The sequence below is a fragment of the Saccharopolyspora erythraea NRRL 2338 genome, assembly GCF_000062885.1.
Lineage (GTDB): Bacteria > Actinomycetota > Actinomycetes > Mycobacteriales > Pseudonocardiaceae > Saccharopolyspora_D > Saccharopolyspora_D erythraea.
The window spans coordinates 5,898,142-6,013,484 of the sequence record NC_009142.1 but is presented as its reverse complement, the minus strand read 5'-3'; the positions used below and the strand labels follow the sequence as shown (position 1 = coordinate 6,013,484).

Annotated in this window: 98 protein-coding genes and 1 pseudogene (2 of these 99 only partly in view); 57 read left to right on the top strand and 42 right to left on the bottom strand. The window is 71.6% G+C overall.

Going from position 1 to position 115,343, the window contains the following annotated elements:
* Positions 1–65, bottom strand: partial view of an APC family permease gene (locus SACE_RS25940; protein ID WP_009949488.1) — the 5' portion only. The gene continues 1,486 nt to the left of window position 1, outside the view; 65 of the gene's 1,551 nt are visible here — the first part of the coding sequence; it begins with the start codon at positions 63–65; its stop codon lies off the left edge, out of view.
* 167 nt (positions 66–232) lie between these two features.
* On the bottom strand, positions 233–1,720 hold the full coding sequence (locus SACE_RS25935) for an aldehyde dehydrogenase family protein (RefSeq protein WP_009949489.1): 1,488 nt from the start codon (positions 1,718–1,720) through the stop codon (positions 233–235).
* A 558-nt stretch (positions 1,721–2,278) separates the two neighbouring features.
* Here SACE_RS25935 and SACE_RS39990 point away from each other — a divergent pair.
* A complete protein-coding gene (locus SACE_RS39990) occupies positions 2,279–3,166 on the top strand; it encodes a TetR/AcrR family transcriptional regulator (protein WP_009949490.1) in 888 nt (295 codons plus the stop codon).
* A 277-nt stretch (positions 3,167–3,443) separates the two neighbouring features.
* Positions 3,444–4,418, top strand: coding sequence for a coiled-coil domain-containing protein (locus SACE_RS25925; protein WP_231849785.1), 975 nt, complete (start codon positions 3,444–3,446; stop codon positions 4,416–4,418).
* Positions 4,419–4,786: 368 nt separating this feature from the next.
* Here SACE_RS25925 and SACE_RS25920 read toward each other — a convergent pair whose 3' ends face one another.
* A complete protein-coding gene (locus tag SACE_RS25920; RefSeq protein ID WP_009949492.1) occupies positions 4,787–5,185 on the bottom strand; it encodes a PPOX class F420-dependent oxidoreductase in 399 nt (132 codons plus the stop codon).
* 229 nt (positions 5,186–5,414) lie between these two features.
* Here SACE_RS25920 and SACE_RS25915 point away from each other — a divergent pair, with 229 nt between their 5' ends.
* A complete protein-coding gene (locus tag SACE_RS25915) occupies positions 5,415–6,788 on the top strand; it encodes a S28 family serine protease (protein WP_009949493.1) in 1,374 nt (457 codons plus the stop codon).
* A 101-nt stretch (positions 6,789–6,889) separates the two neighbouring features.
* Here SACE_RS25915 and SACE_RS25910 read toward each other — a convergent pair whose 3' ends face one another.
* Entirely contained in the window at positions 6,890–8,008 is a 1,119-nt protein-coding gene (locus SACE_RS25910; RefSeq protein ID WP_009949495.1) for an acyltransferase family protein, read from the bottom strand.
* A 176-nt stretch (positions 8,009–8,184) separates the two neighbouring features.
* Positions 8,185–8,994, bottom strand: coding sequence for an SAM-dependent methyltransferase (locus SACE_RS25905; protein ID WP_009949497.1), 810 nt, complete (start codon positions 8,992–8,994; stop codon positions 8,185–8,187).
* 184 nt (positions 8,995–9,178) lie between these two features.
* On the opposite strand from SACE_RS25905, the gene SACE_RS25900 reads away from it, so the two are divergent.
* The gene (locus SACE_RS25900) at positions 9,179–9,811 is read left to right on the top strand and encodes a superoxide dismutase (protein ID WP_011874698.1); all 633 of its coding nucleotides are present in this window, start codon (positions 9,179–9,181) and stop codon (positions 9,809–9,811) included.
* 284 nt (positions 9,812–10,095) lie between these two features.
* Here SACE_RS25900 and SACE_RS25895 read toward each other — a convergent pair whose 3' ends face one another.
* From SACE_RS25895 to SACE_RS25885, 3 genes are all read right to left on the bottom strand, one after another.
* Entirely contained in the window at positions 10,096–10,452 is a 357-nt protein-coding gene (locus tag SACE_RS25895; protein WP_009951410.1) for a hypothetical protein, read from the bottom strand.
* 310 nt (positions 10,453–10,762) lie between these two features.
* Positions 10,763–11,458, bottom strand: coding sequence for a response regulator (locus SACE_RS25890; RefSeq protein ID WP_009951411.1), 696 nt, complete (start codon positions 11,456–11,458; stop codon positions 10,763–10,765).
* Entirely contained in the window at positions 11,455–13,041 is a 1,587-nt protein-coding gene (locus tag SACE_RS25885; protein ID WP_009951412.1) for a sensor histidine kinase, read from the bottom strand. The genes SACE_RS25890 and SACE_RS25885 overlap by 4 nt, the downstream gene beginning before the upstream one ends.
* 236 nt (positions 13,042–13,277) lie before the next feature.
* Here SACE_RS25885 and SACE_RS25880 point away from each other — a divergent pair, with 236 nt between their 5' ends.
* The 4 genes from SACE_RS25880 (at position 13,278) to SACE_RS25865 (ending at position 17,040) form a co-directional block, all read left to right on the top strand.
* Positions 13,278–14,264 carry a tripartite tricarboxylate transporter substrate binding protein gene (locus SACE_RS25880; RefSeq protein WP_009951414.1) on the top strand — a complete coding sequence of 329 codons (987 nt, stop codon included), beginning with the start codon at positions 13,278–13,280 and terminating at the stop codon, positions 14,262–14,264.
* A complete protein-coding gene (locus tag SACE_RS25875; protein ID WP_009951415.1) occupies positions 14,261–14,800 on the top strand; it encodes a tripartite tricarboxylate transporter TctB family protein in 540 nt (179 codons plus the stop codon). Before SACE_RS25880 ends, SACE_RS25875 begins: the two co-directional genes overlap by 4 nt.
* A gap of 4 nt (positions 14,801–14,804) precedes the next feature.
* Entirely contained in the window at positions 14,805–16,334 is a 1,530-nt protein-coding gene (locus SACE_RS25870) for a tripartite tricarboxylate transporter permease (RefSeq protein ID WP_009951417.1), read from the top strand.
* Positions 16,335–16,590: 256 nt separating this feature from the next.
* Entirely contained in the window at positions 16,591–17,040 is a 450-nt protein-coding gene (locus SACE_RS25865) for a hypothetical protein (RefSeq protein ID WP_231850089.1), read from the top strand.
* 425 nt (positions 17,041–17,465) lie between these two features.
* Here the strand turns inward: SACE_RS25865 and eat are convergent, their stop codons facing one another.
* Entirely contained in the window at positions 17,466–18,914 is a 1,449-nt protein-coding gene (eat, locus tag SACE_RS25860) for an ethanolamine permease (protein ID WP_011874695.1), read from the bottom strand.
* Positions 18,915–19,180: 266 nt separating this feature from the next.
* Here eat and SACE_RS25855 point away from each other — a divergent pair, with 266 nt between their 5' ends.
* From SACE_RS25855 to SACE_RS25825, 7 genes are all read left to right on the top strand, one after another.
* Positions 19,181–20,542: a glutamine synthetase family protein gene (locus SACE_RS25855; protein ID WP_009951211.1), complete on the top strand. Its 1,362-nt coding sequence runs from the start codon at positions 19,181–19,183 to the stop codon at positions 20,540–20,542.
* Positions 20,523–21,251: a gamma-glutamyl-gamma-aminobutyrate hydrolase family protein gene (locus tag SACE_RS25850; RefSeq protein WP_009951212.1), complete on the top strand. Its 729-nt coding sequence runs from the start codon at positions 20,523–20,525 to the stop codon at positions 21,249–21,251. The genes SACE_RS25855 and SACE_RS25850 overlap by 20 nt, the downstream gene beginning before the upstream one ends.
* On the top strand, positions 21,248–22,618 hold the full coding sequence (locus SACE_RS25845; protein WP_009951214.1) for an aldehyde dehydrogenase family protein: 1,371 nt from the start codon (positions 21,248–21,250) through the stop codon (positions 22,616–22,618). Before SACE_RS25850 ends, SACE_RS25845 begins: the two co-directional genes overlap by 4 nt.
* Positions 22,619–22,718: 100 nt before the next feature.
* Entirely contained in the window at positions 22,719–23,486 is a 768-nt protein-coding gene (locus SACE_RS25840; protein WP_009951215.1) for a 3-oxoacyl-ACP reductase, read from the top strand.
* A 49-nt stretch (positions 23,487–23,535) separates the two neighbouring features.
* Positions 23,536–24,282, top strand: a complete 747-nt coding sequence (locus SACE_RS25835; RefSeq protein ID WP_009951216.1) for a FadR/GntR family transcriptional regulator — start codon at positions 23,536–23,538, stop codon at positions 24,280–24,282.
* A gap of 145 nt (positions 24,283–24,427) precedes the next feature.
* Positions 24,428–25,171, top strand: a complete 744-nt coding sequence (locus tag SACE_RS25830) for a MerR family transcriptional regulator (protein ID WP_009951217.1) — start codon at positions 24,428–24,430, stop codon at positions 25,169–25,171.
* Positions 25,172–25,399: 228 nt separating this feature from the next.
* Positions 25,400–26,338, top strand: coding sequence for an endonuclease/exonuclease/phosphatase family protein (locus SACE_RS25825; RefSeq protein WP_011874691.1), 939 nt, complete (start codon positions 25,400–25,402; stop codon positions 26,336–26,338).
* Between the two features lie 147 nt (positions 26,339–26,485).
* Here the strand turns inward: SACE_RS25825 and SACE_RS25820 are convergent, their stop codons facing one another.
* From SACE_RS25820 to SACE_RS25810, 3 genes are all read right to left on the bottom strand, one after another.
* On the bottom strand, positions 26,486–27,196 hold the full coding sequence (locus tag SACE_RS25820; protein WP_009951219.1) for a dienelactone hydrolase family protein: 711 nt from the start codon (positions 27,194–27,196) through the stop codon (positions 26,486–26,488).
* Positions 27,197–27,267: 71 nt separating this feature from the next.
* The gene (locus SACE_RS25815; RefSeq protein ID WP_009951220.1) at positions 27,268–27,876 is read right to left on the bottom strand and encodes a phosphatase PAP2 family protein; all 609 of its coding nucleotides are present in this window, start codon (positions 27,874–27,876) and stop codon (positions 27,268–27,270) included.
* A 1,023-nt stretch (positions 27,877–28,899) separates the two neighbouring features.
* Positions 28,900–31,290 (bottom strand): Tex family protein, encoded by a 2,391-nt coding sequence (locus SACE_RS25810; protein ID WP_011874690.1) that lies wholly within the window; start codon positions 31,288–31,290, stop codon positions 28,900–28,902.
* 516 nt (positions 31,291–31,806) lie between these two features.
* On the opposite strand from SACE_RS25810, the gene SACE_RS35895 reads away from it, so the two are divergent.
* The 3 genes from SACE_RS35895 to SACE_RS25795 all read left to right on the top strand — a co-directional run bounded on the left by SACE_RS35895 (position 31,807) and on the right by SACE_RS25795 (position 35,661).
* Positions 31,807–33,039, top strand: a complete 1,233-nt coding sequence (locus SACE_RS35895) for a lysozyme (RefSeq protein ID WP_009950782.1) — start codon at positions 31,807–31,809, stop codon at positions 33,037–33,039.
* 164 nt (positions 33,040–33,203) lie between these two features.
* The gene (locus SACE_RS25800; RefSeq protein WP_009950783.1) at positions 33,204–33,467 is read left to right on the top strand and encodes a hypothetical protein; all 264 of its coding nucleotides are present in this window, start codon (positions 33,204–33,206) and stop codon (positions 33,465–33,467) included.
* Positions 33,468–33,834: 367 nt separating this feature from the next.
* Positions 33,835–35,661, top strand: coding sequence for an AMP-dependent synthetase/ligase (locus tag SACE_RS25795; RefSeq protein WP_009950784.1), 1,827 nt, complete (start codon positions 33,835–33,837; stop codon positions 35,659–35,661).
* Positions 35,662–35,829: 168 nt separating this feature from the next.
* Here SACE_RS25795 and SACE_RS25790 read toward each other — a convergent pair whose 3' ends face one another.
* A complete protein-coding gene (locus SACE_RS25790; protein ID WP_009950785.1) occupies positions 35,830–36,393 on the bottom strand; it encodes a GNAT family N-acetyltransferase in 564 nt (187 codons plus the stop codon).
* 87 nt (positions 36,394–36,480) lie between these two features.
* Positions 36,481–36,696 carry a hypothetical protein gene (locus SACE_RS25785; protein ID WP_009950786.1) on the bottom strand — a complete coding sequence of 72 codons (216 nt, stop codon included), beginning with the start codon at positions 36,694–36,696 and terminating at the stop codon, positions 36,481–36,483.
* A gap of 154 nt (positions 36,697–36,850) precedes the next feature.
* Here SACE_RS25785 and SACE_RS25780 point away from each other — a divergent pair, with 154 nt between their 5' ends.
* On the top strand, positions 36,851–37,726 hold the full coding sequence (locus SACE_RS25780; RefSeq protein ID WP_009950787.1) for an NAD(P)-dependent oxidoreductase: 876 nt from the start codon (positions 36,851–36,853) through the stop codon (positions 37,724–37,726).
* Between the two features lie 43 nt (positions 37,727–37,769).
* Here SACE_RS25780 and SACE_RS25775 read toward each other — a convergent pair whose 3' ends face one another.
* On the bottom strand, positions 37,770–40,943 hold the full coding sequence (locus tag SACE_RS25775) for an AfsR/SARP family transcriptional regulator (protein WP_009950789.1): 3,174 nt from the start codon (positions 40,941–40,943) through the stop codon (positions 37,770–37,772).
* Positions 40,944–41,173: 230 nt separating this feature from the next.
* Here SACE_RS25775 and SACE_RS25770 point away from each other — a divergent pair, with 230 nt between their 5' ends.
* Together SACE_RS25770 and SACE_RS25765 are read left to right on the top strand one after the other, a co-directional pair.
* Entirely contained in the window at positions 41,174–41,911 is a 738-nt protein-coding gene (locus tag SACE_RS25770) for a mechanosensitive ion channel family protein (RefSeq protein WP_009950790.1), read from the top strand.
* A gap of 164 nt (positions 41,912–42,075) precedes the next feature.
* A complete protein-coding gene (locus tag SACE_RS25765) occupies positions 42,076–42,435 on the top strand; it encodes a PRC-barrel domain-containing protein (protein WP_009950792.1) in 360 nt (119 codons plus the stop codon).
* On the opposite strand, the gene SACE_RS25760 is transcribed toward SACE_RS25765, so the two are convergent.
* On the bottom strand, positions 42,419–42,820 hold the full coding sequence (locus tag SACE_RS25760; RefSeq protein ID WP_009950793.1) for a class I SAM-dependent methyltransferase: 402 nt from the start codon (positions 42,818–42,820) through the stop codon (positions 42,419–42,421). The genes SACE_RS25765 and SACE_RS25760 overlap by 17 nt on opposite strands.
* Before the next feature lie 102 nt (positions 42,821–42,922).
* On the opposite strand from SACE_RS25760, the gene SACE_RS25755 reads away from it, so the two are divergent.
* Positions 42,923–44,809, top strand: a complete 1,887-nt coding sequence (locus SACE_RS25755; RefSeq protein ID WP_009950794.1) for a DUF2339 domain-containing protein — start codon at positions 42,923–42,925, stop codon at positions 44,807–44,809.
* A gap of 11 nt (positions 44,810–44,820) precedes the next feature.
* Here the strand turns inward: SACE_RS25755 and SACE_RS25750 are convergent, their stop codons facing one another.
* A complete protein-coding gene (locus tag SACE_RS25750; protein WP_009950795.1) occupies positions 44,821–45,693 on the bottom strand; it encodes a LysR family transcriptional regulator in 873 nt (290 codons plus the stop codon).
* 71 nt (positions 45,694–45,764) lie between these two features.
* Between SACE_RS25750 and SACE_RS25745 the strand changes: the two genes are divergently transcribed.
* Both SACE_RS25745 and SACE_RS25740 read left to right on the top strand, forming a co-directional pair.
* Complete coding sequence (locus SACE_RS25745; protein WP_009950796.1) at positions 45,765–46,616, top strand: PhzF family phenazine biosynthesis protein; 852 nt, start codon at positions 45,765–45,767, stop codon at positions 46,614–46,616.
* 1,075 nt (positions 46,617–47,691) lie between these two features.
* Positions 47,692–48,255, top strand: coding sequence for a hypothetical protein (locus tag SACE_RS25740; RefSeq protein ID WP_009951267.1), 564 nt, complete (start codon positions 47,692–47,694; stop codon positions 48,253–48,255).
* A 109-nt stretch (positions 48,256–48,364) separates the two neighbouring features.
* Here the strand turns inward: SACE_RS25740 and SACE_RS25735 are convergent, their stop codons facing one another.
* Positions 48,365–49,603, bottom strand: a complete 1,239-nt coding sequence (locus SACE_RS25735; protein WP_009951269.1) for a YncE family protein — start codon at positions 49,601–49,603, stop codon at positions 48,365–48,367.
* A 213-nt stretch (positions 49,604–49,816) separates the two neighbouring features.
* Between SACE_RS25735 and SACE_RS25730 the strand changes: the two genes are divergently transcribed.
* From SACE_RS25730 to SACE_RS25720, 3 genes are all read left to right on the top strand, one after another.
* Positions 49,817–51,118, top strand: a complete 1,302-nt coding sequence (locus SACE_RS25730; RefSeq protein WP_009951271.1) for a PucR family transcriptional regulator — start codon at positions 49,817–49,819, stop codon at positions 51,116–51,118.
* Positions 51,119–51,281: 163 nt separating this feature from the next.
* Positions 51,282–51,992, top strand: a complete 711-nt coding sequence (locus SACE_RS25725) for a M15 family metallopeptidase (RefSeq protein ID WP_011874684.1) — start codon at positions 51,282–51,284, stop codon at positions 51,990–51,992.
* Between the two features lie 58 nt (positions 51,993–52,050).
* Entirely contained in the window at positions 52,051–53,247 is a 1,197-nt protein-coding gene (locus tag SACE_RS25720; RefSeq protein WP_009951273.1) for a cation:proton antiporter, read from the top strand.
* A gap of 28 nt (positions 53,248–53,275) precedes the next feature.
* Here SACE_RS25720 and SACE_RS37950 read toward each other — a convergent pair whose 3' ends face one another.
* On the bottom strand, positions 53,276–53,548 hold the full coding sequence (locus SACE_RS37950; RefSeq protein WP_143538222.1) for a hypothetical protein: 273 nt from the start codon (positions 53,546–53,548) through the stop codon (positions 53,276–53,278).
* Between the two features lie 244 nt (positions 53,549–53,792).
* On the opposite strand from SACE_RS37950, the gene SACE_RS25715 reads away from it, so the two are divergent.
* The 3 genes from SACE_RS25715 (at position 53,793) to SACE_RS25705 (ending at position 56,546) form a co-directional block, all read left to right on the top strand.
* Entirely contained in the window at positions 53,793–54,869 is a 1,077-nt protein-coding gene (locus tag SACE_RS25715) for a C45 family autoproteolytic acyltransferase/hydrolase (RefSeq protein ID WP_011874682.1), read from the top strand.
* Positions 54,870–55,013: 144 nt separating this feature from the next.
* Positions 55,014–55,736, top strand: coding sequence for an SDR family NAD(P)-dependent oxidoreductase (locus SACE_RS25710; RefSeq protein WP_009951276.1), 723 nt, complete (start codon positions 55,014–55,016; stop codon positions 55,734–55,736).
* A gap of 39 nt (positions 55,737–55,775) precedes the next feature.
* Positions 55,776–56,546, top strand: coding sequence for a hypothetical protein (locus SACE_RS25705; protein ID WP_009951278.1), 771 nt, complete (start codon positions 55,776–55,778; stop codon positions 56,544–56,546).
* A gap of 115 nt (positions 56,547–56,661) precedes the next feature.
* Here SACE_RS25705 and SACE_RS25700 read toward each other — a convergent pair whose 3' ends face one another.
* Entirely contained in the window at positions 56,662–57,663 is a 1,002-nt protein-coding gene (locus tag SACE_RS25700; RefSeq protein WP_037306473.1) for a LacI family DNA-binding transcriptional regulator, read from the bottom strand.
* Between the two features lie 144 nt (positions 57,664–57,807).
* Entirely contained in the window at positions 57,808–58,902 is a 1,095-nt protein-coding gene (locus SACE_RS25695) for an IS630 family transposase (RefSeq protein WP_011873748.1), read from the bottom strand.
* A gap of 70 nt (positions 58,903–58,972) precedes the next feature.
* On the opposite strand from SACE_RS25695, the gene SACE_RS25690 reads away from it, so the two are divergent.
* The 3 genes from SACE_RS25690 to SACE_RS25680 are packed head-to-tail and all read left to right on the top strand — an operon-like array spanning position 58,973 to position 61,032.
* A complete protein-coding gene (locus SACE_RS25690) occupies positions 58,973–59,302 on the top strand; it encodes a hypothetical protein (protein WP_009950294.1) in 330 nt (109 codons plus the stop codon).
* Positions 59,303–59,308: 6 nt separating this feature from the next.
* Entirely contained in the window at positions 59,309–60,703 is a 1,395-nt protein-coding gene (locus tag SACE_RS25685) for a hypothetical protein (RefSeq protein ID WP_009950295.1), read from the top strand.
* Positions 60,704–60,750: 47 nt separating this feature from the next.
* A complete protein-coding gene (locus SACE_RS25680) occupies positions 60,751–61,032 on the top strand; it encodes a hypothetical protein (protein WP_011874680.1) in 282 nt (93 codons plus the stop codon).
* 114 nt (positions 61,033–61,146) lie between these two features.
* On the opposite strand, the gene SACE_RS25675 is transcribed toward SACE_RS25680, so the two are convergent.
* The 3 genes from SACE_RS25675 to SACE_RS25665 form a co-directional block, all read right to left on the bottom strand.
* The gene (locus tag SACE_RS25675; RefSeq protein WP_009950297.1) at positions 61,147–61,569 is read right to left on the bottom strand and encodes a hypothetical protein; all 423 of its coding nucleotides are present in this window, start codon (positions 61,567–61,569) and stop codon (positions 61,147–61,149) included.
* Positions 61,548–62,225, bottom strand: coding sequence for an MBL fold metallo-hydrolase (locus SACE_RS25670; protein WP_009950299.1), 678 nt, complete (start codon positions 62,223–62,225; stop codon positions 61,548–61,550). Before SACE_RS25670 ends, SACE_RS25675 begins: the two co-directional genes overlap by 22 nt.
* 406 nt (positions 62,226–62,631) lie before the next feature.
* Positions 62,632–63,417, bottom strand: coding sequence for a maleylpyruvate isomerase family mycothiol-dependent enzyme (locus SACE_RS25665; RefSeq protein ID WP_009950300.1), 786 nt, complete (start codon positions 63,415–63,417; stop codon positions 62,632–62,634).
* Positions 63,418–63,986: 569 nt separating this feature from the next.
* Between SACE_RS25665 and uvrA the strand changes: the two genes are divergently transcribed.
* Positions 63,987–66,848 (top strand): excinuclease ABC subunit UvrA, encoded by a 2,862-nt coding sequence (gene uvrA, locus SACE_RS25660; RefSeq protein WP_009950301.1) that lies wholly within the window; start codon positions 63,987–63,989, stop codon positions 66,846–66,848.
* A gap of 402 nt (positions 66,849–67,250) precedes the next feature.
* Here the strand turns inward: uvrA and SACE_RS25655 are convergent, their stop codons facing one another.
* Positions 67,251–68,627: a serine hydrolase domain-containing protein gene (locus SACE_RS25655; protein WP_009950302.1), complete on the bottom strand. Its 1,377-nt coding sequence runs from the start codon at positions 68,625–68,627 to the stop codon at positions 67,251–67,253.
* Between the two features lie 105 nt (positions 68,628–68,732).
* On the opposite strand from SACE_RS25655, the gene SACE_RS25650 reads away from it, so the two are divergent.
* Positions 68,733–69,419, top strand: a complete 687-nt coding sequence (locus SACE_RS25650) for a TetR/AcrR family transcriptional regulator (protein WP_009950303.1) — start codon at positions 68,733–68,735, stop codon at positions 69,417–69,419.
* A gap of 103 nt (positions 69,420–69,522) precedes the next feature.
* On the opposite strand, the gene SACE_RS25645 is transcribed toward SACE_RS25650, so the two are convergent.
* Positions 69,523–72,057: an ABC transporter substrate-binding protein gene (locus SACE_RS25645; protein WP_009950305.1), complete on the bottom strand. Its 2,535-nt coding sequence runs from the start codon at positions 72,055–72,057 to the stop codon at positions 69,523–69,525.
* A 240-nt stretch (positions 72,058–72,297) separates the two neighbouring features.
* Between SACE_RS25645 and SACE_RS25640 the strand changes: the two genes are divergently transcribed.
* Positions 72,298–72,753 carry an SRPBCC family protein gene (locus SACE_RS25640; RefSeq protein WP_009950307.1) on the top strand — a complete coding sequence of 152 codons (456 nt, stop codon included), beginning with the start codon at positions 72,298–72,300 and terminating at the stop codon, positions 72,751–72,753.
* A 300-nt stretch (positions 72,754–73,053) separates the two neighbouring features.
* On the opposite strand, the gene SACE_RS25635 is transcribed toward SACE_RS25640, so the two are convergent.
* From SACE_RS25635 to SACE_RS25625, 3 genes are all read right to left on the bottom strand, one after another.
* Positions 73,054–74,280 carry a cytochrome P450 gene (locus tag SACE_RS25635; protein ID WP_011874677.1) on the bottom strand — a complete coding sequence of 409 codons (1,227 nt, stop codon included), beginning with the start codon at positions 74,278–74,280 and terminating at the stop codon, positions 73,054–73,056.
* A complete protein-coding gene (locus SACE_RS25630; RefSeq protein ID WP_011874676.1) occupies positions 74,277–79,469 on the bottom strand; it encodes a type I polyketide synthase in 5,193 nt (1,730 codons plus the stop codon). Before SACE_RS25630 ends, SACE_RS25635 begins: the two co-directional genes overlap by 4 nt.
* A 71-nt stretch (positions 79,470–79,540) precedes the next feature.
* Complete coding sequence (locus tag SACE_RS25625) at positions 79,541–80,662, bottom strand: ketoacyl-ACP synthase III family protein (RefSeq protein ID WP_197537716.1); 1,122 nt, start codon at positions 80,660–80,662, stop codon at positions 79,541–79,543.
* A 107-nt stretch (positions 80,663–80,769) separates the two neighbouring features.
* On the opposite strand from SACE_RS25625, the gene SACE_RS25620 reads away from it, so the two are divergent.
* From SACE_RS25620 to SACE_RS25605, 4 genes are all read left to right on the top strand, one after another.
* The gene (locus tag SACE_RS25620) at positions 80,770–81,033 is read left to right on the top strand and encodes an acyl carrier protein (protein ID WP_009950311.1); all 264 of its coding nucleotides are present in this window, start codon (positions 80,770–80,772) and stop codon (positions 81,031–81,033) included.
* Between the two features lie 330 nt (positions 81,034–81,363).
* Entirely contained in the window at positions 81,364–81,612 is a 249-nt protein-coding gene (locus SACE_RS38440; RefSeq protein WP_009950312.1) for a hypothetical protein, read from the top strand.
* A gap of 51 nt (positions 81,613–81,663) precedes the next feature.
* The gene (locus SACE_RS25610; protein ID WP_009950314.1) at positions 81,664–82,524 is read left to right on the top strand and encodes a helix-turn-helix domain-containing protein; all 861 of its coding nucleotides are present in this window, start codon (positions 81,664–81,666) and stop codon (positions 82,522–82,524) included.
* A 12-nt stretch (positions 82,525–82,536) separates the two neighbouring features.
* Positions 82,537–82,743, top strand: a complete 207-nt coding sequence (locus SACE_RS25605; RefSeq protein ID WP_011874674.1) for a DUF397 domain-containing protein — start codon at positions 82,537–82,539, stop codon at positions 82,741–82,743.
* A 46-nt stretch (positions 82,744–82,789) separates the two neighbouring features.
* Here the strand turns inward: SACE_RS25605 and SACE_RS25600 are convergent, their stop codons facing one another.
* The 5 genes from SACE_RS25600 to SACE_RS25580 form a co-directional block, all read right to left on the bottom strand.
* Positions 82,790–83,968 carry a lactonase family protein gene (locus SACE_RS25600; protein WP_011874673.1) on the bottom strand — a complete coding sequence of 393 codons (1,179 nt, stop codon included), beginning with the start codon at positions 83,966–83,968 and terminating at the stop codon, positions 82,790–82,792.
* 135 nt (positions 83,969–84,103) lie between these two features.
* Positions 84,104–85,507, bottom strand: coding sequence for a GntP family permease (locus SACE_RS25595; RefSeq protein WP_009951460.1), 1,404 nt, complete (start codon positions 85,505–85,507; stop codon positions 84,104–84,106).
* 32 nt (positions 85,508–85,539) lie between these two features.
* Positions 85,540–87,141, bottom strand: coding sequence for an N-acyl-D-amino-acid deacylase family protein (locus SACE_RS25590; RefSeq protein ID WP_009951462.1), 1,602 nt, complete (start codon positions 87,139–87,141; stop codon positions 85,540–85,542).
* A 67-nt stretch (positions 87,142–87,208) separates the two neighbouring features.
* Positions 87,209–87,910, bottom strand: a complete 702-nt coding sequence (locus tag SACE_RS25585) for an alpha/beta fold hydrolase (protein WP_009951463.1) — start codon at positions 87,908–87,910, stop codon at positions 87,209–87,211.
* A gap of 22 nt (positions 87,911–87,932) precedes the next feature.
* Complete coding sequence (locus tag SACE_RS25580; RefSeq protein WP_009951464.1) at positions 87,933–89,234, bottom strand: amino acid deaminase; 1,302 nt, start codon at positions 89,232–89,234, stop codon at positions 87,933–87,935.
* A gap of 98 nt (positions 89,235–89,332) precedes the next feature.
* Between SACE_RS25580 and SACE_RS25575 the strand changes: the two genes are divergently transcribed.
* The 4 genes from SACE_RS25575 to atpB all read left to right on the top strand — a co-directional run bounded on the left by SACE_RS25575 (position 89,333) and on the right by atpB (position 92,713).
* A complete protein-coding gene (locus tag SACE_RS25575) occupies positions 89,333–90,103 on the top strand; it encodes an IclR family transcriptional regulator (RefSeq protein WP_009951465.1) in 771 nt (256 codons plus the stop codon).
* Positions 90,103–90,492: a RidA family protein gene (locus SACE_RS25570; RefSeq protein WP_009951467.1), complete on the top strand. Its 390-nt coding sequence runs from the start codon at positions 90,103–90,105 to the stop codon at positions 90,490–90,492. Before SACE_RS25575 ends, SACE_RS25570 begins: the two co-directional genes overlap by 1 nt.
* A gap of 173 nt (positions 90,493–90,665) precedes the next feature.
* The gene (locus SACE_RS25565) at positions 90,666–91,760 is read left to right on the top strand and encodes an IS630 family transposase (protein WP_011873748.1); all 1,095 of its coding nucleotides are present in this window, start codon (positions 90,666–90,668) and stop codon (positions 91,758–91,760) included.
* Between the two features lie 170 nt (positions 91,761–91,930).
* Entirely contained in the window at positions 91,931–92,713 is a 783-nt protein-coding gene (gene atpB / locus SACE_RS25560) for a F0F1 ATP synthase subunit A (protein ID WP_009951074.1), read from the top strand.
* Positions 92,714–92,812: 99 nt separating this feature from the next.
* Here the strand turns inward: atpB and SACE_RS25555 are convergent, their stop codons facing one another.
* The 3 genes from SACE_RS25555 to SACE_RS25545 all read right to left on the bottom strand — a co-directional run bounded on the left by SACE_RS25555 (position 92,813) and on the right by SACE_RS25545 (position 96,070).
* On the bottom strand, positions 92,813–93,226 hold the full coding sequence (locus SACE_RS25555; RefSeq protein ID WP_231849783.1) for a YbbD-related protein: 414 nt from the start codon (positions 93,224–93,226) through the stop codon (positions 92,813–92,815).
* Between the two features lie 72 nt (positions 93,227–93,298).
* Complete coding sequence (locus tag SACE_RS25550) at positions 93,299–94,657, bottom strand: HAMP domain-containing sensor histidine kinase (RefSeq protein WP_009951076.1); 1,359 nt, start codon at positions 94,655–94,657, stop codon at positions 93,299–93,301.
* 663 nt (positions 94,658–95,320) lie between these two features.
* Positions 95,321–96,070, bottom strand: coding sequence for an IclR family transcriptional regulator (locus tag SACE_RS25545; RefSeq protein WP_009951077.1), 750 nt, complete (start codon positions 96,068–96,070; stop codon positions 95,321–95,323).
* Positions 96,071–96,253: 183 nt separating this feature from the next.
* On the opposite strand from SACE_RS25545, the gene SACE_RS25540 reads away from it, so the two are divergent.
* The 3 genes from SACE_RS25540 (at position 96,254) to SACE_RS25530 (ending at position 99,715) form a co-directional block, all read left to right on the top strand.
* Entirely contained in the window at positions 96,254–97,261 is a 1,008-nt protein-coding gene (locus SACE_RS25540; RefSeq protein WP_011874672.1) for a dihydroxyacetone kinase subunit DhaK, read from the top strand.
* 20 nt (positions 97,262–97,281) lie between these two features.
* Positions 97,282–97,911 carry a dihydroxyacetone kinase subunit DhaL gene (gene dhaL / locus SACE_RS25535; protein ID WP_009951080.1) on the top strand — a complete coding sequence of 210 codons (630 nt, stop codon included), beginning with the start codon at positions 97,282–97,284 and terminating at the stop codon, positions 97,909–97,911.
* Positions 97,912–98,665: 754 nt separating this feature from the next.
* Complete coding sequence (locus SACE_RS25530) at positions 98,666–99,715, top strand: polyprenyl synthetase family protein (protein WP_037304730.1); 1,050 nt, start codon at positions 98,666–98,668, stop codon at positions 99,713–99,715.
* Between the two features lie 286 nt (positions 99,716–100,001).
* On the opposite strand, the gene SACE_RS25525 is transcribed toward SACE_RS25530, so the two are convergent.
* The 3 genes from SACE_RS25525 to SACE_RS25515 all read right to left on the bottom strand — a co-directional run bounded on the left by SACE_RS25525 (position 100,002) and on the right by SACE_RS25515 (position 103,318).
* On the bottom strand, positions 100,002–100,901 hold the full coding sequence (locus tag SACE_RS25525; RefSeq protein WP_021342008.1) for an IclR family transcriptional regulator: 900 nt from the start codon (positions 100,899–100,901) through the stop codon (positions 100,002–100,004).
* A 281-nt stretch (positions 100,902–101,182) separates the two neighbouring features.
* A complete protein-coding gene (locus tag SACE_RS25520; protein WP_231849781.1) occupies positions 101,183–102,289 on the bottom strand; it encodes a glycoside hydrolase family 18 protein in 1,107 nt (368 codons plus the stop codon).
* 354 nt (positions 102,290–102,643) lie between these two features.
* Positions 102,644–103,318, bottom strand: coding sequence for a response regulator transcription factor (locus SACE_RS25515; RefSeq protein ID WP_009951086.1), 675 nt, complete (start codon positions 103,316–103,318; stop codon positions 102,644–102,646).
* Positions 103,319–103,394: 76 nt separating this feature from the next.
* On the opposite strand from SACE_RS25515, the gene SACE_RS25510 reads away from it, so the two are divergent.
* A complete protein-coding gene (locus SACE_RS25510; RefSeq protein ID WP_011874668.1) occupies positions 103,395–105,332 on the top strand; it encodes a glycoside hydrolase in 1,938 nt (645 codons plus the stop codon).
* Positions 105,333–105,349: 17 nt separating this feature from the next.
* On the top strand, positions 105,350–106,204 hold the full coding sequence (locus tag SACE_RS25505; RefSeq protein ID WP_197537715.1) for an endonuclease/exonuclease/phosphatase family protein: 855 nt from the start codon (positions 105,350–105,352) through the stop codon (positions 106,202–106,204).
* A gap of 54 nt (positions 106,205–106,258) precedes the next feature.
* Here the strand turns inward: SACE_RS25505 and SACE_RS25500 are convergent, their stop codons facing one another.
* Together SACE_RS25500 and SACE_RS25495 are read right to left on the bottom strand one after the other, a co-directional pair.
* On the bottom strand, positions 106,259–106,897 hold the full coding sequence (locus tag SACE_RS25500; protein WP_009951169.1) for a LysE family translocator: 639 nt from the start codon (positions 106,895–106,897) through the stop codon (positions 106,259–106,261).
* Positions 106,898–107,020: 123 nt separating this feature from the next.
* Entirely contained in the window at positions 107,021–107,416 is a 396-nt protein-coding gene (locus SACE_RS25495; RefSeq protein ID WP_009951170.1) for a DUF1844 domain-containing protein, read from the bottom strand.
* Positions 107,417–107,637: 221 nt separating this feature from the next.
* Here SACE_RS25495 and infC point away from each other — a divergent pair, with 221 nt between their 5' ends.
* From infC to SACE_RS25450, 8 genes and pseudogenes are all read left to right on the top strand, one after another.
* The gene (gene infC, locus SACE_RS25490; protein WP_081468426.1) at positions 107,638–108,180 is read left to right on the top strand and encodes a translation initiation factor IF-3; all 543 of its coding nucleotides are present in this window, start codon (positions 107,638–107,640) and stop codon (positions 108,178–108,180) included.
* A gap of 116 nt (positions 108,181–108,296) precedes the next feature.
* Complete coding sequence (gene rpmI / locus SACE_RS25485) at positions 108,297–108,491, top strand: 50S ribosomal protein L35 (RefSeq protein ID WP_009951172.1); 195 nt, start codon at positions 108,297–108,299, stop codon at positions 108,489–108,491.
* A gap of 108 nt (positions 108,492–108,599) precedes the next feature.
* Positions 108,600–108,968, top strand: coding sequence for a 50S ribosomal protein L20 (gene rplT / locus SACE_RS25480; RefSeq protein ID WP_009951173.1), 369 nt, complete (start codon positions 108,600–108,602; stop codon positions 108,966–108,968).
* Positions 108,968–109,822: a TrmH family RNA methyltransferase gene (locus SACE_RS25475; RefSeq protein WP_081468427.1), complete on the top strand. Its 855-nt coding sequence runs from the start codon at positions 108,968–108,970 to the stop codon at positions 109,820–109,822. The genes rplT and SACE_RS25475 overlap by 1 nt, the downstream gene beginning before the upstream one ends.
* A 251-nt stretch (positions 109,823–110,073) precedes the next feature.
* Positions 110,074–111,141, top strand: coding sequence for a phenylalanine--tRNA ligase subunit alpha (gene pheS, locus SACE_RS25470; RefSeq protein WP_009951176.1), 1,068 nt, complete (start codon positions 110,074–110,076; stop codon positions 111,139–111,141).
* Between the two features lie 36 nt (positions 111,142–111,177).
* Positions 111,178–113,670: a phenylalanine--tRNA ligase subunit beta gene (gene pheT / locus SACE_RS25465; RefSeq protein WP_009951177.1), complete on the top strand. Its 2,493-nt coding sequence runs from the start codon at positions 111,178–111,180 to the stop codon at positions 113,668–113,670.
* A 277-nt stretch (positions 113,671–113,947) separates the two neighbouring features.
* Positions 113,948–114,664, top strand: a pseudogene (locus SACE_RS25455) (S1 family peptidase).
* A gap of 69 nt (positions 114,665–114,733) precedes the next feature.
* On the top strand, positions 114,734–115,343 hold the 5' portion of the coding sequence (locus SACE_RS25450; RefSeq protein WP_009951180.1) for a gamma-glutamylcyclotransferase family protein. 137 nt of this gene lie beyond the right edge of the window; 610 of the gene's 747 nt are visible here — the first part of the coding sequence; it begins with the start codon at positions 114,734–114,736; its stop codon lies off the right edge, out of view.

The window sequence follows — 115,343 nt, the reverse complement described above, 5'->3', positions numbered from 1 at the left end:
GATCTTTTCAGTTTGTTGGTGTAGCCGAACTCGTTCAGTTCGGCGTCGCCGGTGGGCGCGCTCATGCCCCGAACTCCTTTCCCGGTCTTCCCTCCCCGACGCCGGATGCGTCGGAGAGGGCGGACACGGGTGGTTGCTGCGCGATCTGTTGAGAAATGCCGCCTGGTCGGCGGCGGTGAATTGATTGGTGCCGATTCCTCCGGTTTCCGGACTGTGTGGAAAGAACGGAGAATCAGCGCGGGGAGAACCAGTTCTGCGGCTGCGGCCGCAGGTTCTGGTAGACGTGCTTGGCCTCCTGGTACTCGCCGAGCCCGGCGCGGCCGAGTTCGCGGCCGACCCCGGACTGCTTGAAACCGCCCCATTCCGCCTGCGGGAGGTAGGGGTGGAAATCGTTGATCCAGACGGTGCCGTGGCGCAGCCTGTTGGCCACCCGCTGCGCCCGGCCGGCGTCGGAGGTGAACACCGCACCGGCCAGGCCGTAGTGGGTGTCGTTGGCGATGCGGACCGCGTCGTCCTCGTCGGTGAACCGCTCGACGGTCAGCACCGGCCCGAAGGACTCCTCGGTCACCGCGTAGGAACCCTGCTTGACCTCGTCGAGGACGGTCGGCAGGTAGTAGTGCCCGTTGGCGAACTCCTCGCCCTCGGGGCGACGCCCGCCGGTGCGCAGCACCGCGCCCTCCTCGACGGACTTGGCGACGTAGGCCTCGACCTTGGCCAGGTGCTCGGCCGAGATCAGCGGACCCGTCTCGGCGTCGGAGTCGAACGGCCCGCCCAGCCGGATCATCCCGGCGCGGCGGACGATCTCGTCGACCAGCGCGTCGTGCACGTCGTCCTGCACGATCAGCCGCGCACCGGCCGAGCACACCTGCCCGGAGTGCAGGAAGATCGCGGTCAGCGCGTAGTCGACGGCGGTGGCGAAGTCGGCGTCGGAGAAGACGATGTTGGGGTTCTTGCCGCCGAGTTCCAGCGCGACCTTCTTGACCGTGGCCGCCGCCGAGGCCGCGACGCGGCGCCCGGTGTGCAGGCCGCCGGTGAAGGAGACCAGGTCGACGTCGGGGTGCTCGGAGAGCACCGCGCCGACCTCGGGCCCGGTGCCCAGCACCAGGTTGCCGACACCGGCGGGCAGCCCGGCCTCGGCCAGCGCCTTCATCAGCAGGATCGCGGTGCCCGGGGTCAGCTCGCTGGGCTTGAGCACGAAGGTGTTGCCCGCCGCGATGGCCGGCGCGACCTTCCAGGCGACCTGCAGCAGCGGGAAGTTCCAGGGCGTGATCATCCCGCACACGCCGACCGGCTCGTAGCTGACGCGGCTGATGGCGTCCGGCGAGCCGGTGTCGACCAGCTTGCCCGCCTCGGTGCCCGCGATCTTGCCGAAGTAGCGGAAGCAGGCGGCGATGTCGTCCATGTCGTAGCCGCTCTCCACCAGGCGCTTGCCGGTGTCCAGCGACTCGGTGCGGGCGAACAGGTCGCGGTCGCGGACCAGGATGTCGGCCACGCGCAGCAGCAGGTCACCGCGCTCCCAGGCCGAGGTGCCGGTCCAGGCTCCGTCGTCGAAGGCGCGCCGGGCGGCGGCGACGGCGCGCTCGGCGTCGGCCCGGCCGCCCTCGGCGACCGTGCTCACCAGGCTGCCGTCGGCCGGGCAGTGGATCTGGCGCGTGCCACCGGCCTCGGCCGGTACCCACGAGCCGTCGATGAACAGCGTGGGTTCTGCGGTATCCGACATGGATGTCCTATTCCCCGTTTTGTCGTTCTTGTTGACTTCTTCGCGAATTCCGGTTCTGCGGCACGGCCGGTGCCGGACGCGCGAGGGCCCGGCTCGCACGCGGTTGACGTCGATGCGGGCGGTTCACCTGCGGTCGGCGCGGCGGGGACGAACAGCGGCCGGGAATCGAATGGGCCGCCGGAACGATCTGGGCGCGGGCTTCGATTCTTTTCTCATCCGCCACCAGCACATCGTGCCGTGAAACTCACCTCCTGGCGATCAGGCGGTGGCGCTGCAATTCTCGTCGGCTGCCACGGCAGGCGTGGCGCCAGATCGACTTCGTCCTCGAAGTGGGTTCGTCCTCGTGCCGCGAAAGACCCTAACACCGGTGGTGTACATCTGTACATCATCGGCTTGCGAGAATTCCGGGACGAGCCGTCTTCCTGCTGGATGAACAGGCCAAACACACGCTGGGTGACGTGGACCGCATCGCAGCGGCCCCTCGTCGTGACACGCTGTAGGTGGCACCTCGCGCCGCGGGGCGCCCAACGCTGGCCCATCGAGGAGGACGGGAGCGCGATGTCGACCACGGAGCCAGCGGCCACCCAGTCCGCGCCGGGCGAGCCCGCCTCGGGTGCGTCCGCGGCCGGAGGCGGCCACGCGGGCGAAGCCGGGACGGAGCACGCCCCGGCGGGCGGTGCCGCCGTCCGTGCCTCGGCGGGCGAGGCCGCGTCCGGGCAGTCCGTTTCGGGCGGTTCCGCGCGGTCCACATCGACCGGTCCGGCACCGTCGCGCTCATCGCGTTCGGCACCTCCGCGTCCGGCGCCCTCGCGTTCCGGCGCGGGTGCCTCCCGCGCGAGCGGCGGGGGACGGTCCACCACCGACAGGTCCGGCCGCGCCTCCACGGCTCGCCCGGCCGGGCGGCCGAAGGATCCCGCCCGGCGGGAGCGCATCGCCCGCGCCGCGATCAGCGTCGTCGCCGAGCGCGGCATCGAGAAGCTCACCCACCGCGCGGTGGCCGCCGCCGCGGGTGTCCCGCTGGGATCGACCACCTACTACTTCGCCAACCTCGACGACCTGCTGGCCGAGGCGTTGCGCCAGGCGGCGGGCGACGACGTCGCGCAGCTGCGCGAGTGGGCCCGCGGCCTGGACCCCTCCGCGGACTTCGCCGCGGCGCTGGCCGACCTGGTGCTGCACTACCTCGGGCCGGAGCGCTCGCGCACGGTGGTCGAGCACGAGCTCTACGTCGCCGCGCTGCACCGCCCCGCGCTGGCGCACGTGAGCACCGAGTGGGACGCCGCGCTGGCCGAGGAGTTCACCGCCCACACCGACCCGGTCACCGGCAAGGTCCTGTCCGCCCTGTTCTGCGGGCTGCTGCTGCAGGGCGTCGTCCGCGAATCGGTTCCGACACGAGATGAAATCGAGACGCTTTTCCGGCGCGTGCTCGGCCCGGCCGAAAAGAGCTGACACGAGCAGGGATTTCGCGCCGGGTGTCGGTCGGGCCGACAGCGGATGTCGCGCGGCTTTCCCGAGAACGAACAGTTGATCTTATCGCGGGCCGGGGTGAACAATGGCCCGCAGCGATCCGTTGTCCCTGCGCAGAGTGACTGCGGCGGCTCCACCGGTTCAGTCCGCCGGAGCACATCGCAAGCCGCTTCGGGGGTGTACAACGGAATTTGCCGCGTCGGGGCGTGGCTCGCTCCCAGCAACAGTATGAAGATCAACTTGAGTGTGGGGTGAGACCGTGGGGCACAACGATGACCGGGAACTCGTGCCGTTGAAAGCGGATTTCGACACCGTCTGGTACGGGTTCCGGCGTTCGCAGGTGAAGTTCTACCTCCAGCAGACCGAGGCCGAGGTCCGGATGCTGACCGAGGACCGCGACTCGGCGCTGAGCCAGGTCGCGGACCTGTCCGCGCAGCTCGAGCAGTCGCGGGCCGAGATCGAGTCCTTACGAGCGCAGCTCGACCGGGTCAGCCGGACGCCGATCGACGAGGAGGGCCTCTCGGACCGGATGCGCCGGATGGTGCGGCTGGCCAACGACGAGGCCGCCGAGGTCGTCGCGTCGGCGCAGGCCGCCGCCGAGCACGAGTGGGCGCGGGCCGAGCAGTCGGCGGCCGAGCTGCGCACCCGCTACGAGAACCTGGTCAACGAGGCCGACCAGTGGCGGCGTCAGGCCGAGGAGCAGCGCAACGAGTCGCTGCGGCGCACCCGCGAGGACATCCAGCGGATGGCGCGCGAGGCAGAGCAGTACCGCCGCAAGCTCGACACCGACGCCGAGGAGCGGCGGACCCAGATCGAGCGGGACTTCGAGATCTCGATGGCCGCCCGGCGGGAAGAGCAGATGCGGGTGCAGGCCGAGCGCGAGCACGCCAGCAGGCAGGAGGCGCAGCGCCGCGTCCGGGAGGCGACCGCGGAGGCCGAGCGTCGCGTCCGGCGGGCCGACGAGTACGCCGAGACCATGCTGCGGATGCGCCAGGACCTGGCCGAACGGGTTCGCGGGGCGCAGCGGGTGCTGGCCGCGGCCGAGCCGTTCCTGTCGGCCACCGAGGCCGGTGCCCCCGGTGAGCACTCCGACACCTACGTGGACACGACCGTCCACAACGGACAGGTGCCGATGGCTGACATCGAGCGGGACGAGGTCGCCGTGCCCAGGCAGCGCGACGAGGAGCCGGTCGCCGACGCGCCGGAGGTCGCGCACGCCGACGCCCGCGCTTAGCGGCAGCGAGCGCAGAGCGCGCACGGGGTGCCGGTACGGGGCGGGACGGCACCCCTGCGCGGGCGTGCGCGTCCGGGGGCTGTCAGCCGACCGCGAGCGTTCGACCAGCGGTTTCCGCGGTCGGTCGCCGGTCGGGTGGGCTTGGCCGCGCCGCGAGCTGAGCACTGGTGGCCACGCCGGGCGTTCTGCGCTGATGGCATCGCGCGCTTCTGCGCACCTTCGGCACGCCAGGAGCCGCGCACGAGCGACGGCTCGCACTGACGTGCGGGCGGGATTCGCGTCCGACCGCGGGCGGCCGGACGCGCGAAGACCCTCGCGAACCGCGTGGACCAGGCGGGTGGGCCAGCGTGCCTGGAGCCGGTCAGCGGTCAACCCATGTTCCAGCCGTGCCAGGAGGACACCTGGATCCAGGCGCTGACCCGCGGCCGGTCGCGGTCCGGGTAGGGCTTGCCGAGGTAGTGCCGCGCGAGGCGGTCGATGTCGGCCAGGTCCGGGTCGTCGGCCATCCGGACCACCTTCCCGCGCAGGCTGATGTGCTGGTACCAGTCGTCGTCGTTGAGCACGGTCAGCGAGACGCGCGGGTCGCGCCGCAGGTGCTTGAGCCGCGCGCGGCCACCGTCCATGTTGACCAGCACCTGCCCGTTCTCCCACAGGTACCAGGTCGCGACCGTGACCGGGTCGCCCTCGGCGTTGACGGTGGCGATCACCGCCGGGTTCGGGCGCGCCAGGACGTCCAGCGCCTGCCGCGGCAGGTCCGATTCGGACATGTACACCTCCAGGTGAGCGGGTGGGCTGCTCCGCGCCCGAGTCCGGTGCCCGCCGCCGCCCGGTTGCGGGAACACGACAGCACGATCGGTTCGCCTTCCTCGGCGCTATGCCCCAGGCTACTTTCGGTGCCGATCAACGGCCGGACGCCGCACGCGCCGCCGCCCCCACCGGGAGCCGCACGCGGCGGACGACCTGGCACGTGGGTCCCACGAGACGCTGGGAGGCGAGATGAAGTGGCGTGGTCTGGTCACCGCGACCGTCACGTGCGGGCTGCTGCTCACCGGCATGCCGGCGGCAGCGGCCCCGCAGGCCGACGACGTGCGGGAGAAGCTCGACGGCATCCCGGGGCTCACCATCACGGGTGAGCGGCCGACCGAGCCGGGGTTCCGGCTGTTCGACCTGACGTTCACCCAGCCCGCCGACCACCGCGATCCGGCGGGCGGGGTGTTCCAGCAGCGGCTGACCCTGCTCCACCGCGGGTTCGAGCGGCCCACGGTCGCCTACACCAGCGGGTACAACCTGCCGGAGAAGGCCAGCCGCGCCGAGCCGACCCAGCTGCTCGACGGCAACCAGGTGAGCCTCGAACACCGGTTCTTCAAGCCGTCGCGGCCCGAGCCGGCCGACTGGGACGAGCTCGACATCTGGCAGTCGGCCACCGACGAGCACCGGGTCATCAACGCGCTGAGGGCCGCCTACGGCCAGGAGTGGATCACCACCGGCGGCAGCAAGGGCGGGATGACGGCGGTCTACCACCGCCACTTCTACCCCGGCGACGTCGACGGCACGGTCGCCTACGTCGCGCCCAACGACGTCGACAACGACCGCGACGGCTACGACGAGTTCCTGGCCACCGTCGGCACCGACCAGGCGTGCCGGGACGCGCTGGTGACCGCGCAGCGGGAGGCGCTGCTGCGGCGCGGCGAGATGCTCGAGCGCTTCGGCGACTACGCCGCGAAGGAGGGCTACACCTTCGACAAGACCATCGGCGGCATCGACCGGGCGCTGGAGCTGGTGGTCTCCGACACCCCGTTCACGTTCTGGCAGTACGGCGGCCAGGCGGGCTGCTCGACGATCCCGGCCGCCGGCGCGAGCACCGACGACCTCTACGCCTTCTTCGACAAGACCGTGCAGTTCTCCTCCTACACCGACCAGGGCGTGGAGAAGTACGTGCCGTACTACTACCAGGCGGGCACGCAGCTCGGCTGGCCGGGCGTGTCGAACGCGGCGCTGGCCGACCTGCTGCACCACGACGACCTCAGCGACCCGCGCGGGCTGGTGCCCAGGGACATCCCGATGTCGTTCGAGCCGGGCGTGATGGGCGAGATCGACGACTGGGTGCGCTCGGCGGGCTCGGAGCTGATGTTCGTCAACGGCGAGTACGACCCGTGGAACACCGAGCCGTTCGAGCTGGGTCCCGGCAGCGAGGACTCCTTCAAGTACGTGGTTCCCGGCGGCAACCACGGCGCCGACATCGAGGCGCTGCCCGCCTCGGAGCGCGACGAGGCGACCGCGACGCTGCGCAGGTGGGGCGGTGTCGATGCCGGCGTGTCGGTGCGCGACACGCCGCTGGACGAGCGCCCGCTCCAGCGCCGGCCGTTCTGAGACACCCGCGCGCGGCCGGGTCCGGAGGTGCTGGGCCCGGCCGCGCGTCGTGCGCAGGCCCGGGAGGCCCGGAGAGCGTTGCTGAGCGCCTCGCGAGCTGCTCAGGCGGACTTGGCGGGGCCGGGGCGCAGCCGGTCGTAGGTGCCCATCAGGAAGCGGTGCGCGGGACGTTCCACGACGCGGGTCAGCAGCCAGCCCACGACCACGCCGGTGCCCACCATCGCCGCGGTCTGCGCGGTCGGTCCCGCACCGGCGTCCTGCAGCTTGCGCGAGACGATGTAGCCGATGGTCTGGTGGGTGAGGAACACGCCGTAGGAGATCCCGGCGAACCACTGGACGCGCCTGCCCACCCAGTCCGGCACGACCCGGTTCCAGTCCGGGCCGTAGGCGGTCGCCGCCACGACCACCATCCCGGCGCAGACCGCGACCGTCGAGCCCCAGTCGGCCACCAGGCCCTCCGGCGTCTCCGAGTAGTTGTGCAGCGCCTGGGCGACCATGCACGAGGCCAGCAGCGCGCAGAAGTGCGGTGTGCCGATGCGGCGGGTCGACCACAGCCAGATCACCACCCCGGCCACCAGCAGGTGCCAGCGGTGCGCGCCGATGCCGTCGACGAGCATGCGGTACAGCTCCGGCGGGTTGGACACCCGCAGCGGCCACTGCGCGACCGGCAGCAGCACCGCCGCCCACAGCACCACCCGCAGTCGCGGGCCGCGCCCCCAGCTCGACCGGTACAGCAGCGCCGCGGCGGTGAAGCCCATGAGCTGCAACGGCACCGTCCAGTGCGAGCCGTCGATGAAGGGGTGGTCCTGCGGGTGCCAGTTCCACAGCATGAGCAGGTTGGCCAGCAGGTCGCCCCACCCCGGGTCGAACCAGCCGTCCACCGGGAACAGCCGCATCACCGCGTAGATGAGCACCACCGCCGCCAGGAAGGGCGGCAGCAGCCGGGCGACGCGGCCCCACCAGTAGCGCAGCACCGGCCCGCGCCCGATGGTCACGCAGGCGAAGTAGCCCGAGATCAGCAGCAGCAGGCTCGCCCCGACCTGGTACGGGAAGACCAGCTCGCGGCTTTCCAGCTCCGGGTGCAGGAAGACGCCGAGGAACGTCGCGTGGTAGAGCATGACCAGCATCACGCAGCCCGCGCGGACCACGTCCCAGCTGATCTTGCGCTTGCTCCGGGTGCCCGAGGGGGCCGAGGTCGCGGTGCTGGTCTGCTCGGACACGCCGCCACGTTAGCAAGGGCGGTTCGTCCGCATCGCCGCTGAGGTCGCCACCGGGAATTGCCGCCCCGGCCAACGGTGTCCGGCTGCCCACGGGACGTTTGGGTTGTCATGGCACGCCAAAAGACTTCAGGCGTCTCGTACCTGGGACGTGCCGGTGTGGCGGTGCGTTGCGGTCCTCAGGGTTTGCAGCCGACGGCGACGTAGGCCATCGACCGGTCGACGGGGATTTCGTCGTCGCGGTGCCCCGGGTCGGGCCGCCACTGCGGGAGGTGGACCACGCCGGGCTCCACCAGCTCGAAGCCGGCCAGCAGCTCCCGCACGCGCTCCCGGCTGCGCAGGGTGTTGGGCCTGCCCTCGTGCATGGTGAGCTGGCGGACGGCCTCCATCTCCTCCGGCCGGTCGTCGCCGGTCAGGTGCGACAGCGCGAGGTACGAGCCGGGCACCAGCGCGTCGCGGTACTGCCCGAGCATGCCCTCCGGGTCGTCGTCGTCGGGGATGAACTGCATCAGCGCGAACAGAAGTACCGCGACGGGCTGGTCGAAGTCCAGCAGCCGCCGGGTCTGCTCGTCGTCCAGCACGGCCCGCACGTCGCGGACGTCCTTGCGCACGATCGCGGTGTTCGGGTCGCCGTCCAGCAGCAGCTCGCCGTGCGCGACCGCCATCGGCTCGCTGTCGACGTAGACGACGCGGCAGTCCGGGGCGACCTCGCGGGCGGTCTCGTGGGTGTTGCCCGCGGTGGGGATGCCGGAACCGAGGTCGAGGAACTGCCGGATGCCGCGCTCGGCGAACATGCGCACCACGCGGCGCATGCACGCCCGGTTCTCCAGCGCGGCGTGGCGCAGGTCCGGTACCAGCGCCAGCAACCTGCGCGCGTAGGTGCGGTCGCACAGCAGGTTGTTCTGGCCGCCGAGGTAGAAGTCGTAGATCCGTGCGCCGTTCGGGCGGTCAAGGTCGTGGTCTGCGGTGAGCCACGTCGGGTCGGACATCACGGCCTCCGTCGGCTATGTGTTCTCGCGCACATTAGCGCCTGAGCCGACGCCCCTGACAGGGCCGGTTCGGGTAGCGGCGGCGCGGTGACGCAGAACACCCGCGCTGATCCGTTGACCTCCAGCGCGCTCGAGGTTCGAGACTCGGCGTCGCAAGGGCCAAGATCGATGCGAGGAGTCCGGAATGGCTCAGTACGTGCTGCCCGAGTTGGATTACGACTACGCGGCGCTGGAGCCCGCGATCTCGGGGGAGATCAACGAGCTGCACCACAGCAAGCACCACGCGACCTACGTCAAGGGCGCCAACGACACGCTCGACAAGATCGCCGAGGCCCGGGACAAGGGCGACTTCGGCTCGATCGTCGGGCTGGAGACCACGCTGGCGTTCAACCTGGCCGGCCACTCGCTGCACCTGGTGTGGTGGAAGATCCTCAGCCCCGACGGCGGGGACAAGCCCACCGGGGAGCTGGCGGCGGCCATCGACCAGGACTTCGGGTCGTTCGACAAGTTCCGCGCCCAGATGGAGGCGGTGTCGACCACGATCCAGGGCAACGGCTGGGGCGTGCTGGCCTGGGACCCGGTCGGTCGGCGGCTGATCACCCAGCAGCTGCGCGACCACCACTCCAACCTGTCGATCGCCACCACGCCGCTGCTGGTGTTCGACATCTGGGAGCACGCCTACTACCTGCAGTACCGCAACGTCAAGGCCGACTACGTCAAGCAGCTGTGGAACGTGGTCGACTGGGACGAGGTGGCCAAGCGGTTCGAGGACGCCCGCGCCGGCTACAACGGGCTGCGCCTGCCCGCGGCTGACTGACCCGGTTCCGGCGATTCGGGTGACGCAACCTCGAGTGTCCTGTCGTTCCGGGAACCCTTTCTCGCGTGCGTCGTCAATGAAGAGCCCGCGGCGATTGGGCGGAATCGCGCGGTACGCGCGAAATGGGCCGGTGCTATCGGCTCGGGCGAAACGATCACCCTTTGCGGTGCGCTGAGGGAAAACGCGGGAATTCGAATCCGCAGCAGAGCGCTTGGCCCGGAGGAGAACTCCGGGCCAAGCGCTACTCTGCGGCTGCCACCACCGAGTGAGAGGTCCGAACAGGCTCAGCTGTGCTGCGTACCCGTCTGCTCGTTGGTGTGCACGTTGACCTGGGTGTTGCTGTTGTTCAGGGCCTGTTCCTGCTTGTCCCCGTGGGACTTCTTGCCGTGGTGGGACTTCTTGTCGTGGTGGGACTTCTTGCCCTCGTGGGACTTGCAGTCCTGGTCCTTCTTGCAGTGCTGCTTCTCAGGCTTGCAGTCCTTGTCCTTCTTGCAGTGCTCCTTCGCGGGCTTGCAGTCGTGCTGCTTGCAGTGCTCGACCGGCTTGTGGTGGTGGTCGCCGTCTGCCACCGCCATGCCCGGGGCGCCGAAAACCAGGGGGAGGCCGAGAGCCGCCGCGACAAGGACGCGCTTGATAAGCATTACCGCTCCTTCGATTGATGCGTGGATCGGATGACAAGAATCCGGGGAGACGTTCGCGGAACGCGAATTCCTCTCCCGGTTCTGTGGAATTGCCAATTCAGTTGTGGGTGGTGCCTTCCTGAACATAGCTCTGCCGTTTCGGTGCGCAAGTTGATCAGCTTCATACGACGACGAGAACCGACTGTTCGGGTTACGGCTGTTGTGCGGTCGGTTTGCCGTCCGCAGAACGAGTACCGCTTTGCCGCCTACATGCGCAAAAGTCTTGCCCCGTCGCATACGACATGCAACAGGGCGACCGCGAACCGGAGTTTCACAGCCAGCGGTAGCGGCGTTCCGGACGTCCGGTGCCGCCGTAGCGCAGGCGCACCTCGGCGCGACCGGTCATCACGAAGTGCTCCAGGTACTTGCGGGCGCTGACCCGGGAGAGCGCCGTGGCGTCGGCGCATTCGGTCGCCGAGAGGTCACCGCCCTCGGCGGAACGCTCGCGCAGGATGTCCTCGACGATCCGCGCGGTCTCGCTGGAGACGCCCTTGGGCGGTGCCGAGGAGCCGCGCGCGCGGGAACCGAAGAGCCGGTCGACGTCCTGCTGCGCGGCCGGGGCGTCCCCGGGCATCGCGCTGAGGCTGCGGTGCAGCGACCTGAAGTTCTCGAGCTGGTCGCGCAGCGCCTCGTAGCTGAACGGCTTGATCAGGTAGTGCAGCGCGCCGCCGCGGATGGCGCCGCGCACGGTGTCCAGGTCGCGGGCGGCGGTGATCACGATGACGTCGGGGTCGGCCGACGGCCTGGCGGTGCCCGCCCGCAGCTCCCGCAGCACGGCCAGGCCGTCCATGTCGGGCAGGTAGATGTCGAGCAGCACCAGCTCGGGCCGCAGCTCGCCGACCGCGCGCAGCGCGTCGGCGCCGGTGTGGGCGGTGCCGACGACCTCGAAGCCGGTCACCCGCGAGACGTAGCCGCTGTGGATCTTGGCCACCATGAAGTCGTCGTCGACGACCAGAACCTTGATCACGACGTCCCTCCCGGAGCGGGGCCGATCGGCAGCCGGGCGGTGAACACCGCGCCCCGGTCGTTGCGAACCTGCACCGAGCCGCCCCGGCGGCGGCAGATCTGCCTGGTCAGCGCCAGTCCCAGTCCTCGTTCGCCGCCCCGGGCGGCCTTGGTGGTGAACCCGTGGCGGAACACCTCCTCGGCGATCTCCGGCGCCACGCCCGGTCCGGAGTCGCGCACCACGACCGTCACCTCGTCGTCGTGGCGCAGGTCGACCTCGACGAAGTCCCGCGTGCTGCCCGGCGAACCCTCCAGGGCGTCCAGCGCGTTGTCGACGAGGTTGCCCAGCACGGTGACCAGGTCCGCCGAGAGCTGCTCGTCGATCTCGCCGAGCGCCGCGCCCTCGTGCAGCCGCAGGCCGACGCCGCGCTCGGCGGCCAGGCTGGCCTTGGCGATCAGCAGCGCGGCGGTCGCCGGGTCGCCGACCCGGGCGCCGACCTCGGCGTGCCACTGCTCGCGGGTGTGGCTGACCCGGTCGACGTAGCGCTGCAGCTCCTCGTACTCGCCCAGCTCGATCAGCCCCGAGATGGTGTGCAACCGGTTGGTGAACTCGTGCGCCTGCGCCCGCAGCGTGTCGGTCACGTCGCGGTGGGCGTCCAGCTCGCGGCGCAGGTCGACCAGCTCGGTGCGGTCGCGCATCGTGACCACGGCGCCGACCGAGGAGATCGGCATCCGGTTGAGCACCACGACCCGGCCGCGGCGCAGCACGATCTGGTCGACGCCGTCTGCGCGGCCGGTGAGCACGTCGGCGGCGCGCTCGTTGAGCCCGAGCTCGTCGATCGGCCTGCCGACGCAGTCCTCCGGCAGCGACAGCAGCGCGCGGGCCTGGTCGTTGACCAGCGTGATCCGGTTCTGCTGGTCCACGCCGAGCACCCCCTCCCGGATGCCGTGCAGCAGCGCCTCCCGGTGCTCGACCAACCGGGTGATCTCCTGCGGTTCGAGGCCGAGAGTCTGGCGCTTGACCCGCCGCGCCAGCAAGACCGAGCCCGCGATGCCCAGCACGGTGGCGAAGGTCAGCAGCGTCAGCGGGTTCTGCGGTGCCTCCCGCAGCCCCTGCAGCACGTCCGGTGTCTCCCGGCCCGCCGAGACCACGCCGATGATCCGCGCGTCGGCGGAGATCACCGGCACCTGCGCGACCAGGGAGTCGACGCCGTCGGTGTCGATCTCGCCCACCCACGCCCGGCCGGAGAGCGCGGTGCTGGCGCCAGTCGGCAGCCGCTGCCCGCGCTGGCCGGGATCGGGCGAGGTCAGCACGATCCCGCGGCCGTCGGCGATGATCACGTGGTCGGCGCCGGAGAGGCTGCGGGCGCTCTCGGCCAGGATCGGCAGCACGTCGTGGCGGAACGGGTCGGGCAGGCTCACCCGGACGCCTTCGGTGGCCGCGAGGTCCTCGGCGACCGAGAGCATCCGGCGGCCCTCCGTGGCGCGGAACGCGGCGTCGGACTGGGTCACCGAGAACACCGCGATCGAGGCGAGCAGCACGAAGATGATCAGCAGCTGCCAGACCAGGAGCTGCCGCGACAACGAGCCTCGCACCTCCTCCACCTCCCTCGCTCGCGGAAGCCGACGTTAACCCGCCCCTCCGGCCGGCGGACCACGCGGGTCGGAGAAACCGCAGGTCGGGGCGCCGGGTCGCGTCCTTCGGAGCCCGGATCGGCGGCCGGTCCGGTTACGCAAAGAACAAAACGATCGATGCTTGCGCAAGCGAGACAGAACGCGCGGTGCGTGTTCACCATGACCCAACTCACTTTTTCCCACCACAACGGAGAGGCGGGACAACCGTGCGACTACGCAGTGCGCTGGCGGTCGTCGCGTCGCTGCTGCTGGTGCTCCTGGTGCCGCCGCTGGCGAGCACCGGCACCGACAGCGGCGCCGACGCCCAGATCCGCGGGTTGCGGATGCTGGTGCCGAACTCGCCCGGCGGCGGCTACGACATAACCGCGCGCACCGCGGTCAAGGCGATGGAGGACGCCGAGCTCAACGCAGGGGTCGAGGTCTTCAACCTGCCCGGCGCGGGCGGCACCGTCGGCCTGGGCCGGGTGGTCAACGAGCGCGGCAACGGCAAGCTGGCGATGTCGATGGGCCTGGGCGTGGTCGGCAGCGTCTACACCAACCACTCGCCGGTGTCGTTGCAGGACACCACGCCGGTGGCGAAGCTGATCGAGGAGTCCAACGTCGTTGTCGTCGGCAAGGACTCGCCGTACCGCGACCTCGACCAGCTCATCGCCGACTGGAAGGCCCGGCCCGGCGACGTGCCGGTGGGCGGCGGCTCGTCCCCCGGCGGCCCCGACCACCTGGCTCCGATGCTGATGGCCAGGGCCGTCGGGCTGAGCCCGAAGCAGGTCAACTACGTCCCGTTCGACGGCGGCGGCGAGCTGCTGGCCTCGGTGCTCGGCGGCAAGGTCGCCTTCGGCGTCTCCGGCATCGGCGAGTACCGCGACCAGATCGAGGCCGGCGAGCTGCGGGTGCTGGCGGTGACCGGCAAGGAGCGCCTGCCGGGCGTGGACGCGCCCACCCTCACCGAGGCCGGCGTGGATGTGGAGTTCACCAACTGGCGCGGCATCGTCGCACCGCCCGGCCTCTCCGAGCCCGACCGCAGGAAGCTGGTCACCCTGTTCACCCGGCTCAACAAGAGCCCCGAGTGGCAGGACGCGCTGCGGCGCAACGGCTGGACCGAGGCGTTCGCACCGGGCGAGCAGTTCGGCGCGTTCCTGCGCCAGGAGAACGACCGGGTCGCCTCGGTCCTGAAGGAGTTGGGGCTGGCATGAGCACGACCGAACTCCGGCCCGCCGCCGAGCCCCGGCGCTCGCGGCACGGCTGGCTGAAGGAGCACTCCGAGCTCGGCATCTGCGTGGTCCTGGCCGCGCTGGGCGTGCTGGTGCTGGTGGACGCCTTCACCATCGCCACCGACTTCACCCAGCGCGGCCCGGTCGGGCCGAAGACCGTGCCCTACCTGGTGGGCGGTCTGCTGCTGCTGGTGTCGGTGCTGCTGGCGCGCGACGTGCTGCGCGGCGGTCGCGGCAAGGCCGAGAGCGGCGAGGACGTCGACCTGTCCGCGCCGAGCGACTGGCGCACGGTGCTGCTGCTGTCGGCGGCGTTCCTGGCCAACGCGGTGCTGATCAACGTCATCGGCTTCCCGCTGTCGGGGATGATCCTGTTCTGGGGCTGCGCCTACGCGCTGGGCAGCCGCGACACCGTGCGCGACCCGCTGGTGGCGGCGGTGCTGTCGGTGCTCACCTACGTCGTTTTCAACCACCTGCTCGGTGTCCCCCTGCCCGGCGGCCCGCTGATGGGGGTGCTGTGAAGTCATGGAATCGCTGAACCTGCTCCTGGAGGGCTTCTCCACCGCGCTGACACCGATGAACCTGGTGTGGGCGGCGATCGGGGTGCTGCTGGGCACCGCGATCGGCGTGCTGCCCGGCATCGGACCGGCGATGGCGGTCGCGCTGCTGCTGCCGGTGACCTACGCGCTGGAGCCGACCGGCGCGTTCATCATGTTCGCCGGCATCTACTTCGGCGGGATGTTCGGCGGGTCGACCACGTCGATCCTGCTCAACACCCCGGGGGAGAGCGCGGCGGTGGTCGCGGCGATGGAGGGCAACCCGATGGCCCGCAAGGGCCGGGGCGCGCAGGCGCTCGCGGCCGCGGCGATCGGGCACTTCATCGGCGCCATCGTCGGTATCACGCTGCTGACGCTGCTGGCGCCGACGGTGGCCTCGCTGGCGGTCAACATCGGCGCGCCGGACTACCTGGCGATCATGGTGCTGGCGTTCATCGCGGTCACCTCGGTGCTGGGCAGCTCGCGCATCCGGGGCATCGCCTCGCTGCTGATCGGCCTGACCATCGGCCTGATCGGGCTGGACGAGATGACCGGTCAGCAGCGGCTGACCTTCGGGCTGCTGCACCTGGCCGACGGCGTCGACGTGGTGATCGTGGCGGTCGGGCTGTTCGCCATCGGCGAGTCGCTGTGGGTGGCCGCGCACCTGCGCCGGACCTCCGGCCAGGCGATCCCGGTGGGGAGGCCCTGGCTGGGCGCCGAGGACGTGAAGCGTTCGTGGAAGCCGTGGCTGCGCGGACCGCTGATCGGGTTCCCGTTCGGCGCGATCCCCGCAGGCGGCGCGGAGATCCCGACGTTCCTGTCGTACGTGACCGAGAAGCGGCTGTCCAAGCGGCGCGACGAGTTCGGCAAGGGCGCCATCGAGGGCGTGGCGGGGCCGGAGGCCACCGCCAGCGCCTCGGCGGCGGGCACCATGGTGTCGATGCTGACGCTGGGCCTGCCGACCACGGCGGTGGCCGCGGTGATGCTGGCGGCGTTCCAGCAGTACGGCATCCAGCCCGGCCCGCTGCTGTTCGAGCGCGAGTCGGAGCTGGTGTGGGCGCTGATCGCCAGCATGTTCATCGGCTCGGTGCTGCTGCTGGTGCTGAACCTGCCGCTGGCGCCGCTGTGGGCCAAGCTGCTGCAGATCCCGCGGCCCTACCTCTACGCGGGCATCCTGTTCTTCGCCAGCGTCGGTGCCTACGCGGTCGGCGGGGAGTCGCTGGACCTGCTGCTGCTGTTCGTCATCGGCCTGATCGGCTTCGCGATGCGCCGCTACGGGCTGCCGGTGCTGCCCGCGATCATCGCGGTGATCCTCGGCCCGAGCGCCGAGCAGCAGATGCGGCGGGCACTGCAGATCAGCGACGGGGACCTGACCGGCCTGGTCAACACCCCGTTCTCGGTCACCGTCTACGGCGTCGTCGTGCTGATCCTGTTGTGGCCGCTGATCGTGCGGTTCACGCCGTGGGGCCGGGCCAGGCGCGCCGCGGCGGCCGAGGAGAAGGAGAGCGTCGAGGTCTGAGCATCCGCGCGCGGGATGGCGCGGGTAGTGCGGCGCGTGGGCCGCGCGGCAGGCGGCGGCGCACGCGCCGCACCGCGGGGTGGTGGTCCGGTTCGTTCCCCCGTCACCGGATCACCACCCCGCTCCTGGTTTCCGGCGGGGATCTCCCGGCGCGGGGAAGGTCCCTCGCTGGGAAGCTCCGGGCCCGGGGATTTCCTCTTCCGGCCAATCGGCGCCGACGCGTCGTCGTGCTCGCTACGCTGCCCCGGTGGACGCCATGGAGTGCTGGTTCTGCGATGCCCCGGCGAGTCCCGCTGACCGGGTGGACGTCGTCCTGAGCCGGGACCGCACGCAGACGTTCATCGTCATCGGGTTCTACGAGACGTGGCGGCAGACCTACCGGTTCGTGCCCCGGTGCCGGCGCTGCCGGAACGGGCACGGCCTGGAACGCGGGTTGCGGCGGGTGCTGATCGGCTCGGCGGCGTTCACCGGGCTGATGCTGCTGCCGCTGGCGGCCGGCAACCTCAGCGGGGAGCCCTGGAAGGACCAGTGGCTGGCGGTGTTCCCGGTGCTGCTGACGCTGGGCCTGCTGATGCTGTGGTGGGGTGTGCTGGACAGCTGGTTCGGCTGGCACCGGCTGGCGCCGCGGCCGGAGCGCTACGCGCTCGAGCATCCCGCGGTCCAGGAGATGTTCGAGGAAGGCTGGGGAGGCGGCACCTCGCCGTAGCGCTGCCCGGCCCTGGCGTGCACCCCCTCCGGGGGTGGGGCAGTCCCCACCAGCGAAGTGGGGAGTCCGCCTGGCAGCCCGGGGGAACACACCATCGACCCGGACCCCTCGGGCTGGCATCTTCTGTTCACGGGGACAAAAGCTGAGGGGTGTGGACGTGGCCGTCCGGCCGGTGACCGGGCGGCCACGTCCGCGCCCGCAACCGCCGCGTCCGTCCGGCGACGGGGGCGGCGGACGGACGCGGCGGGCGCCTGCGACAGCTCCGCGACGCGGCGGGCGCCTGCGACAGCTCCGCGACGCGGCGGGCGCCTGCGACAGCTCCGCGACGCGGCGGGCGCCTGCGACAGCTCCGCGACGCGGCGGGCGCCTGCGACAGCTCCGCGACGCGGCGGGCGCCTGCGACAGCTCCGCGACGCGGCGGGCGCCTACGACAGCTCCGCCTCGGCGGCCTCCACCGCCGCGAACTCCTCCTCGGGCGCGTTGGCGATGAGGTGGTGGCGGCTGTAGAACCAGAAGTACGCCAGGGCCGCCACGAAGATCGCCGCCGTGATGGCCGCGGCGACCTCGTCGACGAAGAACGTCGCGACCACCGCCGCCACGGCCAGCACCAGGGCGGTGCCCGTCGTCGCGGTGCCGCCCGGGGTGCGGTAGGGGCGCTCCAGGCCGGGCTCGCGGCGGCGCAGCACGATGTGCGAGAGGTTCAGCAGCACGTACGACACGGTCGCGCCGAAGACCGCGATGTTGATCAGCTGCGCCCCGTCCTGGGTGATGGCCGCCAGCGCGAAGCCGATGGCGCCCGGCACGATCAGGGCCGCGTAAGGCGTCCGGCGCCGTCCGGTCACCGACAGCCAGCGGGGCAGGTACCCGGCGCGGGAGAGCGCGAACAGCTGCCGGGAGTAGGCGAAGATGATCGAGAAGAAGCTCGCCACCAGCCCGGCCAGCCCCACGTAGTTGACCACCTCGGCCAGCAGGCTGCCCTCGCCCTTGGCGGCGCGGACCGCCGCGGGCAGGGGGTTGTCGGCCCCGGCGATGACCGACGAGCCGGCCCCGCCCGGTGCGACCAGCAGGATCGCCAGCCCCGAGCACAGCAGCACCAGCACCGCGGCGATGATGCCGCGCGGCATGTCGCGCCGAGGGTCGCGGGCCTCCTCGGCGGCCAGCGGCACGCCCTCCACGGCCAGGAAGAACCAGATCCCGTAGACCAGGGCCGCCAGCACGCCCGCGTAGCCGAACGGCAGGAACTCGCTCGCGCCCGCGGCGCCGGTCGGGGCGATGTCGAAGAGCTTGTCGGTGGAGAACTCCGGGATCATGCCGAGCACGAAGGCCACCAGGGCCACCGCCGCCACGGCGGTGATCACGAACATCAGCCGCAGCGCCTCGCCGACGCCCCACAGGTGGATGCCGACGAAGACCGCGAAGCACACCAGGTAGACCGGCCAGCTGTTGGTGAGCCCGAACAGCCCGAGCGACTCGACGTACCCGCCGATGAACACCGCGATCGCGGCCGGGGCGATGGAGTACTCGATGAGGATGGCGGTACCGGTGGCGAAGCCGCCCAGCGGTCCCAGCGCGCGCCGGGCGAAGCCGTAGCCGGCGCCGGCGACGGGAAGGGCGGAGGCCATCTCGGCCAGGCCGAAGACCATGCAGGTGTACATGGTCGCCATCAGCGCGGTGGCGATGAGCAGGCCGCCCCAGCCGCCCTCGGCGAGACCGAAGTTCCACCCCGCGAAATCGCCGCTGATGACGTAGGCGACGCCGAGGCCCGCGAGCAGCACCCAGCCCGCGGCACCGCCCTTGAGCGACCGGTTCTCCAGGTAGTCGTGGCCGACGTGCTCGTAGTCCACTTGCTGGCGGTGTCGTCGTTGTGCGGTCACCAGATGTTCCTCCCGGCGTGCGGCGGCGGGCTGTTTTGGTATGTCTCTGGCCCTTTGGATAGTTGGGCAGAGTGCGCCGACGGCTGCCCGCTGTCAAGACCGCGCCGCGATTCCCGCCTGGTGTCGAACGAAACCGACTCGTCTCGCCGTTCGCACCCGGCCGGGTGTTGACACCTCCCCGGTCGCTCCCCATGATGTGCCGCAAAGGTCTGGTAGTGAACCAATAGTCATCCGGGAGTCCCCGGAGCGGCCGAAAGGGGAAGCCCGTGGGGCCAAGCGATCAACCGCTGGCGGTCGAGGAGCTGCGCGGCCTGGTGGAGTCGGGCGCGGTGGACACCGTCGTGGTCGCCATGACCGACATGCAGGGCAGGCTCCAGGGAAAGCGGTGCTCCGGGCGCTACTTCCTGGAACAGGTGCTCGACCACGGCACCGAGGCGTGCAACTACCTGCTGGCCGTGGACGTCGACATGACCACTGTGGACGGCTACGCGATGACGTCGTGGGAGACCGGCTACGGCGACTTCGTCCTGCGGCCGGACCTGGCCACGCTGCGGCTGGTCCCGTGGCAGGAGGCGACCGCGCTGGTGCTGTGCGACGTGCTGTGGCACTCGGGCGAACCGGTCGCCCCGTCGCCCAGGCAGGTGCTGCGCGGCCAGCTCGACCGGCTCGCCGAGCTCGGGCTCACCGCCCACGTCGGCACCGAGCTGGAGTTCCTGGTGTTCCGCGACAGCTACGAGCAGGCTTGGGACAAGCGCTACGAAGGACTGACCCCGGCCAACCAGTACAACGTGGACTACTCGGTCGCGGGCACCGGCCGGATCGAGCGGCTGCTGCGGCGGATCCGCAACGACATGGGCGGCGCCGGGCTGTACGTGGAGTCGGCCAAGGGCGAGTGCAACCTCGGCCAGCACGAGATCGCGATCCGCTACTCCGACGCGCTGACGAGCTGCGACAACCACGCGCTCTACAAGAACGGGGCCAAGGAGATCGCCGCCCAGGAGGGGCTGAGCCTGAGCTTCATGGCCAAGTTCGACGCCCGCGAGGGCAACTCCAGCCACATCCACGTGAGCCTGCGCGACGCCGGCGGGCCGGTGCTGCCGGGCGACGGCCCGCACGGGTTCTCCCCGCTGATGGAGCACTTCATCGCCGGGCAGCTCGCCTGCCTGCCGGAGCTGACCTACTTCTTCGCCCCGAACATCAACTCCTACAAGCGTTTCGCCAAGGGCAGCTTTGCGCCGACGGCCGTCGCGTGGGGCCGGGACAACCGCACCTGCGCGCTGCGGGTGGTCGGCCACGGCGACGGGCTGCGGGTGGAGAACCGCGTGCCCGGCGGCGACATCAACCCGTACCTCGCGGTCGCCGCCACCCTGGCCGCCGGTCTGCACGGCATCGCCGAACGGCTGCCGCTGGAACCGATGCTGGAGGGAAACGCCTACGCGGCGCAGAAGGAAAGCGTGCCGACGACGCTGCGCGACGCGGCCCGCCTGCTGGCCGACAGCAAGGTCGCGGCCGAGGCGTTCGGGCCCGAGGTCGTCGAGCACTACGTCAACGCCGCGCGGGTCGAGCTCGACGCCTTCGACACCGCGGTTACCGACTGGGAGCGCATCCGTGGTTTCGAGCGGCTCTGACCGGCCCCGCATCGGGATCAGCACCTACGTCGAGACCGCGAGCTGGGGCGTGTGGCAGCGCGACGCGGCACTGCTGCCGACCAGCTACGTGCACGCGGTCCACCGGGCGGGCGGGATTCCGGTGCTGCTGCCGGTGCTTCCCGACGGCGAGTCGGCCGCGCTGTCCGCAGTGGACGGACTCGTGCTGGCGGGCGGCGCCGACGTGGACCCCGCGCGCTACCGCCGCGCTCCGCACGAGACGGTGCGGGTGACCCGGCCCGAGCGCGACGACTGGGAGACCCGGCTGCTGCGCGCCGCGCTCGACCGCGACCTGCCGGTCCTCGGCGTGTGCCGGGGAGCGCAGGTGCTCAACGTCGCGCTGGGCGGGTCGCTGCACCAGCACCTGCCCGAGCGGGTCGCGCACGAGCGCCACCAGCCCGCGCCCGCCGTCTTCGGCCGCACCCGGGTCCGGCTGCGGCCGGGCAGCCGGATCGCTCGGGCGCTGGGCGAGGAGGCCGAAGTGCCCTGCTACCACCACCAGGCGCTGGACCGGGTCGCCGACCGGCTGGAGGTCACCGGCCACGCCGAGGACGGCACCGTCGAGGCCGTCGAGCTGCCCGGTCACCGCTTCGTGGTCGGAGTGCAGTGGCACCCCGAGGAGGACACCGACGACATCCGGCTGTTCGAGGCGCTGTCGGCCTCGGCCGGAGATTCTGGAGGTATGCGGTGAGCACCGCCCACCCCGTGATCAACCCCGCCACCGAGGACGTATTCCGCACCGTGGCGATGTGCACCGAGGACGACACCGACCAGGCGATCGCCCGCGCCGTGCGTGCCCAGCGGTCGTGGAACGCCCTGGCACCGGCCGACCGGGCGCGGCTGCTGCGGCGCTTCGCCGAGGCGGTCGACGCCGACCGCGAGCACCTGGCGTGGCTGGAGGTGCAGAACTCCGGCCACACGATCGGCAACGCGCGCGGCGAGGCGGGCAACGTCCGCGACGTGCTGCACTACTACTCCGCCGCGCCCGAGCGGCTGTTCGGCCGCCAGATTCCGGTCGCGGGCGGGGTGAACGCGACGTTCCAGGAGCCGCTGGGCGTCGTCGGCGTGATCGTGCCGTGGAACTTCCCGATGCCGATCGCGGCGTGGGGCTTCGCCCCGGCGCTGGCCGCGGGCAACGCCGTGGTGCTCAAGCCCGCCGAGCTGACCCCGCTCACCGCGATCCGCATCGGCGAGCTGGCCCTGGAGGCCGGACTGCCGGAAGGTCTGTTGCAGGTGCTGCCCGGGCAGGGCGCGGTGGTCGGGCAGCGGTTCGTGACGCACCCCGACGTCGGCAAGGTCGTGTTCACCGGCTCGACGCAGGTCGGCAAGTCGATCATGGCCGGATGCTCCGAGCAGGTCAAACGCGTCACCCTGGAGCTCGGCGGCAAGAGCGCGAACATCGTCTTCGCCGACGCCGACCTCGAACGGGCGGCGGCCACCGCGCCCTACGGGGTGTTCGACAACGCCGGGCAGGACTGCTGCGCCCGCTCGCGCATCCTCGTGCAGCGCGCGGTGTACGAGCGGTTCATGGACCTTCTGGAACCGGCGGTGCGAGGTGTAGTGGTCGGCGACCCCTCCGACGAGAAGACCGAGATGGGACCGCTGATCTCGGCTCAGCACCGCGCCCGCGTCGCCGCCCATGTGCCCGACGGGGCACCGGTGGCCTTCCGCGGCGAACACCCGTCGGGGCCCGGTTTCTGGTATCCCCCAACGGTTCTGGCACCGGTCGACCTGGACGACCCGGTGTTCGCCGAGGAGGTCTTCGGCCCGGTCGTGGCGGTGGTCCCGTTCGACGACGAGGCCGACGCGGTCCGCATCGCCAACCGCACCGACTACGGGCTGTCGGGCTCGATCTGGACCCGCGACGTGGGCCGTGCGCTGCGCGTCTCGCGAGCGGTCCAGGCGGGCAACCTGTCGGTCAACTCGCACGCCTCGGTCCGCTACAGCACGCCCTTCGGCGGGTTCAAGCAGTCCGGCCTGGGCCGCGAGCTGGGACCGGACGCGGTCGACGCCTTCACCGAGACCAAGAACGTCTTCATCGCCACCGAGCCGGACTGACCGCGGTCGCGGTCGAGACGAGCAGCGCGGTCGCCGGGGACCCCGACCCGCCGGCGCTCGCGCCCCCCGATACCCAACCACTTACCGAGGAGTGATCCCGTTGTCCCAACGCCTTCAGGACCGCGTCGCCGTCGTCACCGGCGGTGCCGGCGGCATCGGCCTGGCCACCGCCCGCCGGTTCGCATCGGAGGGGGCGAAGGTGGTCGTCGCCGACGTCGACGCCGACGCGGGCAAGCGGGCCGCCGACGCCGTGGGCGGCCTGTTCGTCCAGGTCGACGTCACCAGCGAGGCCGACGTCGAGGAGCTGTTCGCCCGCGCGAAGCGCGAGCACGGCTCGGTGGACATCGCCTTCAACAACGCGGGCATCTCCCCGCCCGAGGACGACTCCATCCTGGACACCGGCCTCCAGGCGTGGCGCCGGGTGCAGGAGGTCAACCTGACCTCGGTGTACCTGTGCTGCAAGTACGCCATTCCCCACATGCGCGAGCAGGGCAGGGGCTCGATCATCAACACCGCCTCGTTCGTGGCGAAGATGGGCGCGGCGACCTCGCAGATCTCCTACACCGCCAGCAAGGGCGGCGTGCTGTCGATGTCGCGGGAGCTGGGCGTGCAGTTCGCGCGCGAGGGCATCCGGGTCAACGCGCTGTGCCCGGGACCGGTGGACACGCCGCTGCTGCGCGAGCTGTTCGCCAAGGACCCCGAGCGCGCGCAACGGCGCCTGGTCCACGTGCCGATGGGGCGCTTCGCCGAGGCCGACGAGATCGCCGCCGCCGTCGCGTTCCTGGCCAGCGACGACGCCTCCTTCATCACCGCGTCGGAGTTCCTGGTCGACGGCGGCATCTCGGGTGCGTACGTCACGCCGCTGTGACGGCGCGGCGTATCGTCGCCCCCGACGAGGTACGTGCGGGGGAGAGCTGGTGACGAGCGAGGAAGAACCGCTGGTGCTGCGCAACCGCGCCAGCGACGCGTTGTTCCGAGCGGTGCGCACGGGCAACGCCTTCGAGGAGACCGTGGAGCGCCTGCTGCAGGCGATCCGGCTCGGCGTCGTCGCGCCGGGGGAGCGGCTGCCCGCGGAGCGGGAGCTGGCGACCCGGCTGGGCGTCAGCCGGGTCACCCTGCGGGAGGCGATCCGCGCCCTCCAGGAGTCCGGCTACGTCGAGTCGCGCCGCGGCCGCTACGGCGGCACGTTCGTCAACGTCGAACCGCCGCGGGCCAGCCGCAAGGGCCCGCGGCGCATCGCCAGGGAGATGGGCGTCGACCTGCACGACGCCCTCACCCACCGCCACGTCCTGGAAACCGGCGCGGCGGAGCTGGCCGCCTCCCGCGAGCTCGGCGAGGCCGAGCGCGCGCACCTGGTGTCGCGGCTCTCCAGCGCCGGGACGGCGGAGCTGCACACCTACCGCAGGCAGGACTCCCGGCTGCACCTGGCGATCGCGGAGCTGACCGGCTCGGCGTCGCTGACCTCGGCGGTCGCCGACGTGCGGATGCGGCTCAACGAGCTGCTCGACGCGATCCCGCTGCTGGAGCGCAACATCGTGCACTCCAACGAGCAGCACGAGGAGGTCGTGCGGGCCATCCTGGACGGCGACCCGGCCGCCGCCCGCAAGGCCATGGCCGAGCACCTGGAGGGCACCGCCTCCCTGCTGCGCGGCTTCCTGTCGTAAGCCCCTCGGTGGCGCGACCGTGGTGTGGTCACCGTGGGCCTTTCCTCCGGCCCGTGCGGCTCCCCCGCAACCGCTCCGGGGGAGCGAGGGGAGATCATCCCCGGTTGCCCGCACCCTGATCCCGACGGCAACTAGACTGCGTGGAGTGGCGGAGTACCGGATCGACGACTTGGCGCAGGCAGCGGGCACGACGGTGCGCAACGTGCGCGTCTACCAGGACCGCGAGCTGTTGCCGCCGCCCCGGCGGGAAGGCCGCGCCGCCATCTACTCGGACGCGCACCTGGTCCGGCTGCGGATGATCATCAACATGCTGGAGCGCGGGTACGCGTTCGCCCAGATCAGGGAGATGCTGTCGGCCTGGGAGTCCGGCCGCAGCCTGGCCGACGTCCTCGGCCTGGAAGAGGTGATGGGCGAGTCCTGGGCCGAGGAGGCGCCGCGGGCGGTCACCACCACCGACCTGCGGACCATGTTCGGCAAGCAGTTCACGCCGTCGAACATGCGTCGCGCCCAGGATCTCGGGCTGCTGGAGCGCAGGGGCGCCAAGTTCGTCGCGCCGAGCCCGCAGCTGCTGGACGCCGGCCGCGAGCTGGTGTCGCTCGGCGTGCCGCTGAACGAGGTCCTGGACCTGGCCGAGCAGCTGCAGAGCGACGTCGACCACGTCGCGGGTCTGCTCGTCGAGGTCGTGCGCAAGCACGTCCTCGGGCCCGCGGAGTGGACGCCCAGCCGCGACGAGGTCCCGCACTACGCCGACGTCCTGCAACGGCTGCGGACGCTGGTGATGTCGGCGCTCAGCGCCGCCGCCGCGCGTTCGGCGCAACGCGTCATCCCGGAGGTTCTCGGCGACAAGCTCATCGAGCTGCTGGAGAAGAAGCCCGGCGAGGCTTCCTGAGCGCTGCCGCGCCTTCCGTTCCTCTGGGTCGCCGCGCGCTGTTCACCTGAGCTGCTGCGCCCGCTGTTCACTTGGGCCGCCGCGCCTGCTGTTCACCTGGGCCGCTGCGCGTGCTGATCACCTGGGCGCCGAGTCCTCTGTTCACCTGGCCGCCGTCCCGAACTGATTTTGCGCGCAGTTGATCGGTGCTACCTTGTTTCGGTCATGATCGAGCATGGAGGGTGCCGCATGCGCGCTGGCAGTCGACTGATGGCGGTCCCGTTGGCCGCAGCCCTGCTCTGCACCGCGGCCGGCTCCGCCGCGGCGGGCCCACCGGGCGACGACGACGCGACCTTCGGCGTCGTCTCGCTCAACGCCTGGCACGGCGGCACCCAGGTCGACGACGGAGTGGCGAAGACCGAGGCGTTCGTCCGTTCCAGCGGCGCGGACGTGTTCGGCATGCAGGAGACGGAGGGCACGCTGGCCGACGAGCTCGCCGGTCGGCTCGGCTGGCACAGCTACCAGACCGGCGACGTCGCGCTGCTGAGCCGCTATCCGATCGTCGAGCGCTTCCAGTCCCGCGTCGGAGTGGGTGCGCGGCTGCAACTCGACGACGGCAGGCAGGCGGTCGTGTGGACCGTGCACCTGAACTACACCCCGTACGGTCCCTACGACGCGTGCTTCGACCACATGACGCCGCAGCAGATCCTCGACCGGGAGGAATCCTCCGGCCGCGTCGACGAGATCCGCGAGACGCTGGAGAAGATGGCGCCGCAGATCGAGCAGGCGCGCGCCGGCGGCGCACCCGTCTTCCTCACCGGCGACTTCAACGCACCGTCCCATTTGGACTGGACCGGGGCGGCGCAGGACAGCCACTGCGGCTACACCGTCCAGTGGCCGACCAGCGTCGCGGTCGCCGAGGCGGGTCTGGCCGACTCCTTCCGCGAAGCCAACGCGGACCCGGTGGCGACGCCCGGAAACACGTGGTCCCCGGTCTACCCCAAGCACGACGGGTCCACCGGCGCCGACGAGCCGCAGGACCGCATCGACTTCGTGCACCACGCCGGTTCGGCGCGCACGGTGTCGTCCACCGCCGAGGTGCGCGGCGAACCCGCGCCCGTTCCCGACCACGCGGGCAACGAGTGGCCCACCGACCACGCCGCCGTGGTGAGCTTCTTCAGCTGGTGACCGCGACGGCCGCGGCCGCCGCCATCCACCTTCGGGCGTTCAGGCGCCCCGGGTGTTCCGCTCAGGCTGTCAGGTGTTCCGCTCAGGCGGCCAGGGTGTTCCGCTCAGGCGGCGAGGGTGTTCGGCTCAGGCTGTCAGGTGCTCCGCTCAGGCTGTCAGGTGCTCCGCGAAGAAGTTCTGGACCCGCCGCCACGCGTCTTCCGACGTCTCGTGGTGGTAGCCGAAGCCGGCCACCCTGGCCAGGACGTTGAACGGGCCCAGGGGCAGGCGGTTGGCGAAGCTGTGCCCGGCGTCCGGGTACTCCTTGACGTCGTGGGTGATGCCTCGCGCGGAGAGTTCGGACTCCAGCTTGGCCGCCGCGCCCCGCAACATCGGGTCCTTCGCGCCGAAGGACGCGACGATCGGGCAGGCACCGTCCAGGACGGACGGGTCGCTGGGGAGTTGGCCGTAGTAGGGAGCCGACGCGTCGAATCCGCGTGAGGCGCCGATGATGGCGAAACCGCCGCCCATGCAGAACCCGGCGACGCCGACCTTGCCGGTGCAGTCGTCGCGACCGGTCAGGTGGCTCCGCGCCGCGTCGACGTCGTCGAACGCCTGGCCCCGCGCCTGCTGGAGGTCGCGCATCACCGAGCGCACGCACCGCGCGAAACCGCCGCGCGCGTAGAGGTCGGGAGCGACGGCGAGGTAGCCGGCGGTGGCGAAGCGCTCGGCGATCGCGCGGATGTCGTCGCTGAGGCCGGCGGCGTCGTGCACGACCACGACGCCGGGCCACGGCCCGGGGCCGGACACCGCGGGGAGCGGGGTCGCGACGTAGGCGGGGATCATGCCGTTGGGGGTGCTGATCTGTGCGGTGGCCATGCGTGCGAACCTAGCGCGGAACGCAGGCGTCTCGCATTAGGTTCGGCGGGCCCGGTCCGGGGGCCGGCCGCTCACAGCAGCACGGCGTACAGGCCGCCGCCGAGAGCCGTGCCGAGCACGGCACCTCCGATCGCCTGGGCAGGGGTGTGGTCGCCGGTCACGACGCGCGACCAGCCGACCAGCGTCACCACGGAAGTGGCGAGCCACCACCACAGCCCGAACGTCAGCGCGGTGATCGCGACCGTGCCCGCCGCGATGGCGGCGTGCATGGAGATCTTCCACCACTTCGTGACGACCGTCGCGGCGGTGAGGCAGACCAGCATCGTCGTCACCAGTGACACCAGCGCGCCGGGCGCACCGCCGAAGACGAGTATGACCAGACCGAGCAGCACCGAACCGACGGCGACCGTGAGCGGCAGGATGCGGTCCTCCCGGTCGCGGACGTGGTGGGTGTCCCACCGGCCCGCCCGAGCGCCGCGCGCGAGGAACCAGATCGGGATGCCCGAGCAGAAACCCGCCGACACCAGCGCCCACAGCAGCCCGGCGGGCAGGTCAGGGCTGCTGGCGAGCGCGATCGCGACGGTGACCGCGCAGACCAGCACGGCGGGCGCGAAGACCTCGGCAACGATCCGGGCCAGCCGGATTCCCGCGGCCTGCGGGCCTTCCTCGGTCGCGGCCACCGGGCCCACCTCTCGCTCGAAGTGCTCTGCGCTCGCTCAGCACACTATCCGCGCCCGCCGGGAGCTTGGGCGCATGCTGGGCAAGATCGTCTGGCGGCAGGCCGGGGCCCCGGACACGCGCGCCACCGCCAGCCATCGCGAGCCACCGAGCCGAGCCAGGCTTCCGCCGCCCGCGGCGTTCCATCCACCCGCTGCCGCCCGGATCTTCGCCGCTGCCACCAGGACCACCGCCGCCGCCAGGACCACCGCCGCTGCTGCCGGGGCCACCGCCGCTGCCGCCAGGACCACCGCCGCTGCCGCCGGGGCCACCGCTGTCATAGCGCGCGGGCCACGGCAGCGCTTCGACCGCCGCCGATCCGCTGCTCCGCCCCGATGCCACTGCGCGCCCGTGTGCGCCACCGCGGCCGAGGGCCGGCGCGGCTTGGCTCCGCCCACTACCGCTCCGGCCGTGACGCTGCGAGTCCGCCGCCGCGCCATCATCCCGTCCCCGTCAGGCTGGTCAACCGCAGCCGCGCCGCCGCTGCTCCGGTCGCTCCGCTGCCGCCGCGCATCCGCTCCGCTCCCGGGCGCCGTTCCCGGCCTCCGCTACCGCTCCGGTCGCCTCCGGTCGCCGCCGCTCCGCCGCCGTCCGGCGTCCGGCGGGCCGCTCCGCCCCGGCCGTCCGGGTCGCCGCTCCGCGGCTCGTGCTGCTCCCGCGCTGCGCTGCCGCCCCGGCCTTCCCGCGGCCCGCCGCTGGCGCCCCGCCTCCGGCCTCCGCCGTCCCGGCCGCCGCTCCGCTCCGGTCGCCGCCGCTCCGCCGCCGTCCGACGTCCGGCGACCGCTCCGCCCTGCTGCCCGGGTCACCGCTCCCGGCCTCCGGCCTCCGCCGCTCCGGCCTCCGCCCTCCCGGCCGCGGCCGTCCCGGCCGCCGCTCCGCTTCGGCGGCCGCCGCTCCGCTTCGGCGGCCGCCGTCCGCCTCCGGCGGCCGCCGTCCGCCTCCGGCGGCCGCCGTCCGCCTCCGGCGGCCGGACGGCCAGCCGCGGCCTACCGGCCGCTGCGCTGGCCGCCGCCGTTGTCGAAGCCCGCGCGGCGCAGCGCGTCGGCGAGGGCGCCTTGCGGCGCCTCGCGGCGCTGCTGGCCGCCGCGCTGCGGGCGCTTGCCGCCGCCGTTGCCGCCGCCGTTGCGGCGGCCAGCAGCGCCGCCGGCGCCGCTGCCTCCGGCGGACTGGCCGCGCTCCGCGCGGCCGCCGGAGCCGCCGGCTTCGTCGTCGAGCCGGAGGGTCAGGGAGATCCGCTTGCGCGGGATGTCGACGTCGAGGACCTTGACGCGGACCACGTCGCCGGACTTGACGACGTCGTGGGGGTCGCTGACGAAGTTCTTCGACATGGCCGAGACGTGCACCAGGCCGTCCTGGTGGACGCCGACGTCGACGAACGCGCCGAAGGCGGCGACGTTGGTGACCACGCCCTCCAGGCGCATGCCGGGCTTGAGGTCGCCGATCTTCTCCACGCCGTCGGCGAAGGTCGCCGTCTTGAACGTCGGGCGCGGGTCGCGTCCGGGCTTCTCGAGCTCGGCCAGGATGTCGGTAACCGTAGGCAGGCCGAACTTGTCATCGACGAAGCTCTCCGGCTTGAGGCCGCGCAGCACCCGGGTGTTGCCGATGAGCCCGGAGATCCCGTTGTCGGTGCGCTCCAGGATGCGGCGCACGACGGGGTAGGCCTCGGGGTGCACGGCGGAGGAGTCCAGCGGGTCGTCGCCGTCCGGGATCCGCAGGAAGCCCGCGCACTGCTCGAACGCCTTGGGGCCGAGCCGCGCGACGTCCTTGAGGGCCTTGCGCGAGCGGAACGGGCCGTTGGAGTCGCGGTGCAGGACGATGTTGTCGGCCAGCCCCTCGCCGATGCCCGAGACCCGGGTCAGCAGCGGCGCGGAGGCCGTGTTGACATCGACGCCCACGGCGTTCACGCAGTCCTCGACCACCGCGTCCAGCGAGCGCGACAGCTTGGTCTCGGACACGTCGTGCTGGTACTGGCCGACGCCGATCGACTTCGGGTCGATCTTGACCAGCTCGGCCAGCGGGTCCTGCAACCTTCGCGCGATCGACACCGCGCCGCGCAGCGACACGTCCAGGTCGGGCAGCTCGCGCGAGGCGTAGGGCGACGCGGAGTACACCGACGCGCCCGCCTCCGAGACCGAGATCTTGGTGAGCTTGAGGTCGGCGTGCTTCTTGATCAGCTCGCCCGCCAGCTTGTCGGTCTCGCGCGAGGCCGTGCCGTTGCCGATGGCGACGAGCTGGACGCCGTGCGCGCGGGCCAGCTTCTCGAGCTTGGCGATCGCCTCGTCCCAGCGCTGCTGCGGCTGGTGCGGGTAGATGGTGTCGGTGGCCACCACCTTGCCGGTGCCGTCGACGACGGCGACCTTCACGCCGGTGCGGTATCCCGGGTCCAGGCCCATGGTCGCGCGGGTCCCCGCCGGGGCGGCCAGCAGCAGGTCGCGCAGGTTGGCCGCGAAGATCCGCACGGCCTCGTCCTCGGCCGACTGGCGCAGCCGCAGCCGCAGGTCGATGCCGAGGTGGGTCAGGATGCGGGTGCGCCAGGCCCAGCGCACCACGTCGGACAGCCAGCGGTCGGCCGGCCTGCCCTGGTCGGCGATGTCGAACCGCTGGGCGATGCGCCGCTCGTACTCGGTGGGCCCTTCGGGCTGCTCGGTGCCGTCGTCGGGTTCGAGCGCGATGTCGAGGAACTCCTCCTTCTCCCCCCGGAACATCGCGAGGATGCGGTGCGAGGGCAGGTCGGTGAAGGCCTCGGAGAACTCGAAGTAGTCGGAGAACTTCGCGCCCTCCTCGTCCTTGCCGTCGCGGACGCGGGAGACGAGCCTGCCGCGCGTCCACATGCGCTCGCGCAGGTCGCCGATCAGGTCGGCGTCCTCGGAGAAGCGCTCGACCAGGATCGCCCGCGCGCCGTCGAGCGCGGCCTGCGCGTCGGCCACGCCCTTGTCGGCGTCGACGTAGCCCGCCGCGGTCTCGCGCGGGTCGTGCGAGGGGTCCGAGAGCAGCAGGTCGGCCAGCGGCTGCAGCCCGGCCTCGATCGCGATCTGGGCCTTGGTCCGGCGCTTGGGCTTGAAGGGCAGGTAGATGTCCTCGAGCCGGGCCTTGGAGTCGGCGGCCATGATGCTGGCTTCCAGCGCGTCGTCGAGCTTGTCCTGGGAGCGGATCGACTCCAGCACCGTGGCGCGCCGCTCCTCCAGCTCCCGCAGGTAGCGCAGCCGGTCTTCCAGGGTGCGCAGCTGGGCGTCGTCGAGGGCGCCGGTCGCCTCCTTGCGGTAGCGGGCGATGAACGGCACGGTCGCCCCGCCGTCGAGGAGGTCGACTGCCGCCTGCACCTGCCGCTCGCGGACGCCGAGCTCCTCGGCGATCTTGTTGTGAACAGATGTCGTCACGATCCTGATCCGCCTTATCCGAGCTACGCCGAAGATCCGCCGTGCATTCTGCCGGAAGCCGCGGGCGGCCCCGCCCGGCACTCGCGTCGGCGTGTCGGGAGCCGCTTGCCCAGCACTTTCGCCCGCGGGGAGGGGGAGGTCACCGAGCGCCGGAGGTGCTCCCGGCAGCCCCGTGCCGCTGTGGCAGACTGCGCCGCCGGGTCGAGCCGGTAGATCGGCGGGAGCACGACCGCGGCTTGAACGAGCGGTGCCCAGGCCGCGACCAGGAGTCCCCGGCCAGGGGCGGACTGCCCCCGGACAAGGCCCTGAACAAGATCGCCGGTCACCCGCTGTGTCCGGGGTCTCATCGTCGCTCGTTGTGACCGAGGTCTGTGACCCAAGCCAAAAAACAGCTCGTTTCTCACAGGTTGTAGTCAGCATAGAGGTCCATGGTTACCCCTATCGGGTCAATCTAGGTAGTCGCGTACGTACAAACCGCGATGCTCGTGCACTCTCCGTGCTGGAGTGTGGGGACACGTGAGACCCGAATCCCCCGACCAATCCCGAAACCCCGAAACCCCCGACACCTCGAACGAGACGCAGGACCGCGGTCTGCGTTCCACGGCCCTCAAGGCCGACCACGCGGTGCGTTCCGCCGTGGACCAGGTTCGGCCGGTGGTTCACCGGATCGGTGAGTCGCCCGCCGCGCAGCGCGTGCGGCAGTGGCTCGCGCCGCTGCTGCTGCGCATCCAGCAGTGGATCGCTCCGCTCGCGCGGCGCCTCTGGGAGAGGGTGGCGCCGCAGGTGGAAGCGGCCCAGGACAAGGTCCAGGGCAGGCTGAACTCGGCCTTCGGCAACGACCTGACCGCGGGCAAGCAGTCCCCGGTGCCCGCCCGGGTGCGCTCGATGCAGCTGGGCGCGGCGGCGGCCGCGCTCGGCATCGTCGCCGTCGTGGTCGGCAGCGCCGGCGGCGTCTCCGGCGGCCAGGACGTGGAGGAGGCCGCGCAGACGGCCGCGCTGCCCGCCGGCGCCCCGCAGAACCCGGGCCAGGCTCCGGTTCCCGCCGACCCGCACGGCGGGGACGGGGACGTGCCGCCGGAGGCGCCGCCGGCCCCCGAGCCGGAGGCTCCGTGGGGTCCGCCCGCCGAGGGCATCGACGTCTCCAACCACAACGGCTCCATCGACTGGCGCAAGGTCGCCGCCGACGGCAAGCAGTTCACCTTCGTGCTGGCCACCGACGGCACCAGCTTCACCAACCCCCGCTACAGCGAGCAGTACCACGGCGCCAAGGAGGCCGGGCTGATCGCGGGTGCCTACCACTTCGCGCGGCCCGACAAGTCCGCCGAGGCGCAGGCCGACCGGCTGCTGGCCACCGCCGACTACCAGCCCGACGGCCGTTCCCTGCCCCCGGTGCTCGACCTGGAGGTCGACCCGAAGGGCGGCGGCTGCTACGGGCTGTCGGTGCAGGAGATGCACCAGTGGACCGACACCTTCAACCGCAAGATCAAGGACGCGACCGGCAAGGACCCGATCATCTACGCCAACCCGTCCTTCTGGAACCAGTGCATGGGCGGCACCGCCGACTACGGTGACCACCCGCTGTGGCTGGCCTCCTACGGTGTGAGCAACCCGAAGGTCCCCGCGGGCTTCGACAACTGGGACTTCTGGCAGTACACCGACAGCGGCAAGGTGGCAGGCATCAGCAAGCCGACCGACCTGAACCAGTTCCAGGGCGGTATCGAGCGGCTCAAGCAGCTCGCCTCGAACTGACCCGGGCAGCAGAACGGGCCGTCCGCGCCGAGCGGGCGGCCCGTTCTCGCGCGTCAGCGCAGGTCGGGACCAAGGGCCCGGGACGGCGTGCGGTTCGAACGTGCATGCTGGCGGCCACCGGGAGGGCAGGGGTCTTTTCCGGTCCAGACCCGCGAGGAGAAGCTTTGATCCTGAACCAGTCGCCATGCGCCCACGGCGAGTCCGGCCTGCTGCCGGTGCTGACCGCGCTGGAGTCCGCCCGCGTCCTGCGATACCGGATCGACGTGCTGGACACCGCCGACGCCGACGACCTGACGGGCCTGCGGCACGAGGCCGCCATGCTCCGGCACTGGTTGGAGGTCGGCCACCGGGAAGCCGAGTACACCGCGCTGCTGGAGGGCCTGGCGGCTTTCGCCGACCACGTCGACCACCTGCTCGCCGAGGCCTGAGCACGCGCCGACCGCGGAGCCCGCGCCGCCGGGTTCCGCGGTTCACGTCCGCCGCCCGCGGCTCAACGCCCGAGACCGGGCCCCGCCGCTCAACGTCCAAGTCCGGGCGTCGCATGCGGCTCGAGTCACCCGAGACCGGGCTCTGCGGCTCACCGCCTCGTCCGCCACCTGCGGCTCGCCACCCGAGACCGGGCCGCCCGCGGCTCACCTGCCGGGGACACGTCCCGGTAGCGAGCGGGTACCGGATCGGTCCAATCGGGTCACTGGCCGACATTCGGGCTACCCGCAAGTAGCTCTTTGTTCTAGTGTGCTGGAACACGCAGCCCCCGCAGGGCGTTTTGTCTGGTCCACTCCCCGGAGGGATTCGATGGAAGCCAGCACGCAGACCCCGACCGGCGTCGAACGGCGTCCGGCCTCGGTCGGCCGGATGTTCCTCGACCGGGTCGCCGACACCCCCGATCTGGAGGCCTACCGCTTCCCGCGGGGTGACCGCTGGGAATCGGTCACCTGGGCGCAGGCCGCCGACCGGGTCGCCGAGCTCGCGGCCGGACTGCTGACCCTGGGCATCGGGCCGCAGGAGCGGGTCGCGATCGCCTCCGGGACCAGGTACGAGTGGGTGCTGGCCGACCTGGCGATCATGTGCGCGGGCGCGGCGACCACCACCGTCTACCCGAGCACGGTGTCGTCGGAGGTCGCCTACATCCTGTCCGACTCCGGCAGCCGCATCGTCTTCGCCGAGGACGACGAGCAGATCGCCAAGCTGCGCGAGCACCGCGACGAGCTGGGCGACGTCTGCAAGGTGGTCACCTTCGACGGCACGCCCGACGGCGACTGGGTGATCTCGCTGGCCGAGCTGGAGGACCTGGGCGGCCAGCTGCTCTCCGAACGCCCGGACGTGGTGCGCGAGCGGGTCGAGGCCACCGCGCCGGACGCGCTGGCGACCGTCATCTACACCTCCGGCACCACCGGCGCGCCCAAGGGTGTGCGGCTGCTGCACTCGGCGTGGACCTACGAGGGCTGGGCGGTCGCCGAGCAGGGCATCGTCTCCCCTGACGACCTGCAGTACTTCTGGCTGCCGATGGCCCACGCCTTCGGCAAGGTCCTGATGTGCGCGCAGCTCGCCGTCGGGTTCGCGACCGCGATCGACGGCCGGATCGACCGCCTGGTCGACAACCTGGCCGTGGTGCGGCCGACCATCATGGGCGCGGCGCCGCGGATCTTCGAGAAGGCCCACGCGCGGATCCTGACCATGGCCGCCGGCGAGGGCGGGGTGAAGAAGAAGATCTTCGACTGGGCGTTCGACGTCGGGCGCCGGGTCTCCAGGTTGCGGCAGGACAAGAAGCCGGTGCCCCCGCGGCTGGCGATGGCGCACAAGGTGGCCGACCGCCTGGTGTTCACCAAGATCCGCGAACGCTTCGGCGGCCGGGTCCGGTTCTTCATCTCCGGATCCGCGCCGCTGGACCCGCAGATCGCCGAGTGGTTCGACGCCGCGGGCGTGCTGATCCTGGAGGGCTACGGGCTGACCGAGACCTCGGCGGGCACCTCGATCAACCGGCCGGACAACTACCGCTTCGGCACCATCGGCGAACCGCTGCCCGGCACCGAGATGCGCATCGCCGATGACGGCGAGATCCTGATCAAGGGTCCCGGGGTGATGTCGGGCTACCACCACCGCGAGACCGAGACGGCCGAGACGCTCGACGCCGACGGCTGGCTGCACACCGGCGACATCGGTGAGCAGGACCCGGACGGGCTGATCCGCATCACCGACCGCAAGAAGGACCTGTTCAAGACCTCCGGCGGCAAGTACATCGCGCCGACGGCGATCGAGGGCCGGTTCAAGGCGATCTGCCCGTACGTCAGCCAGTTCCTGGTGCACGGCCCGGGGCGCAACTACTGCACCGCGCTGGTGACCCTGGACGAGGAGACGATCGTGCCGTGGGCCCGCGACAACGGGCTGGAAGGGCGCAGCTACGCCGAGATCGTCTCCTCCGCCGAGGTGCGCGACCTCGTGCAGGACTACGTCGACCAGCTCAACGCCGGGCTCAACCGGTGGGAGACGATCAAGAGCTTCACCATCCTCACCCGCGATCTGTCCATCGAGGACGGTGAGCTGACGCCGAGCCTGAAGGTCAAGCGGCGCGTCGTCGAGGAGCGCAACAAGGACGCCCTGGACGGGATGTACTCGTCGTGACGACGGGCTGAGGTCCCGGAGGGACCGGACGGCGGTCCGGGCGGATCGGTGCCTGCCGACGCACGGAGCCCGCGGAACGCCGCCCAGCCCGCGGAACGCCGCCCAGCCCGCGGAACGCCGCCCAGCCCGCGGACCGCTGCCGGGCAGCGGTGCCCGCCGGCTGGGCGCCTACGCGCGTGGGGGCGCGTCGCCGGAACGCCACTCGCTCGCCAGCAGCGACCACACCTCGATGTCGAACCTGCGGCCCAGGTAGGGGAAAGCCTCCCGCAGGACACCGTCGAGGGTCATGCCCAGCCGCTTGGCGACGGCCTTGCTGCGCTCGTTCTCGACCGCGTTGCGCCATTCCACCCGGTGCATGCCGCGTTCGCCGACAGCCCAGTCGATCATGAGCCGCGCCGCCCGGGTGATCAGCCCGCGGCCCTGCGCTTCCGGGGACAACCAGACACCGATCTCGCAGAGGCCGTCGGCTGGGCTGAATATGCGGAACAGCGTGCCGCCGACCAGCCTGCCGTGCGACCAGATCCCGTAGATCCGGCCGTCGTCGGCGGCCTGCCGGTCGGCGTAGCGCTGGAGGAAGGCACGCGCCGACTCCTCGTCGGTGACCAGCTGCGTCCACTGCAGCCACGGTTCGAAGTGGGCGCGGTCGCGGTCGGCGTGCGCCGCGAACTCGGCGGCCTGCCACGGTTCCAGCGGCCGGAGCTCGGCACCCTCGTCCAGTCGGCACGACAACATCCGCGACTCCGTTCCACTCGAATCCCCGTTCGCATCCTAGCCGGATCCGGTGGCGTGCAACCTCGGATTTCCGCGGCAGCCAAGGCATCAGACCGGTTGCACCGAGTACGGCTTGAGCGTGACCGACCGGGCTGCCCGGTTGAGCGGTCCCTGGTCCTGCTCGCCGCGCCCGTTGGTGATGGCGAGCTCCTGGCACGCCCGGACGTATTCGCGCATCTCCCGCTCTTCGAGACCGGGCTGCGCCAGCTCCTCGACGGCCTCGAGGCCCGGCTCACCCGCTAGGGGTTTCCAGACTTGGTTCACGTGGCGGTGTGGGCTGAGTCCCACACCGCAAGCGGCTCCGCCGCTTGTGAAGCAGAGCTTTGCCCGCTCCCGGGCCGTGCGCGAACCGTCGGCGTTTCGTGCGCGCCCGGCGGCAGAGTCGGACAGGTCAGCCAACGACGAGCGGGAAGAGACCATGAACGAGCACAAGGAAGCCGTCACCGTGATCGGCCTGGGCCCGATGGGCCGCAGCATCGTGCGGGTCCTGCTGGCCGCCGGGCACCCGGTGACCGTCTGGAACCGCACGCCCGGTCGAGCCGACGCCCTGGTGGCCGAGGGCGCCGTGCGCGCGCAGACCCCGGCAGAGGCGGTGGCGGCCTCCGGGCTGGTGCTGCTGAGCCTGACCGACTACCAGGCCATGTACGACATCCTGGGCGACGGGGAGTCCCTCTCCGGCAAGGTCGTCGTCAACCTCAGTTCCGACACCCCGGAGCGCGGCCGGGAGGCCGCGAAGTGGGCGGCCGAGCGCGGCGCGCGGTTCCTCACCGGCGGCATCATGGTGCCGGAGAACCTGGTCGGTGACGAAAGCGCCTACACCTACTACAGCGGCCCGCGCGAGGTGCTCGACGCCCACGAGCCGGTGCTGCGCCTGATCGGCAGGCCCGACTACGTCGGCACCGACCCCGGCCTGGCCCAGCTCTACTACCTGGCGCAGATGGACATCTTCCTCGGGTCGCTGTCGCTGTACCTGCACGCGACCGCGCTGCTGGGCTCGGCGGGGGTGCCGCCGAAGGAGTTCCTGCCGTGGGCGGTGCAGAACTTCGACGGCGTCTCCTACTTCCTCGCCGGTGCGGCCGAGGCCGTCGACGAGGGTGTCCACCCGGGCGAGGCGGCGTCGGCGTTGATGATGGGCGCCTCGGCGGATCACCTCGTGGGCGCGAGCGAGGCGGCCGGGATCGACCTGGTGCTGCCGAAGGCGATCCAGTCGCACTACGCGCGGGCCGTCGCGGCCGGGCACGGCAAGGACAGCTGGACCAGCCTCATCAACGTCATCCGCGACCCCTCGCTCTGAGCGCCTGTCTCAAGGGCGGGCTCTGAGGTCTCGACGGAAGGCGTCAGCGGCGCCGGAACTCCTCGGGTGACGATTGCGCGCCGCGCTCGAACTCGGCGGCGAACAGCTCGTCGCCGAGCTCGGCGCGCGCGGCGGCGGTGATGCGGTCGACGTCGGCGGACTCGGCCGGGATCAGCGGCGTGCCCACCGACTCGCGCGCGCGGGCCGCCGCGCCCAGCAGCCGGGCGGCCCGGGCGTGCCTTCCGGCCAGCGCCTCGGCCCCCGCCAGCCCCTCCATGGCCAGTGCGACGGCCCTGGAGTCGCCGAGCTGGAGCGCGAGCTCGAAGCCCCGGTGGTGGTGCTCGGCCGCGCGCTCGGCGTCGCCGCGCAGCTCGGCGACGAAGCCGAACTCGGCGTGCACGAGCGTGCTGCTCGGCTCGAACGCCGAGTCGCGGTACCAGCGCAACACCTCGTCCAGGTGGTGCTCGGCGAGGTCGAGGTCGCCCTCCCGGCGGGCGCCGAGGGCCAGCCCGGTCACCGCGTACAGCTCGCCGGCCCGGAAGCCGCGATCGCGGGCGATCTCGGCGGCGCGCTCGTGGTGCTCGCGCGCGAGGGCGTGGTCGCCGGTGAGCAGCGCGTTGCGGCCCAGCCACGTCAGCTGGTAGGAGACCTCCGGCCAGAGTTCGAGCTCCCGCGCCTTGTGCAGGCCCTCGCTGTGCAGCCGCCGCGCCCGCTCGTGGTCGCCGAACGTCTCGGCGAGCACTCCCCGCGCGAACGACGCCTGCAGCTGTCCCCACCGGTCGCCGAGTTCGTCGAACAGCTCGGCGCTGCGCCGCGCGGCGCGGTCGGCGGCGGCGAGGTCGCCCGCGCCGAGCGCCTGGCTCGTCCGGTCGGCCAGCGCGGCGGCGATGCCCCACTTGTCGCCGAGGGCCTCGAAGTCGCGCAACGCCGCGTCGGTGAAGCGCCGCCCGGCCGCCATGTCGCCGATGGTGGACCGGACGTAGCCGGCGAACCACAGCGCACGCGAACGCGCCCCCGGGTCGGCGATGCCCGCGGCCTGCCCGAACGCCTCCTCGTCGACCGGATCTCCACCCAGCACCGCGAGACCCGCCGCCCAGACCGCGACCTCGCCGCGTCGCGACCGGCTCGCCCCGGGCACCGACAGGGCACCGCGCAGCGCCCTGCACGCTTCGCAGAACCGGCCGCGCAGGAACCAGAACCACGTCAGCGCGCGGGCCAGGCGAAGCGCGGCGCCGGCTTCGCCGTGCTCGACGAAGGTGTCCAGCGCCGACCGCAGGTTCGCGGCCTCGGCGTCCAGCTCGTCCAGCCGCGCGCGCTGGTGCGGGCCGCGCAGCAGCGGTTCGGCGCGTTCGGCGGCGACGAGGTGGTGGCGGGCGTGGCGCAGCCGGACCGCTTCCAGTTCTCCGGCTTCCCGGAGGCGGTCGAGGCAGTAGGCGGCCACCGACTCCAGCAGGCGGTAGCGCTGGCCGGTCCGGCCGGGCTGGCTGACCACCAGCGACCGGTCGACCAGGCGGGCCAGCACGTCGAGGACGTCCTCTGGGCGCACGCCGTCGCCGGAGCACACCGCCTCTGCCGCCGCCAGCGTGCACCCGTCGGCGTGGACGGCGAGCCTGCGCAGCACGGTCCGCTCCGCTTCGCCGAGCGGCTCCCAGCTCCAGTCGATCACCGCCCGCAGGGTGCGCTGCCGCGCGGGCGCGTCGCGCGGGCCGGTGGTCAGCAGGCCGAACCGGTCGTCGAGCCTGCTCAGCAAATCGCCGACGCCCAGCGCGCGCACCCTGGTCGCGGCCAGCTCCAGAGCCAGCGGGATGCCGTCCAGCCTGCGGCAGATCGCCGCGACGGCGGCGGCGTTGCCGGAGTCCAGCGCGACGCCGGGCCGCGCGGCGGCGGCGCGGGCGAGGAACAACCGCACCGCGCTGAACCGCCCGACCTCGGCCGCGGCCACGACGTCGGCGCCGGGGACCTCGAGCGGCGGGACGGTCCAGACGACCTCGCCGGTGAGGCCGAGCGGGACCTGGCCGGTGGCCAGCACGCGCAGTCCCGGCGCGGCCCGCAGCAGGCGGGCGACCAGCGCGGCCACCGGCTCGACGACCTGCTCGCAGTTGTCCAGCAGCAGCACGACGTCCTTGCCGCGCAGGACGTCGGTGAGCCGGTCGGCGGAGGCGCCCGCGGCCTCGTCGCGGATGTCCAGCGCGGCGGTCACGACGGCCACGCCCCACTCGTCGAGGGAATCCGGACCGGCGCCGACCTGCCGCTCCAGACCGGCGAACTCGACCAGCCACACGCCGTCGGCGGCCTCCAGCGACCTGGCCACCTCCACCGCGAGCCCGGTCTTGCCGACACCGCCCGGCCCGGTGAGCGTGACCAGCCGGGCCCCGGAGACCAGGGAGCGCACCGCCGCCACCGCGTCGTCGCGGCCCACCAGCTCGGTCAGCGGCGCGGGCAGGTTCGTGCGCCGCGCGGGGCGGACCTCCAGCGCGGCGTCCTGCCGCAGGATCGACCCGTGCAGGGCGGAGATCTCGGGGCCGGGCTCCAAGCCGAGCTCCCGGTCGAGCCGCTCGCGCAGGTCGAGGTAGGCGTCCAGCGCCTCGCTCTGCCTGCCCGCCCGGTACAGGGCCCGCATCTGGACGGCGCGCAGCCGCTCGCGCAACGGGTGCGCGGCGACCAGCTCGGCGAGCTCACCGGCCAGGACGTCGTGCTCGCCGAGGTCGAGCCGTGCCTGCGCCCGGTCCTCCTCGGCGACGAGGCGCTGCTCCTCGAGCCGCCGCGCGAGCGGCGCCGCGAACGGCGCGTCGGCGAAGTCGGCGAGCACCGGGCCCCGCCACAGCGCGAGGGCGTCGGTGAGGAGCGCGACGCGTTCTCGGGGGTCTGCCGCCGCGCGGGCGCGTTCGGTGAGCGACTCGAACCGCCGGGCGTCCAGCGACTCGTCGTCGACGTGCAGCACGTATCCGGGCGGCTGGTGCCCGACCAGGTCGCGAGCGCCGGGTTCGGCGGCGTCCAGCACCCGGCGCAGCTGCGAGATCTTGGTCTGGATGGTGTTGGCGGGGTTGCGCGGCAGCCGCTCGCCCCACAGCCGGTCGGCGAGCCGGTCGACCGAGACCACCCGGCCGGGATCGACCAGCAGGCTCGCCAGCAGCGCGCGGACCTTCGCCTCGGGCACCCGGACCGGCCGCCCGTCGGCGGCCCACGCGGCCAGCGGCCCCAGCACTCCGAAACGCACGGTATGACCTTAGGGCTGTCTTCGAACCCACCTTGCGTGGCGGTTCCGGTGGCGGAACCTCATGCGCCCTCCGGCTCCGGGAACTTTTCTCACCGCTCTTGGGGAACGTGTCGGACAAGGTTGGCGCAGCGGTGGGAAACGGGTCCACACCCGCGCGGCTGATGTCGCTTATGAGGAGGCTGTGCGCCCCGACACTTGATCGTGCCGATGAGATCGCCAGAATCGGACGCATGGCTTCTCCGAACGAGGACCCCGGCACCGGCCGCCGCGGTTGGTGGCGCGCCCCGCGGTTGAAACCCCGCCGCCCCAGCGCCGACGTGAAGCGCGGTGCGGTCGCTTCGGCGCTGGCGGTGGCGATGATCGTGGCTGCCGCGGTGGTCGATCCCGCCGCGCTGTTCCGCCACGGCTCCGCGCTCTACAAGACCGCCGCCATCGCGGGCGCGATCGTGTTCGTCGTGCTCGGCGCGGTCGCCGTGCAGAGCCTTGCCAGGGAGGCGGGCCGGCGCACCCGGGTCCGGCTGAGCCCCAGCCACGCCGGGGCGCTGCGGCTGGTCGTCTCCCTGGCCGGGTACGCGCTCGTCGCGGTCGTGGCCCTGGGAGAGCTCGGCGTGCGCGTCGACCAGCTGCTGCTCGGCGGTGCCGTCACCGGTGTGATCATCGGTATCGCGGCGCAGCAGTCGCTGGGCAACGTCTTCGCCGGGCTCATGCTCGTGACCGCACGCCCGTTCACCCTCGGCGACCACCTGGTCATCCACTCGGGAACGCTCGGCGGTCCGCTGCAGGGCCGCGTCACCGAGATGGGGCTGGTCTACCTGACGCTGGAAAGCGACGAGGGCCCGGTCAAGCTCCCCAACACCGCGGTCCTCAACTCCGCCATCGCCCCCAACAACAAGATCGACCCGGCGCAGTCCGGTCAGAACAACGGGCTCGGCAGCGAGCAGACACCCGCCGGCTGGAAGACGGCGTGAGAGCGGGCACACGGGCCGTGCGGCGGACTTGGTACCAGCGCATTCGCCCGGTTGGCGTGCGGTTGGTTCCCACGACCGCCCGCCTGAGCCGAGCCGCGGCGATCAGTCCTGGACGGGGCCGCGACGGGAGGGGAACAGCGGCGTTCTGGCGTAGCCTTGACGTCGTGGACGACCTCGGCAGACCGATCGCCTACCTAGCCCTGGCCGAAGGCACACCGGTCTTCGACCGCAGCGGCGAGCGGATCGGCGTCGTGGAACACGTCGTCGCGGACCTGCCGATGGACATCTTCGAGGGCGTGGTCGTGCAGGGGGCGCGCCTTCCCGGCCGCCGCCTCTTCGCCGACCCCGACCAGATCGCGCAGATGCACGAACACGGCGTGCTGCTGCGCGTCGGCCGCGACGAGCTCGCCGAGTACCGCGACCGCGCCAACCCCAAGCGCGACAGCGCGGGCCGCCCGTTGCCGGAAGGCCGGTTGCACGCCCTGCTGCGCCGCACCTGGGACCTGATCAGCCGGCGCTCCTGACGCCGGGCCGGTCACGGTCCGCACGGTCGGTCCAGTGGAACGACGCGCCGAAGAACGCCGCCCGTGCGTCCGCGACGCCGAGCCGGGCCAACGCCGACGCGTCCGCCTGCCGCCAGTCGATGTTGCCGACGCCCGCGCGGCGGGCGGCCTCGCGGGCGTGGTCGAGCATGCCGGGCTGCGGGTCGACCGCGACCACCTGGCGGACGCGGCGGGCCAGCGGCAAGGCGAGCTGCCCGGTGCCGCAGCCGACGTCGAGAACGAGGTCGCCGGAGTCCAGACCGGTCCGCTCGGCGAGCAGCTCGACCAGCTCCGCGGGGTAGCCCGGCCGGTACCGTGCGTAGAAGGGCGCGGCCTGCGCGAACAACTGCTCCGGGACGTAGGGCACGCCGGCAAGTGCACTCGGGTCGCCGAGGCCGTGCAACCGCGTATCCGATCTGAGTAGTGCTACCGATGCGTCTCCGATCGCCCCTGGCGAGACTCTGGGCCCATGTCGCACTCCAGTTCAGGTGAGCAGGCCGACGGCGGTCCCGATCAGGACGGCACGCTCGTGCTGCTCGCGGGAGAGCTCAACGCGATCGGGCAGCGGCTGACCGAACTGGGCGCGGTTCTGCAGTCCCGCGCCGCGGGACCTGCCCCGCGGCAGACGCGTGTGCCGCAGCAGCAAGCCATGCCGCAGCCGCCAGGTGTGCCGCAGCCGGCGATGCTGCCGCAGCAGCAGGAAGCCTGGGCGCAGCAGCCGTACGGGATGCCGCCCGCCCCGCCGCCGCAGGCACCCCAGGACCCGCCGTACCCCGCGATGCCGCAGCCGGTGCAGGCCGCGCGGTCCCCGCGCCGCGTCAGCGCCGGACAGCTCACCACTAGCCGCGTCCTCGCCGTCGCGGGCACCGCCGTGACGCTGCTCGGCGTGGTCTTCCTGCTGGTGCTCGCCGCGCAGCAGGGCTGGCTGCTGCCGCAGTTGCGCGTCGGCGGCGGAGCCGCGCTGGGCGCGACGCTCGTCGCCTCCGCCGTCTGGGTCCACCGCAAGCAGGCGGGCCGCATCGGCGCGTACGCGCTCGCCGCGACGGGTTTCACCGCGGTGCACCTGGCCGTGGTCGCCGCGACCTCCCTCTACGGCTACTTCCCGAAGCCGGCCGGCCTCGGCCTCGGGCTGCTCGTCGCCGCCGCGGGCCTGGCGCTGGCCGACCGCTGGCGCGCGCAGTCCCCGGCGGTGGGCGCGGTGCTCGGCAGCGCCGTCTGCGCGCCGATGATCACAGCGCGGCCGGACGCGATGCTGGTCGGTTTCCTGCTGGTGCTGCAGATCGCCGCGACGCCGGTGCAGATCCGGCGCGGGTGGCGCGGGCTGACGCTGGCCGCGGCGGTCCCGTGCGTGCTGGGCGCGCTGGTGGCCGACGTCTGGAACCTGGTCCTGCCCCGCCACGACGGGACGACGCTGCTGGCCGTGCTGGCGGTGTCGCTGCTCGGGGTCGTGCTCGCGGCCGTCACCGCCGGAGCCCGCCGCGGCGACGACGTGACGGCGGTCGGACTGCTGGTCGCCTCGCCCGCGCCGGCGCTGCTGTCGGCGCCGATGGTGGAACGCGTGCACGCCGGACTGCTCGCGGCGCTGGTGGCCGCGATGCTGCTCGCGGTCTGGGCGGTGGGCAGGTTCCTGCCCGCGTTCCGCTCGCTGCTGCCGGGCCGCTTCACGGCGGTCGCCGGAGGCGCCGGTGCGGTCGCGGCGTTGCAGGCGACGGTGACCTTCGTCGATCCGTCGGCGTGGGCGACCGCGCTGCTGTGCGAGGCGCTGCTGCTGGCGCTGGGGGCCTTCCAGTTGCGCAGCAGCGGAATCCTGCTCGGCGCGCTGTGCTTCGGCGTCGCCGGCTTCCTGGTCTCGACGGTCCACGAGGTGCCGATCGCGGCGCTGCTCGGCCTGGGGCGCGCGCAGGGCGTCCCGGGTGTGCTCGCGGGGCTGCTGATCGCGGCGGTCGCCGTGCTCGTGCCCGCGGTCGCGGTCCGGCTCGGCGCGCTGAGCCGGGAACCCGGCGGCGTGTGGGCACTGCCCGGGGTGGTGCTGCTCTACGGCAGCGCCAGCACGATCATGGCGCTGGTGCTGATCGTGCGCGATGACCGCACCGGCTTCCTGACCGGGCACATCCTGATCACGCTGAGCTGGGTCGGAGCGGCGATCTACCTGCTGCTGCGGGGAGTCCGGCTCACCCACCTGCGGGTGGCGGGCATGGTGCTGATCGCGGTGGCGCTGGCGAAGCTCTTCCTGTTCGATCTGGCCACATTGGACGGTTTCGCGCGCGTGGTGGCCTTCCTGTGCGCGGGTCTGGTCCTGCTGGCGGCGGGCGTGCGCTACGCCCGTCTGGTGGCCGCCGAGCAGGCCGACGGCTGACTGCGCCCCGGTCAGGTCCTCAGCAGCGAGTGCACGGCCATGACGGCGGGGGAGGCCCACCGCGTCGCCGAACGCACCAGCCAGAGGTGGTGCTCGGACGTGCGCGGACCGTGAAGCTCGACCAGCCGGCCGTCGGTGATCTCCTCCTCGACGGTCGGGGTCGGCAGCAGCGCCACGCCGAGGCCCGCCGCCACGCAGCGCTTGACGGTCTCGACGCTGCCGAAGCGGGTGGGCGCGGCGGCCGGGGCGGCGGCGGACAGCAGCGCGGCGAGCTCGTCGCTGTAGCCGCAGCCCTCCTCCAGCAGCAGCGCACCGGCCTCGGCCAGCTCCGCCGCCGTCACCCGGCGCTCGCGGGGGAGACCGGTGGTCGGTGCCGCCACCAGCGACAGGTGTTGCGGTCCGAGGTCGACGACGTCGAGCCCGTTGCCGCTCACCGACGGCTCGAAGACCAGCGCGAGGTCGGCGCGGCGGTCGGCGACCGCGCTCAGCGCGTCCCCGGTCGCCGCGGGCGCAAGCGACAGCCGCACGTCGGGGTAGCGCTCGGAGAGCCCGCGCAGCACGCCCGGCAGCCGGTACGCGCACACCGACTCGGGTGCTCGAAGGCGGACCTCGCCCGCCGGTGTGCGGTCGGCCGCGGCCAGTTCGGCGAACATCCGGTCCTCCAGGTCCAGGATGTGCCGGGCGTGCTCGGCGAGCCGGGCACCCGCCGAGGTCGCGACCGCGCCCGCCGCCGACCGGTCGAGCAGCCGGGCGCCGGTCGACCGCTCCAGGGCCTGCACGTGCGCGGTGACCGTGGACTGGGCGTAGGACAGCTCGGCCGCCGCCGCGGTGATACCGCCGGTGCGCACCACCGCGAGGAAGCTGCGGAGCAGTCTGGTGTCCATCGAGTTCCCCGATCGACGGCATCGGAAGTCATCGTTGGACATGATGTCACCGGGTCGGCAGGCTGGTCACCATGGACGACATCGACGTGTTGCGGTACAGCGCCTTCGACGACGGCGGCCGGGGCGGCAACCCCGCCGGGGTGGTGCTCGACGCCCGCGGGCTGACCGAGCAGCGCATGCAGCAGATCGCCGCGGAGGTCGGCTACTCCGAAACCGCGTTCCTCGTCGAGCGGCCCGGCGACCGCCATCACCGCATCCGGTACTTCAGCCCGGTGGCCGAGGTCGGGTTCTGCGGTCACGCGACGATCGCCACGGCGGTCGCGCTCGCCGAGCGCGACGGGACGGGAGAGCTGCTGCTGACCGCACCGGTCGGCGACGTCGCGGTCGACACCCGGACCGAGGGCGGCCGGGTCGCCGCGACGCTCACCAGCGTCGCCCCGGCGGTGCGAGAGGCCGACGAGGGGGACCTGGCAACGGTGCTCGGCGCGCTGGGCTGGGACGCGGCCGAGCTGGACCCTGACCTGCCGCCGCGCATCGCCAACGCGGGCAACGACCACCTCGTGCTGGCCGCCGCCACCCGCCGGAGGCTGGCCGAGCTGGACTACGACCGCGAGGCGCTGGGCGCGCTGATGGCCGAGCGGGACTGGACGACCGTGCACCTGGTGTGGCGGGGCGAGGACGGTGAATTCCACGCCCGCGACCCGTTCCCGCCCGGCGGCGTCTACGAGGACCCGGCCACGGGCGCCGCGGCGGCGGCCTTCGGCGCGTACCTGCGGGCGCTCGGCGCGGTCGAGCCACCGGCGCGGATCACCATCCACCAGGGCGAGGACATGGGACGGCCGAGCAGGCTGCTGGTCGACATCCCCGCCGGGGCGACGTCGGGCATCGCGGTCACCGGCTCGGCCGTGCCCATCACCGGGTGACGTCGGCGACGCAGGCGGCTCGGCTGGGTGGGTCGCCGGCCGGCGCGGGACGCGCACCCGGTGGCTCGGTCGGCGCACGGCTCGGCTGGGTGGGTCGCTGACTCGCGCGGCGCGGCGAGGCGGGTCCGCTGGCTGGCGCGCGGCTCGGCGGGGTGGCTCGGCGGCGGTGAGGCTCGGCGTGGTGCTCGCTGGGCGAGCGGCTCCGCGGGGTGGTTCGGAGGGAATGGGGACTCCACGTGACGGGTCGCTGACTGGCGCACGGCTCGGCGGGGTGGGCCTCGGCGTGGCGGCGGTGCGCCTCCGGGCCGCTGCATCGCCGGGCCGGCGGACCGGGTGCCGTACGGCGGGGGTGCGCTGTGGCTTCTCTCATGTGCCCTGGTGGCGGGGGAGGGCTGTCGCCCCGGCGGTGTGATCGTCACAATGGCGGGCCATGAGCAGTCACCCGCCCCAGGGGCCGCCGCCCGGTGCGAGACGGGGCCCCGGTCCGGCTCCGCCCGGACCCGGGCCGCAGGGTCCCGGCCCCGGCGCTCCCGGCCCGCAAGGCCAGGGCCCGAGTCCTCAGGCTCCGAATCCTCCGGGCCCCAACCCCCAGGGCCCCAACCCCCAGGGGCCGAACCCGCAGGGTGCGCCGCCTCCGGGTCCGCCCCCGGCTGCGCCCGGCCCGTCCCAGGGCCCGCCGCCACCGGGGCCTCCTCCGCAGCCACCCGCGCCGCCGGGACCACCGCCCGCGCAGGGCCGGCCGCCCGCGCCCGGACCTCCCGGGCCTCCGCAGGCGCCGCCCCAGGGCGCTCCGCCTGGTCCGCAGGGCGCTGCTCCGCAGGCCGCCCCGCCTGGACCACAGGGCGCCCCACCCGCGCCGCAGGGCCCGCCGGCGCCGCCGCAGGGGCCGCCGCCCGGCGGCGGGCAACCGCCGATGCCGCAGGGCCAGCAGCCGCGTCCGCCACAGCCACCCGGCCAGCCTCCAGGCCCGCCACCCGGCCAGCCTGCAGGCCCGCCACCCGGCCAGCCTCCAGGTCCGCCGCCGGGAGCACCGGAACCGGCGACACAGGCGGCACACCCGCCGAACCCGCCGACGATGCGGTACGAGCAGGCGCCGGCGTGGCAAGAGCCGGAGCCACCGCCATCCCGGTACGACGACCCGGACCCGTACGACTACTACGACCGGGACCGCGACTACGACGCCCCCTACGACCGCGAGAGCGATCGGGACTGGGACCGGGACTGGGATCGCCACGACCGGGAGCGCGACCGGTACGAGCGCGACCGCTACGACCGCGACCGTGACCGCGACCGGTACGAGCCGCCGCCTGCCCGCTACGACCGGCCGGAGCGCTCCTACGAGGAGAAGCGCGCCCGCAGGGCGGACCGCGCGAACACCCTGGCCATGGTGGTCCATCTGTTCACCGGGGTGGTCGCCACGGTGTTCGTGCTGCACATCGTGTTCCAGCTGTTCGGCGCGAACCCCGACAGCGGGTTCGTCTCGTTCGTATACCAGACGGCGCGGATCTTCGTGTTCGGCTTCGGGGACGTGTTCACCCCGGGTGACGCGACGATCGGCCTGGTGCTCAACTACGGCCTCGCCGCCGCCGTCTACCTGGTCGTGGGCCGGGTCGTCGCCGGAGCGCTGCGCCGCCGCTGACCTGGCGCGACGGCGCGGGGCCAGGACGCCGGCCGTGCGGACGGGGCTGCCGCGGGTGCCGCGCAGCCCCGTCCGGCCGCCGGGCCGCGACTGCGCCGCCGGGCCGCGACTACGCCGCCGGGCCGCCCCGCCAGCCCGCGGGTACCTGACCCAGGCGCATCCGCTGCGGGTGGTCGCCGACCTGGACGCTGCCGACCTCCTGCCCGGTCTCGTAGGAGATCGCCGACACCTTGTCGTCGCCGCTCCACGACACGTAGCAGTGCTGCCCGTCGGCGCTGGGCGTCGCCCAGTACGGCTTCTTGCCCGAGCGCACGAGTCCTTTGTGGCGGAACGTCTCCGGCGAGACGATCGTCGCGTAGTCCGACATCGTGCCCGCCACGCACAGGTCGGTGCCCGCGGGGTTCATCGCGATGCCGTGGTGGGCGGAGTCCAGCAGGTACCGCTCCCTGGGCAGGTCCTCCACCTCGTCGGAGATCGGGAGGTTCGCCACGCGGGTCACCCGGTCCTGCACCAGGTCGTACTCGACGAAGCCGTGGAAGAACGACACCTGCAGGTAGGCGTAGCGGGCGTCCGGGCTCAGCGTCATCGGACGCACCGCGGAGCTCATGTGCGGATAACCCGTCTCGTCGAGCTCGGCACCCATGTCGACGCGCCGGACCACCTCGCCGGTGGCGCGGTCGACGATCTGGAAGTGGCGCTCGCCCTTGGTCGTGTCCAGCGCCGGGTGGTCCAGCGGCGAGTAGACGTGCCCGATGCTGGCGTGCAGGATCCACCTGCCGTCGGCGGAGTAGACGTTCTCGTGCGGCGAGTCGCCGGACGGGAAGCGGCCGGTCTCGCGACCGGTGGCGACGTCGAGCAGGTGCACCACGTTGCCGGTGGAGGCCGAGACGGCGACCTCGGTGCCGTCGGGGGAGATCGCCATGTGGTCGGAGCGCCGGCCGTCCACCGCGAAGCGCCACACCAGCTCGCCGCCGGCGATGTCGATCGCGACCACGTCGGCGAAGCTCGGCCGCGAGACCACCAGCAGCCGCCCGTCCTGCACGCTGTAGGCGTCGTCGACGAACTGGTCGTGACCCTCGCCGACCAGCGCGCGGATGCCGAGGAAGTAGGCCAGCCGCACCGGGTTCGCGTAGATCTCGCGCATCCGTTCGGCGCGGTCGGGAACGGCGTTGATCCGGCCGATGCTGGTGAGCCCGCCCTCCGCGGACACCACTTCGACGGTGCCGTCCCAGTTGTTGCCGACGAAGAGCACGTCCCGCGGTGCGGGCGCCGTCGCGTAGCCGGGTGTCACGACGGCGGCTCCGGCGAGTGCGAGGGCCGCCAGGCCGGTGGTGAGTCTTCTCCTCATGGGCGCACGTTCCCTTCGTCGGTCGGCGGTCGGTCCGTTCGGTGGTCCTGTCCGTTCGGTGGTTCTGCCCGGTCGATGGTCGGTCCGTTCGGCGGCGGGAGAATGACGGCGACAAGCCTGGTTACCGGCAGGTAGCTTGATCTCCGTAACATGATGGGGCATCCGGTCGTTGGGTCGACGTGGGATTCTTCCCAGACAACAGCGGAGATCTTCGTGACCGGACACAGTTCTGCCCCCTCCGGGGAGCCGCCGACCGCGATCGACCCCGGCGCCGCCGACCCCATCACCGCCGGCGGAGTTCCGTTGCACCAGCGGATCACCGCCGCCGCGCCGGAACTGGTGGCGGCCGTCTTCGAGCGCATCCTCGCCGAGCTGCCCGCCTACGCCCGGATGCCCGCCGAACTGCTGCGCGGTGACGTCACCCGGATCATCGGCGCCGGAGTCCGGGCCTTCGCCGAGGTCGTGCGCACCGGGCAGCGGCCGTCGCCGCGGTTCCTGTCCTCGCTGCGGGAGAACATCGCCCAGCGGGCCGAGGAAGGGGTGCCGATCGACGTGGTGCTCAGCGCGCACCACCTCGGCGTGCGGGTGAGCTGGGAGTTGCTGGGGCCGCACGCCGAACCCGCCGACCTGCCGGGACTGCTGCGGCTCAACAGGTTGCAGCTCGGCTACCTCCAGGACGTCACCGCCGCGGTCTCGGCCGGGTACTTCCAGGAGCGGCAGGCGGTGTTCAGCGAGGTGCAGGCGGCCCGGCAGGCGCTGCTCTCGGCGCTGCTGGAGGGCGGGGCAAGCGCGGAAACCGCCGCCAGAGCGGGAATCCTGCTGCCCCCGGCGTACCTGGTGCTGGAGCTGGTGATCGGTGCGCACCCCGACGAGGACAGGTCCGATGTGGACGGTTCGGTCGCGGCGCGGCGCAAGCTCCGCAGGCTGCGCACCGAACTCGAGCACGGGGCACGCGACCCGGTGCTCTGCGCGCTCACCCCGGCAGGCGGCGTCGCGCTCGTGCCGTGCGCGCAACCCGCCGACGAGGTCGGCGAAGCCGACTGGCGGCGGCTGGCCGCGCTGGTCGAGTCGGCGTCCCGTGCGGCGGGCGCCGACGTCACGGCGGGCGCGATGCCGGCCGCTCCGGCCGGCGTGGGCGAGGCGGCGGTGGTGGCGCGGGAGGTCCTCGACGTCGCGCTCGCCTGCGGGCGTCCACCCGGCGTCCACCGGCTCGACGACGTGGCGCTGGAGTACCAGCTCTCGCGGCCGGGTCCGGCGGCGGAGAAGCTGGCGGCGCTGCTGGAGCCGGTCGCGCGCAGACCCGAGCTGCTCGAGACGCTGCGGACGCACTTCGGCCACGGTCTCAACCGCAGGCACACCGCGCGGGCCCTGCACATCCACCCCAACACCGTCGACTACCGGCTGCGCAGGATCGCCGCCCTGACCGGGCTCGACACGACGGTGCCCGCTGAACTGCCCCGCATCCGGGCCGCGCTGATCGCGCGCCAGGCGCTCACGTCGGCGCGGCGGCGCTGAGCACCTGAGAACCCGCGGCGGTTCCGGTGGCGCGGGTGGGCCAAGCGCGCGCAGGTGATCGAGGACAGTCGTTGAGGGGCCCGGCGGGGTGTCCGCCGGTACGGTGGGTGGTGCTCGGCCGCCCGTGCGAGCCGGGCGCACCGGAGCCGACGGGGACCTCCCGATGAGGACACGTCACCACCCGCACCCCGCCCGCCGCGCGTGTCTCGCGGTGGCGCTGGCCGCGGTGCTCGCGCAGTGCTCCAGCCCCGCTTCGCCACCGGCCGGCGGCCCGCCGCCCGCGTCACCGCCGCCCACCGTCCCGGCGCGGTCGCCGTTCACCGCCGAGGTCGTCCCGGTCACCGCCGCCGAGCTGGGGCCGAGCTGGCGCCCGGGTTGCCCGGTGGGCCCCGCCGAGCTCCGCCGCGTCCGCCTGACCCACGTCGGCATGGACGGCGCGACGCACGTGGGTGAGCTGGACGTGCACCAGGACCGGGTCCGGCAGGTGGTCGACGTGTTCGGGCAGCTCTACGCGATCGGCTACCCGGTGGAGCGCATGCGTCCGGCCGGCACCTACCCGGGTGCCGAGGACGAGCTGTCGATGCGCGACAACAACACCTCGGCGTTCAGCTGCCGCGACATCCCCGGCAGCGGCCGGTGGTCCCAGCACGCCCTCGGCCGCGCGGTCGACGTGAACCCGCTGATCAACCCCTACGTCGACGACACCGGCGCCTTCCAGCCCGCCAACGCCGCGCCGTACCTGGACCGCGCCCGCCGCGACCCGGGCGTGCTGCACGACGGCGACCCGGCCGTGCGCGCCTTCACCGACCGCGGCTGGACCTGGGGCGGGCACTGGACCACGCCGATCGACTACCAGCACTTCGAGATGCCTTGAGCGCCGCCCCGCCACATGGTGGTGCCAGCCGACGACCCGGCGCTGGGGGTGTCCTGCCATGCCTGACCTGGCCAACCTGCTGGTCGTGACGGTGGTCGCGCTGCTGGCGCCGTTGCTGCTCGGCATGGCACCGCGGGTGCGCGTGCCCTCCGTTGTCCTGGAGATCGTCGCCGGCGTGGTGCTCGGACCGTCGGTCCTCGGGCTGGTCGAGGTCGACGAGGCGGTGCGGATCGTCGCCCTGCTCGGGCTGGCGTTCCTGCTGTTCCTGTCCGGCCTGGAGGTCGACGTGCACCGGCTGCGGGGCTCGCTGCTGCGCACGGCCCTGCTCGGCTACGCCCTGACGATGGTCATCGGCGTGCTGGCCGGGTTCTCCTTCGGCGCGGCGGGCTGGGTGCGCGACCCGCTGCTGATCGCGGTCGCGCTGTCGGCGACCTCGCTCGGGCTGGTCGTGCCGGTGCTCAAGGACGCCGGTCGCGCCGACGACGCGGCGGGCCAGACCACGATCGCGGCGTCCTCGGTCGCCGACTTCGGCGCCGTGGTGCTGGTGTCGCTGCTGTTCTCGGTGTCGGAGACGACCCCGGGCGAGCGGATCGCGTTCCTGGCAGTGTTCGTCGTCTTCGTCGCCGCCATCGGGGTCGCGGTCGCGCTGGCGGGCCGGTGGTCGCGGCTGGACATGGTCTTCCTGCGCCTGCAGGACACCACCGCCGAGCTGCGGGTCCGGGCCGCGGTGGCGCTGCTGGTGGCCTTCGTAGTGCTCGCCGAGCTGTTCGGGCTGGAGAGCATCCTCGGCGCGTTCCTGGCGGGTGCGGTCGTGGGCCTGATCGACCGCGACACCAGCACGCACCCGCACTTCCGCACCAAGCTCGACGCCATCGGCTACGGGTTCCTGATCCCGGTCTTCTTCATCTCCAGCGGGGTCACGCTGGACCTGCGGGGGCTGGTCGAGGAGCCCACGGCGCTGCTGCGCGTCCCCCTCTTCCTGCTGGCGTTGCTGCTGGTGCGGGGCGTGCCCGCGCTGCTCTACGTGCGGGCGCTGGGGTCCCGTTCGGCCGTGGCGGCCGGGTTCCTCCAGGCGACGTCGTTGCCGTTCCTGGTCACCACCACGCAGATCGGCGAATCGGTGGGCCTGATCGCCCCGGTGACGGGGGCCGCGCTGGTCTGCGCGGGCCTGCTGTCGGTGCTGTTGTTCCCGAGTGCCGCACTCGCCCTGCTGCGCCGCGACCGCCGCCCGCGAGCCGGGTCTCGCACCGGCTGACGCCGTTCCTGACCAGACGTCCGGCGGGTCAGCCCGGGTCGTGCGCGGCCATCAGTTCGGCCAGCTGGGGGTGCGCGGCGCGCAGGTCGGCGCGCACCCGGGCGCGGACGTCGGGCGGCATGTCCTGGCTGAGCTTGAACGTGCCGCGGACCGAGCCACCCGCACTCGGAACGCGAATACGTGCCCGAGCGGCGGCGGGGGCACCTCGGAGCTGCTGTCCCGGGTGCAGAACCAGACGCACTTGGCCGCGCTGCGCAACGCCGGAACCGGCGCGTTCCCGGTCGGGCGATGCGGTCGCCATCCGTCGGCAAGATCGACTTCGCCAGGGCGGAGCAAGGTGCACAGCTCGATGCACCGGGCGGTCCAGCCCTTCCACACCGAGGTCGACGGTGACATCCTGTTCGCGCTCACCACCGACGAGGTCGATCTCACCGGTACCACCGCGACCGGGCTCGGGGCGCTCGCCTCCGAGCTCGCCTGGGACACGGGCTCAGCGGCGTCGAGTGAAGCGGGTCCACGGCGGCCCCGGGTAGGAGGAGTCTCGAATGTCCTTGCCAGTGCACCGGTCCGACGAGCTCGACCCGGCGCAGCGCGGGCGTGGCTTCGGCCGCGCCTGGCGGAAGCAGGTCCAACGCTCCTACGCCGGTTATGCCGAGCTGTTCGCCGCCGTCGGAGCCTCCGACGTCCGCGGCTGGAGCGAGCAGGCGCACGCCGAGACCGCGGCGTGGGCACCCGCGCTCGCGGAGGAGATCGCCGACGTGGCGGAGGGTTGCGGACTGCCGACGTGGCAGGTCGCCGCGCTCAACGCGCGCACCGAGATCCTGGCCGCAGCGGCGAGCAACGGCGAAGGCGAGTGCTCCACGTCGGTCGTGCTGCCCGGCGCCGGAGTCGCGCCGCGCACGGTGCAGACCTGGGACTGGCACGACACCTTGGCCGACGGCATGGTGATCTGGTCGCTGGAGCCCCGCGCCGGGCACCGGGTGCACACCTTCACCGAGTTCGGCGTGCTCGGCAAGATCGGGGTGAACAGCGCGGGGCTCGGCGTGCACTTCAACGTGCTGCGGCACGTGCGCGACAGCGCTGACATCGGGGTGCCGGTGCACGTGGTCGCACGCCGCATCCTGGACGAGGCGAGCACCGTCGGCGAGGCGGTCGCCATCGCGGGCTCGGCCCGCCTGTCGGCGTCCTCGCTGATCACCGTCGCCACCTTCGACGGAGAGCGCGGTGAGGTGCGCGGACTGGAGCTGTCACCGGCAGGAGTCGCCGGACTCGAACCGGACGGCACCGGAACATTCCTGCACACCAACCACTTCCTGGACGTTGAGCTGAGCGCGGGGGAGCGGACCACCGAAGCGGAGTCGAGCACCTACCAGCGGCACGCCCTGCTGCGGCAGCGCACGCACGCCCTTTCCGCCGACGACCCGACCGCCCGCGCCCGCGCCTTGCACGCGCACCACGCCGACGGCGCACCGGTGTGCGCCCACGCCGACCAGGCGTTGCCGGCACACCGGCGCGGGCAGACGCTGGCGACGCTCACCCTCGACCTGGCCGCCGCCCGGCTCGGCGTCCACGAGGGCGGCCCCTGCGGCGTCTCGGCGGAGAGCTGGCAGTGGACGGCTTGAGCGCCCCAGCCGCGACGAAGAGTCGGCCGCCGATCGCGACACTCCACAGTGGATAGAGGACGATATTCGCTTCGGGAGAGCGGTCTTCCGGGCTAACCTCGTGCTTGATCTTTCTGCCCGTCCGCGTTCCCCCGGAGGACCTCCTTGAGCACTGGAATCAAGACCGCTGTCGTCACCGGAGCGGCGAGCGGGATCGGGCGGGCGCTCGCGGAGGAGCTGCGGGCGAGGGGCACTGACCTGGTGCTGGCCGACACCGACACCGACGCTCTCTCCGAGGTGGCGACGCGGCTCGACGCGACCGGCGTGCCGGCGGACGTCTCGGACCAGGCGGCGATGGACGCTCTCGCGGCGAAGGCACCGGACGCGCGGCTGGTCTGCCTGAACGCCGGAGTGGTGGGGGCCTCACTGGGCGCACCGTGGGAGGTCCCGCCCGGCGAGTGGGACCGCGTGTTCGGCGTCAACGTCGTGGGTGTCGTCAACGGACTGCGCGCGTTCGTGCCGAAGTTGCTCGCGTCCGGCGAGCGTGCTCACGTGCTGATCACCGCATCCCTGGCGGGACTGGCGGTTTTCCCGGGCGGGGGAGCGTACGGGCCGTCCAAACACGCGGTCACCGCCGTCGCGCAGCATGCGGCGATGGCGCTGGCCGACACACCCGTGCGGGTGAGCATGATCTGCCCCGCGCTGGTCGCCACCGGGATGTCGTCCGAAGGGGCCGATCCGGCCGATGTCGCCCGCGAGGCCCTGCGGACCCTCGACGACGGCGTTTTCTCCGTCGTCCCGGCCGAGTGGCGGACGGCCGTCGTCGAGCAGGCGGAACGGCTCGCCTGCGGTCAGCAACCCAAGCCTCCGACCCCGGACTCGCGATGACCTGGCTGTGGTCGCCCGCGGCGCGGCGGTTGACGTTCGTTGCGGTCGCTCGCCCTGATCGGCAGTCTCGACGGCGATGAGGTGGGTCGAGGGGCCCGGCGGGTTCTGGCGTGGCTGCTCGCCGCGCTCGCGATCGCACTGGTGGCAGCGGTGACCGTCGTGGTGGTGTGGTTTCCCCCGCTCGCGGCCACGACGTGTCCCGGGTGCTACGGGCTGGAGCGGGTGGCACCGGGCGTCTACGCGGAACCCGGCCTACCGGCATCCCGGAGGCAGCAGGTGGTATCCGCTGTGGAGGAGGCGAACCGGCGCGTCGACCGCTTCTACGGCGGCAGGGTGAGCTCCCCGCGGATCGTCGCCTGTCTCACCGACGGCTGCTACCGGCGGATCGGCGGAGGCGGGGAACGCGGCGTCGCCGTGCTGAACAGCGCGGTGATGCTCTCGCCGCGCGGCGTGGACCCGGTCATCGCCTCGCACGAGATGTCGCACGTCGAACTGCACACCCGGCTGCACTCGTCAGGTGCGCGGGTGCCGCAGTGGTTCGACGAGGGCCTGGCCGTCCTGGTCTCCGGCGACCCGCGCCATCTCGCACCGGCGACGGCGCCCGACCGCTGCCTGGTGCCGGCGGCGGAACCGCTCCCGGAGACCTTGGACGGCTGGCTGAAGGCCGCGGCGGCCGACCCCCGCACCTACGCCGAGGCGGCGTGCCGAGTGGACGGCTGGGTCGCGGCCCACGGCGGATCGCCCGCCGTTCTGGACCTCGTCCGGCGCCTCAACTCGGGCGAGGACTTCCACGCGATCACCGGCATGTGAACGGCTCGCTGGTCGCCGGGGGGTGAACCGGTTGGACGGGCCGCCGGGAGGTGAACCGGCTCGACCGACCGCGGGGATGTGCGGCTGGACCAGCCGCCGGCGTCGTTCCGCCGACTCAGCCCCGCGGTGCCGTCGACCCCCGCTCCACCAGCCCTATCGGCAGGTCGCGCACCGCGCCTTCGTCCGCTCTCCCCGCCAGCAGGTCGAACAGCAGCTCCGCGCAGGCGGCACCGGCTTCGCGCGGGCGCAGGTCGATGGCGGTGATCGGCGGATCGGTGTGCGCCAGCGGGCCGCTGTCCACGCATGCGGCGAGCAGCACGTCGCGCCCGACCTCCCGGCCCTCCTCACGCAGCACCGGCAGGGCGGCCGCCGCCGAACCGTCAGGCGCGCAGACGAGCGCGTCGATGCCGGGTTCGGCGGACAGCAGCGCGCGGATCTCGTCCTGCGTGACCTCCGGCGGTGCGCCGTAAGGCAGTTCGCGCAGCCGGACGGCGGTTCCCCTGCGCTCGCACCACTCGCGGTAGGCGCGCTGCAGGATCGCGCCCCAGTCGGTGATGGTGCTCGACGCCAGCAGCGCCGGCCGCGCGGCCCCGGCGTCGTGCAGCCGGTCGAACAGCAGGGACAGCATCGCGGCGTGGTCCGAGCGGACGGTCCCCGCCGGCTCGGCGTCGCCGGTGAACCGCTCGCAGGTGACCACGGGCACCGACGAGGCCAGCAGGCCGTGCACCACCGGATCGGTCACCAGCGGGTCGCCGAGCACCACCCCGTCGAGGCGGTGGAACGCGGCCCGCGCCCTCGCGCCGCGCGAGGTGAGCAGCGTGACGTCGTAGTCGTGCCGCGACGCCTGGTCGATCACGCCGAACACGAACGACATGTAGTACTCGGAGCGCGTCAGGACCTCCGGCAGGTGCAGCCCGATCGCCCCCGTAGTCGCCGCCCGCAACGACCGCGCGGAGAGGTTCGGCGTGTACCCCAACCGATCGGCCGTCTCGGCCACCAGCTGCCGCGTCTTCTCCGACACCCGGCCGGACCGCCGCAGGGCGTCGGACGCGGTGGTCTTGGAGACCCCGGCCGCCCGGGCGACCTCCACCAACGTAACCGGGGCGTCAGCGCTCACCACCCGTACGGTAGTCGCCACACCCCACCCGGCGAACACCGACCGAAGGCGGGGCCGTTGCTTGTGCAGGGCATTCGGGGCGTGCTGGATGCCGCTCTTCGAGTGATCTCGGGCCAATAGGAAGAACTCACCTTTTGCCCGCCGCTAGTGTCGTGAGTCGTTAATTCGTTGGCAGTAGGCTGCGAGGGTTTGGAAGATTTCGTCGGCGGTCTTGGTCCAGACGAAGGGTGTGGGGTCGGCGTTCCAGGATTCGATCCAGGCGCGGACGTCTGCTTCGAGTTCGGTGACGCTGCGGTGGGCGGATCGGCGGAGTTTGCGGTTGGTCAGCTCGGCGAACCACCGTTCGACGAGGTTGAGCCAGGAGGCGCTCGTGGGGGTGAAGTGCACGTGGAAGCGCGGGTGGCGCAACAACCATTTCTTGATCACGGGTGTCTTGTGCGTCGCGTAGTTATCACAGATCAGGTGCAAGTCCAGTTCGGCGGGAGTGTTCTTGTCGATGGTCTTCAGGAATTTCAGGAACTCCTGATGGCGGTGCCGCCGGTAGTGCTGGCTGATGATGGATCCGGTGGCCACGTCCAGGGCGGCGAACAGGCTGGTGGTGCCGTGCCGGACATAGTCGTGGGTCATGCGCGCCGGGGTGGTGGGCATGACCGGCAGGATCGGCGCGGTGCGATCCAGAGCCTGTATCTGGGATTTCTCATCGACGCAGAGGACCAGGGCGTTTTCCGGTGGGTCCAGGTAGAGGCCGACGACGTCTCGGACCTTTTCCACGAACAGCGGATCGGTGCTGAGCTTCCAGGTCTGCACCAGGTGCGGCTTGAGCTCAAAAGCCCGCCAGATCCGGGAAATCGCCGTCTGCGACATCCCGACCGCGTTCGCCATCGAACGAGTCGACCAATGCGAGTCCTCGTTCGGCGGCGCCTCCTCCAGTGTCTTGGCGATCACGGTTTCGACCTGTTGGTCAGTGATCGTGCGCGGGGCACCCGGCCGGGGCTCGTCCGACAATCCCTCCAGGCGATCAGCGACAAAGCGGCGGCGCCACTTCGTCACCGTCGGAGGGGAAATCTGCAACTGCCGCGATACGTCCATGTTGGACACTCCCTCGGCGCAGGCGAGCACGATCCGTGCCCGCAACGCCAACGCCTGCGCGGTTTTCGGGCGACGCGCCCACCTCTGAAGCGTCTCCCGTTCAGCGTCCGTCAACGCCAAATCGGGCAAACGCGGACCTCTACGACCCATCACCAAAACATACAACAAACTTCCAACTCAGGACACTAGTTTCGGACGCCGCGTGGGGAGGAGGACGTTCATGACCGGCTTCTTCGTTGATCCCGACTCCATCGATGGAAACTCGCACTTGCTTGCTGAGCAGGCCGGCCTGCTTCAGGAAGGACGGCTCGACGGCGACACCGCCACCATGGCGCGCCCGCCCAGAGCGCACCCCGCTGTCGGCGGGGAAGTCGAGAAGTTCACCAACTTCGCCGCCGATCAGTGCCGCGATCTCGTCGCGCTGCTTGGCGCGCTGGCGACCAAGCTCAGGGCCGTCGGGGAGGAGCACGTCACCGTCGACGGCCACGTCCGGGACGAGTTGGAAAGGTTCCTGACCTCCGGCGTCTTCGTACCGCCGGGAAAGCGGTGATCGGAAATGGCCTACTACGCCGACGTCGAGTTCCTCGAAGAAGCAGCACCTGAACTGGTGATGCGCAATGGCGACGAGTTCCGGCGGATGCACAACCTGCTGGAGTCGGTCAAGCCGTCCGTGCGGCGGGCCAAGGACGAGACCCGGTGGCAGGGCGGTGGTCGTGAGCAGTACGACGCCCGCCTCGACGACGTCAGCGGGCTGGTCGACGCGCTGAGCACGGCGTTCGCCAAAGCCGGTCGTGCACTGACCGACTACTCGCCCAAGCTGGGGGAGGCCCAGCGCATCATGCGCGAAGGCAAGGCCACCGAGCGGAAGCTCGCTGACGAGATCGGCAAGGTTGCCGACGCCGTTACCCGGACCGCGCAGGAAGCCGAACCGATGCGCCAGTGGGAGGACATCCGCGCGACCACGGGATTCTTCGACTGGATCGCGGAACTGGGCATGGATGTCGACTCCATCCGTGCCAACGCCGAACGGTTCTACGAACAGACCAAGAGCTCGTTCGAGAAGGCGAAGACGATCGAGGAGAACGCGCGCCGGGCGTGCCTGGCCGAGCTAGGCGACGGCTACGAAGCCCTGCCCGACTTCCGCGCGAACTCCAAGGACGCGGCGGCCATCATCGCCGGCGTCGACGAAGTGACCAAGGAAGCGGGCGAGGCCAGGGGCGACGACAACGTCGCGTTGCCTGGCAGCGGTCCGAAGAGCGACGTGCAGGCATCGGACCCGAACGCGAAGGTGAGCCCGACGCTCAAACGCTTCCAGGAGATCGCAGCGGGTCTGCCTGAAGGCACGACCACCTCTTACTTCCTAACCGAGAACTCCGACGATTTCCGCAGGCAGTGGATCCACGACAACAAGGCGGCGATCAACGCTGCTGCCGAGGAAACGGGACTTCCCCCGGAACTGGTCGCGGGAATCGCGTGGCAGGAGGTCGGCGGCAAAGGCCGGGTGTGGGACGACCTGGCCCAGACCGGTCGGGACATGGCCGAGGACGGCTGGCTCCCGGTAACTCCCGAGAACCTGCCGAGCCGTCTTGGTGGTTCACCGGACGATGTCTCCTACGGCCCGCTGTCCATCCAAACCCGTCGGGCGGCCGAGGTGCTGGGTTACGACCCGGAACACCTCACCGACGAGCAGCGAGACGAGATCAGGGCCGCCGCCGAGGATCCCCGGACCAACGTCCTGATCAGCGCGCAGCACTTGGCCGATCTCAAGGCGCAGAGCGGATACGCCGATGTCCCGCCGGAAAAGATGACCGACGAGCAGCGCAAGGAGATGTACGCCGAGATCGGGGCGCGCTACAACGGCGGGCCGAACTGGAACACCAACCCCGACGCCGCAGCGTACGGTAAAACCCTGGTGCAGCATCTGCCCGAAGCACGGAAGGCATTGCAGTGACGGCGACCTCACCGAGCCGACGACCGAAGCGACGCGTTGCCGCCACGGTGATCAGCGCGGTTCTCTGCCTCGTGCTGGACCTCGTCACGCTCTACGCCGTTGCCTCGTCGTTCCTGATGAGCCCGCGCGGACCATGGGACGACGACGTGCTCACCGCCATCCAGGTGAGTTCCTTCGCCGGTGGTCTGCTCGCTGTGCTGGGCGGACTGCTTCGAACCCTGCCCGTTGCCCGTCGCTGGTTGTCCTGGTGGTGGTTCCTGCCACCGATGGTGCTGCTGCTGGCCGCGATTGCGCGGTTCGGTTCGATGGACATCGCCTACCCGTCCTGATCGACCTGGCCGAGACGGCGACGAGAGGCTTCTTGCGCTTGCCGCCAGGGTCGAGGAGTAGCCGGCCAGGCACCGGTGCTCCTTCGCGGGATTCTCCTACCCAGGACCCGAAAGTCAGAACCTGATGGTGGTTTCGTGGACGTGCTGCCAGCGGAAGCCGTTGGGGGCGGCTGGGTCCTGGCGGAGGACGGCGGTGGTGCGGCGCTGGGTGGTTCTGCCGTGGTGGCGGTGGGTTTCGCGGAAGCGCACCACCGCGAGGTCGGGCGAGGACGTCACGAGCTCGATGTCGCTCACGGCGATCTCCAGGCCAGGCGTGGTGTTGCGGGATTCGGCCAGGTCGCTGAAGAGGTCCTCGGCGGCGAGGGCCGCGCCTTCCACGGTGGTCATGGTGAAGCCGGGCGAGTGCGACTCGCGCAGTTCGTCGATGACCGACGAGTCGCACTCGGTCCCCAGCCAGCGTGCGAGCAGGCGGTGCTGCCGCTCGACTTCGGCGGCGACGCGGCCGGCGAGGTCGGTCACCAGCCGCGCTCGCGCCACTCGGCGAGCTTGGGGCGCTCGGCACCGAGGGTGGAGTCGTCGCCGTGCCCCGGGTAGAACCAGGTGTCGTCGGGCAGCTCGGCGAAGACGCGGGTCTCGACGTCGTCGATCAGGGAGCGGAAGTCCTCCGGCGACGTGGTCTTGCCGACCCCGCCCGGGAACAGCGAGTCGCCGGTGAACAGATGCGGGTGACCGGCCGGGTCGCGGTAGAGCAGGGCGATCGAACCCGGCGTGTGCCCGCGCAGGTGGATGACCTCCAGCGCGGCCTCGCCGACCTGGATCGTCTCGCCGTGCTCGACCAGGCGGTCCGGCGGCACCGGCAGCTCCGAGGCGTCGGCCGGGTGGGCCATGGTGTAGGCGCCGGTCTGGCCCGCGACCGCACCCAGCGCCTGCCAGTGGTCGCCGTGGCGGTGGGTGGTGACGATCGTGCGCAGGCGGGGGCGCTGGTCGTCGTGGCCGAGCAGGTCGGCCAGCCGCTCGGAGTCGTTCGCCGCGTCGATCAGCAACGCGTCGCCGGTCCTGCGGCAGACCAGCAGGTAGGCGTTGTTGTCCATCGGGCCGACGGACATCTTGGTGATGGTCAGCTCGTCCAGCTCGCGCCGGGCCGGAGCGCCGCCGGCCTCGACGTGTCCCGTGTACTGTCCTCGTGGCTCCACGCCAGCGAGCCTAACGGCCCGGGGAGGCGCGGCTCACATCAGCCGTGGGTGAGGCCCCTGTGCGGGGGATCATCCGCCCCCGCCCATGCAGTGGGCGGCAACCCAGGCGGCGGACGACGTCCCAGGCGGCGGGCAGGGAGCGGACGCGGCCCAGGCACCGGACACCTTCCAGGCGGCGGGGACAGCGGCCCATGCAGCCGACGACTGCCCATGCAGCCGACGACCACGGCCCGTGCAGCAGACCACGGCCCGTGCAGCGAACAAAGGCGTGCGCAGCGAACAAAGGCGTGCGCGCTGGATCAACAGCCCCGGCCCGGCAGCCCGAGCCGGAAGCTACGGGTGTTGCGAATGGGACGATCGCGCACTTCCGTTGCGGGAGAACGCAGAACGCCCGAGCCCCCGACCCTCAGAGCCAGGGCGGCAGGGTCGGCAGGGGGTCGCCGGTGAGCCGCTCGCCGCTGGTGCGTCCGAGCAGCCATCCCAGCATCGCGCCGGGGTCGCCGTGCACCTGGCTGGGCCGCGACGTCGTCCCGCGCAGCTCCCAGCTGCGCTCCCGCCCGTCGAAGTCGACCACGACGGTGAGCGCGGGCACGTCGTGCCTGCCGCCGAACTGCTGGACGACGTCCTCGAGGATCTCCTCGACGTCGGGGCGCGGGATGTCGTCGAACCCGAAGCCGTGGTCGAGGTCGACCAGGTGCACCCACAGCTCCAGCAGGCGCCCGCGCAGCACGCCGTGCGCCGGGATCGGGTCGCCCGCCCAGTCCAGGACCTCCGCGGTCCAGGCCCACACCGGCAGCTCGCAGGCGGCGCGGGCGAAGCGCTCGCACGACGCCGCGAGATCCTCCAGCAGCAGCTGCCTGCCGCGCACCGCGCCCTCTTCGATGTCGGCGTCGCGGTCCGACGCGCTGGCGTACATGGGGTGCTCGACGCCCGTGCGCGCCCACCGCAGCAGGTTCAGGAACCCGTCGGCGTTGCGCGCCACGTGCGATATGACGTGCGCCCGGGTCCACCCCGGCAGCAGGCTCGGCCCGTGGATCGACAGCTCGTCGAGGCTCCTGGCGGTCTCCATGAAGCGGTCGCCGGCCTGCTCGATGGCGGCCAGTGCGACCGAGGTCCGGTGGGCTAGCTGCGCGGCGCCGGTGGTGCTGTCGATGTTGCTACGGTCGCCGGCCCCGAGAGCGATGTCAGCCATGGGTCGTCCTCGCTTCAAAAGGGGATTGCCGGTGCTGCACGCCGGTGAGGTTTCGAGAGTAGATGCGATGGCGCCGAGGCCGACAGTGCCCATTCCGGGGTAATTTTGCGTATTGTCGGACGAGGCCCCGGCGCGGTGACGCCGTCCTCACGGCCAGTCACTCGTTCAGGTGACAGCGAGTGACAGTGGACACAGGTCACGCGGTGGTGGACCGGACGCGATCCGAGACTGTCGGTGCCCCCGAATAGCATTGATGTGCGACGTCCTGCAGGCGTTTCACCCCGGCGCCGACCGCGGTGCACCAAACCGGTGCACCGGCACGGTGGACCAAACCGGTGCACCGGCACGGTGGGCCAACCGGCGCACCAACGCGGTGCACCACGGTGCACTGGTCGGTGCACCACTCCGGTGCACCACCGCGGTGCCCGACGCCGGTGTCTCGCCCGGGACGTGCTCGCTGACCCGTTGGGGCCGGCACCGCCTCCTGCCCACACCCGGGCCCGCCCGACACCGGGCCCGCACCGCCGGGGGGTCGCACCCGACCCGGCGAGAACTTCGAAGGGATTGCAGTGGCTGACCGCCTTGTCGTCCGCGGCGCCCGTGAGCACAACCTGCGCGGGATCGACCTCGATCTGCCCCGGGACAGCCTGATCGTGTTCACCGGGCTGTCCGGCTCCGGGAAGTCGAGCCTGGCTTTCGACACGATCTTCGCCGAGGGGCAGCGACGCTACGTCGAGTCGCTGTCCGCCTACGCCCGGCAGTTCCTCGGGCAGATGGACAAGCCCGACGTCGACTTCATCGAGGGCCTGTCGCCGGCGGTTTCCATCGACCAGAAGTCGACCAGCCGCAACCCGCGGTCCACGGTGGGCACCATCACCGAGGTCTACGACTACCTGCGGCTGCTCTACGCCCGCGCGGGCAAGCCGCACTGCCCGGTGTGCGGCGAGGCGATCAGCAAGCAGACCCCGCAGCAGATCGTCGACCAGGTGCTGGCGATGCCGGAGCGCACCAAGTTCCAGGTGCTGGCCCCGGTGGTGCGCAGCCGCAAGGGCGAGTACGTCGACCTCTTCGAGAAGCTGCAGTCGCAGGGCTACGCCCGCGCCCGGGTCGACGGCGTCGTGCACCCGCTGGAGAACCCGCCGAAGCTGAAGAAGCAGGAGAAGCACGACATCGAGGTCGTGATCGACCGGCTCACCGTCAAGCCCACCGCCAAGCAGCGGCTGACCGACTCGGTCGAGACCGCGCTGCGGCTGGCCGACGGCCTGGTGCTGCTGGAGTTCGTCGACGCCGAGGAGAACGACCCCCACCGCGAGCGCAAGTTCTCCGAGAACCTGGCCTGCCCCAACGGACATCCGCTGGGAGTCGACGAGCTGGAGCCGCGCTCGTTCTCCTTCAACTCCCCCTACGGCGCCTGCCCGGACTGCGCCGGCCTGGGCATCCGCAAGGAGGTCGACCCGGAGCTGGTCGTGCCCGACGAGGAGCTGTCGCTGGAGGAAGGCGCGATCGCGCCGTGGGCGGGCGGGCACACCGCCGAGTACTTCACCCGGCTGCTGACCTCGCTGTCGGAGGCGATCGGCTTCCGGATGGACACCCCGTGGAACCGGCTGCCGACCAAGGTCAAGAAGGCGGTGCTGCACGGCACCAACGACCAGGTCCACGTGCGCTACAAGAACCGCTACGGCCGCACCCGCTCCTACTACGCCAACTACGAGGGCGTCATCCCGTTCCTGGAACGCAGGCTGGAGCAGACCGAGTCCGACTACGCGCGCGAGAAGTACGAGGGCTACATGCGCGACGTGCCGTGCCCGGCGTGCGACGGCACCCGCCTCAAGCCCGAGATCCTCGCGGTGACGATGGAGGGCGCCGAGACCGGCGAGATGTCCATCGCCGAGGTCAGCGCGCTCAGCGTGCGCGAGTGCGCGGACTTCCTGAACGGGCTGGTGCTCGGCCCGCGCGAGGAGATGATCGCCGGGCGGGTGCTCAAGGAGGTGCAGGCGAGGCTGGGTTTCCTGCTCGACGTCGGCCTGGACTACCTGTCGCTGGACCGCGCCGCGGGCACGCTCTCCGGTGGTGAGGCGCAGCGCATCCGGCTGGCCACCCAGATCGGTTCGGGACTGGTCGGCGTGCTCTACGTGCTCGACGAGCCCTCGATCGGCCTGCACCAGCGCGACAACCACCGGCTGCTGGAGACGCTGAGCAGGCTGCGCGACCTCGGCAACACGCTGATCGTCGTCGAGCACGACGAGGACACCGTGCGCAGCGCCGACTGGATCGTCGACATCGGTCCCGGCGCGGGTGAGCACGGCGGTCAGGTCGTGCACAGCGGCCCGTACAAGGAACTGCTCGACAACGAGGCGTCGATCACCGGCGACTACCTCGCGCGGCGCAAGCACATCCCGCTGCCGGAGACCCGGCGGCGCAACGACCCCAAGCGCCAGCTCACCGTCGTCGGCGCCCGCGAGCACAACCTGCACCGCATCGACGTGTCGTTCCCGCTGGGCTGCCTGGTGGCGGTGACCGGGGTGTCCGGCTCGGGCAAGTCCACGCTGGTCAACGACATCCTCGCGTCGGTGCTGGCGAACAAGCTCAACGGCGCGCGCCAGGTCCCCGGCAGGCACACCCGCGTCAACGGGCTGGGCAACGTCGACAAGCTGGTGCAGGTCGACCAGTCGCCGATCGGGCGGACCCCGCGGTCGAACCCGGCGACCTACACCGGAGTCTTCGACCACATCCGCAAGCTGTTCGCGGCGACCACCGAGGCCAAGGTGCGCGGCTACCAGCCGGGCCGGTTCTCCTTCAACGTCAAGGGCGGCCGGTGCGAGGCGTGCGCGGGCGACGGCACGCTGAAGATCGAGATGAACTTCCTGCCCGACGTCTACGTGCCGTGCGAGGTGTGCAAGGGCGCCCGGTACAACCGGGAGACCCTGGAGGTGCACTACAAGGGCAAGACGATCGCCGAGGTCCTGGACCTGCCGATCGAGGAGGCCGCGGAGTTCTTCAAGCCGATCAACGCCATCCACCGTCACCTGCGGACGCTGGTTGACGTCGGCCTCGGCTACGTCCGGCTCGGGCAGCCCGCGCCGACGCTGTCCGGCGGTGAGGCGCAGCGGGTGAAGCTGGCCAGCGAGCTGCAGAAGCGCTCGACGGGCAAGACGGTCTACATCCTCGACGAGCCGACGACGGGTCTGCACTTCGAGGACATCCGCAAGCTGCTCGGCGTGGTCAACAGCCTGGTGGACAAGGGCAACACGGTGATCGTCATCGAGCACAACCTCGACGTCATCAAGACCGCGGACTGGGTGCTGGACATGGGACCGGAGGGCGGTAACGGCGGCGGCGAGCTGATCGCGGAGGGCACTCCGGAGGAGGTCGCCGAGGTCGAGGACAGCTACACCGGCCGGTTCCTGGCGCCGATCCTCGCCGAGGGCTGAGGTCCCGGACCGGTTCCGAGGCTGGTCCGCGCCGAGGGCTGACCCGGCGCCGGTTCTCCCACAGCGGCGATCCCGCCTGGTCAGGCCGCGCCAGGTCAGGCGGGGTGCCGGGCGAGCGGCGTCGGTCCGGTCTGGTCAGGCGGGCCGCGGCGGTCGGTCTGGCGTGGTCAGGTGGGCGGCAAGCGGCGCGGTGGTCGGTCAGGCTGGTCAGGTGGGCGGCGGGCGGCGCGGTGGTCGGTCAGGCTGGTCAGACGGTGGCCGAGCGGCGTGGGCGGTGGGTTTGGCCTGGTCAGGCGGGCTGCCGAGTGCGCCGCAACCGGTCCGGCCCGTCAGGCGGCGTGGGTGGTTGGCCCGGCTGGTCAGGTGGGCGGCCGAGCGGCGCGGGCAGTAGGCCCGACCTGGTCAGCGTGCGGCGGGGACGCGGCCGAAAAGCCTGCCCCCGAGGTCCGCGCCCACGACCGCGCCGCTGCCGTCGCGGGTGAAGTAGCCGCGCTCCCCCTGCAGGCCGCCCTCGGTGACGATGTACTCGTCGCCGTCGCCGGGCAGGAAACCGACGGCGGCCGGCGGGTAGTCCGGGGCCATCTCGACGTCCGAGGCGTGGCGGATCTCCGGCCTGATCCCGACGCCGAGAGTGAGCCGGGAGCCGTCGGTGGCGATGTCGAGGTACATGGCGTCGTTCTCGTAGCGTCCGGCGACCTCCCGAGCCCGGGTGTCGTCGTGCGGCACCGGCTGCGGGTCCCGATCCACCACCCCGAGGTAGTGCTCCAGCGCCCACCGGACGACTGCCCGGTTGCACGGGTGGCCGTCCGGTCCGGCGTTGGACAGCGAGACGACGGCGAAGTCCCGTTCGGGCACGATGAGCAGCTCGGCGAACTGGCCGTTGCCCGATCCGCCGTGCCCGATGGTGCGCACGCCGCCGACGTCGCGCAGGAACCAGCAGATCCCGACGCCGTCGCCCAGGGAGCTCGCCCGCAGCGCGACCGTCTGCTCCCGCATGCGGTGCAGCGCATCGGCGGGCAGCACGCCGTCTCCGGTGCCGAGGTGGAAGCGGGCCCAGCGCAGCAGGTCGCCCACCGACGACACGATGCCCCCGCCGGGGTCGTTGCCGCGGGCGCCGGCTCGCCACGCCTTCCACGGCCGCGCGAACCGCAGCTCCCCGTCGTCGCCGCGGTTGTGCCCGACGGCGAACGACCGGACCACGACGTCGTCGAGGTCGAAGAACGTGTTGGTCAGCCCGACCGGCTCCAGCACCAAAGAGGCAACGGCCTTCTCGAAGGGCAGGCCCGTGACCTTCTCGACGACCAGCCCTGCCAGGTTGTAGGCGGCCTGGCTGTAAGAGGCGCGTTCGCCGGGCTCGCCGATCATCGGCAGTCCGGCCATCCTGGCGACGAACCCGGCAAGCGAGTCGGCCTCGTCACCGGCTTCGACGACGTTCCAGTCCAGTCCCGAGGTGTGGTTGAGCAGGTGCCACACCGTGATCTTCGCGGCGGCGCGCTCGTCGCTGAGCCGCAGCTCGGGGACGTAGTGGAGCACCGGTGCCGCCAGCTCCACCTTCCCTTCGGCGGCCAGGCGCACCAGCGCGGTCGCCGTGAACGTCTTCGTCACCGACGCCAGGTGGAACAGCGTGGTCTCGTCGACCGGGCGCGGGTTGTCGACGCTGGTGATGCCGTGGGACGCGCGGATCTCCCGGCCGTCCGCCCACACCCCGGCGGCGACGCCGGGGATGCCGAACTCCGTCGCGGCCGCCTCGACCGCACCGGCCAGCTCGCGCTGTGTCATCGGGTCCCCCTCCGAGCGACTGAACTAAGTACAAGGGAGAACATAGACCCTTCTTGAACAAAGTTCAAGCAATGCCCTGAACATTGTTCAACTAGGCTTTCGGTCATGCCGCGAGACACGCTGACCGCAGACCAGATCGTGCGCGCCGCGATCGCACTGCTCGACGACGAGGGACTGGACGGGCTCAACATGCGCAGCCTGGGCAAACGGCTCGGCGTCGCGGCCACGGCGATCTACTGGCACATCGCGACCAAGGAGCAGCTGGTCCAGCTCGCGGGCGATGCGATCTGGGACGAGGTGGAGCTGCCCGATCCGGACTCCGCGGACTGGCGGTCCGCCGCGACGGCCGTGGCCACGAGCACGCACGCGATGCTCGTCCGGCACCCCTGGCTCGGGCAGGCGTTCGGCAGCTATCTGCTCTCCGGGCCGGCGAAGGCCCGCCGCGACGAGCACACCCTCGCCATCTACGAGAAGGCCGGTTTCGCCCCCGACGACGCCGACCGCGCGGCGGCCACCGTGCTGATCTTCGTGCTCGGCAGCGCCCTCGGGCCCGCGGCGCAGGTCTCGCTGACCCGGCGGCTGAACCGCGACGGGGGCAACGCCGAACAGCGGCTCGCCGAGACCATGGCCCGCAGCGCGGAGATCGCCGAGCAGTTCCCGCGCCTGCGCGAGCGCATCGGCACCCCTGCCGCCGTCAACTACGCCGCGGCACCCGACAACACCTTCGAGTTCGGTCTGCGCTCCATCCTCGACGGCTTCGAGGCCCGCCTCGCCGAGCGCGGCGACGGGTGAACCGTCCAGGCCGCTTGCACCTCACCGGAAACCGCCTGCCCGCAGCCGAGTTCGAGGCATCCGGTCCGAGGCCGCGACGGCTCACGGCACAGCCCGCGACGGCTCACGGCACGGGGCAGCGGGGGTCGCGGTGGGCGACCGGGTCGCGCTGGAAGCGGCCGCAGACCAGTTCGTCCTCGGGCGGGGTGCCCGCCCCGCCGGTGACGCGCAGGATCGAGATCGACTTGTCCACCGGGATCTGCCCGCCCGCCCCGTAGTCGATGGTCCCGCTGGAGCCGACGAACGGCGCCTTGCCGATGCCCCGCCACACCGTGCCGCCGGTGACCGGCGTGCGCTGGGTGGGCGCCGGGTTGTCCCCGTCCATGCCGGTGATCGTCTGCACCGCCAGCGCGATGACCTCCAGCGCGTCGCGGGCCAGCAGTCCGCGTCCGCGCAGCGGCGTGCCCTGCTGGCTCTGCGGGTCCCACGCGCTGCGGCCGGTGAAGGACACGTGGTCGAGCACGACGCCCTCGTGGTCGTCCATCGCGTCGTCGAGCACGAGCTTGCTGGTGTCGTCACCGGCCAGCAGTTGCGGGTAGTTCTCCGGTTTCCCGCACTCGGGCGGCATCTTCGTCAGGAACGTCGCCAGGTCGTTGGCCCGCCCGGCGAAGAACACCAGGTTCTGCTTGCCGCACGGGATCCGGTCGCTGTCCGGCATCGGCTCGATGCCGCGCGCCCGCAGCTCGCCCGCGGTGAGCTGGGCGAGGTCGTGGCTGTAGAGGTCGCGCGGGTTGGAGTAGATCAGGACGTTGTCCGGCCGCCTCGGCGCCCCGGTGCGCGGGTCGACCGGCCCGGCGGCGATGTAGTTGGCCACGACCTTCGCCTCCCAGGCGTTGGATGGGGCCACCTGGTAGAACAGCGGGCTCGACTCGGACAGCAGGTCGGCGGAGATCGTGGTGCCGACCATCGGCACCCCCTCGGCTTCCAGCGCCTCGATCGTGTCCACGGTCGCCTGCCAGCTCCCGCCGAGCCCGGCCACCGCCACCACCGAGTCGTCGCGTCCGACCAGCTCCGCGACGTCGGCGGCGACCCGCGGCCCGTGCTTCATCCGCAGCCCGCCGTTGGCCAGCACCACCTTCATGAGCACGTTGCGCCCCAGCGACTCCCGCTGCATCACCGCGACTCCGTCCAGCTCGTCGGCGATGCCGGCCAGCGTCGGCGGATCGTCGTCGGAGCTGGGGAAGGTGCTGAAGTAGACGACGGTGGGGTGCGGCAGGTTCGGCTGGTCCTCCCAGCGCCGCTCGGCCTCCTCGTTCTGCTCGGCGATCTTCTCCTGCGCCGCCACCATGCGCGCGTCGTGCGCGGAGAAGAAGCGGGAGGTGCTGGTGGTGTCGGAAACCCCGATGCATTCGCCGTCGACCTCGCCGATGTCGGAGTTCTGGTACGGCCACCACTGCCCGCAGTGGGTCCGGAGGTAGCCGGCGTAACCGGCGGTGGAGCCGACGAGCAGCAGGAGCACCAGCAGCAGCGGCGTGCGGCGCACCAGCTTGGAGCGCTTCAGCGGCAGGTGCGCGCGTCCCAGCGCGCCGAAGCGGTCGTAGTCGAGGGCGTCGGCGGGTTCGTCGGCGATCCGCAGCGGCACGTACCAGGCGGTGGGCGAACGCTTGCGCCGCGCCGCCTGCAGGTCGCGCTCCCACTGCTCCAGGGTGACCGGAGCCCTGGGCGTCTCGCCGTCCTCCAGCGGCTGCTCGCCGGTGGCCACCACCAGCAGCGGGTCGCGGGCGCCGGTCTCGTTGCGGACGTTGTTGACCAGACGCACGAGGGTCTCGCCGATCGTGCCGGGCCGCAGATCCTTCAGCAGCAGCACCGGATAGCAGTCCTTGGGCACCCAGCGCCAGCGCCACAGCCGGCGCGAGTGCGAGTCGGAGAGGTCGCTGAGGAAGGCGTGCACCAGCAGCCTGCGGACCTGCTCGGCGCTTTCCCGCTCCGAGGGCGTGGTGATCAGGCGGCGGACGAAGCTGGGGAAGTCGGCCGACTCGCGCGGCGCCAGGTACTGCTGGCGCAGGAACCAGCGCGGCACCTTGCCCCGGCGGACCCACAGCGCGTAGTAGAACGGGAACGCCACCAGCGACAGCAGGAACAGGTACCACGGAAGCTGCTCGGTCATCGACGTCCAGGCCGCCGCCTCCCGCGCGTTCTGCTTGCCCCGCCCGGGCCTGCGCCTGCTGTTGAGGAAGTCGTGCAGCAGGTCGCGGATGTTGCTGTGCGGGGCGTGGTTCAGCTCCGCCGGGCGCAGGTTCTGCTTGAGCAGCCAGCTCGTCAGCGCGTAGCGGGGGAACTGGAGACGTCCGATGCGCGGCCAGGAGTCGTGCTCTCGCAGTCCGAGGACGGCGGTGTCCAGCAGCGTCCGGACCTGCACCGACCGCTCCCGTTCGGTGCCGCGGGCGGCGTCGCCGACGTGCAGCTCGGCGTGCGGGACGATCGTGGCGAGGTGGTCGGAGAGCTGGTCGGCCAGCATGCCCGGGGCGGTCTCGCGCACGGCGTGCACGATCGGCTGGTCGGGGATGCGGCCGAGCCTGCGCGGGCGGACCCATCGCGGCCCGACGAGGCGAAGCAGGTCCGCGGCCGACATGCCGCTGCCCGCCTGCGTTTCCGACATCGCGACCCCCAGGTGACGGCGAACACGTAAAGACCGGACAGTACCCGCACGGGGTAAGGGATCGGTATGGATACCGCCGGAAACCGAGCAGGCTTCGGTGCCGACGACCGCCCGGGTCGCCACGGCCTTGCTGCGACCGGCGGATCCGATGCACCCGACTGTCCGCCGGGCACACGGGCACGCGCGGGGGTGTGCGTCGCCTCACGGCAGCGGTCGGTTACTCCGGCGTAGGGTCGGCGCATGGCGCAGAACCACCACTCGGTCTCCAGCAGCGTTGTCGTGGACGCGAAACCGGAGGACGTGTTCGCCCTCCTGGCCGACCCGCGCAAGCACCCGCTCATCGACGGTTCCGGCACCCTTCGCGAAGGCATCAGCGGCCCGGACCGCCTGGTGCTGGGCTCGAAGTTCGGCATGCGGATGAAGCTGGGCTTGCGCTACCGCATCAGCAACACCGTCGTGGAATACGAGGAGAACCGCCGGATCGCCTGGAAGCACTTCGGCCCGCACCGCTGGCGCTACGAGCTGGAACCGGTCGGCGGGTCCAGCACGAAGGTCACCGAGACTTTCGACTACTCGAGGGTGCCGATTCCCGGTGTCGTTGGGCGGATTCCGCTGTTCGCCAACAACCGCAAGTCGATCGAGAAGGCCCTGCGCAGGCTCAAGTCCTACGTCGAGACCGGCGACGCGGGTTGGTAGAGCTTCGTTGGTTCCTCCTGTGTAACGGGATTCCGCGATGGCAGGCGGGACATGCGCTGGTCCAGCGGGCCAAAGGTTCGTGGCGGGTATGGAGTACGGCATAGGGGGGCGGGCCGGCGCGGGGGCTTCCACGCTGACCTGGTCGTCCTGGACCAATACGATCGAGTCGCGAAAGAGATCCGCTGCCCTGCCGTGAGGCGGGCAGCGGATCTCTTTCGGATCACGAGCTCAACAACCGCGAATGCCCTGTCGGAGGCCGCCGAGGACGTCCTATCGACGTCAACGCCGAGGCGCTGACACTCATCTCAGAACCACGGGTACCTCCTCATACCCGCGGATGACAACGTTCTTCTGGTGGACCAGCTGTTCCGAGGCGAGAGCGACATCGCGGTGCAGCAGGGCGGACAACGCGGCCGCGGCCTCCAGCCGGGCCAGCGAAGCTCCGATGCAGAAGTGAATACCCAGCCCGAAAGCCAGGCTGCCACCGGTGTCCCTGGTGAGGTCGAGGCGGTCCGGGTCGGGAAAAACGGCAGGGTCCCGATTGGCCGCACCGATCTGCAGCCACACGATTTCGCCACGGCGAACGCGGTTCCCGAGCACCTCGGCATCGGCGAGCGCGGTACGCACCAGCAGTACAACGGGTGGGTCGTAGCGCAGCAGCTCGTTCACCGCGTTCGTCACCTCGCCGGGGTGGCCGCGGAAGTGCTCGAGCTGATCCTCGTCGCGCAGCAAGGCGACTGTGCCGTTGCCGACCAGATGCATGATGGACTCGTGTCCAGCGGCGAGCAGCAGCAGGCACATCGAGATCAGCTCGTTGCCGCTCAGGACGACGCCGTCGTCCTCGACCGCGATCAGGGCGCTGATCAGATCGTCCTTCGGCTCGGCCCGGCGCAAGGCCACCAGTCGGTCGAAGTACTCGGCGAACTCGGCGTTGGCCTGTTCCCGCGCGGCCAGCTCCGAGGAGGAAAGCAGGAAGTCCGGGTCCAGTCCCCGCACGATCGGTTCCGCCCACGCGCGGAACAGATGGTTGTCCTCGGTGGGCGCGCCCAACATGTCCACGATCGTGGTCATCGCCAGCGGCAGGATGAAGTCCGCGAGTACGTCGATCCGACCGCTCACATCCGTGAGCAGCTGGTCGGCCAGTGTTCTTACAGCCGGACGCAGCCGTTCAACCCTGCGCGCCGTGAACGCGCGGTTGACCAGCCTGCGCAGCCGACTGTGGTCCGGGCCGTCCATGAACTCGAACGAGCGCTGTGCCACGCTCGGACGCTGCGTCGAGTCGAACAGGTTCTGCGCCGCACTCCCGGGGTCGTGCCCGAATCTGTCGTCACGCAACACGGCCGAGCACGCTGCATGCGACACGGCGGTCCACATTCCGCCGGGGGTGCGGAATATCGGGCCACGCTCTGCCATACGCCGGTGATGCTCATGCGCGTTGGCGTGGTACTCGGGATCTACCGGGTTGTAGCCCAGAACAGCCTCGGCCAACGCACCAAGGCGACCGGCGTTGTTGGTGCCGGCGGTCATGATGCCGCTCCCTCCCGCACGTTGTCGGACAGCAGACCACTCAGGTGGTCGACGATCGCGGCGGCCGTCGGCTTGTGCCACAGCAGGTTGGCGGGCAGGCTTTGACCGAACCGCTTTTCAAGCCTCCTACGCAACACCAGCGACATCACCGAGTCCAATCCCTGAGTGACCAGGGACGCCGTCGGGTCCAGCTCGTCGGCGTGCAGCCGCATCTCCGCCGCGATGAGCTTGACGACCTCGACCGTCAGCCACTCGTGCAACCGCTCGGGGTCGAGGTGGCGGTATTCAGCCGGGCCCGCGTCCGCCTCGGACCGCGCTTGCACGTCCATGGTCTCGCTGAGCAGCGGCAACGACACCCGCGGCTCGTCGCCGGGTGGCAGTGTGCGCATCACGGCGAAATAGCCGGGTCCGCATCGGTCGATGTGGTCCCACACCTGCAGCGCTTCCTCCGCCGTGGTGTCACCGATGCCGCGGGCGCGCAGTTCGCTTTCGACGACCTTGTTGCCCGCCATGCCTTTGCCTCGCCACAACGACCATCCGATGCTGACGGTGTCCGCTGCGCCGCTGCATCGGCGGTGCGTGGCGAAGGAGTCCAGGAACGCGTTGCCGGCCGCGTACATGGCCTGTCCCGGCATGCTGCACAGGTAGCCGTTGGAGGAGAAAAGCACCAGGAAGTCCAGGCTTCCCGGCGGGAAGAGCCGGTGCAACGTCCACGCGCCGGACACCTTGGGGCGCAATGCGTCGTTCAGCGCCTGGCGGTCGACCTCGTCCACCAAACGGTCACCGAGCACGCCTGCCGCGTGCACGACGCCCCTGATCGGCGGCAATCCCAGTGCGTCCGGGGCCAGTGCACGGGCCGCCGCCTCGGCGTCGGCGATGTCGAGCGCGACGACCTTGACGGTCACTCCCTGGGCTTCGAGCGCGCGGATCCACTCGATCCGACCACGCACGGCGGCATCGGTCACGCGGTCCCACGTGCTCCGTTCGGGGAACCGGCGCCTGCCGGCCAGAACGATGCGACGCGCGCCGTGGTCGGCCAGCCGCTGCGCGATCTCGAGACCGATCCCACCGAGACCGCCCGTGATCAGGTAGGTGCCGTCAAGGCGGCAGCGGACCGGTTCACCAGCGGGTTCCCTGGTGGTGGGCACCAGCCGCGCGGCAGACAGGCCGTCCTGGCGGAGGCTGATCACGTCCTCGCGCGGGTCAGCGGACAAGATGCCGGTCAGCACCGGGGCAACGCTGTCGAGGTCCTCGTGATTCAGGTCCACGATGCCACCCCACAGCTCGGGATGTTCGGCACCCACGATGCGTCCGGCGCCCCACAGCGGTGCATGCGCGAGGTGGGCTTCCGATTCTGCTTCCCTGACGCCCATGGTGAGGCACCACAACCGAGGCTTGCGTGCCAGATCCGCTCCGGCCAGCACACGCGCGGTCGAGAGGAGCAGGTCGGCCGCGTGCCCAGCGGCGTGGGGCACCTCGTCGTCGCTGCCCGGCAACGGCGGGAGCACGCATACGTGAGACGTCGCGTCCAGTGCGTCGATCAGTTCGCCGGGGTCGCTGACAGCCGTGCAGCGCAGGCCCGCGGCGGCAAAGGGTGCGCACAGCAGGTCGGCGCCGACGAAAACCACACCGGTCGGCTGATTGGACGCGGGTGAGAACTCCACCGGCCGCCACGCCAGCTCGTGCACCAGGTCCGCCGCGTCGGCCGAACCCAGCCTGCCACCACCGACCTCAGCGCAGCTCACATCGCTGATCCGCGCACGCACGGTGCCGTCGCGGTCAGCGAGCAGCAAGGTCACAGTGTCCCGCTGCTGGTCGACGATCGCCTGAATCACGGCGTCCGCGACCGGTTCACCGCTGATCCGCACCTCGCCGACGTGCGCGAGCATCCGCGGTGTGATGCCGTCCGAGAGGGCGTGAGCGGCCACCGTCAGGGCCGCGTCCAGCATCGGCGCCCACGTGGTCGCGAGGTCGTGCCGCACGCTCACGCGCAGCAGCTGCCCCGTACGCTCCAACTTCTCGACCTCCCAGGGGAACGCCGTACCGTCCACCCCGGTCGCGGTCAGCGTGGCCCGGATCTCGCCCGGGTCGGCGGGCGAGAGCTCATCCGGCGGCGCGGGCAGGGTGGCGGGCAGCGCCCCGTGCGGCGAGGCAGGAGCCACGGACGCCGTGACGCAGGTGAGCCAATGCTCAGCGTCCCTGTCTCGCACGGCCAGCACCAGCCGTTGATCACGGGCGACCTGGATCTCCTTGCCGTCGCCGTCGGCGACAAGCGGCACCCGGAACCGCACATCGGTCAGCACAGCCGGGACAGCCCCGCTTGCGGTTCCCAGGAAGGTGTTGAGCAACACTGATGCCGGAACGATCTCGACGCCGTTGATGGGGTGGCTGTCGGGGTACGGGCGGTTGTCACCGTCGAGGAAGGTCCGCCACAACCGCATCGAGCTGCCCGCGACGGTCGTCGCCGCGCCCAGCAGGGAATGCGAGTCCACGACGTGGTTGGCCTGCTCGACAGCGCCTGACGGGGCGAAGTCGCGCCAGTGCGGCTGGCGTAGCCACTGCATGGACGGCAGGGTTGCCAGTTCCCCCTCGAGGTACAGGCATCCCAGGTCCACGTCAATACCGTGGCAATGTGCTTCGCCGATACTGCCCATCAGGGTCTCGTGCTCAGGATGTCCCCTGCGCAGGGTAAGCCCGACGAACACATCCTCGCGGCCCAGCGCGGACACCGTCTCGCTGATCGGGTTGCCCACCACGGGGTGCGGCGCGACTTCGAGGAACGCACCGTAGCCGTCGGCCACGGCTGCTTCCACGGCCTCCCGCAACCGCACCGGCCGGCGCAGGTTGCCAACCCAGTACTCGCCGTCCAGCACGCCCTTCGACCGCGGATCGGTGGCGCTGGTGCTGTACATCGGGATCAGCGGCTCGCCGACGGGAAGGTCGGCTATTGCCTCCCGCAGGTCGGCCAGCAGTGGATCCATGGCCGGGCTGTGCGAGGCCATCTGAATATTGATCCGGCGCGGGAGCAGGCCCGCGGCTTCCCAGTCTCCCACGAGCGACTCGACCGCGCCGACGTCGCCGGAGATCACCGATGCCCTCGGCGACGACGAGATCGCGGCCACCACGTCGTCGCGACCCGCGAGCTTGGTGGCGACCTCGTCGAACGGCAGGTTGATGGTCGCCATCGTGCCCTTGCCTTCAGCACGCCACAGCAGACCGGAGCGTCTGCTGATCAGCCGCGCCCCGACTTCGAGGGTGCACGCACCGGACACGACGGCCGCGGCGATCTCGCCCATCGAGTGCCCGATGACCGCGTCCGGTGCGGCGCCATGCGCGCGCCACACCTCCGCCAGCGCCACCTGCATCGCGAAGATCAGCATCTGGGTCCGGCCGACTCCGGCGAACTCGCCTTCACGCAGGGCCTCGCGCAGCGAGAACCCGCTCTCCTCGGCGAACACCGGCTCGATCTTGTCGATCACGCCGGCGAACACGGGCTGCGCGTTCAGCAGTTCCCGTCCCATGCCCGCCCATTGCGAGCCATGCCCGGAGAACACCCACACCGCGCGGGGAACGGCGTCGGTGGTTCCGGTGGCGATTCCTGGCGCCAGCTCGCCGTCGGCGATGTTGCGCAGACCGTTGATCAGCTCATCGCGGTCCGCGGCGACCACGCTGGCCCGGTGGGTCAGGTGCGAGCGCCGCAGGGCCAGCGTGTGGCCGACGTCCGCCAGCGCCGTATCGGCACCCGGCCCGCGGAGCCAGTCGGCGAGCCGGGCCGCATTCCGGCGGAGACCCGATTCGGAGCGTGCCGACAACGGGAACACCGTGCTCGTATTCGTGTTCGGGGTCGTGCTGGAGGGCACGGCCGCCGCTGGGCGGCGATCAGGCGCCTGTTGCAGGAGCACGTGCGAAATGGTGCCGCCGAAACCGAAGCTGGACACCGCGGCACGCCGCGGGTGGGAGCGCCGTGGCCACGCCGTCGGCTCCGTAACCACCTTGATGCCCGCCGTCTCCCAGTCGACCGCTGGGTTGAGCGACGAGTTGTGGAGGCTGGGCGGGATGTGGTCGTGTCCCAACGCCAGCACGGCCTTGATAACGCCCGCGATTCCCGCACTGGCCTCCAGATGACCGATGTTGGTCTTCACCGAACCGATCAGGCACGGGTCATCCGCAGGGCGTCCAGCCCCGTAGACAGTGCTGAGCGCCACGACCTCGGTACGGTCGCCGCGCCGTGTGCCGGTGCCGTGCGCCTCGACGTAGTCCACCGTGTTCGGTTCGATCCCCGCCTCCGCACACGCCTGCCGCGCCATGGCTTGCTGGGCGGCCTCGCTGGGCGCCACGAAGTTCTCGGAGCGACCGTCATGGATCACCGAAGTGCCCAATACCACGGACAAGATCCGGTCGCCGTCGCGTTCGGCGTCGGCGAGCCGCTTGAGCACCAGCACACCGCAGCCCTCGCCTCGCACGTAGCCGTCGGCATCGCCGGAGAACGCCTTGGACAACCCCACCGGCGACAAGAACCCCCCTGCCTCCAGGGACAGCGACCAGGCAGGGGCGGCGATCAGCTGGACACCGCCGGCCAGCGCGAGCTCGGACTCCCCCGCTCGCAGGCTCTGACAGGCCAGGTGCACCGCGGTGAGCGAGGCAGAGCACGCGGTGTCCACCGCGAGACTGGGACCGCGCAGGTCCAGGGCATAGGACACGCGGTTGGCCGCGCCGGAGTTCGCCACTCCGATGGCCACCCACGCGTCCAGGTCGGGCAGGTTTTCCAGCAAACGGCGGCCGTAGTCGTCGTTGATCACTCCGGTGTAGACACCGACCTGCCGGCCGGCCAGCGTCAACGGCGGAATACCCGCGTGTTCGAGCGCCTCCCACGTGACCTCCAGCATCATGCGATGCTGTGGGTCCATCGTCTCGGCCTCCCTGTGGGTGACACCGAAGAACTCGTTGTCGAACCAGGCGATGTCTTCGTCGAGATAGCCGCCGCGCCTGGGTGTCCGCCGAGTTGCCGCCGCGTAGGCCGGGCCCATGGCCAGGTAGTCCCGCCATCGGTCGTCCGGCACCTCACCAACGACGTCGCGACCAGCGGCGAGAAGGTCCCATAAGGCGTCCGCTGAGTTGGCCGACCCGGGTAAGCGGCACCCGATTCCCACTACCGCGATCGGTTCTGGGGCATCCGGCTGCGTGCTCATGACGGTTTCCTCTCCGGAGTCGAGATGTTCCATCTGATCGAAGGCCCCGCAGGTCCTCCCGATCGCGGTGCTCACTTGACCGAGTCGGCGACGATCCTCACGACCGCGGCGGCGATCGTCACCCCCGGACCGACGCCCAGCAGCAGCACGTGGTCTCCTCGGCGCACCTGCCCCGTGGCGATGAGGTTTCGCAACGCGAGGAACTGGTCGCTGCAACCGGCGTGGCCGATGGTCCGGCCGTAGGTCCACGTCGACCGCGACAGCGGTATGTCCACCGCACCCAGGAACCACTGTTCGACCAGTTCCCGCGAGTAGTGCGCACACGCGACCCGTGAGATGTCGCTGATGTCGATATCAGCTTCCACCAAGGTGCGGTGAACGGTCTGCAGCAGACGCTGCCGGATTTTCAGCGACATTAGGGTGCCGCCCTCGTCTTCCCGGGCAGCGCGCTGGAAGTGCTCGGCCCGCGCGTCGAAGTCCAGTTCCCGCCCCACGGTGGCTCCAGGCGGGAACAGCGGCTCACCACCGCGGTGCGTCTGTTCCACCTCCGGCACCGACAGCAGGTTCACCGACAGCAGTTGCACCGCGGACGGCCGCTTGCTCAGCACCAGGGCGCTTGCCGCATCGCCCACGATGAAAGCCGTGCTCGCCGACCACCTGTCGATCAGCGGAGTGCCGAAGTTGTCGGTACCCACCAGGAGCGCGGCCGACCGGCCGTCCGTGGCGAGCAGGTGATCCGACGCCAGGCTGAGCGCGCTGAACATGCCGTTGCACCCGTGGCGGATCTCCACGGCCAGCGCGTCCCCGCCGACGAGTTCGCGCTGCAAGAGGTACTGCGGCTGCCAGCCATCGGGCCCCTGGTGCCAGACGTCGCAGTACAGCAACAGGTCGAGTTCATCCGGAGTGTGCTCGCCGCGCTCCATCGCGTCACGTGCGGCGTGCAACGCCATCTCCGGCGCGGATATGCCGTCGGCGACCGCGACGCTGGTGAACTCCTGAAGCCGCCTCGACTCGGCGGAATACCAGCCCTTCCGCACCGCGTCATCGACGCTCACACGCTCGGGGATGTAAGCGCCCAAACTGCTGATGAACGTTTCGGAAGCACGCACGCGTGCGCCCCCTTCCGACCCTGAACGCGGGAAAGTATCCACATGAAGGGTCTGTCTCTCAAGGTAAGTTTGCAGCGAATGCATCGTCTTGCATCGCCCAACGCTGGAGCGTAGTATCACGCCCCAGCGGATTCACTGTCCACCCAGGACTGGAATCTATTTCTGAAACCCTGGCTTTCGAGAGGGATGCCGTGCGCGTAGACGAGATCGAGGACAAGTTGGGAAACTATATCCGCAGGCACCTGCTGACTGAGGACCCTCCAGAGGAATTCACTTACTCCACCGCCCTCTTCGGCGATGGGGTGCTGGATTCGCTCCGGCTGGCGATGCTGATCAACTTCATCCGCAACGAGCTGGCCGTGGAGATCCCGTACGAGCACGTGAACCGGGACGACTTCCACGATGTGCACACTATCGCCAAGATGGTGGTCGGCCTGTCGAGCGAAGCGAAATAGCAGCGACGAGGAGGCGGCGGCAAGGGGGAGAAACGTCTCTCTCCGTCCTCGGATAAATCCGCACAGGACTCGCGCCGTCGCGAATCGTCAGGATCTCACGCGCCATCTCGAGGGCCCGGGTGTGGTCACGTCGCGTATGCCGCTTTCCATGTGGCACTTCACCCCCTCTACTCGTTAGCCGCGCAGTGTGCTGGTCGAGGGTAGTTAGATTCACGGCTCCACACAAGACTGAAATGAATACAGGCAATGGTTGGAGACTTGGGGGCAAAATCCCGCTCGAGGGCTTGCTTCGAGCGGGATTTTGGTGTTGCACACTGGGCGGCGAGAAGCATGGTCTCCACGGTCGGCGACCTGAACCGGTTCTTCGGCGCGCTGCTGGCCGGACGGCTGCTTCCGCGGGAGCAGCAGCGGCAGATGTGGGGCATGGGCGGGGCCATCTTCGGTTCCCGGCCCAGGCGTAGCAGTTCGGCGGTGCGGGATCGTGAGTGGTCGCGCTACCGGACGTCGGCGACTTTCGCCCTCTGCAAGTGTTCGGCGCTTGGGGTGACTTCCGGGATGTCCGGCGGGGAAACGCGCTGATTCGGGGCCACGATGGGCGAAAACCGCCCTCGTCGAACCGGGAGTCGCCCAATGCTCAAGTCGGATGCCACCCTGCGCGCCCGCCAACTCGGCGCGGAACTGCGCCGCTCGAGGCAGGAGGCGGGACTCGGATCGCAGCAGGTGGCGGAGAAGCTCGGCATCTCGATGTCGAAGATCAGCCGCCTGGAAACCGGTGCCTGCGGCCCGAAGCTGGAGGACGTGGCCGGCATGCTCGCGCTCTACGGCGTCACCGGCCGGGCACGCGCGCAACTGCTGGAGCTGTGCCGGGAGATAGCGGCGGGGGAGCGCGGCTGGTGGCAGCGCCGGGAGATGTCGCACAAGCAGCGAACGCTGATCGAGCTGGAGAGCGAAGCGACTCGGATCACCAACTACGAGTCCCTGCTCATACCCGGACTGCTCCAAACCGGTGAGTACACCCGGGCACTCCTGCAAGGCATGGGTGTGGTGCCGGAGAACGAGATCGAGGACAGGATGGTCACCCGGCTCCTGCGGCAGTCGGTGCTGAGGAAGGAGCGGGCGCCGCAGCTCGTGGCGATCATCTACGAAGCGGCGCTGCGGCAGCAGGTCGGCGGACCTGACGTCATGCGACGGCAGTTGGACTACTTGCTGGAGGCAGCATCCTGGCCGCGCGTGCAGATCAGAGTGGTGCCGTTCTCCGCGCCCGTGCATCCAGGGCTTGACGGGCCGTTTCTGAAGCTGGAGACGGCGGATGCGCCATCCGTGGTGCATATCGCGGTCCAAGCATCCAGTCTGTTCCTGGAGGAACGCGAAGACATCGATGTGTACAACAACGCCATCAAAGGGCTGTCGAAGGTTGCTCTCGATGCGCGAGAATCAGCGGAGCTGATCGCCGGTCTTGCAGTCGAGCTGGACCGGTCGCCGAGCGCATAGTGAGGGGTCTAGATGGACACGCCTGGACTGCCCGTTCCTTCGTGGCGAAAGAGTTCTTTTAGCGGCAGTGCGGAGAACTGTGTCGAGGTCGGGTTCGTGCCCGGTGCGGTCGCCGTGCGGGACTCCAAGGACAAGCAGGGCCCCGTCCTCGCGTTCGCCGCTTCCGCCTTCGCCGCGTTCCTGTACTCGGCGAAGGCCGGGCGGCTGCGGCGCGAGTGACCCACCCGGCCGGGACGGGTGCGGGCGGTCCCGGCCGGATGCGGTGTCAGCCGTGGAAGGTGATCACCGCGACTGACGGGACCTCCAGCACCTCCGGTGCGGGGGTGAGCAGTCCCGTCCCGGGGTCGCGGGCGAGCCGGGTGATCGTGCCGGAGCGTTGGTTGGCCACGTAGACCGAGGTCTGCTCCGGGTCGAGGGCGAAGTGGCGGGGCCAGTCGCCGCCGGTGGGCGCGGTCGCGGCGAAGGAGAGCTTCGCGCCCTTCTCCTCGACCGAGAAGGTGGCGATGTTGTTGTCACCGCGGTTGGCCGCGTAGACGAACCCGGTGTCGCGGGAGATCGCGATCTCAGACGGGAAGTTCTCGCCCCCTGCTCCGGGTTTCCGGCTGCTGAGCACCTGGCCCGGGGTGAACTTCCCGCTCTCGACGTCGAAGCCGAGGACCGTGATCGTGGAGTTCAGCTCGGACAGCAGGTAGGCGTGCTTCGCGCTCGGGTGGAACACCAGGTGCCGGGGTCCGGTTCCGGCGGGCAGCACGAGCTGCTGGTTCTGGGTGAGCTTGCCGGTGGAGTGGTCGAACCCGTGGACGTAGACCGAGTCCGCGCCCAGGTCGACCGCCACGACCCAGCGCTTGCTGGGGTCGATCACGATCTGGTGCGCGTGCGGCTGCGCGCCGGCGTGCTTGACCAGGTCGGTGGACTCGCCGATGCCGCCGTCCGGGTTGCGGCGGTGCACCGCGACCGAACCGTCGGTGTAGTTGGCGGTGAACAGGAAGTCGCCCTCGGGGTGCACGGCGACGTGCGTCGGTCCGGCACCCCGGCTGCTCTGGCTGTTGATCACCTTCGGCGTGTGCGAGGTGAGGTCGACGGCGGTCACGGTCCCCTGCGTCGTCTCGTTGGTGACGTAGAGGTACTGGTGGTCCGGCGACCACGCCAGCCAGGAGGCGTCCGGGACCCCGTCCACGGTGCCGCCGGGTTCCAGCGCGCCGGAGTCGGCGCGGTGGGCGACGTCCAGACCGCGCCCGGCGGGCGTCGACGAGGTGTAGCTGCCGATGAGCGCCATCAGCATCGCCGGGTGCGCAGCGGCGTGCGGGGCGTGCGGCGCGGTCGAGGCGGCCTGTGCAGGCGGCGTCGCCCGCGACGACAGCAGCGCCGGTCCGGCGGCGGCCGCCGCCCCGGCGGCGCCGAGCCCGGCGAGGAACCAGCGGCGCTGCACCACTTTGTCGCGCAAGGTCTTCTCCTCCCTGTCGGTCGTGCCGCCGGTGTCGCTCGTGCGGCAGTGGCGATCAGTGTGGACCACTCGACCATGATTGGACTAGACCAAAAAGTCGCAGTTTCGCGAACCCGCCACCTGACCCGTCTCAGGTCATGCCACCAGCACGCTGAGAAGCGCGGCCATGCCGAAGCCGGTCAGCGACAGCAGCGTCTCCAGCACCGTCCAGGTCTTGAGCATCTCCTTGACCGGGATGCCGAAGTAGCGCGAGATGATCCAGAATCCGCCGTCGTTGACGTGCGAGGCGATGATCGAGCCCGCCGCGATGGCCACCGCGACCAGGGCGAGCTGCGCCTGCGAGTAGCCCGCGCCGGACACCAGCGGCGCCAGGATGCCGCCGGTGGTCACGATCGCCACCGTGGCCGAACCCTGGGCGATGCGCAGGCCGCTGCTGATCACGTAGCCCGACACCAGGATCGGGAGCCCGCCGGCCTGCAACGACCCGGCCAGCGCGTCGCCGACACCGGTCGCCGAGAGCACCTTGCCGAAGAAGCCGCCCGCGCCGACCACCAGCAGGATCATGCCCAGTGGCTTGAGCGCCGTCCCGGTCAGCGCAGAGAGCTCCCCTCCGGTCATGCCCCGCCGGATGCCCAGTAGCCAGAACGCCAGCAGCACCGCGATGGTCAGCGCGACGGTGGGGTTGCCGATGAACGTGAGCACGTTGAGCAGCGTGCTGCCCTCGCGCAGGGTGATGCTGCCGAAGGTCGCGCCGAGGATCAGCACCAGCGGCAGCCCGATGATGAGCGCGACCACGCCCAGGCTCGGCTCGCGGCGGTCCTCGCCGTCGACGGACTCGGACGCCGCCGGCATCTCCTCGGGGACCGGCAGGTTGATCCGCTTGCCGATCCAGGCGGGGAAGATCAGGCTGCTGACCACGAACGCCGGGATGCCGCAGGCGAAGCCCATCAGGATCAGCCAGCCCAGGTCCACGCCGAGCAGCCCGGCGGCCACCACCGGCCCGGGGTGCGGCGGCAGGAAAGCGTGGGTCATCGACAGCGCGCCCACCATCGGCAGGCAGTACAGCAGGATCGACCGGCCGCCCTGCCGCGCGGCGACGTAGACCAGCGGCGCGAGCACGAAGATGCCGATGTCGAAGAACACCGGGATGCCGAAGACCAGCCCCGCCAGGCCCATCGCCAAGGGTGCGCGCTTCTCGCCGAAGGCCGAGAGCAGCTTCCTGGTGAGCAGTTGCGCGCCGCCGGAGGCCTCCAGCAGCGAACCCAGGATGGTGCCGAGGCCGACGATGGCGGCGATGTGGCCGAGGATGCTGCCGAAACCGCCTTCCAGCAACGAGTCGCTGCTGGACTGGGCGGACCCGACGATCTCCTCGACGGGCAGCCCGGCGGCCAGTGCGATGAGCAGGCCGGTGATGATCAGCGCGATGAACGGCTCGAGGCGGAACCGGATGATCATCAGCAGCAGGACGAAGATGCCCACGGCGCACAGCGTGAGCAGACCGGCTGTGTCGTGTTGCAGCCAGTTGACGAAAGTGTCCACAACGGACTCCTCGGGGGAGGGTGGCGGGGGGATCAGGCGGGCTTGCGCAGGGCGCGGCCGGGCAGCGCGTCGGTGCGGCGGCCGTCGTCGACGGCCAGAACGCCGTTGACCACGACGTAGGGGATGCCGGTCGCCTGCCGGCGGGGTTCGTCGAAGGTCGCGGTGTCGGCCACCGTCCCGGGATCGAACAGCACCAGGTCGGCGGCGAAACCCTCGCGCACGCGCCCGCGGTCGGTCAGCCCCAGCCGGTCGGCGGGGCGCGAGGTCATGTGCGCGACGCACTCCTCCAGGGTCAGCACGCCGAGCTCGCGCACGTAGTGCCCGAGGTAGCGGGGGAAGGTGCCCCACGCCCGGGGATGCGGTCGGGCGCCGACGAGCAGCCCGTCGCTGCCGGCGGTGTGCACGCGGTGGCGCATGATCGCCTGGACGTTCTCCTCGTGGCCGACGTGCATGAGGCAGGAGCTGCCGAGCTGTTCGGACAGCAGCACGTCGAAGTAGAGCTCCGAGGCGGGTTTTCCCGCCCTGCGGGCGGATTCGGCGACGGAGTGGCCGACCAGGTGGCCGTTGCGGCCGGGGAAGCGCACGCCGTTGATCTCGATCGTCTCCCAGTCGACCGGCACCCCGTGGCAGCCGTCGGACCCCTCGGCCTCCATGACGTGGCGGATGCGTCCGCGCTGCGCCGGGTCGCGCAACCGCTTCAGCGTCGCCTCCACGCCACCCGCGGTCGCCCAGCTCGGCAGCAGCGCGTGCAGCGACGTCGACCCGGGCAGGTACGGGTAGGTGTCGAGGGTGATGTCGCAACCGTCGTCGAGTGCTTCGTCCAACATGGACAGCAGCTCTGTGGCGCGGCCCTTGTTGACGCCGAAGTTCATGGTCGCGTGCGCCAGGTGCAGCGGGCAGCCCGAGCCGCGGCACACCTCGATCATCTCCCGGTACGCCTCCAGCGCGCCTGCGCCGTAGCTGCGGTGGTGCGGGCTGTAGTAGCCGCCCCGGGCGCCGACGACCGCGCACAGCGCGGCCAGCTCGGCGGTGTCGGCGTACATCCCGGGCGTGTAGGTCAGCCCCGACGACATGCCGAACGCGCCCTCGTCCAGCGAGCGCGCCAGCAGCTCGCGCATCCGGTCCATCTCCGCGTCGGTGGCGGGGCGGTCGTCGTAGCCCACGCACAGCATCCGCAGCGTGCCCTGCGGGACGAGGTAGGCCGCGTTGACCGCGATCCCCCTGTCGAGCCGGTCGAGGTACTCCGCGACGCTGCGCCAGTTCCAGTCGAACCCGGCGGGGTCGTCGTTCCAGCCCGCGATCTGGGTGCGCAGGTTGGCCAGCGCGTCGTCGTCGACCGGAGCGTAGGAAAGCCCGTCCTGGCCCAGGACCTCCAGCGTCACGCCCTGCGAGACCTTGGCCAGGTGCTCGGGCTCGGCCAGGATCTGCAGGTCGGAATGGGAGTGCATGTCGATGAACCCGGGCGCGAGCACCAGCCCGTCGGCCTCGATCGTGCGGCCGCCGCTCAGTCCTGCGCTCAGGCCGCCCGGATCGGCGATCTCGGCGATCCGCCCGTCCCGCACCCCGACGTCGGCCCGCCGCCGCGGTCCGCCGTCACCGTCGACGACGTGCGCGCCACGCACGACGATGTCCATAGTGGCCTCTCCTTTGAGTCCTTCTCGCCCACACCGGTGGGATCCGTTTCCGTGGCCCGCGAGGTGATCAGCCCGCGAGTTCGTCGATCAGTTCTCCGATCGCCGCACCGATCTCGGCCGGTGCGGTCATCAGGGCCAGGTGGTGCGCGTCGCGGGCTGCGACGCGCCAACCCAGTTCCGCGGCCTGGTCGGCGGCGTCCGCGTACGCCGCGCTCAGCCGCAGGTATGCGGTGCTGCCGGGATCGGGTTCCGGTGCCCGCGGCGCGGGCTCCTCGAAATAGCTCAGCGGTGGACGCGGCAGCTCCGCCGAGAACCGCGCCCGCATCCCCGGGGCCGGCACCAGCCGCTCGACCGTGCCCGGAGGGAACCACTCGTCCCATGCCGGCAGCACACCGTCCACCGCCATCCCGCGCAGTTCCTCACGCGTCTGCGCCGGGACGGTGTCGAACCAGCTCCGCCCGGGGTGGGGCAGGAGGGCGTCGACGAAGACCGAGGCCACCACCGGCGCCGGCGTCGCGTCGACGACGGCGGGCAGCAGGGCCCCGGCTCCGCTGTGCCCGGCGAGCACGACGGGTTCCGGGCCCTCGATCCGCTCCGCCACCGCGGCGACCAGGCGCGGGTAGAACGGCCCCGCGGCCTCGAAGACCTCCGTCAGCGGCGGAACGACCACCGCGTGCCCGCGGGCGCGGAGCTCCTCCGCCGGTCGCTGCCGGCACGACGGCCCCACCAGCGGGCTGTGCACCAGGACCACGGTCGGCTGCGCTCGCACGACGCCTCGGCTCCGGCCGGGCTCAGAAGAACGTGCGGACCAGGTCGACGACCTCGTCACCGTCGACGACCGGGATCAGGGGCCACTTGTCGAAGACCGTGCACGGGTGGGAGAGCCCGAAACCGAGCCAGTCGCCGACCCGCACCTCGGTTCCCGGCTCCAGGGCGAGGAAGGCGTGCTGGTCGGCCAGCGACGTCACGCGGCACGAGCCGGGCGCGAGGTCGCGCACCGACCCGTCCTCGCCCCGGACCACCTGCGGTTCGGGCAGGTGCTGGTCGAAGGAAACGTCCCGGCGCCCCATCGTCAGCAGCGCCAGCCCAGGCTCGGGGCAGGAGACGACCTGGCTCCAGATCCGCATCGCCGGGCGGAAGGGCGCTTCGTCGCCCGCCAGGCGGTGCTGCCGCCCGAACGGCGACATCTTGCGGTACAGGCCGTCGTCGTGGGTGAGGTACCCACCGCTGCGCAGCACCGGCACCACCGGCACCGGCCACGGCGCCGCCAGCGCGGCGGCGACCTGGTCGAAGTAGGCGCTGCCGCCCGCGGTGACCACGACCTCGTCCAGGTGCCCGAACCGGCCCCGCCCGGCGAGCTCGGAGACCACCTCGCGCAACCGCGTCATATGGGTGTCCACGATGGACAGATCGTGCTCGGTGAGGTCGTGCGCGGCCGTCGCCTCGTACCCGGCGACGCCCACCAGCCGCAGCGCGGGGCTCGCCGCCACCGCGTCGGCGACCTCCACCGCCTCGGCGAGGGTCCGCACGCCGGTGCGCCCGCCCGGATCGCCCAGCTCGACCAGCACGTCCAGCTTGCGCCGCGGTGCGCCCAGCGCCTCGGTCATCAGCTCCACGCCCCGCACCGAGTCGACCCAGCACGCGACGGAGAAGTCCGGGTCGTCCGCCAGCTCACCGGCCAGCCAGGCCAGCCCGTGCGGGTCGACCAGCTCGTTGGCCAGCAGGACGCGCCGCACGCCGAACGCGCGGTAGACGCGCAGCTGGCTGACGTTGGCCGCGGTGATGCCCCACGCGCCGTGCTCGAGCTGGCGCTCGAAAAGCCGCGGTGCCATCGTCGTCTTGCCGTGCGGCGCCAGCCGCAGGCCGTGCTCGGCGCACCAGCGCGCCATGGTGCGCAGGTTGTGTTCCAGGGCGTCGTCGTCGAGGACGAGCAGCGGGCCGACGAAGCCGGAACCGGAGATCCGCGGCCGTCGCGCAAGGAACTCGCCGACAGTGCTGCCGAACGCTTCGGAGGGCATCCCCTTGAAACGCCAGTCGATGCGTTCGTCGCGCAGTGCGCGCACCGCGGCTCCGTCGAGGCCCGATTCCGACACTGACGCCCTCCCATTGCGTGTGATGCAACGCAGGTTGCATAGAATGCTTTCGGGGTGTGTAACATCCGCCGGGCAGCGCGTCAACGATGGAGAGGTGGATGAGCCAGAGCCTCGAACGCGGTCTCAGCGTCCTGACGGCGCTGGCGACCGGACAGCAGACGCTGGACCAGCTCGCCGAGCGGCTCGGCGTGCACAAGTCCACGGTGCTGCGGTTGCTGCGGACGCTGGAGTCGGCGGGCTTCGTCCGCCGCGACGGAGTGCACCACTACCGGCTGGGCAGCACGCTGTTCGACCTGGCCCACCGCGCGCTGGAGGACCTCGACGTGCGGGTGGTCGCGCGTGCGCACCTGGTCGAGCTGAGCGAGCTCACCGGCCACACCGTGCATCTGGCCACCCTGGAAGGCGACGAGGTCGTCTACATCGACAAGGTGGACAGCCACCACGCGGTCCGGATGTACTCGCGCATCGGCAAACGGGCGCCGCTGCACTGCACGGCGGTCGGCAAGGTGCTGGTGGCCGGGCGGCCGCAGGCGCAGCGCGAGGCCATCGCGGGGCGGCTGGCCTACCCGCCGATGACGGCGAACACGATCACCTCGGCCGAGCGGTACCTGGCCGAGCTCGACCGCGTTCGCGAGCAGGGCTACGCGGTGGACCGCAACGAGCACGAGGACTTCATCCACTGCATCGGGGCCCCGGTCCGCGACGACGGCGACGAGGTCGTCGCCGCCGTGTCGCTGTCGGTTCCAGACGTGCTGCTGGACTTCGACGGGCTGCTCGGGCTCGTCGACGACCTGCTGAGCACCGCCGGCCGGATTTCCGCCGAGCTGGGGTGCCGGCGCGAGATCACCACGCAACGGAAGGAAGTCTGATGGCAAGGACCGTGGTCACCACGAACAACGCTCCCACGCCGCCCGCGCACATCCCGCTGTCGCAGGGCGTGCGCAAGGGCGGCATCCTGCAGGTCTCGGGGCAGACCGCGGTGAACCCGGAGACCGGGAAACTGGTCGAGGGCGGGGTGCCGGAGCAGACCGAGCAGTGCCTGCGCAACGTCATCGCGGTCCTGGAGGCCGGCGGCGCCTCGCTGGAGGACGTGCTCATGCTGCGCGTCTACCTGACCGACGTCTCGCAGTTCGCGGAGATGAACGAGACCTACGCGCGCGTGGTCGGCGAGCCCTTCCCGGCCCGCACCACGGTCTACGTCGGCCTGCCCGAGGGGCTGCTGGTGGAGATCGACGCCCTCGCCGTCGTCGGGGACTGATCCGTCGCCGCGCCCGCTCTCTCCGGGCGGGCGCGGCTCGGATCGGCGCAGCCGAGCCAGTGCCGTTCGCAGCAGTCCCCGGCGGGGCGCCGCTGAGCCGTTGAGGTGAGCACCGGTGAGCCGAAAACCCCGTGCTAGTGTCCTGAGTTGGAAGTTTGTTGTATGTTGCGGTGATGGGTCGTAGAGGTCCGCGTTTGCCCGATTTGGCGTTGACGGACGCTGAACGGGAGACGCTTCAGAGGTGGGCGCGTCGCCCGAAAACCGCGCAGGCGTTGGCGTTGCGGGCACGGATCGTGCTCGCCTGCGCCGAGGGAGTGTCCAACATGGACGTCTCGCGGCAGTTGCAGATTTCCCCTCCGACGGTGACGAAGTGGCGCCGCCGCTTTGTCGCTGATCGCCTGGAGGGATTGTCGGACGAGCCCCGGCCGGGTGCCCCGCGCACGATCACTGACCAACAGGTCGAAACCGTGATCGCCAAGACACTGGAGGAGGCGCCGCCGAACGAGGACTCGCATTGGTCGACTCGTTCGATGGCGAACGCGGTCGGGATGTCGCAGACGGCGATTTCCCGGATCTGGCGGGCTTTTGAGCTCAAGCCGCACCTGGTGCAGACCTGGAAGCTCAGCACCGATCCGCTGTTCGTGGAAAAGGTCCGAGACGTCGTCGGCCTCTACCTGGACCCACCGGAAAACGCCCTGGTCCTCTGCGTCGATGAGAAATCCCAGATACAGGCTCTGGATCGCACCGCGCCGATCCTGCCGGTCATGCCCACCACCCCGGCGCGCATGACCCACGACTATGTCCGGCACGGCACCACCAGCCTGTTCGCCGCCCTGGACGTGGCCACCGGATCCATCATCAGCCAGCACTACCGGCGGCACCGCCATCAGGAGTTCCTGAAATTCCTGAAGACCATCGACAAGAACACTCCCGCCGAACTGGACTTGCACCTGATCTGTGATAACTACGCGACGCACAAGACACCCGTGATCAAGAAATGGTTGTTGCGCCACCCGCGCTTCCACGTGCACTTCACCCCCACGAGCGCCTCCTGGCTCAACCTCGTCGAACGGTGGTTCGCCGAGCTGACCAACCGCAAACTCCGCCGATCCGCCCACCGCAGCGTCACCGAACTCGAAGCAGACGTCCGCGCCTGGATCGAATCCTGGAACGCCGACCCCACACCCTTCGTCTGGACCAAGACCGCCGACGAAATCTTCCAAACCCTCGCAGCCTACTGCCAACGAATTAACGACTCACGACACTAGCTTCACGTTCACCAAGGCCCTGGGGGAGTTCCGGCTCGCGAACAGGGCGCTACCAGCCTTTCGGCGGCCTGCTGGGGGCCACCGGCGGAGGGCGGCTCGATCCTCACCGCAAGCGGTTTCGGCGTGACTCCTCGCCTCCGCCGGAAGGCGCTTGCGGCAGGAGGGCAGCGATGGGCACGAGGATGTCGGCCGCGGGCGGCGAGTTCCAGCCGCCCGGCGCGGAAAGTCTCGATCTGCCCCCGATCCTGCTCGGCGTCACCAAGCCGATGCTGCTGTGCGTCCTGTCGGTGGCGGTCGTCGCAGCGTTCTTCCTGGTCTCCACCAAGCGGCTCAAGCTCGTGCCGGGCAGGTTCCAGTTCGCCGTGGAGTCGGTGTACGACCTCGCGCGCAACGGCATCGCCCGGGAGCAGATCGGAGCCAAGGACTTCCGGCGCTTCGTGCCGCTGGTCCTCGCGCTGTTCACCTTCGTCCTGGTGAACAACATCTTCGGGATCATCCCGCTGATCCAGTTCCCCACGATGGCGCGCATCGGGTTCCCGGCCGCGCTCGCCGTGCTCGTGGTCTACCCGGTCTACCACTACGTCGGCTTCCGGCGGCACGGATTCACCGGCTATCTGAAGAAGGCCTTGTTCCCGCCGGGCGTGCCGAAGCCGGTCTACGTTCTGGTGACGCCGATCGAGTTCGTGCTGAAGTTCTTCTTCGACCCGGTCTCGCTGGCGCTGCGGGTTTTCGGCGCGATGCTCGCCGGACACCTGATGCTGCTCGTGTTCACGCTGGGCGGCGAGTACCTGCTCCTGGAGGCCGGCGCGATGCTCAAGCCGGTCTCGGTGCTCGCCTTCGCCATGGCGATCGCGATGACGCTGCTGGAGGCGTTCATCCAGGTGCTGCAGGCCTACATCTTCGCGCTGCTCTCCGCCAGCTACATCGGCAGAGCTCTCGCCGAAGACCACTGATCCCGGGTCTGCTGTCCGGCTGTCACGGCACCGGGCCGAGGGCGCGATACCGCCCCCTCGGCCCGGCCTCCTCGAACGGGCCCGGCGCAGTGCGCCGGGCTAAGGTGCCGTCGCGGTCCAGACGAAGACGTTGCCCTGCTCGGCCACGGCCACCGAGTCCGCGCCGCAGCGCAGCGCCTTGCTCCGCGGCATGTCGTCGAACCACCACGTCGCGTCCAGCACGGGCGGTTGCGGTGCCGCGACCGGCCTGCACACGTCGGCGGGAAGCATTCCGCCCGCCAGCCGGAACCGCATGATGCGCTCGTGCGCATCGTGCTTCACCACGATGTTCTGGGCCTGCGGCGGAATCCACGCCGGTACCAGGCTCCGCTCGGCTTCGCCGGCCCGGGCGACTTCGGCGAGGTCGGAGTACTCGGCCTCGGCGTCCGGCGCGTCCGGGAGCCACGAGCCGCATCCGGAAGTGAGTCCCGCCGCCAGCAGGATGCTCAGCGATAACCGCACGTTACGTCCCATGACGTCCTTTCGCGCTTGATCGACAAAGGTATTGTGCACGCACTTGGGGGGCCGATGCCGTGAGGTGGCCGATCAGGTGCCGCGCTCGGCGGGAAACCGCATCCGCATGGCGGTTCCGCCGCCCTCGGGTGCTTCGGCGGTGACGGTCGCCCCGTGCGCGTCGGCCACCTGGCGGACGATCGCCAGTCCCAGGCCTGATCCGGGGAGCCCGCGCGCCGAAGCGGCGCGGTAGAAGCGGTCGAAGACGTGCTCGGCGTCCTCGGCCGGAATTCCCGGGCCGTGGTCGCGGATCGTCAGCTCCCGGCCGCGCAGCACGACCTCCACGACTCCTCCCTGCGGGCTGAACTTGGCGGCGTTGTCGAGCAGGTTCGTGACCGCGCGGGCCAGCCTGGCGGGAGCACCCTCGACGATCGCCGCGTCGAGCCGGGACTCGAAGGTGATCCGCGGCCAGTGCCCCTCCGCGCGGCGCGCGCAGTCGGCGACGAGCCGGTCGAGCGCGACGTCCTCGACCGCCTCCGCCGGGGCCTCGGGATCGTCACCGCGCGCCAGGTCGATCAGGTCGTTGACCAGCCCGGTGAGCTCGGTTCCCTTCACCCGCAACGCCTCCACGGTGTCGAAGCGCTGCCGCGGGGTGAGCCGTTCGGCGCGGGCGAGCAGGTCGATGTTGGTGCGCAGCCCGGTCAGCGGGGTGCGCAGCTCGTGCGAGGCGTCGGCGACCAGGCGGCGTTGCGCGGTCAGCGACCGCTGCGCGGTGTCCAGCGCGTGCCGCAGCTCGACGAGCATCGTGTTGAAGCTGGTCGCCAGCCGGGCCAGCTCGTCGGTGCCGGTGACCTCGATGCGCTGGTCCGGGTCGCGGGTGCGGGCGACCCGCTCGGCGGTCGCGGTCAGCGCCGCGACCGGCGCCAACCCGGTGCGCGCGACGACGAAACCGGCACCGGCCGCAAGCCCGGCTCCGGCGAGCCCGGCGAGCAGGAAGGCCACACCGATCCGGTTCAGGCTCTCTGCGTTGCGGTCGGAGCGCACAGCCACTTGCACCGCGGTGCCGGTCGCCAGCGGCGCGGTCAGCACGCGGACCGGGTATCCCTCCAGCGTCACGTCGCGGTAGTAGGCGGACCGGGTCCCGGCCGCCACCGCCCGCGCACCGTCGTCGACCGGCAGCGCGTAGTCGCTCTCGACCCGCCCGTCGGCCGCCACCCGCTGCACGCACGCGGGAGCGGCGAGGAACACGCACGGCCCCGACGGGCTCCACGACCCCGGCCGAGCCTGCTCCTGGCGCACCAGCCGCGTCACCTCGCGCTGGAGGCCGAGGTTGAGCGAGCGGTCGAGCTCGTGGGCGACGATCGCGTACCCGGCGACGGCCATCGCCGACACCGCGACCGCGACGGCCAGAGCGGCGGCGACCGCGATGCGCGCCCGCAGCGACCCCCTCACCGCGCGCCCTCCGCAGTGCACGCGCTCTGCTGGACGGACCACGGGATCGCTCGGGACGGCATGGAGCAACCATAGGGAGGCCGGGCCGGTTCCGGTGCCGCGTGTCAGCCGCCGCCTGGGGCCTGGTGTTCGCGGCACCTCGCCGGGCTCGCCCAGGTCGCCGGCCGCCGGCGCCCGGTCCGCAAGCCGTTCGCCGCCCGCATGCGCGGGGCGCACGCACGCTTGTGCGGGGCAGCCGCCCGCTCGCGCAGGGCAGCCGCCCGCTTGTGCGGGGCAAGCCGCCCGCTCGCCGGAAGCCCCGCGGCACACAAGCCGCCTGAGCCGCCCGAACCGCCAGACACCAGGATTCCGCCCGCCTCGCCGCCGAGACCCCGTGTCCCCGCCGCCACGAGTCAGACGCCGGAGCACGCCCTGCCGTCGCCCGTCAGCCGCCGAGCCCCGCGGCCCGCGGTCGCGCCCGAGGCGCGGGACCCGCAGCCCGCTCGCCGCCCAGCCGCCGGACCCCCGCGGCCCGCCGCCGCGCGTCAGGCCCGGGATCCCGGCCCGGCCGTCGCCTGCCCAGCCGTCGGACTCCGCGCCCGGCCGTCGCCTGCTCAGCCGTCGGACTCCGCGCCCGGCCGTCGCCTGCCCAGCCGCCGGACCCCGAGACCCAGCCGTCGCCCGTCAGGCGCCTGGCCAGCGCGGCGCGCCGAGTTCCCGGGAGATGTTGCGGGCCGCCTCGCGCACCGCCGTCGCGACCGCGCCTTCCGCGGGCCACTCCAGCATCGGCACGACCACGCCGATCGCGCCCGCGACCGCGCCCGTCGCATCGAAGATCGGCGCGGCGAGCCCGCATTCGCCGAGCACCGCCTCCTCCTGCTCGGTCGCCAGCGCGTTGGTGCGCACCGCGGTGAGCTGCTCGCGCAGCGCGTTCGCGTCGGTGACGGTGTCGCCGGTCATGCTGCGCAGCTCGCCGCTGCCCAACCCATCGGACAGCTCGGGGGAGTAGGCGAGGATGACCTTGCCGAGCGCGCTGGCGTGGATCGGGATCACGATGCCGACCTCGGGCATCTGGCGGGACCCGTCCGGCCGCGGCTCGTGGTGGATGATCATCACCTCGTCCGGCAGCGCGACCCCGGTGCGCACCGCGAAGCCGGTGCGGCGCGCCAGCTCCGGCGACCAGGACAGCGTGTGCGAACGCAGCTCCAGCGTGTCGAGGTAGACGTTGCCGAGCTTGAGCACCGCCGGCCCCAGCCGGTAGCGGGCGGTCGCCCGGTCCTGCACGACCATGCCGTGCGCGAGCAGCGTCTTGATGATGCCGTGCACGGTCGACGGCGGCAGCTCCAGCCGGGCGGCGACCTCCGAAAGGCTCAGCAGCCGCGCTCCCTGCAGGACGCCGAGAACGCGGATCGCCCGATCGACGGACTGGATCATCGCGTCCTCTCCGGCCGTCCCCCGCGTCCGGCCCGGCGGGGGAATGGACACCGCACTTTACAGCAGTGAAACGGCGTCGTATGGTGCGAAACGCTTTCGACATCGTCGAATAGAGTTCGACGATACGGCAAAGACGCCGGTTCGGGGCCGGACCGGCGTGACGCTCCCGGAGGAGGGCGCTGGATGTCAGTGCGGCAGTTGATCAACGACCCGGATGACTTCGTGGCCGAGGCGTTGCAAGGTCTGCAACAGGCGCACCCCGCCCTGCTGCGGGCCAACCCCGACCCCGCCTACGTCGTCCGCGCCGACGAGGGCGCCGCGCGCCCGAAGGTCGCGCTGGTCTCCGGCGGCGGGTCCGGTCACGAGCCGCTGCACACCGGCTTCGTCGGCGAGGGCATGCTCGACGCCGCCGTGCCGGGCGCGGTGTTCGCCAGCCCGACCGCCTTCCAGATCCGCGCGGCGATCGGCGCCGCCGACCGCGGCCGGGGCGTGCTGCTGGTCGTGAAGAACTACACCGGCGACGTGCTGAACTTCTCCATCGCCGCCGAACTGGCCCGCGAGGACGGCATCGAGGTCGAGACCGTCCTGGTCGACGACGACCTCGCCACCTCCAGCTCCGACGAGGGCGGCCCCGGACGGCGCGGAACGGCCGCGGTGGTCGCGGTGGAGAAGATCTGCGGAGCCGCGGCCGAACGCGGTGCGTCGCTGTCGGACCTGGCCCTGCTCGGCAAGCGGGTCGTCGACTCCGCCCGCACGATGGCGCTGGCCCTGCAGGCGTGCACCCACCCCGGCCAGTCGCAGCCCTCCTTCGAACTGCCCGCCGACGAGGTCGAGTTCGGCGTCGGCATCCACGGCGAGCACGGCGTCGGCCGCCGCCCGTTCGGCCCCGCCCGCGACCTCGTCGCCGAGCTCACGCGGCCGATCACCGCCGAGCTCGGCCTCGGCGACGGCGACCGGGTGATCGCCATCGTCAACGGCCTCGGCTCCACCCACGCCCTCGAACTGTCGGTGGCGCACCGCGAGCTGACCGCGTTCCTCGGCGGCCTCGGCGTCGGCGTGGCGCGGTCGCTGGTCGGCCCCTACGTCACGGCCCTGGACATGCGCGGCTTCTCGGTGACCCTGCTGCGCGCCGAAGACGACTTCGTGGACCTGTGGGACGCCCCGGTCCGGACCCCCGCCCTGACCTGGTGAACGACGAACGGAGACCCGATATGCAGTCCCTGACCGCCGAGGACGCCCGGTCCTGGATCGACCGGTTCACCGCCGACGTCGACGACCGCTTCGCCGACCTGACCGACCTCGACCGCCGCGCGGGCGACGGCGACTACGGCACCAACCTCCGCTCCGCGCTGCGGCGGGCATCGGCCAACCTGGAGGCCGGGCCCACCGACAGCCCGGAGGCGGTGTTCACCGCGGTGGCCAACGGCTTCCTCAACACCGGCGGCACCAGCGGGCCGCTGTTCGGCATGTGGTTCCGGGAGTTCGCCAAGGCCTTCGCGACGGCGACCACCGCGGAGGCCGTCGCCACCGGCGCGACCAACGCCGCCGCCGTCGTGCAGCGCCTCGGCAAGGCCGAGGTCGGCCACAAGACGATGGTCGACGCGATGGTGCCCGCCGCCGAGGCGCTGACCGCCGCGGTCGAGGAAGGCACCGACCTGCCCGGCGCGCTGCGCTCGGCCGCGACCGCCGCGCACGAGGGGGCCGAGTCCACCGAGGAGCTGCTCGCCCGGCGCGGTCGCGCCAGCTACGTCGGCGAGCACGCGCGGGGCGTCATCGACCCCGGCGCGCTCACCGTCGCGTGGTTCTTCGACGCGGCGGTGTCCGTCACGGCGCCCGCCTGACGGACCTCGCTGTCTGGTGGCTCGGCCTGACGGCCTCATCCGTCCGGTGGCTCGGCCCGCCTGCCGACCCCGGCCTCCCTGACGGCCCAACCTGCTTGCCCGGCGGGGGCGCTCCCCCCGTCCGTCCCCGCCGGGCGCGCCGACCGATCATCCCCACGTGTCACAGCCTGGCCGTCCGCTCACCGACGGTGAAGGAGGACTCGTCGCCTCGGTACCGAACACGGGACCAGTGCACATGCCGCCTGGAGCGAACCCGTCTCCGGTCAGCCCCGCGACTTCTGCACTCGCACGGGAAGGTCGTTGACCCGTAGCTGGTGCGGCTCGCATCGAGAGGCGTCGCTGTAGATGCTCGCCGGGTACACCATCGCCGCCGAAGGCCGCCGCGGGGTCCTCCGTGTCCTTCGACTTTCTCGGGAACTCGCGCGGTCACCGGCACGCCGAAGCGGGTGGTCCCCGTTCGAACCGGCGTGAAGCCGGTGAGCGAATCGTGGGGCGCCGTTCAATCATTGCGTCATCGTCGTTTCCAGACGCGGGAAAAATTCCTTCGCTTGCAAGCTGAGTCGGCCTCCTGGTGGAGGGCAACGGGGCTGAATGCCTTTCGTTTGCAACGTTCCGCAGCATGGAACGCCGTCTTCTGGTTTCTGATATTTATCTCTAGGCTGGGCATCGCCTGTCCTTGCGGGCAGGCGATGCAACGCTTCTTTCTGCTTGGAATCTGCGATCGGAGCGGTCGGGGTCTTATTTGGAGGTGCGCATGTTTCCTGCGGATGCGCCGGTGGTCGATCATCTCGCGGCGAGAAGGATTCGTGATGTATCCGAGGTGCTCACCCATACCCGCTGCATGGTCGACCAGCCATTGCGGGAAGCGGTGCGGTTGTTGCCCGATCCGCTACGGCATTTCGCCGGCTACCACATAGGGTGGTGGGACGAAAATGGTTCCACTGTCGTGAACGACGGTGGGAAGACGATTCGCCCGGCGTTGGTCTTGCTGTCGTGTGAGGCTGCGGGGGGCGACCCCGCCGATGCGGTGCCCGCCGCGGTCGCGGTGGAGTTGTTGCACAACTTCTCGCTCCTGCACGACGACGTGATGGACGGTGACCTCACCCGGAGACACCGCCCCACGGTCTGGTCGCTTTTCGGCACCTCCAACGCGATCCTCGCCGGTGATGCGATTCTGGGGCTTGCCCCGCGGATCCTCTCCGCCACCGGATCGGAGCATGCGTTGACCGCGATCGACTGGTTCGGCAAATGCGTGGTGAAACTGTGTGAAGGCCAAGCCGCCGACATCTCCTTCAGCGAACGCGTCGACGTCGGGATCGACGCATGTGTTGCCATGGCTCGGGCCAAGACCGGCGAGCTGCTCGGGACTTCCTGCGCGCTCGGCGGCCTGTTCGCCGGAGCCGACCGGACGCAGATCACCGCGCTCCGAGAATTCGGCAGCGAGATCGGGCTTGCCTTCCAGCTCGTCGACGATCTGCTCGGCATCTGGGGAGATCCCGCGGTGACGGGTAAACCCGTGCGTTCCGATCTGGTCGATCGCAAGAAGTCGCTGCCCGTGACAGCCGCGCTGGGATCCGGAACCCAAGCCGGGCGCCGCCTGGCCGAACTCTTCCACCAGGAGGAATCCGACGCTGGGCTGCTGGCCGAGCTGGTGGAGGAAGCCGGTGGCCGGGACTGGGCGATGCAGACCGCGGAACAGGCGTTCGCCAGGGCCAAGCAGTGGCTCGAACAGGCCGGCCTCGACAAGGTGGCCGGCGGTGAGCTGCTGGCGCTGGCGGCGCTGACCTGCCGCAGGAACAAATGAACGAAATCGGCGCGCAATGCCGGATCGAACGGATCGCGTCGTCGTGGGCGGGCCGGCCAGGGGTTCCAGCCTGCGTGTGCACACGTGCATCGATGCGATTGCCACGGAGCGCGCAGGTGTGCCGTGGCCGGGAGGCCGACGGCTACCGTCGGTTCATGAAGTTCCCGCGGCGAACAGACGGCTTCACCTGGTACCAAGGCCGCGCGCGGTGAGATCCGGCATCGTCAAGTCTCCGTGGGCCGCCGTGCCAGGGCCGCCGTGCCAGGGCCGCCGTCGCACTCGCGGCCTATGCTCGCTCGCTCAGGTTGCGGCGGCTGGCGTCGCGCAAAGCGGCCTGTTCCTTTCGGGACGACGGAAGCCGAGACGTCTTCACCCGGTCAGGAAGCAGGATCGCGGTCAGCCTGTGTATATCGGCTGCCAGTGCCCGCGACACCCGGCGCAGTTTCTCCGCCGCGGACCCGAAATCCAGCCGACCGACGCGGTCGCTCACCGCGAGCCCCACCGGCGGTTGCCCGGGGCCGCCGGTGGAGACCGGCGCGGCCGCGCACACGACGCCCCCGACGTATTCCTCGTGGCTGAAGGCGATGCCCGATCGGCGTACCTGGGACAGCTTTGCCAGCAGCGTTTCCATCGAGTTCGCCGGCAACATCGAGTCCCCGTGGCAGTCCGGCGAGCCGTTGGCGGGGAACGTCTCGGCGAGCATGCTTCGGCCGATCGCGGTTCCGTACGCGGGCGCCCGGTTGGTTCGGTGGGAAGGGGTTCGAACCGCCCGGTGGTCGTAAACCCGATCGATGTAGCGCACCTCGCGGCCGTCCAGCACTCCCAAGCTCGCCGTGGCACCGGTCATCCGGTGAAGGTCGACGAGGTACGGGGTTGCCAGACTGGCGAGCAAGGTGTCGAAGTCGCCCCGAGGGCGGTCAACGGAGATGTCGAGCCGCATGCCGGGGCCGTACCGGCCGCCGTGCTGGTCGATCATCTGGTGGGCGCGCAACGTCGTGAGCACGCGGTGCACCGTAGGCTTGGCCAACCCGGTCCGGCGAGTCAGCTCTGCCAGTCCGATGGGGCCGCCTTCGGCGATCACCGCGGCCAGGACGACCATTGCCTTGTCCACCGCCCCCAGCGTTGGCTGCTCCTTCGAGCGCTCCGCTGTCGGGCGCGGAGTGGGGGCTTCTGCCCGGCTGCTCACGAAGACCTCCTAGCCACGGCTTACGCGTCAGCAGGAACTGCAATGCTGCCATTCAGCCGACTGCCAGCGAGGAAAGGACTGCAAGCGTGCACGTCTGTACCTCGGAAAGGGGCGAGACGTGCATCCCTGCGCCGGGAAGAGACGTGTGCCGACTGGACTGAGGCAGACGGGATCGAGCCGCTTCGGACGCACTTCGTCGAACGTCCGCGACGGCTGCGTGTTCTTCGGGAGCATCCGAATCGGGCGTCGGCCGGAGACGACGCCACGAACGCATTGGGGCCTCAGCGGCCCGCACCTTGGTCTGCCTGTGCCGGGAGTCGGGCAGGGACCGGCTGGGAAACCGCGACACCGGCCTTCAACGCCGGTGTCCGTTGCGCGAACTGCGCGGTCAACCTGGTGAACTCCCAGGGGTTCTGCGGCACGCTGCTGCAGGTGCCGGACGTCTGTCCGTTGTCGGGCGGCGTGCATTGCCGGTCCCGGTTGAGCGACCAGAACGTGTACCGGGACATGCCGTGGCCGATCGCGTAGTCCAGGAGCGCCTGGAAATCGGCTTGGTCGTAGTACTCACCGAAGTCCGAACGCCCGTTCATCAGCGACGCGCCCTCATGGGCGTACGCGGTCGCGCTGTCCCAGCCGAACGTGTTCATCAGGACGCCGTGGAAGGCCTCGAGCACGGCGATCTGAGCGCCGACGTCCTGGAACCCGTTGAACGGCATGATCGAGTAGTTGTCCGGTGCGAACTTCAGGGACTTGGCCGTGTTCAGCAGGTTCTGCCCCTGCGGTGTCGTTCCGCCGGGCGCGGCAACGGTGGTGACCGAAACGTACAGGCCGGGATTGTGATGCTGGAGAATCTGGGCCGCTCGCAGTTCCTTGGTGACCGCACCGGGATCGGAGTACGCCGGCTCCTCGAGGTTGAAGTCCACCGCTCGAAGTGCGTACTTGTCGATCACCTGCTGGTAGGCGTTGGCCGTGTCTTCGGCACTGGCACAGGTCTGGCCCAGGTTTCTGCCGCCGTAGCCGCCGATCGATACTGAAACGTCACCGCCGGCCGAGCGCACGCCGTCGATGACCCGTGCCACGGCGGTGTCCTCGGACACGGGGGCCGTGCCGTCCCAGGTGGGCGTGCACCCTCCACCTCCCCTGGGCGCCTGGATGAACGTCAGCTGGAAGGTCTTCTGCCCCGTCTCCGCCATCACCTTCGGCAGGTCCGGTGGATTGCCGTACAACGGCGTCACATACGGTGCCGACCCGTACCAACCGGCCGGCAACGACGGCGGCGCGACGGTCACCGGGTTCGTGGGAACGGCGTTACCGGGCGCCGCCCACAACCCTGTTGCGATTCCGGCGGAAACCACCATCGTGGTGGCGAGCGCGGGTAGTTTTCGCATCCGGATACGTCCTCCTCCATCGGGCGGCGCCAACGCCGGCAACCGATAGCCGGTGCCCGCTCACAGCGGTCGAGTTGCTCGCGATTGTCCCTTCTGGACCTGCGTTCACCGCGTGTGCGCCCGGCACTTGGAAGCACCGCGAGTTACTCAACAGGCTCACGCGCTGACGCTATGAGGGACGGCTGAAACAGGCCAAGCAGTCAATACCGATCCTGCACCTGCGGTCGCGGCGGCTTGCACTTCTTATCGGTCGGCGCGCAACCGCCGGGTGGATCCGCGCGGTGCCGCCTCACATCAGCCCGTCGTCTGACGGCCGCTCACAACCGCCGTTGGCCGCCTCGTCCCCCATACCCCTCAGGGCGACTCGTCGAGCCGGTACCCGACGCCGCGCACGGTGTGCACCAGCCTCGGTTCGCCGCCGGCCTCGAGCTTGCGCCGCAGGTAGCGGACGTAGACCTCCAGCGAGTTCGACGACGGCCCGAAGTCCTGGCCCCACACCCGCTCGACGAGCAGCCCGCGCGGCATCGCCTGACCGGCGTTGCGCAGCAGCACCTCCAGCAGCGCGTACTCGGTCCGGCTGAGCTCCACCGTCCGGTGCCCGCGACGGACCCGGTGCGCCCCGGTGTCCACCGCCAGGTCCGCGCAGCGCAGCACGGTGTCGTCACCGGGGTAGCTGCGCCGCAGCAGCGCCCGCACCCGCGCGAGCAGCTCGTCCAGGTCGAAGGGCTTGACCAGGTAGTCATCGGCGCCGGCGTCGAGCCCGTCGATCCGGTCGGCGACCGCGTCGCGCGCGGTGAGCACCAGGATCGGCGTGCGGTCGCCGTCGGCGCGCAGCCGACGGCACATCGTCAGCCCGTCCATGAACGGCATCAGCAGGTCGAGCACGATCGCCCCGGGCCGCCACGCGGTGATCTCGGTCAGCGCCCTCGCGCCGTCCCCGGCCGCCCGGACCTCGTAGCCCTCGCTCTCCAGCCCGCGGACCACGGCGTCGCGCACGCCCGGCTCGTCCTCGACCACCAGCACCCGCACAGTCCGCGGATGCTACCGGCGGCTCGGCGCGCGCGTTCTCATCGGACTCTCATCCGCGCCCAGCAACGTGATGCCCATGCGCAGACAACGAACCGCGGCGTGCCTGGTCGGCGCGCTGTGCGTGATGACGGGCGGGCTCGGCGCGGTGTCGCAGGCCGCCGCACCGGAGGTCGAGCTCGACGGCGACCGGGTCGTGGTGTCGCTCGCGGGTGGCCGGGCCGTGGTGGACCCGGCGACGCTGGAGGTCAAGGCCAGGACGGCCGACGGCCGGGAGTGGCAGCTCTCGGCTCCGGCCGCCGAGCCGCTCGGTCCCGCCGGAGAGGTGCGGGTGGAGGACGGCAGGGCTAGCTGGCGCTACCCGGGGATGACCGTCACCGCCGCCGAGCAGGCCGGACGCCTGTCGATCGCGGTGCACGCCGACCGCGACACCGCGATGACCTGGCCGGTCACCGGCACCGATCCGGGCGTCTCCGAGATGCAGTTCCCGCGCGGTGAGGGGCTGTCGGTGCCCGTCGCCGACCCGTGGTGGAACTCCGGCCAGGCCAGGCTCGCCGGGTCCGAGGCGGAGATGGTCGGCGGGCTCACCATGCCTTTCTGGGGTCACTCCGGTGCGGGCCGAGGCGTCAGCTACATCGCCGAGAACGACATCGGAACCTCGCTGCGGTTCGTCTCGCAGCGGGGGCGCCTGCACGCCGAAACCGTCCACGACTTCTCGGCGCGCGAGGGCACTCTCGACCACGCGGTCACCTTCGCGCTCACCGACGGCTCGCCCGTCGCGCCCGCCCGGGACTACCGGCGGTGGCTCGACGAGCACGGCGGTCGCGAGACCCTGCGGCGCAAGATCGCCGAGAACCCCGAGGTCGGCAAGCTGGTCGGTGCCTTCCACGCCTACACCTGGGGCCAGGCCCGCACGCCGGAGGGCGTCCGGCGGCTGCGCGAACTGGGCATCGACCGGATGTGGCTGGGCTACGACGCCGACGGGCGGCCGATGAGCCCGGAGGCGGTCAAGGCCGCCAAGGACGCCGGATACCTCGTCGGTCCCTACGACTCGTGGGCCAACGCCCAGGACCCGGCGCAAGCGGACAACCCTTCCTCGCGCTGGCCCGCCCCGGTGTGGCAGGAAGCCTGCGTGCGCGAGGCAGACGGTGAGGTCATGCCCGGCTTCCGCGACCGCGGCTGCTACCTCAGCTCGGAGGCGTTCGCCCGCAACCCGCGGCTGATGGCCGACCGGACCGGGGAGATGACCGCCAACGGCGCCAACAGCTACTTCCTCGACGTCGACGCGGCGGGCGAGCTGCACACCGACCACAGTCCCGCGCACCCGATGAACAAGGAGCGGGACCGGCGCAACCGGCTCGACCGGATGGGCCGGCTCGCCGGGGATCTCGTCCTCGGTTCGGAGAGCGCGGGCGCGTGGTCGGCGCCGGTGCTGTCCTACAACCACGGGTCGTCGACCCCGGTCAGCGACCACCTGTGGGAGCTGGAGAAGGACAAGGATTTCTGGGGCGGCTACGCGCCGGAGGGCGCGCCCGAGGCGTTCTTCGAACCGGTGGAACTGCCCGCCGACGCGGCCAAGGCCATGTTCGCGCCGCAGTACCGGGTGCCGCTCTACCAGACCGTGCTGCACGACTCGGTCATCGGCACCGACCGCTGGGAGCTGCCGTGGTCGAAGCTGCCGCGACAGGCGACCGACCGGGTGGCCATGGCGATGCTGCACAACACGCCGCTGAACCTCGTGCTCAACGAGACCGAACTGGACGCCCACGGCGCCGAGATCGCCGCGTTGCAGCGCTACTTCGCCCCGCTGCACCAAGCCGCGGCCACCGAGCCGATGACCGGCTTCCGGTGGCTCACCGCCGACCACCTCGTGCAGCGCACCACCTTCGGCGACGGCGCCCTGACCGTGACGGCCAACTTCTCGGGGCGGGCCCACGACGGGCTGCCCGCCGGATGCGTGGACGCGACCGTCAAGGGCGACACCGCCCCGCGCCGCCTCTGCCCGGGCCCGCTGTGAGAGCCCGGGACGTGGCGGTGGCCGCCGCTGCGGCGGGGCTCGCGCTGCTGCTGGCCGGACACGCGGTCGTCCCGGGCGCCGTGGGCACGATGCTCGACAGCGTCGTGCCCTGGCTCGGCCTCGGCGTCCCGCTGGTCGCGGCGGGCGCGCTGCTCGCCCGCTCCCGCGCCGTCGTCGCGGTGCTGGTGCCCGCCCTGGTGTGGGTGGCGATGTTCGGCCCCGCCCTCCTGCCGTCGGCTTCGGCGCAAGCCGGCGACCTGCGCGTGGCGACGCAGAACCTCTACGCGCAGAACCCCGACCCGGCCGCGACGGCCCACGACCTGGCGAGCACCGGGGCCGACTTGATCGGCGTGCAGGAGATGGCGGGCGACAGCCGGCAGGAACTCGACGACGTGCTGGCCGACCGGCACCCGCACCACCGCACCATGGGCACGGTCGGCCTGTGGAGCAGCTACCCGATCCGCGGCGCCGAGCCCGTCGACCTCGGCCTCGGCTGGACCCGCGCGATGCGGGCGAGCATCACCACGCCGAGCGGACCGGTCACCGTCTACGTGGCGCACCTGCCGTCGCTGCGGCCGGACTCGGTCGGCCGGCGCGACCTCGGTATGGCGAAGCTGGCCGCGGCGGTCGCGGACGACGACGCCGAGCGCGTCATCGTCCTGGCCGACCTCAACACCGCGGGCACCGACCCGCAGCTCGGGCGGCTGCACCTCCAGCACGCGCAGCGCGGCCTGGGGTTCACCTGGCCCGCGGCCTTCCCCGTCGCCCGGCTCGACCACGTGCTGTACCGGGGAGTGCGGGAGGTGGGCGCGGAGGTCGTCCGCACTCGCGGCACCGACCACCGCGCCGCCACCGCCGACTTCGCGCTGTGACCGGGTTGCGGCGGCGCGAACCAGCGCCGCCGCAACCCCGGCGGGCCGGGGGTGTCAGTCGCGGCGGCCGGTGACCGCGACCGTGATCCCGAGGCCGATCATGGCCAGGCTCCCGGTCCGCTGGGCGTAGGCCAGGCGGCGGGGCGAGCCGGCGAACCACGAGCGCGCGGTGGCGGCCGACAGGCCCCACGCGCTGTCCGACACCAGCCCGATGACGATGGCGATGAGCCCGAGCACGAGCATCTGCACCGGCACATGCCCGCTGGGCTGGTCGACGAACTGCGGCAGCACCGCCGAGAGGAACACGATCGACTTCGGGTTGGCCACGCCGACGGCGAATCCCTCCCAGAGCGTGCGCAGGCCACCGCGCGTGGGCGCGAGCGCGGGCAGGGCGGTCGAAACCGAGCCGCTGCCGCGCCACGCCTTCACCCCGAGGAAGACCAGGTAGGCGGCTCCGAAGAGCTTGAGAGCGGTGAACGCGACCGCCGAGCGCTCGACCATCGAGCCGATGCCCATCGCCACGGCGATGACGAGCACGTACGTCCCGATCGCGTTGCCGAGCACGCTGGTCAGCGCGACCCGGCGGCCGTAGGACAGGGCACGCCCGACCACGAACAGCACGCTCGGCCCGGGCACCGCGATGATGAGCAGTGCCGTCGCGGCGAACACCAGGATCCGGTCCGGGGAAACCACTTCAGCGCACCTCCGTCGGGCATGACCGCCGCGGTCACACCGCTGCCGACACTAGTGGGCGTCGTAGCAGTGGCTTGCCTGGTGGGGAGCTTGGCAGAACGGCTCCCCGGAAAGGTGCGTGCGTCAGTACACGGGGCCCGTGTACTTCTCGCCCGGTCCCTGGCCGGGGGCGTCGGGCACCGCGGAGGACTCGCGGAAGGCGCGCTGCAGGCTCTGCAGCCCGTCGCGGACCGGCCCGGCGTGCGGCCCCAGGTACTCCACGGCCGAGGTGACCAGGCCCGCCAGCGCGGTGATCAGGCGGCGCGCCTCGTCCAGGTCCCGCGACGGCGCCGTGTCGGGGTCGTCGTGGCTGAGGCCCAGCTTCTCGGCGGCGGCCGACATCAGCATGACGGCGGCGCGGCTGATGACCTCGACGCTGGGAACATCGGCGAGCTCGCGGACGTTGAGCTGCACGTCCGCGTCGTCGAACTGCTCGCCGCCGGCGTCGGCGGGGGGCTGGGTTGGCTGCCGTTCGGTCACGCCTGGTACCCTGACACGAGCGACCAGCCCCCGCGCAGCCGGGGGCGGCAAAGTGGAGCCCCGCTCCCACCCGAGTAGCCGCGTTCTGCAGGCTTCCGGGTCCTGGTCCCGCCGGTGGCGCACGCGCCCCGGCGGAACGAACGGTATCGCCATACCGGTTCGAGGGGCGAGCTTCACGCGCCGCGGTGCAGCAGTGAAAGCCATCGAACCGAGGAGGCCCCATCAGCTCCGAGACGCGCATCAACGACCGCATCCGCGTGCCCGAGGTCCGCTTGGTCGGACCCAACGGCGAACAGGTCGGCATCGTCCGCATCGAGGACGCGCTCCGGCTGGCGCAGGAAGCGGATCTGGACCTTGTCGAGGTCGCCCCGCAGGCGCGCCCGCCGGTCTGCAAGCTCATGGACTACGGCAAGTTCAAGTACGAGAGTGCGCAGAAGGCTCGCGAATCGCGCCGCAACCAGCAGCAGACCGTCATCAAGGAGCAGAAGCTCCGGCCGAAGATCGACCCGCACGACTACGAGACGAAGAAGGGCCACGTGTCCCGCTTCCTCGGCCAGGGTCACAAGGTGAAGGTGACGATCATGTTCCGCGGTCGTGAGCAGTCGCGTCCCGAGCTGGGCTTCCGGTTGCTGCAGAGGCTGGCCGACGACGTTTCCGAACTGGGCTTCATCGAGGCCAACCCGAAGCAGGACGGCCGGAACATGATCATGGTCCTGGCGCCGCACAAGACCAACAAGACCAAGCCCAAGGCGAACGCGTCGTAAGCCGCGGCGGGGCGCACCGGCCCGCCGTGTTCGACGGAACGCGCATGAGACCGGGCAGGGTCGAGCAGATCCTGCCCGGCTTCCATGCGAACCCCCGAAGAAATTGAGGATCGAAGATGCCGAAGAACAAGACGCACAGCGGCACTGCCAAGCGGTTCCGCGTCACGGGCAGCGGCAAGCTGCGCCGGGAGCAGGCCGGTCGTCGGCACATCCTGGAGAAGAAGTCCAGCCGCGTCACCCGCCGGCTCGAGGGCACCGAAGCGGTTGCCAAGGCCGACGTCAAGCGCATCAACAAGCTGCTGGGTCGCTGAGCCGGATCCCATCCGCGCTCGGCGGCGGGCTCCCGGCCCGCCGCTCGAACCCCAGTCCCACGCCCGGGCGGTCGCCCCGCCCCCGATGAGATCAACAGGACGGACCCCGTGGCACGCGTCAAGCGGGCAGTGAACGCCCAGAAGAAGCGCCGGACGATTCTCGAGTCGGCGAAGGGCTACCGTGGTCAGCGCTCGCGCCTGTACCGCAAGGCCAAGGAGCAGATGCTCCACTCGATGACCTACTCCTACCGCGACCGGAGGGCTCGCAAGGGCGACTTCCGGAAGCTGTGGATCACCCGCATCAACGCCGCGACCCGGCAGAACGGCATGAGCTACAACCGCTTCGTGCAGGGTCTCAAGGCCGCCGGTGTGGAGGTCGACCGCAAGATCCTGGCCGAGCTGGCCGTCAACGACTCGCAGGCCTTCGCCGCGCTGGTCGACGTCGCCCGCCAGAACCTGCCGGAAGGTGCGGCCTGATCGCCCAGGGCGCGCATTCGGCTTCACGACCCGGGACGGACGCTCCGCTGACGGAGCGTTCCTCCCGGGTCGTCGTCGCTCGCAAGCTCACCCGCCGCGCGGGCCGGGAGAAGGCCGGCGCCTTCCTCGCCGAGGGCGCCCAGGCCGTGCGCGAGGCGCTGGCGGCCCACGCCGAGGGCGCCACCGCGGTCCGCGAGGTGTTCGCCACCGGTGACCCGCGCCACGACGAGCTCCTGGACACGGCGCGGGCCGCCTCGGTCCCGGTGCGCCTGGTCACCGAACGCGCGGCGGCCTCGCTGTCGGAGACGGTGACCCCGCAGGGGCTCGTGGCCGTCTGCGACCTGCCCGCCACCGCGGTCGCCGACGCGCTCGCGGCGCGTCCCGCGCTGGTCGCGGTGCTGGTCGGGATCTCCGACCCGGGCAACGCGGGCACCGTCGTGCGGGTGGCCGACGCGGCCGGAGCCGGCGCGGTGCTGTTCGCCGGGGACACCGTGGACGCCTTCAACGGCAAGGCCGTCCGCGCCTCCACCGGCAGCCTGTTCCACCTGCCGGTGGCCCGCGATCGCGACGTGAGCGCGGTGTTCGCCGCGTGCCGCGAGGCGGGCCTGCGGCTGGTCGGCGCCGACGGCCACGCCACCGACGACCTGGACTCCGCGGACCTGGGCGGTGCGCTGGCCGCACCGACGGCGTGGGTGTTCGGCAGCGAGGCCCACGGCCTGCCCGGCGACGTCACCGCCCAGCTCGACGGCACCCTGCGGGTGCCCCTCTACGGCCGCGCCGAGAGCCTGAACCTGGCGACCGCCGCCGCCGTCTGCCTGTACGCCTCGGCCCGCGCCCAGCACCGCGCGAGCTGACCGGCCGACGCCGCCGCCCCGCCTGCCGAACCACCCGACGGACGCCTGCCGAGGTCTCGGCGCACCGCCCGCGACCAGCGGCGGTACCGCCGGGAGGCGGATCTCCGCGTAATCCCGTTGGGACGGTCGCATAGACTTGCGGGGCCAGCGGCGGTAGGAGTCCGCATGCCAACGAGCAGGTTCGCGTTCGTGAGCCCGGGGTGCTGCCTGGGGAATGAGACCTGTCGGATCACGGGAGTCACGCACTAACGATGTCCGGAGCCAACGACCCGTACGACCCGAAGCAGGTCGCCGCGCTCTCCGCGGAGACGCTGGAACGCGCGGTGGCCGACGCCCGCGAGGCCTTCGACAAGGCCGGTGACCTCGACGAGCTGGCCGCGGCCAAGCCCGCGCACCTCGGCGAGCGCTCGCCGCTGCTGACCGCCCGGCGCGAGATCGGCGCACTGCCGCCGAAGGCCCGCTCGGACGCGGGCAAGCGCGTCAACGAGGCGCGGGAGGCCATCCAGGGCGCCTTCGACGAGCGCCGCGCCGCGCTGCAGGCCGAGCGCGACGAGCGGGTGCTGCGCGAGGAAGCCGTCGACGTGACGCTGCCGTGGGACCGCGTGCCCGTCGGCGCCCGGCACCCGATCACCCAGCTCATCGAGCACGTCGCCGACACCTTCGTCGCGATGGGGTGGGAGGTCGCCGAGGGCCCGGAGCTGGAGACCGAGTGGTTCAACTTCGACGCGTTGAACTTCGGCAAGGACCACCCGGCGCGCACCATGCAGGACACCTTCTACGTGGGCCCGAAGGAATCCGGGCTGGTGCTGCGCACCCACACCTCCCCGGCGCAGGTGCGGGCGCTGCTCGACCGCGAGCTGCCGGTGTACGTGGTCTGCCCCGGCCGCACCTTCCGCACCGACGAGCTCGACTCCACCCACACCCCGGTGTTCCACCAGGTCGAGGGCCTCGCGGTGGACAAGGGCCTGACGATGGCGCACCTGAAGGGCACCCTGGACGCCTTCGCCCGGGTGATGTTCGGGCCGGAGTCCAAGACCCGCCTGCGGCCGTCGTTCTTCCCGTTCACCGAGCCCTCCGGCGAGGTCGACGTGTGGTTCCCGCAGAAGAAGGGCGGCCCCGGCTGGGTCGAGTGGGGCGGCTGCGGGATGGTGAACCCGAACGTGCTGCGCGCCTGCGGCGTGGACCCGGAGACCCACACCGGGTTCGCCTTCGGCATGGGCCTGGAACGCACCCTGCAGTTCCGCAACGGAATCCCGGACATGCGGGACATGGTCGAGGGTGACGTCCAGTTCACCCAGCCGTTCGGCATCGACTCCTGACCTGTCAGCACTGCAACGAGAGAAGGGCCTGACCAAGTGCGGATCCCGGTTTCCTGGTTGGCCGAACACCTGGAGCTGCCCGAGGAGACGACCGCGGAGGCGCTGGCCGAAGCGTTCGTGCGGATCGGGCTCGAGGTGGAGGAGGTCACGCACCTGTCGTCGGTGCGCGGGCCGCTGGTCGTCGGCCGCGTCGCCGAGATCGAGGAGCTCACCGACTTCAAGAAGCCGATCCGGTATTGCCAGGTCGAGGTCGGCGAGGACGAGTCGGGCGAGAAGCGCACGCAGGAGATCATCTGCGGCGCCACCAACTTCCGCGAGGGCGACCTGGTCGTCGTCGCGCTGCCCGGCACCGTGCTGCCCGGCGGCTTCGAGATCGCCGAGCGCAAGACCTACGGCCGGATGAGCCGCGGCATGATCTGCTCGGCCAAGGAGCTGGGCATCGGCGAGGACCACGACGGCATCCTGGTGCTGCCGTCCGGCTCGGCCGACCCCGGCGACGACGCGGTCGAGCTGGTCGGCCTCGACGACGCCGTGATCGAGCTGGCGATCACCCCCGACCGCGGCTACTGCTTCTCGGTGCGCGGCCTGGCGCGCGAGCTGTCCAACGCGCTGGAGGTGCCCTTCGGCGACCCGGGCTCGCTGCCGGTCCCCGCCGACGACCGGCCGTCGCGGTCGGTGGAGATCGCCGACCCGAGCGCGTGCAGCAGGTTCGTGTTCCGCCGGGTCACCGGGGTGGACCCGACCGCGCCGACGCCGTGGTGGATGCGGCGCAGGCTGGCGCTGGCGGGAATCCGCTCGATCTCGCTGGCGGTGGACATCACCAACTACGTGATGCTGGAGCTCGGCCAGCCGCTGCACGCCTGGGACGCCACCAAGCTCGCCGGCGACATCGTCGTGCGCCGCGCGAAGGCGGGCGAGAAGCTGACCACGCTCGACGACGTCGAGCGCGAGCTCGACCCCGACGACGTCGTGATCTGCGACGACAGCGGCCCGGTGTCGCTGGCCGGGGTCATGGGCGGCGCCAGCACCGAGATCGGCTCCGAGACCCACGACGTGCTGCTGGAGGCGGCGAACTGGGATCCGGCCAGCATCGCCCGCATGATCCGCAGGCACAAGCTGCCCAGCGAGGCGGGCAAGCGCTTCGAGCGCTCGGTCGACCCGGCCGTCGCGCCGGTGGCCACCGAGCTGGCCGCGCAGCTGCTGGTCCGCTACGGCGAGGGCACCATCGCCCAGGGCCGCACCGACGTCGGCGAGCCGAAGGCGCCCGCGCCGGTGACGATGCCGCTGGCGCTGCCCGACCGCATCGCCGGGGTGAACTACGAGCGCGGCGTCACCGCGCGCCGGCTCACCCAGATCGGCTGCCGCATCGAGGTCAGCACCTCCGACGAGGGCGTCGGCCTGGTCACCGCGACCCCGCCGAGCTGGCGGCCGGACCTGGCCCAGCCCGCCGACCTGGTCGAGGAAGTGCTGCGGCTGGAGGGCTACCACACGATCCCGTCGGTGCTGCCCGCCGCGCCGCCCGGCCGCGGCCTGACCCCGGCGCAGCGCAGGCACCGCGCGGTGTCGCGGACGCTGGCCCACGAGGGCTACGTCGAGGTGCTGCCGTTCCCGTTCACCGGACCCGAGGTCCTCGACGGGCTGGGCATCGGTGCCGACGACCCGCGCAGGCGGACGCTCTCGCTGCTCAACGCGCTGGAGAGCGACCGCTCGGAGCTGAGCACGACGGTGCTGACCGGGCTGATCGACGCCCTGAAGCGCAACGTCGCCCGCGGTCGCCGCGACCTCGCGCTGTTCCACGTCGGACAGGTCGTGCAGCCCGCCGCCGAGCAGCCCGCCGTGCCGCGGGTCGGCGTCTCGCAGCGTCCCAGTGACGCCGAGATCGAGGCGCTGCACGCTTCGCTGCCCGCGCAGCCGACGCACGTCGGCGTGGTGCTGGCCGGCCAGCGCGAACACGCCGGCTGGTGGGGCAAGGGCCGCGAGGTGAGCTGGGCCGACGCCGTCGAGGCCGCCCGCCGGGTCGCCGCCGCGGCCGGCGTGGAGCTGACGATCAGCGCGGGCGACCTCGCGCCGTGGCACCCGGGTCGCTGCGCCGAGCTCAAGGTCGGTGACACCGTCGTCGGGCACGCCGGTGAGCTGCACCCGAAGGTCGTCGAGGCGTTGGGCCTGCCCAAGCGCACCTGCGCGATGGAGCTGGACCTCGACGCGCTGCCGCTGACCGACGACCGGCCCGCGCCGGTGGTCTCGGCGTACCCGCCGGTGCTGCTGGACATCGCGCTGGTCGTGGACGCGTCGGTGCCGTCGGCCGAGCTGGTGGACACCGTCCGCAAGGGCGCGGGAGAACTGGTGGAGGACGTCCGGCTGTTCGACGTCTACTCCGGCGAGCAGCTGGAGTCGGGCAAGAAGTCGCTGGCCATGGCCCTGCGCTTCCGCGCGCCGGACCGCACCCTCAAGCAGGACGAGGCGACCGAGGCTCGCGACGCGGCGGTCGCCGCGGCAGAGGAGCGCTTCGGCGCGACGCTGCGCGCCTGACCCGCATCGCGGAAGCCGCCCGTGCACGACTCGTGCGCGGGCGGCCTTCTGCTTTTCGGTGGCGCATCGGTGGAGGCCGCGCGAAACCCAGATGCCGCAACCGGTGGCTTCAGCGGGGCGCCGCCGAGTACCGCCGGTCCCGCCACGACCTTCGTACTGATCCGCTCGCCCGGAAGCGACGAGAAGTCGTTGGCCCGCGCCCACTTTCGCCGGTGCTGCCCGGTTCGCCCGCCCCATAGGTTCTGCCGCAGGAGATCGCCGCTGCGGAAGGAGACCGATGAGCGGGCGTCGTGCGTTGGGGTTGCTGGCGGGTGCCGGGTTGCTGCTGGGGTCGGTGTCGCTGCTGGGTTCGGGGTTGCCGCCCGCGCCCACGGCGTCGGCCGCCGCACCGATGATCGTCGACGGCGATTTCACCGAGTCCGCCCCGTGGGCGGCCCGGCTGTACCAGGACGGCGAGGACGGCTACTGCACGGCGTCGGTGATCTCCCCGGAGTGGATCCTCACCGCGCGGCACTGCGTCCAGGAGCAGCACCGGTGGGGCTTCCGGATCGGCGACGTCTAGCACGCCAAGGGGGACTACGTCGACGTCGCGGCCGGCGGGGTGCGGATCCACGACGGCGCGGACCTCGCCCTGCTGAGGCTGAGCAGGCCGGTGCAGGCCGAGGCGGTGCGGCTCGGCACGCTCGACGACGTCGCCGAAGGCGACGAGGTGACCATCCACGGCTGGGGCCAGACCGAGCAGGAGGAGCAGTCGCCGTTACTGAAGAACGCGAAGCTGCGGGTCGACGACATCGCGGCGCGGGACGCCTACGGCGGGACGGCTGTCGACGGCACCGGCATCAACGGCGTCTGCGCCGTCGGCGACTCGGGCGGGCCGATGTTCGCCGAGAACGGCACCCAGGTCGGAGTGCTGTCCACCGGCACCGGCAAGACCTGCCAGTACACCCACGTCGGCGCCTTCCGCGACTGGATCCGCTCGGTCGCCGGAGTCTGACCGGACCGGCGGCGGGCGGTGCCCCGCCGAGGTTGCCGGTGCGGTCCGGGAGGGGAAAGATCGGTGCGGATGCCCCCCGACTTCATCGACGACGACTACCCGGCCGACCCCTACCCCGGCACGCGGCCCGACGGCTCCTTCGTCCAAGTCGGAGGTTCCGGCTACCACGTCGAGCCCTCCGAGGACGTCCCGTCGAGGTGGACGATCGAGGGCAGGGACCTCGACGAGGAGCTGGCCGAGCACGGTGTCGCGCCGCTCGGCGAGCGGCTGCCGGTGCTGGCCTACGGCTCCAACGTCAACCCGTCGAAGATCAGCTGGCTGCGCGACCGGCTCGGCCTGCGCGGACCGGTGGTGGTGATCGGCGCGCGGTGCCACGGGATCGTCGCGGTGTGGTCGGCGGGGGTGCGGGCCCGCGACGGCCAGCGGCCCGCGGTGCTGGCCGGGATGCCCGGCGTGATCGAACGGCACGCGGTGTGGCTGGTGACCCCGGACCAGCGGGCGGTCCTCGACGAGTGCGAGGGACGCGGCCAGCGCTACCGGCTCTGCGAGGTGCACGCGCCGGTGCGGCTCGACGACGGCCGCGTGCTGGAGTCCGTGCTCGCCTACACCGCGCGTCCGGAGGCCCTGCGCCCGGACGTCCCGATCCACCTGAACCGCTCGCCGCTGGTGGTCGACGGCC

Bases quoted from the DNA above. Each gene is read 5' to 3' on its own strand.
- SACE_RS25935 (WP_009949489.1), bottom strand. From the start codon at position 1,720: ATGTCGGATACCGCAGAACCCACGCTGTTCATCGACGGCTCGTGGGTA.
- SACE_RS39990 (WP_009949490.1), top strand. From the start codon at position 2,279: ATGTCGACCACGGAGCCAGCGGCCACCCAGTCCGCGCCGGGCGAGCCC.
- SACE_RS25920 (WP_009949492.1), bottom strand. From the start codon at position 5,185: ATGTCCGAATCGGACCTGCCGCGGCAGGCGCTGGACGTCCTGGCGCGC.
- SACE_RS25915 (WP_009949493.1), top strand. From the start codon at position 5,415: ATGAAGTGGCGTGGTCTGGTCACCGCGACCGTCACGTGCGGGCTGCTG.
- SACE_RS25905 (WP_009949497.1), bottom strand. From the start codon at position 8,994: ATGTCCGACCCGACGTGGCTCACCGCAGACCACGACCTTGACCGCCCG.
- SACE_RS25900 (WP_011874698.1), top strand. From the start codon at position 9,179: ATGGCTCAGTACGTGCTGCCCGAGTTGGATTACGACTACGCGGCGCTG.
- SACE_RS25895 (WP_009951410.1), bottom strand. From the start codon at position 10,452: ATGCTTATCAAGCGCGTCCTTGTCGCGGCGGCTCTCGGCCTCCCCCTG.
- SACE_RS25875 (WP_009951415.1), top strand. From the start codon at position 14,261: ATGAGCACGACCGAACTCCGGCCCGCCGCCGAGCCCCGGCGCTCGCGG.
- SACE_RS25870 (WP_009951417.1), top strand. From the start codon at position 14,805: ATGGAATCGCTGAACCTGCTCCTGGAGGGCTTCTCCACCGCGCTGACA.
- SACE_RS25865 (WP_231850089.1), top strand. From the start codon at position 16,591: ATGGAGTGCTGGTTCTGCGATGCCCCGGCGAGTCCCGCTGACCGGGTG.
- SACE_RS25825 (WP_011874691.1), top strand. From the start codon at position 25,400: ATGCGCGCTGGCAGTCGACTGATGGCGGTCCCGTTGGCCGCAGCCCTG.
- SACE_RS25820 (WP_009951219.1), bottom strand. From the start codon at position 27,196: ATGGCCACCGCACAGATCAGCACCCCCAACGGCATGATCCCCGCCTAC.
- SACE_RS25795 (WP_009950784.1), top strand. From the start codon at position 33,835: ATGGAAGCCAGCACGCAGACCCCGACCGGCGTCGAACGGCGTCCGGCC.
- SACE_RS25790 (WP_009950785.1), bottom strand. From the start codon at position 36,393: ATGTTGTCGTGCCGACTGGACGAGGGTGCCGAGCTCCGGCCGCTGGAA.
- SACE_RS25780 (WP_009950787.1), top strand. From the start codon at position 36,851: ATGAACGAGCACAAGGAAGCCGTCACCGTGATCGGCCTGGGCCCGATG.
- SACE_RS25770 (WP_009950790.1), top strand. From the start codon at position 41,174: ATGGCTTCTCCGAACGAGGACCCCGGCACCGGCCGCCGCGGTTGGTGG.
- SACE_RS25755 (WP_009950794.1), top strand. From the start codon at position 42,923: ATGTCGCACTCCAGTTCAGGTGAGCAGGCCGACGGCGGTCCCGATCAG.
- SACE_RS25750 (WP_009950795.1), bottom strand. From the start codon at position 45,693: ATGGACACCAGACTGCTCCGCAGCTTCCTCGCGGTGGTGCGCACCGGC.
- SACE_RS25745 (WP_009950796.1), top strand. From the start codon at position 45,765: ATGGACGACATCGACGTGTTGCGGTACAGCGCCTTCGACGACGGCGGC.
- SACE_RS25740 (WP_009951267.1), top strand. From the start codon at position 47,692: ATGCGGTACGAGCAGGCGCCGGCGTGGCAAGAGCCGGAGCCACCGCCA.
- SACE_RS25735 (WP_009951269.1), bottom strand. From the start codon at position 49,603: ATGAGGAGAAGACTCACCACCGGCCTGGCGGCCCTCGCACTCGCCGGA.
- SACE_RS25725 (WP_011874684.1), top strand. From the start codon at position 51,282: ATGAGGACACGTCACCACCCGCACCCCGCCCGCCGCGCGTGTCTCGCG.
- SACE_RS25720 (WP_009951273.1), top strand. From the start codon at position 52,051: ATGCCTGACCTGGCCAACCTGCTGGTCGTGACGGTGGTCGCGCTGCTG.
- SACE_RS37950 (WP_143538222.1), bottom strand. From the start codon at position 53,548: ATGGCGACCGCATCGCCCGACCGGGAACGCGCCGGTTCCGGCGTTGCG.
- SACE_RS25715 (WP_011874682.1), top strand. From the start codon at position 53,793: ATGTCCTTGCCAGTGCACCGGTCCGACGAGCTCGACCCGGCGCAGCGC.
- SACE_RS25695 (WP_011873748.1), bottom strand. From the start codon at position 58,902: ATGGGTCGTAGAGGTCCGCGTTTGCCCGATTTGGCGTTGACGGACGCT.
- SACE_RS25690 (WP_009950294.1), top strand. From the start codon at position 58,973: ATGACCGGCTTCTTCGTTGATCCCGACTCCATCGATGGAAACTCGCAC.
- SACE_RS25685 (WP_009950295.1), top strand. From the start codon at position 59,309: ATGGCCTACTACGCCGACGTCGAGTTCCTCGAAGAAGCAGCACCTGAA.
- SACE_RS25665 (WP_009950300.1), bottom strand. From the start codon at position 63,417: ATGGCTGACATCGCTCTCGGGGCCGGCGACCGTAGCAACATCGACAGC.
- SACE_RS25655 (WP_009950302.1), bottom strand. From the start codon at position 68,627: ATGACACAGCGCGAGCTGGCCGGTGCGGTCGAGGCGGCCGCGACGGAG.
- SACE_RS25650 (WP_009950303.1), top strand. From the start codon at position 68,733: ATGCCGCGAGACACGCTGACCGCAGACCAGATCGTGCGCGCCGCGATC.
- SACE_RS25645 (WP_009950305.1), bottom strand. From the start codon at position 72,057: ATGTCGGAAACGCAGGCGGGCAGCGGCATGTCGGCCGCGGACCTGCTT.
- SACE_RS25640 (WP_009950307.1), top strand. From the start codon at position 72,298: ATGGCGCAGAACCACCACTCGGTCTCCAGCAGCGTTGTCGTGGACGCG.
- SACE_RS25635 (WP_011874677.1), bottom strand. From the start codon at position 74,280: ATGACCGCCGGCACCAACAACGCCGGTCGCCTTGGTGCGTTGGCCGAG.
- SACE_RS25630 (WP_011874676.1), bottom strand. From the start codon at position 79,469: ATGAGCACGCAGCCGGATGCCCCAGAACCGATCGCGGTAGTGGGAATC.
- SACE_RS25625 (WP_197537716.1), bottom strand. From the start codon at position 80,662: ATGCATTCGCTGCAAACTTACCTTGAGAGACAGACCCTTCATGTGGAT.
- SACE_RS38440 (WP_009950312.1), top strand. From the start codon at position 81,364: ATGGTCTCCACGGTCGGCGACCTGAACCGGTTCTTCGGCGCGCTGCTG.
- SACE_RS25610 (WP_009950314.1), top strand. From the start codon at position 81,664: ATGCTCAAGTCGGATGCCACCCTGCGCGCCCGCCAACTCGGCGCGGAA.
- SACE_RS25605 (WP_011874674.1), top strand. From the start codon at position 82,537: ATGGACACGCCTGGACTGCCCGTTCCTTCGTGGCGAAAGAGTTCTTTT.
- SACE_RS25590 (WP_009951462.1), bottom strand. From the start codon at position 87,141: ATGGACATCGTCGTGCGTGGCGCGCACGTCGTCGACGGTGACGGCGGA.
- SACE_RS25575 (WP_009951465.1), top strand. From the start codon at position 89,333: ATGAGCCAGAGCCTCGAACGCGGTCTCAGCGTCCTGACGGCGCTGGCG.
- SACE_RS25570 (WP_009951467.1), top strand. From the start codon at position 90,103: ATGGCAAGGACCGTGGTCACCACGAACAACGCTCCCACGCCGCCCGCG.
- SACE_RS25565 (WP_011873748.1), top strand. From the start codon at position 90,666: ATGGGTCGTAGAGGTCCGCGTTTGCCCGATTTGGCGTTGACGGACGCT.
- atpB (WP_009951074.1), top strand. From the start codon at position 91,931: ATGGGCACGAGGATGTCGGCCGCGGGCGGCGAGTTCCAGCCGCCCGGC.
- SACE_RS25555 (WP_231849783.1), bottom strand. From the start codon at position 93,226: ATGGGACGTAACGTGCGGTTATCGCTGAGCATCCTGCTGGCGGCGGGA.
- SACE_RS25545 (WP_009951077.1), bottom strand. From the start codon at position 96,070: ATGATCCAGTCCGTCGATCGGGCGATCCGCGTTCTCGGCGTCCTGCAG.
- SACE_RS25540 (WP_011874672.1), top strand. From the start codon at position 96,254: ATGTCAGTGCGGCAGTTGATCAACGACCCGGATGACTTCGTGGCCGAG.
- dhaL (WP_009951080.1), top strand. From the start codon at position 97,282: ATGCAGTCCCTGACCGCCGAGGACGCCCGGTCCTGGATCGACCGGTTC.
- SACE_RS25530 (WP_037304730.1), top strand. From the start codon at position 98,666: ATGTTTCCTGCGGATGCGCCGGTGGTCGATCATCTCGCGGCGAGAAGG.
- SACE_RS25520 (WP_231849781.1), bottom strand. From the start codon at position 102,289: ATGCGAAAACTACCCGCGCTCGCCACCACGATGGTGGTTTCCGCCGGA.
- SACE_RS25510 (WP_011874668.1), top strand. From the start codon at position 103,395: ATGCGCAGACAACGAACCGCGGCGTGCCTGGTCGGCGCGCTGTGCGTG.
- rpmI (WP_009951172.1), top strand. From the start codon at position 108,297: ATGCCGAAGAACAAGACGCACAGCGGCACTGCCAAGCGGTTCCGCGTC.
- pheS (WP_009951176.1), top strand. From the start codon at position 110,074: ATGTCCGGAGCCAACGACCCGTACGACCCGAAGCAGGTCGCCGCGCTC.